The following is a 114,490-nucleotide window of genomic DNA, read 5'->3' on the forward strand; positions in this document are numbered from 1 at the left end:
AAAAAGATGGCTCTGATGAAAATTCATAAAGTCACCAACTGTACAAGTGTAAGTAGGTATAATAGTCCTCGATGTTATGTGGGCAGGAATCTATACTATTTAACAGCCTTTCAGGCTATTTATTGGATTCTTGCCTACACGGGAATGACGATGTCAAGGGTGATATCATACTTGTTAGGGGTGATGTCGTCCCTGCGTAAGCAGGTATCTAATAACAGCTTTAGTTATTTTACTTTTTTAGATTCCTGCCTTCGCAGGGATGACATTAAGGGAAACAGAAATGATACCTCAGGGCTGTTATACCTACTTAAAACTTGTACATTTGGTAAAGTCATAAAAGTTTTTATACAATGTTGTTTGGTACTTTTCTCAAGCAAAGTTTTTGCTGGTTTTGGAGATCCGTGTCCATCAGTTTCATTTGCAGTAGATGATTATTTAAGACAAAACACAGCTTACGGGCATCTTCTATATAGTATTGATATGACCGGTACTCCTAATGGGTGTGATGCAACTGACCCACAATTTAAATTCTGTTTAAAAAATAAAGATGGTAGTCCTATAGAGTGTAAAGTTATTACTCTTAATTTAAATGATTCTAAGCGTCTTAGTGAGTTAAGCACTGATAATAATCCCGATTTAGGTGGAAATACTTTATTAAAAGATATTATTTTAACAGTAAAAATTGTCGATAAAAGATTGTGCCTAGTTATGGCTACCTCAAAAGGACAACTTCCACTAGCTTGTAAAAATACTACCACACCAGCTCCGATAGCACCACCAAACGAACAATGCCGGAATATAGGTAAAACTTGTTATATGGGTACTACAAGGAGTCAGTCATTACTTAATTTTTCTGGCTTAGCTGTAGATTGTGTAAAGGAAACTCTAGATAAAGTTTTTTTCCGTTATAGTAGCTGTGATCCAAAAAATGATCAGATTAGTTTGACTGCCCTTAATCCTTTCTCAACCTTCCAAGAATCTTTGAAAATATCTATTAGGGCGGCGTTAATATTATATGTTATGTTTTTTGCTGTTAATATGATTTTAAGCAAAGAATATGGTAATTTAGATAAAATAGCATCTTTTGTTATGAAGCTAATAGTTGTCACTTATTTTGCTACAGGTATTGGACCAGCGTATTTTAAGGGTGGAAAGGAAACTACCGAAAATGGTATGCTTCAGTATGGGTTACCATTACTCACAGAGCTTACTCCACAATTTGCTCAAATAGTTTTTAATGCTGGTGGCTCTCGAGGATTATGTGAGTACGATACTAGTAAGTATAAAGATGGGTATAAGTTTTATGCACTTTGGGATGCTGTTGATTGCAGGATAGGTTATTATTTGGGTATGGGACTATATTATAACACAGAATCCGTTTTAAACGACATTCCTAGTAGAAGTGTGCCGAACAAAAATAAAAATAATCCTGTAAACTTTAAAAAACCTGGAAATGAAGCTCCGGATGCATTGAGGAAAGTGGGAGGATTCAGATTTCTTACTGTAATGTTTGGTCTATTATTATCTGGACAAATAATAATAGTAGCATCTGGAATAATATTTTCTGTAATATTTGTTTCAATAATTTTATATTTTATAACACACTACTTAGTATGTCTAGTTACCATATATGTCATGACCTATATTTCTCCTATATTTATTCCTATGGTTTTATTTACTAGAACCAAAGCATATTTTGATGCATGGCTAAAAATTTGTATATCTTGTGCAGTGCAACCCGCAGTGGTGGCTGGTTTTATTGCCTTGTTACTTACTATGTATGATTCGGCAATATACAAGAATTGTGAGTTTATGAGGCATGACTATACGTATAGCAGTGATGTTCAGTTTAGTACTTTTGAGCTTAGATTACCAAATGCTAATACTGAGGATTGTAAAAATAGTGCTGGATATAAATTATTACGATATTATTCGGGGGAAGGTTGGGAGAAGCATCTTTTAAGTGTTTTCCCAGTTAAATCAATTGTTGTAGATGTCGTATCACTGTTAGTAGACTTACTTTATGTATTAATTTTTTCAATTATTTTTTATTATTTTTCAAAATCAATTAGTCAATTTGCTGCCGAGCTTACTGGTGGTCCTATCATGGATTCTGTAACAGCTAGTCCTACTAAGATAGTTGATATGGTTAAGAAGGGGGCAGAATTTATTGCCGATGCTGCACAAAGCTCGGGTGGAAAACCACCGCAGAAAAATCCTTTAGAAAAACCAAGAAAAGGAGGAGAAGAAGCAAAAGATTCAGGTGGTGGTGATAGTGGTGGCAAAGCTGAAGGTATGGCAGGTTCTAGTGGTGGCGGTAGCGACGGTGGTATGGGTTCTAGAGGAGGTGGTGGTATGAGTGGTGGTGGCGGTGGTTAACTTGGATATTATTGTATGAAAGGAAATTTATCAAAACTCATAATGGTATTAGGCATAGCGGCTTTAGTGGTTAGCGTTGTTATGGTATTACTTGGGATGATAGGGTCAGTAAAAATTACCAACGGTTGTCTCCTTAGATATGATGAAGACGCAAAAGGAGGTAGTACTGATCTTATTACTAATACAATCATGCTTAACGCAACAGCAAACTATACTGTTATTACCAAAACAAAACCAAATGGGTCGCTTGAAACTGAGTATGATCCTAACCGTTACGGAGAATGGTTAAATACTAACCTAGCTGTTACAAATGAACAGGAGATTAAGTTTAAAATAGACGGTAATATAAGCCTTTGCAGGGCTTATGTACCAAAGAATAATATTCAACAGCTTTCAGATTTGGATGACAATGGTAACAAAGTTGCCATTCCTAGGGTTGAAGAAACTAATGTAGAACCGCTATCCTTAATTTTTGATGCTAAAACTGATGAATGGCGAAATATAGCTGAATTGTTTGCTAACGATAAGGTTGTCATATCAATTTTGCCGGATCAAAAGAAATTGCCGGATTTGCCAAATAATATGGCTAGTGTAAAAAATATCTTTAAGCTTGTTAAGCAAGATGGTAAATTTAAAAATTTTATAGAGACAGCAGATTGTTCAGAAGGCAAAAGCACATATAGTCCATTATGTGGTAGATACTCGATATATTCCGGACAGTATGTTAGTGGTTGTAAGTGGCCGGCAAATTGTAACAATCCGAATGATTGTGTTAATATTAATCCACATGATATATGTTGGGATATAGTACAGAATAGGCATGTAGGTGACTGGCGTTGTAATTCTGATCCAGCTCATTGGTTTAGTTACTGGAAAACAATATGTGATCAGGGACCTTTTTGGGCTAATGTGATGGGGGTAGCACCAGAGCCTTATAAGGAGGATGGTTTTTTTACGTCTCCTTGGAGTGACGATACTAATAAGCTATTTACTAATTTCTACCCTGAATGTTCTAACAATTCTAGTGCTTCATCTCGTAGATGTCCTGATGTTGATCATAGCATTAAAGATAAAGCTTACATAGAAGGAGAATACCAAAATAAAAGATATTTTTGGTATTCTGCCGATGGTCCAACAGGTCTGTTATATAGAATGGATAACAGTGAGACTCCAACTAATGCAAAATCTTTAGGGACAGGCTATAAATTTGCTAAAATAATTGCTGGAAACAAAGATTATGATCCAATAAATAATAGTAGAGCTGCTAATATTAAATATCAAATCATTTATAACGATATTATAGCTGGTACAGCAAAAAGCTATTTACAATATCGTTTATGGTCAAAATATCCTGACTATAGCAAGAATACTGGTGGTTATGTGTTAAACATTAAGCAGACTAAATGTCGAAGAAGTAATGGCAATAGTTTTAATGATGTTACGTATAATCGCGGTAGAGTGCAGTATTTAATAATGCCATATAGTGAAAATCCTAACAAAACTGGTACAATTTATAGCACTAGTAATATTAAAGTGGATGATGCAGATGGTAATGCAAAAATTACTGCGAATGCCAATGGATATCTATGGATGAGAATTTACAATCAACAAGAGGATTATAAAGAAAGTTATGGTAGATATAAAGTAGAAATTCGTACCTCAGAAAAAGTTGGTAGTTTTACTTTAAATATTTTAACCCCTTTATTTGAGTTATTAAAAGGCAAAATTAAGAATGCAGCTGTGACGATTTTTAAGAATATGACTTGCTATGGTGGGGGAGTTACTACTTGTACTAACTTTTTTAACTATATAAAAGCCGTATTAATTCTTTACGTTATGTCATACGGAGCAATGTTTTTATTAGGTATGGTCAAAATCAACCAACAGGATTTGGTAATTAGGATAGTAAAAATCGCTATAGTTAGTGGGTTAATGAATGAAAGTACTTTTGAATTTTTCAATAATTATATATTTGATTTTGTAACTAATTTTTCAGATGGAATTATCTCCAATATGAGTGGCTATAGCATGTTTTCATCGACGAATAAGATAACAAATCCTTTCATGTTCCTAGATGCATTAATGAGTAAAATATTGTTCAGTAAAACTTTTGCTGGTCAAGTGCTTTCTTTAATCTCTATGGGTCTTAGTGGATTAATTTATTTTGTTATAGTATTTATTGCTACAATGATAGTAATCATCACCGCTCTTCGAGCCGTGGCAGTTTATATTATGGCATTTATGGCAATCGCTATATTAATTGGTGTAGCTCCATTGTTTCTTACGTTTATGCTATTTGATTTCACTAGATATTTATTTGATAATTGGGTGAGGTTTACTTTTAGATATATGATAGAGCCAGTAATTTTAATGGCAGGAATTATTATACTTACTCAGTTATTTACAATTTATTTGGATTTTGCAACTGGTTATAGTGTGTGTTGGAAATGTGCTTTACCTATAAAAGTTCCATTTCCTGCTATCCCAGGTCTTCCTGCGATTTTCTCTAATTTAGAGATTTTTTGTATCAATTGGTTTGTACCTTGGGGAATGGATTCTCGTTCTGGCATGATGGGTTTGAATATGCAACATTATATTGCATTAATTATGATTGCTTATGGAATGTATGGTTATGTTGAATTTTCTGGAAAAATGGTGGCAAAGTTGACTAGTACCGCTGGACCTTCTGCAACATCTATGGGGCATGCAATGTCATCGGCAATGGAACAAGGAGCTTTAAAAAAGGTTGGTTTAGATCAGGCATCTAGAGATACAATTAAGAAAGAAGCTGCCGGTAGATTAAAAGATAGGAATAAAGCAATTGATAAAGGAAATAAAGCTAGGTCAAAAGGTGATACCAAGGATAGTGATGGTAATAATAAGGATCAGAATCCAAGAAGTGGTGTTGAGAGTGGTAGTGGTAATGAAAGTGATTCTAATGTGAATCCAAAGTAATAACTGAAAATGAAGTGAATAGGATGAGAAATTTCAGGTATCTAATGTTGTTGATAGATTTTCTACTTAAAGGGCAACTGTTTATTGCCTTAGTAGTTCTATTAGCCTGTAATCCTGTCAAAGCTGATGATAGTGAGAAAGATGCTAAATTTGATTGGATGAGTTCGAGTTTAAGTGGACTTGCAGCTCTATTTTCAGCATGTCTAGAAGTACCAAAATTCAATAGTTTTCAAGAAGGTAGCATTTCTTTAGACCTTACAAAACCAAATGAATGGAATTCTACTGGTAACTATGTCAAAAAAGATAAAGCCATTAAGTTTGACTGGAGTACTAGTGGAGCTGTAAGTAGTCCAAGAAAATACCGAGTGATGTACCGTATAGATCCAAGGTTCAATAGACCACAAATATTTATTAAAACTTTTAATCATTTAACTAAAAAGTATGAAGCTACTAATTTTCCTAAATTTAAGGCAACTGATCCAACTAAAGATTATATAAGTCTAGCATTTAGCAAAATGCAGAATTATGTAGACTATTTTAATTTTGTTGAAAATCGTCAGAAAATTCTGGTAGAAAAAGGTGATGTAATAAATATAACTCTTGCAGGAGCAGGAGCAGGAGATTTTTTTAGTGTAGCTACTGACGAAGATTTTTTAAAGTCAGAGCTTGACAATAATATGTTAGGAATTCCGTCACTTTATACAAATAGCAACCTTGATAATAAAATACTATATTCAACTGCAGAAAAATTGTGTTATTCTATTGACCCCTCAAGGGATAAAGTGTGTCAGGGTACTGGAGCAAGTACCAAATATAAGGCTTTAGATAAGTTAGTATTAGTTGGTAAACCGTTAACCCAAGGTTCTATACAACAAATTATTACAATTTGTCCTGATTTTGCTAATGATAAAGATAACTCTCCAGTGTGCTTCTATGATCAAGGGAGAGGGATGAGGATACTAGTAAATAACCAAATTATAAAGAGAGAAGCGGAAAGTTTTGTATATTCTAAATTTCTAAAAAAGAGTTTCTTATATTATAAATCTGATATTGCTGGAGATTTAGATTTTTTAACTGATTGGTCAATCCAAGGCATGTTTACCTCCCTAGATAAACCTTTAATGAGTGATTGGATTGGAGCTTTTTCAGATATTAATGCACTTAGTTCTTATATTAGTAGCCCAGCTGTAGACTTAAGTAGTAGTTTTTTACATTTTGGACGCTACATTATGATGGTGGAAATAGGTAATGGTGATAAGAGTATTAGTGATGCACAACAAAAAGACATAGAAGTTGAATATGTAATAATGAAAGATGGTGGGACACCACTTGCATCGCTAGTGGGTACACAAATCAACCAAGATTTTGCAACTGATGCTGACAAAGATGGCTATTTATGGGTTAGAGTAAAGAATCCTAATAAAGAGGTAATGGGGTTAATTAAGGTAAATTATGCTAATTATACGGGGAGTACTTGGTTTTCAGATATTGTATATAACGGGGCAGTTAAACCTATTACCGATGAGTTTCATAAATTTACTATAAATTTTTATACTAAACTAACTAAAAATGTAACATTACACCGAATCATAAAAGCTGCATTGATTCTTTACGTAATAATATATGCTTTAACCTTTTTAGCGGGGGCTATTCAAATAACTGCCAAAGACTTATTAACAAGAATTATAAAAATAACTTTGATAGTAATACTAATAGGAGATGATAGTTGGAATTTTTTCAATAATTACTTATTTAATGCCTTTATTAAGGGTACTGACTATCTAATGACCAATGTAGTAGGGCTTACTAGCTCTACAGTTAACATTTTTGGTTTTATTGATCCAATATTTGATAAATATACCAATGGCAGATTTTGGGGGCTTTTATTTATACAATTACTCCAAATCCATAATGGTCTTACTTTTGTTGCTATCATAACTATTTATTCTCTGACGCTTTATTTTAGAGCTATTTTGGAAGTTATTATAGGTTACATTATAGCATATATTAGTCTTGCGGTTATGATATCTTTAGCACCATTATTCATAATTTTGGTACTATTTGAGAAGACAAAAAGCATTTTTGATAACTGGTTATCTACTTTATTTAGTTACATGATGCAACCAACCATATTATTAATATTTTTTCTATTAATAGATCAGGTGATGTCTGAACAACTTTTAAAAATTGTGGTAAGAGCATGTTGGGATAGTACGTTCATCCCAATAGAGATAGGATTAGATTTAACGCATATGAACATGCCGATTAATTTTTCGTTTAAATTACCATTTTTACCTGGGATACCTTTCTTTGCACCGGATGTTACGGAAATTAATAATGCACAGGATTTATTAAATTCTACCGGGACATTCTTGGTAATATTTACCAGTAGCTTGTTATTCTATGCTTATTGCCTAATGTGTTATGGACTTGTCGATTATGTGACTATAGTAGTTGCTCAATTAACCAACGTAACACCTGCAAGACAAGAGGGTGATTTCCAAAAACCTAATAATCCTACAAAATCTATTATGCATGATATGGAAACTGTAGCAAAACCAGTCAAGGATCTAGCTTTTGCTCCAGCTAGAATATTTAAAGATAAGGTGATAGATCAAAATTATAAAGCTAGGAAAAGTGATCTTGACGGCAAGAAAGAATATACTGGCAAAATATTTGCCTCAAGAAATGATTTAGACACTGGTGGTGAAGCAGATGGTGGATCTAATAAAAAGGAATAATTACTATTTAAGCCTAGGTTTTTATAAATGAAGAATATTTTTGCTATTTTATTAATTTCTATGTTGTGCCTTTCAGGATGTACTGGCGATAGGTGCATTGATGCAGATGATTTTGGCTTTATAAAATTTGTAATTTCTTCAAGATATAAAAAAGAAGAGTTAAGCGGACAACAACAAGATAATCAAACAGCTGCTTGGATCAATACTGGATATAATGTAAATGGTCAACCACTTACTATATTGGTAAAAACTTGGGATTATTCTAAAGGAGATAAAAACAACTCTACAGAATTATCAGCTTGGAGTGCGTGGTATGGTCAAGAAAAGAATACCAACACTTTATCTGAATTTTGTAAGAGACTACAAATATGCCAATTTATAGATGGCAGGATGTGTACTAGTAGTAAGGATGCCAAAATTAGTAATGCACCGTGTTTATTTAAAAATGGTGTAGGGCTATACATGTTAATTGCTGAGCGTGATAAAAATCCTAATCTCTCTTTGGATACACAGCGTACACCCTATGGCATTACCGCCCACCTTGGTGAACCTCTTGTTGGTTATGAACTTTATGATCTTAATAAAAGAGGGGAATTAGTAAAAGCTGGAGGAATAAGTTATCAATATGAAGGTGAGGATAAAGTTAAATACGTTCAATGCCCATTATATTTTAAGATTTTAGATAAATTTTATGATGATAATAATGGTCAGTATCGTGTAGTTATTAAATCTGGGGTCACTGACACTAGACCTGACCCTATTGAATTTTTAACGAATTTAATAAAAGCTGAGTTATTTGGTGATGGTAAGAATCATGGGCTAGTTAGGTCAATTTACGAGGGTATTATTAAAACACCAGGGTATCGTGTATCTGTTTCGGCTCTATTAACTTTGTATATTATGTTTACAGGGTTTTCTTTCCTGATTGGCAATGTTAATCTCACACATACTGAATTAATAATTAGAATAGTAAAAGTTAGTATAGTATCTACGTTACTTAGTTCAACTAGTAGCTGGCAATTTTTTCATGATTACTTATTCGTGTTTTTTATGGAAGGGGTAGAGGAAATATTACGAATAATTAAAGAAACAGCGGCTACCGGACCTGGGTCTTGGAGTATTATAGGTTTAATGATAGCCCCGCAAACTATGGCAAAATTATTTTCATTACTATTTGTCGATCCGTTAGGATTTATATATATAATTTTATTCTTGATAGCCCTTTATTTTATCTTCATGATGGTATTTAAGGCTACTATTATATATCTTACGGCACTGATAACCATTGGGATGATTATCATAATGGCTCCAATATTCATTTGCTTTATGTTATTTGGTATCACGCGTTCATTGTTTGAACACTGGTTAAGACAGCTGATTTCCTATGCACTACAACCAATTATATTATTTACTGGTATTGCTTTTATTTCAATGATTATCAGAACAGAAATATATTCTTCACTTGGTTTTGGGGTATGTAAGTATGACTTCCCAAATTTAGGTCCGATAAATGACATATTTGGTAGTATGAATGAAGATCTAGACACTAGTCTTGGAGACTCAATATTTTATTGGTGGTTTCCATCTCCAATGAAAGCTGGCAAATTTTCTAAAACAAAGGCTAATATATCAGTGCCTGTTGATCATCGCATCGATGATGGCTCACCTGATGGCAAACTATGTTTAGCTTATCAATGTATCGAAGAAAGATATGTTGAATTACCATTTTTAGATTTAGTCAAAGATGTAAGAAGAATTGATAATTTTTTCAGTGGTCACTTTGTTCAGCTGGATGGATTATTGTTAATTTTTGTATGTGTTTATTTACTAAGTAAATTTAATGATATAGCTGTTTCAAGTGCTAAATTCTTATCTAGCACCTCAGGTAATCTAACAAATTTACAAGCAATTGGACAAGCTGCTTTTGCCCCTATTCAACAGCAAATAGAGAGACCTGCAAATTATGCTTTCGGTGCTGTCAAGCAAAGGGTAGATCAAGTAACTGAGAAGGCAAGTATGTTTTTTGCCGATCAGTATGAAGATTGGATGATGGGGGGTGTAGCCCAAGAGGCACTTGATCCAAAATCAGTAAATTCGAGTGTTTTAAGTGAAGTAAAAAGAACTTATGGTATAGATTATAAAGACGTTAATGTTAAAGCTGGAAGTGATTATCAAAGAGCTATTAGCGAGGTTATGGAAACTATTAAACCTGATGGACAAGTTAAAGAATTTACTGGCAGTAGTTATTCAGAACTTAAGGATCATTTAGCAGCTCTTAAATTTGGAGAAGGTAAAAAATATGATTCTCTTAGCGAAGAGCAAAAGAAAGAACTTAATGAGTTAATGAAAACTAAAGATGGTAAGACTTTACGAGAATTAGCCAGTGATGCAAAGTTTACCAAAGATTTCCTGCAAGCTTATATGAACTCGCATCAAGAAATGTCAAAAAGAGGAGTAGGGTTATTTGGTAAGAATATAGCACCTCTCAGAAGTTGGCAAGAGATGAATAGGCGTGTTGATGAAAAGAGAGAGCTACGTGATAAGAAGCGTAAAAATATAGGAGAGAGAATATATGCTGGTTATGAAGGACTAAAACGGAAAGCTCTAACTGCTATTGTTGGTAAAGAGTTACGTAATGCTTTTGAGGGAAACCTGACTGGAGCTGAGTGGGAAGATTTTAATTATAATGACTCAAGACTTAGAACCCATAGTGAATCACTTAAGGATGAACAACGAGCTTTGGAACATCAAAAACTTAAGACACAAATCAATAAAGAAACCATTGCTATTCAGGAAGATATATCATCTCCTGAATATCTAGCTAAACTTGAATTACAGGGTAGAACAACAGATGTTGATTATTATGAAGAATTGACCAACAAAGAGCTTGCCTTCCAAGTGTATAATGCCCTTGCTCAAGGTGAAAATGATGGAGAAAATCCGGTATTAATGGGGGAAAGATTTATGCGAGAGAAAGCAACAGATGCTCAAACTCGTGAAATGATTGACAATGCCCATAAGATTGAACAAAGAATGATCGATGATGATAGATATGTACGTAGACAAGAATATTATGATGTTATGCGTGAAAAAGCTGAAGCCAATGGTGATAATAAATCTTTAGGGTATAGTAAAGCAGTACTAAAGAAAATAGAAGAAAGAAAAGAACTTATTAAGAAAGAAGTTAGATCTCACATTAATGGAATTAATCAATATCGCTTAAATGCTAAAATGCCTAAATATGAAAAAAATGATTAACTTTTTCAAAGCAAAATGAGTGCAAAATAATAGTCTCTTAGCCCTTGCCAATCACTACTATGTTACCCCGCAGGGGTTAAATATATAAACACCTCCTCTTTCAGGAGATTTTTTTAGATCCCCACCGTAGCTCCATCGTTTTGACGTTAGCACTACAATTGTAGCATTAAGTATAGCATATATTTTTTAGGTACAGCATAATCCCTTAAGCTATTGACATTTAGTATTATTAATAGTAATAAGATATAATACCAATTGCAATAATTAACGCAGTGTTATAAAATGGGTTTTTAACTGATAAAAGGTAATCAAATAGCTAGGTTAATATTACCGCAAGGTTTTGAAGGTCATGATTTTATAAAAATGATGAAACATGAGCTGCATGGTCGAAATCGTATACGTTTATTGGCGATGTATCACCTTCAATTAGGCAAATCTTTTAAAGCCATATCTGCAATAGTGAAGTCACACTGGAAAACTGTGCAATCATGGCTCAGAAGATTTAGGAATCATGGTTTTGAAGGATTATTTGAATCACAAAGAAGCGGTGCCCCTAGGAAGATTAACACTATACAAGAGTCTGCTCTTTTTGATAAAATCAATACGCTCAGTGAAAGTAAAACTGGTGGGTATATAACTGGAAAGGAGTTACATATCATGTTACTTGAGGAATATGGTGCTAAATGTGCGTTAAAAACAGTCTACAATACTATGCACCGCCTTGGTTTTAGCTGGATTACTTCTCGTTCAATGCATCCAAAGTCAAATCAAGAGACTCAAAATACATATAAAAAAACTTTCCAGATATGTTAACAGAATTATTACCAAAAAATATCGATAGATGTAAAGTTGATATATGGTCTCAGGATGAAACTCGAGTTGGGCAACAAGGTAGCTTAACTCGTATATGGGCTAAGCGTGGCACTAGACCCCGTAAAGTTCGGCAACAGCAATTCATTTCAACATATATTTATGGAGCTGCTTGCCATGATACAGGAGAAGCTTTTGCATTAATTTTACCATATGCAAACACACAGGCAATGAATAAATTCTTAGAAGACCTTTCTCGCAGTATTCAAGGCAACCGACATATAGCTTTACTAACGGATAATGCAGGTTGGCACACAGCCAAAAAACTAACTGTGCCAAGCAATATCACTTTGATACCGCTTCCGCCCTATGCACCGGAACTTAATGCAATGGAACAAGTTTGGGAATGGATCAAGAATCATTACTTGTCTAACCAATGTTATGGTGTATATGAAGATATCGTCACTATGGCTTGTTACGCTTGGAATCAACTTGCTCATAATGTAGATTTAGTAAAATCAATTATGTATAGAGACTGGATAAATACACCGTGTTAATTATTGCAATTGGTATAAGTAAATAAAATTTTATTACTAGAAATGAGTAAGCCATATCCGTATGAACTAAGAATAAGAGCCTTAAATCTAATAGAGGAAGGATTAAGTATAACTAAGGTTAAAAAATCACTTAATATTTCAAGGCAAACCTTGCATAAGTGGATAGATATAAAAAAAGGAACAGGTGATATAAAACCTAAGGAGAATTATCAAAAAGGTCACAGTATTAAGATAACCGACATAAAAGAGTTTATCGATAATAATAAAGATAAGAGCTTAAAAGAGCTTGCTAAAGTATCAGGAAAATATGCACCTACTACTATTTGGAGAGCTATTCAAAAATTGGGTTACACATATAAAAAAAACTTTTATTCATCCTAAAAGAGATGAGAATTCAAGGACTGAATTTATAGAGAAAATAAAAGATACAGCACTAAAAGATATAGTATATTTAGACGAATCTGGCATAGAGGATAATGCATGTCTTATAAATGGATGGAGCAAAAAGGGAACAAGATGTTATGGTAAGAAAATATTTCAACATAAAAGAAGGGTGTCTATGATAGCTGCTCTTTGTAATAAAGATATTATTGCCCCTTTAGTCTTTGAAGGAAGTTGTAATAGTGAGCTATTTGAAACTTATGTAAGAGATTTTTTGATAAAAGAATTAAAGCAAGGGCAAGTAGTAGTAATGGACAATATTAACTTTCATAAAAGAAAAAAGATAGAAGAGTTAATAAAATCCGTGGGAGCTAGTATTTTATACTTACCCACCTATAGTCCCGATCTCAATCCAATAGAACATCATTGGTTTAGGATAAAAAATTATATTCGTAAAACTGCCGATAATTTTACAGATTTTTTTGATTCAGTAACTTATGCATTGTCAATAGCTTAAGGGATTATGCTGTACTAATAGATTTTTGAAAATTTTTTATAAGAAATTCAATTTTTATATAGAACTTAAGATTATTTAGTCTGTCCGGCAAAACTCTATAAGTCTTATAGATAATAGGGTTTAATGGCAGAAAATAATAAAGAAATCCATAAGAAAATGTTAAAATAATGGTATGGACCTACCCTATATACAGAATGAGAAGCGTATGCTAATCTTCTAGGATAGGAAATGAATCCTAAACAACAATAAGGAGGTCCATATGGAAGTTACCACAATTGGTATAGATATTGCAAAAAGAATTTTTCAAATTCACGGTGTAGATAAAAATGGCAAGACAATATTAAAGAAGAAATTAATGAGAGAACAGGTTTTAACTTTTATGGCTAACGTACCAAAATGTCTAGTAGGCATGGAAGCTTGCGGTGGAGCTAGCTATTGGGCAAGAGAATTAATAAAATTAGGTCATAATGTAAAACTAATGGCACCACAGTTTGTTAAGCCTTATGTCAAAACCAATAAAAATGATCAAGCTGATGCAGAAGGAATATGTGAGGCAGTAGCAAGACCTAGTATGAGGTTTGTACCCATTAAAACTGTAGAGCAACAAGATATTTTATTTATTGTCCCACTTTGGGAGAAAAACCCCGCACTTGCAGTGCGTCGTTTCAACATAAATTTTAAATATCTTATCAAGAAAAGATAAGATATTTTTTAACAAAATCTTACACTTCACAGATATATTCTTTTTGTGTTGTGACACTTTCTAAATGAGCCATACACAAATAGTTTCTAACTTTTAAGTAGTACATACATGAGGCATTCATGCCGTAATATTAAGCTCTGCACTTGCAGTGCAGAGTGGTTAACTCATAGGGTAAGACAGAGATTGGTAAAAAATCGTACTGCACTTGCTAATGAGATTAGAGGGCTATTATATGAATTTGGTTTTACTATTCCGCAAGGAATCAATAAGATTATAACAAAATTAACTGAGATTTTAGACGAAGGGGATTTAAGTCAGCTAAGCTACCAAACATTTAGTGAGTTAAAAGAAGAATTTGTAGAAAATGATAAAAAAATAAAAGAGCTAGAACAACGATTAAAAATCATAGCTAGCCAGTATAGTAATCACCAACAACTAATGATGATACCAGGTATAGGTTTAATAACTGCCACAGCCTTAATAGCCTCAATAGGTAATGCTAGTTGTTTTGAAAATGGTAGGCAATTATCAGCATGGTTGGGATTAGTGCCAAGGCAACACTCTAGTGGTGGCAAAAATAAGTTGCTTGGTATTAGTAAAAGAGGTGATATCTATTTACGTACTTTGTTAATTCAAGGGGCAAGATCCATTCTGAATAGCAAGATAAGATTTACCACGGAAGAACAAAAATCTAAAAAAGATTATAGCAAGTTTACTGAGTGGATGTTTAATTTATCTGAGAGAAACGGTCATAATAAAACAGTTGTCGCGGTAGCTAATAAGCTAGCAAGGGTGGTATTTGCATTACTTAGTTCAGGTGATGATTATACCGAGAGTAAAGTTTGTAGTTAAAAAACTACTCCAAATAATTGATGAAATGACATTATAGGTAATAGAAGTTTAACAAATTCCAATCCGGAATATGCGAAGAATGATAATATTGATGGTAAATAAGACGAACCTTAGCTTACAAAAAAACTGATTTAGCTAAGGGCTATTTATAAGTCGATAAAATAATAAGTATAAGTTTGTAAGCCAGCGAATTCCATCAGGGCTATAGGATAAATTGCTTGATTTATTGTCTATAAGCCGGATACATGACTGCATTCGATTTTTTTGCTGTTATATATTATTTTTTTCTTGCATTGTTGGGTAGGTCCATACATATGCTAATAAACCTTATGGATTTCAGTCAATATGCCAATAGAAAATATTATCAAATCACAAAAACAAGGAAAACTTTTTGGTTATAAATTAAAAGAAGAATTAAACTCAAATAATAAGCTATATAAATTAAGAGAATTAATAAATTGGTCTGGTCTAGAAGAATGGTTATCAAAAAATGTTTCTATTAAGAGATTTGGTAGAAATAGAAAATGTCATAGAGTGATGCTTGGTGTAACGATGCTACAAGCAATGTATAATTTTTCAGATTCATTAGCAGAGGAAGAACTAAAAGAAAACATGTATTGGCAATATTTCTGTGGGTGGGAATATATAGAAACAGATATAGCGATGTCGGAAACTAGCATAAGAAGATTTCGTAATTTATTAGGTGAATCTGGATATAACGAGATATTAGCAGAGTTGATAAGAGTTGGAATAAGAACTAACACAATTAAAAAAAAAGATTTGGAATTGATAATTGCTGATACAACGGTACAAATTAAGAATATCAAGCACCCACATGATGTTTATTTAATGGATAAAGCTAGGCTTAGTATTGTGATGCTTTGCCAAAGTTTGGGTATAAGTTTAAACGAAACCTACGCTAGAACCTATAAGCGAGATATAATAAAGCTCTGGAAGTATAAAGAGCATAGCAAAGCCAAGAAGCGTTGGAAAATAATGAAGCATTTAAAAACGTTACTTGGTCGTTTGGTTAGAATATGTGAGCGTGAGATAAAAAATCAGAAATTAAACTTATCTATCAGAGATCAAGAAGTATTGAAAAAAGTAAAACAAATACATAGCCAATCTGTTTTAAAAAGAGAAGAGAAAAAGCAATACAAAGAACAGAATAAAATATTGTATAGTTTTCATGCCCCTGAGGTAGAGTGTATAGGGAAGGGAAAACGAAACAAGCCATATGAGTTTGGCAATAAAGTTGCGGTAGTAGTCAGTGGTCGTAGAAATTTTGTACTGTCAGCAAAATCGTTTCATAATAATCCTTATGATGGTCATACATTGCAGCAGAGTTTTGAAGCGGTAGAAAATGTAACTGGAATAAAGATAAAAAAATCGTTTGTTGATCTTGGTTATACTGGCAGCAATGTTAAAGAGAAGAGTAAGGTATATACCCCAAAAACTCGGAAAAAGTTATTGAAAGAAGACAAGTGTATGATCAGGAGACGCAGTGGTATAGAACCAATAATAGGGCATTTGAAACAATATGGCAGGATGGGCAGAAACTTCTTGAAGGGTGTGATAGGAGATGTGATCAATCCAATAATCTCTGCTATAGGTTTGAATTTACGATGTATTGCCAATCATTTACACATCATGCCTAACTCTACATAAAAAAATTATCATTAAAAAACTTGCTAAACGATTAAAAAAAATCGTTAACAATAAGCTCATGTAAAAATTTTACTAAAACAGAAATTTTTCAATAAAATTGAAAACAATTTTTAATTTTAGTGCAAATATTAGAATTTTTTTTGTAAAAATTTTATTCAATCATAGATTATGGGGGGCTTTAAATATTTTTGGCGGACGGACTATTTATTGTCCCACTTTGGGAGAAAAACCCCGCACTTGCAGTGCGTCGTTTCAACATAAATTTTAAATATCTTATCAAGAAAAGATAAGAATGAATCATACAGATATTTTTTAACAAAATCTTACACTTCACAGATATATTCTTTTTGTGTTGTGACACTTTCTAAATGAGCCATACACAAATAGTTTCTAACTTTTAAGTTAGTACATACATGAGGCATTCATGCCGTAATATTAAGCTCTGCACTTGCAGTGCAGAGTGGTTAACTAGTTGAAAATTTATTAAAATATCTATTTATTAAATTTATAATAGTTGTATTTTAGTAAATTTAAACTATTAATTGTCATTTGGGTGAAAACAACAACCATATTTATACTCCTGTTTATAATTTACGTGAATTCGGGATAAGGATATTGTGAACATGTAGATTAAAATCAAATTTTGTTGAAGGTTTATTGTCCCACTTTGGGAGAAAAACCCCGCACTTGCAGTGCGTCGTTTCAACATAAATTTTAAATATCTTATCAAGAAAAGATAGGATATTTTTTAACAAAATCTTACACTTCACAAATATATTCTTTTTGTGGGTTCTGTCGCATATGTTGGACAATAGAAAAAAGATTGATATAATGATCTAAAAAAGATGTTAAGATGTTTCGTATTACTGCAAGATTATTATCATATTTCAAAGGATTTTGTTCTTCACCAGAAATAATAATGTTATTTGTCTATATGAAATGCCGATTTTCTTTAAGTTATCGAGATTTGGAAGAAATGATGAGTATAAGGGGAGCAAAAATTGATCACTCTACATTACAAAGATGGGTTATAAAATTTGTACCATTGATAGATCAGGTGGTTAGAAAAAGAAAGAAGCCAGTTGGTAGTAGTTGGAGAATGGATGAGACTTATATTAAATTAAACGGTAAATGGGTTTATTTATATAGAGCACTAGATAGTCTTGGTAATACTGTAGACTTTCTGCTACGTAAGCATAGAGACAAGCCTGCAGCACTTGCATTTTTTCGTAAAGCCTTTAGAGAGAATAATTTTCCTGAGAAAGTAGTAATTGATAAAAGCGGTAGTAATACGGCTGCTCTTAATGATTTGAATACAGAAGTTCCTAAAGATTATAAAATTAAGGTTATTCAGACCAAATACCTGAATAATCTTGTAGAACAAGATCATAGGTTTATCAAAAAACGTACAAAGCCAATGCTTGGTTTTAAGAGTTTTCATTCTGCAGAAATGACTATTACCGGTATAGAAAATATTCGTATGATGCAAAAAAGACAAATAATTGGAGCTAATGATAATCTTTCTACTTTTGAGAATTTTGCTATGTTAATGGCATCATAATGTCCAAAACCTTAGTTTTAACAATCTTGATGTAGTATGATTTATAGATGCGACAAAACCGTGTCAAAATATATTGATAGGGAAGCTTCTTGTTTATTAGTGGGAGATGACACGTTATTGTCAAAGCAATACAGTAAGAAAATTGAGCTTGTACATTATCAATATTCTGGAGCTGTACATGATGTTATACCTGGTATAGGGATGGTCAACTTACTGCATTACAATGCTAAAACTGATCAATCTACCCCTGTAGATTATAGAATATATGATAAAGAAACTGATGGAAAAACAAAGAATGAGCATTTTTGTGATATGCTTACTTTAGCTAAGGAAAGAGGGATCAATCCTGATGCAGTAGTAATGGATGCGTGGTATAGCGGTTTGGAGAATTTGAAACATATACGTAATTTAGGTTGGACATGGGTTAGTAACCTAAGAAAAAATAGAAAAGTTAATCATAATGTTAGCTTAGAAAGTTTAGAGATTCCTGATGAGGGACTAAAAATTCACCTACGTGGATACGGTTGGGTTACGGTATTTAAGTTTGTGGCAAAAAATGGTCGCATTGATTACATAACAACTAACTTAGAAAATCCAACACGTGAACAAATAGAGAAAATTGTTAAGGCACGGTGGTCTATAGAAGTTTATCATCGAGAATTAAAACAAACTTGTGGTATTGAACGCTGTCAGGCACGCACGGGTCGAGCTCAGAGAAATCATATTTGCCTTGCCGTATTTGCTTGGCTCGATATGAACAAAAGGAGGATAAATGAAAAAATTACTTTATATCAACAAACTTGGGAAGTTATAAAAACATCAATTCAGAACAACATTAGATGCCTTTTAGCTGATTCGCAATTTTGCTAACTGCGAAACTCCTGTAAATATCTTATCAAGAAAAGATAAGATATTTTTTAACAAAATCTTACACTTCACAGATATATTCTTTTTGTGTTGTGACACTTTCTAAATGAGCCATACACAAATAGTTTCTAACTTTTAAGTTAGTACATACATGAGGCATTCATGCCGTAATATTAAGCTCTGCACTTGCAGTGCAGAGTGGTTAACTGTGACAAGCTTTAATCGTTGTAGAGTCAATAAAATAAATACCTGTTTCCTCACCAAACAACAAATGAATCAACATATTTAGCGGTATGAATAATCGTGCCATTAATTCAACAAATCTATTATAACTCAAGGCTTTGGGAAAATCATCCTTATGCATGCACTCTATATAACTTTTATAGAAAAATTTAAAATTCTTAGCATAGGATGTATGATACCAATTGCAATAATTAACACGGTGTATTTATCCAGTCTCTATACATAATTGATTTTACTAAATCTACATTATGAGCAAGTTGATTCCAAGCGTAACAAGCCATAGTGACGATATCTTCATATACACCATAACATTGGTTAGACAAGTAATGATTCTTGATCCATTCCCAAACTTGTTCCATTGCATTAAGTTCCGGTGCATAGGGCGGAAGCGGTATCAAAGTGATATTGCTTGGCACAGTTAGTTTTTTGGCTGTGTGCCAACCTGCATTATCCGTTAGTAAAGCTATATGTCGGTTGCCTTGAATACTGCGAGAAAGGTCTTCTAAGAATTTATTCATTGCCTGTGTGTTTGCATATGGTAAAATTAATGCAAAAGCTTCTCCTGTATCATGGCAAGCAGCTCCATAAATATATGTTGAAATGAATTGCTGTTGCCGAACTTTACGGGGTCTAGTGCCACGCTTAGCCCATATACGAGTTAAGCTACCTTGTTGCCCAACTCGAGTTTCATCTTGAGACCATATATCAACTTTACATCTATCGATATTTTTTGGTAATAATTCTGTTAACATATCTGGAAAGTTTTTTTATAGTCACCTTTTTGGTTAAAACCCCCAGCTTCAGCTGGGAAAGACTTTAGTCCTTGTTCTAATATTTCAATTCACTATAACTTGAACATATGATATTTTAACAAGACTAGCCACACTGTATTTTACCATCGCTTTAATGTTGTTTGAATCACTAAATATCGCTATAAAATACTGCAGGGTAACCTAAGAGTTAGGATCAGAGAGATAATGCACAGGCGTTAGTAATATCTCTTTAGAGTAATAGCGACTTCCAGTCTAGATATCAACCCACCAGCTTCAGCTGGTTGTTATTGAGATGTATTTTGAGTTTCTTGATTTGACTTTGGATGCATTGAACGAGAAGTAATCCAGCTAAAACCAAGGCGGTGCATAGTATTGTAGACTGTTTTTAAAGCACATTTAGCACCATATTCCTCAAGTAACATGATATGTAACTCCTTTCCAGTTATATACCCACCAGTTTTACTTTCACTGAGCGTATTGATTTTATCAAAAAGAGCAGACTCTTGTATAGTGTTAATCTTCCTAGGGGCACCGCTTCTTTGTGATTCAAATAATCCTTCAAAACCATGATTCCTAAATCTTCTGAGCCATGATTGCACAGTTTTCCAGTGTGACTTCACTATTTCAGATATGGCTTTAAAAGATTTGCCTAATTGAAGGTGATACATCGCCAATAAACGTATACAATTTCGACCATGCGGCTCATGTTTCATCATTTTTATAAAATCATGACCTTCAAAACCTTGCGGTAATATTAACCTAGCTATTTGATTACCTTTTATCAGTTAAAAAACCATTTTATAACACTGCGTTAATTATTGCAATTGGTATGAAACATAATTATTATTGTTAACATTTCACTTAGACTCATGCTACAACAGCGATTTCTTTGCTTATTTGATGGTAATAACTTTCTCTGTTCATACTCCAAATAAATTTTACAAAAATCATCTATAAAACTATATAATTCTGTGATATCTTTTCTCATGCCTGTAGTTTGTTTTTTTGTTTAAAAATATCAATACTGCAGGCACTCCTTTTTGACAATCCTTTTATCTATTACTATTTCATCTATATCTTATCCCGAACTGACGTGTAACGGAATTAGAGTACGCTGCGGTTCGAGGTGAAGCGTCTCCTTCAAATCCCTTGCGCACAAGCGAGTTTCAAAAGAGGCCTATTATAGTTATTTAATAGCCTAATCATGATTCTTTACTTTTTTTGATAATACTTCATCAAGTTCTTGCATAAGATCTTCAGGGAGTTGTTTTACTTTATTGGGAGATTCTTGAGATTGTGATTTTTCTAACACATTTGTAGTACCAATAATCTTTGATGTTTTAGGTAATTTAATGAATTCCAAACTATCTTGTGGTAGAGTTTTTATAAGATTTTTACTTAAATTATCTAGATACGATGTAGTCACAGATTCCTTAAGCCATTTTGGATATTTATCAATAGTGGTATTTTGCATAACGTCTTTTAGGGTTTCTGCTTGTAAGTAACTGTCAGAAAAGAAAATTGTTAGGACTAGGAAGATACCTAAACAAATAATCATACCTCTAAGCATGCCGGCGACTAAGCCTAGATATCTGTCAATGACCCCACCACTTATAATAGAGATCATCAAAAGAAATTTACGGGTTACAAAAGAGCATATGATTAGAGAGATAATATAAGAAATAACCCCAGAGGTAACTACCAATGCAATGTGGTTATTAAAATATCGAGTAATAATGGAAATAGTATATGGAGATAGGTAATAGGCAAAAAGAATTGAGACTATAAAGCCAAGTAAGCTAATAGTAAGCTTTATTATTCCTCCATATGCCCCGAGCATCGATGAAGTAGTAATAATTGCCAATATTATTATATCAAACCAAGTAAACATTAGACTTTTGAAAAAATTACTTTAAATTTAGAACAGGAGTTGAGTATATTTACTATCATGTTTCTAATTTTTATTAGACCTCTCAAATAAAGTTTCAAAAGAGGTCTATTGAATAGCAGTAATTTAACATTATATGTATCTAAAAGCTAGTATGTTAATAAATTTTAAAATACAATAAACATTATGAGTGTAAACGATAAGATTTTTGATAATTTATCTGGTAAGGTTCTGATCGCTACTCCTTACATGCTTGATGGTATATTTAATAAATCACTTATTTATATGCTGTCTCATACAGCAGAAGGAGCAATGGGTTTAATTTTCAATAATTTGGTGAATCATATAGAGGTAAAATCGTTTTTTAAAATATCTGATGATCAAGTAGATAGTAATATTATGATGCCTATATATCTAGGAGGACCAGTTGAGCATGAACGCGGATTCTTCCTACATTCTGATGATTATGATGAAAATCTACTATTGAAGTTTCAGAATCATTTAGCAGTTAGCTCTAATCCTAAAATCCCTCATGATATTGCTTCTGGTCATGGTCCTAAAAATAGTTTATTTATTATTGGATACACTGCTTGGAAGGCAGGGCAGCTTGAAACAGAGATTAAGGAGAATTTGTGGATAATAACAAAATGTGATAAAGAATTTATTTTTTCTGATCATCCAGAGAATAAGTGGCACAATGCTTTACACAATCTCGGTATCAAAGAATCCCACTTTACTTCACGAATGGCTAATGCTTAACATCAGATCATAAACTTGAGAATTAATTCTTCAAGTTGTTATAGTAGTTTATGGAGGGAATCTTGACTTGGGTTGTTTTTTGTACAGTGATTGCAGGTTTACTAATCTACGATCTTGGTTTTGCAAACCAAGAAAATAAAGTGATGAGCTTCCGCCAAACTATTTATTTTAGCCTTTTTTATTTAATTATAGCATGCCTCTTCGGTATTTTCATTTTTTTTGATATGGGAGGAGAAAAAGCCCGGGAATACTACACTTGCTTTTTTATAGAGAAAGCTATGTCATTGGATAATATTTTTATTATATTGATGGTTTTTCAGTTTTTCTCTATTCCTTTAATATATCAGCATCGGATATTATTCTTGGGAATTCTAGGTGTCATTGTTTTTAGAGCCATAATTATATATCTAGGTGTCATTGTTATCTCGAAATTCTCTTGGTTATTATATATTTTTGCAGCTATTCTTATAGTTACAGGCATCAAAACTTTTTATATAGCAAAAAAAAGTTTTAAAGTAGAGGAATCGTATATTTATAGAATTCTACAAAAATACTTTAATCTTACTCCTAAAATTTCCGGTTATAAATTTTTTGTTAAAACTAATAATAGGTTAAGTATTACGCCTCTTCTTGCATCATTAATAATTATAGAAATCATGGATATTGTCTTTGCCATTGATAGTATACCAGCAATATTTGCTATCACTAAGGATCCTTACATAATTTATACTTCTAATATTTTTGCCATATTAGGTTTACGTGCCTTATTCTTATGTTTAGCTAATATTGTTGAGCAATTCAGTTATATAAAATATTCGCTAGCATTAATATTAATATTTATTGGCATAAAAATATTCGCTGAACATTTTATTGAGATTCCATCTTACGCTGCATTGGCTATGACTATTACTCTTCTGTTGTTTGGTATTATTGCTTCTATTATCAGGAAAAGGAGTGTATACTAAACTGTAAACCATTAGTAATATGTATGGACCTACCCAACAATGCAAGAAAAAAATAATATATAACAGCAAAAAAATCGAATGCAGTCATGTATCCGGCTTATAGACAATAAATCAAGCAATTTATCCTATAGCCCTGATGGAATTCGCTGGCTTACAAACTTATACTTATTATTTTATCGACTTATAAATAGCCCTTAGCTAAATCAGTTTTTTTGTAAGCTAAGGTTCGTCTTATTTACCATCAATATTATCATTCTTCGCATATTCCGGATTGGAATTTGTTAAACTTCTATTACCTATAATGTCATTTCATCAATTATTTGGAGTAGTTTTTTAACTACAAACTTTACTCTCGGTATAATCATCACCTGAACTAAGTAATGCAAATACCACCCTTGCTAGCTTATTAGCTACCGCGACAACTGTTTTATTATGACCGTTTCTCTCAGATAAATTAAACATCCACTCAGTAAACTTGCTATAATCTTTTTTAGATTTTTGTTCTTCCGTGGTAAATCTTATCTTGCTATTCAGAATGGATCTTGCCCCTTGAATTAACAAAGTACGTAAATAGATATCACCTCTTTTACTAATACCAAGCAACTTATTTTTGCCACCACTAGAGTGTTGCCTTGGCACTAATCCCAACCATGCTGATAATTGCCTACCATTTTCAAAACAACTAGCATTACCTATTGAGGCTATTAAGGCTGTGGCAGTTATTAAACCTATACCTGGTATCATCATTAGTTGTTGGTGATTACTATACTGGCTAGCTATGATTTTTAATCGTTGTTCTAGCTCTTTTATTTTTTTATCATTTTCTACAAATTCTTCTTTTAACTCACTAAATGTTTGGTAGCTTAGCTGACTTAAATCCCCTTCGTCTAAAATCTCAGTTAATTTTGTTATAATCTTATTGATTCCTTGCGGAATAGTAAAACCAAATTCATATAATAGCCCTCTAATCTCATTAGCAAGTGCAGTACGATTTTTTACCAATCTCTGTCTTACCCTATGAATAAATAAAATATCTTGTTGCTCTACAGTTTTAATGGGTACAAACCTCATACTAGGTCTTGCTACTGCCTCACATATTCCTTCTGCATCAGCTTGATCATTTTTATTGGTTTTGACATAAGGCTTAACAAACTGTGGTGCCATTAGTTTTACATTATGACCTAATTTTATTGTCCCACTTTGGGAGAAAAACCCCGCACTTGCAGTGCGTCGTTTCAACATAAATTTTAAATATCTTATCAAGAAAAGATAAGATATTTTTTAACAAAATCTTACACTTCACAGATATATTTTTTTGTGTTGTGACACTTTCTAAATGAGCCATACACAAATAGTTTCTAACTTTTAAGTTAGTACATACATGAGGCATTCATGCCGTAATATTAAGCTCTGCACTTGCAGTGCAGAGTGGTTAACTAATTCTCTTGCCCAATAGCTAGCTCCACCGCAAGCTTCCATGCCTACTAGACATTTTGGTACGTTAGCCATAAAAGTTAAAACCTGTTCTCTCATTAATTTCTTCTTTAATATTGTCTTGCCATTTTTATCTACACCGTGAATTTGAAAAATTCTTTTTGCAATATCTATACCAATTGTGGTAACTTCCATATGGACCTCCTTATTGTTGTTTAGGATTCATTTCCTATCCTAGAAGATTAGCATACGCTTCTCATTCTGTATATAGGGTAGGTCCATACCATTATTTTAATTTAAGAACTAAAGAAATTTTACACTGGCATAAAATATTTTTTTATGCTAGAAGTTTGGAATTATTGTATCGTCTTATTCAAAGCTTACTTATGTATAGATGATGTTTATTCTATACAAGTCAATCATGAGTGACTAGAGTTTGAATATTTTACTAAAATTAAATTAAGTTATGAGGTTCTAATTATGGATGCAAGTGTTGCTCAGAATATCATCGAACAAGATGTTATTGAAATCGTTGCTAATACATTAAAAGTAAAAAAAGATTCAATTACCCTTGAATCTAGATTTGTTGAGGATCTTAAAGCCGATAGTTTAGATACAGTTGAATTAATGATGGCAATAGAAGCAAAGTATAAATGTGATATACCAGATGAAGATGCCAGTAAAATTTTAACTGTCTCTGATGTTGTACAGTACATAAATAAAAAAATAACTAATTAATAAATAATCATGTCGACTAGAAGAGTTGTTATAACCGGTATTGGGCTTATCACACCACTAGGAGTTGGTGTAAAGCCCTCTTGGGAAGGTATTATAAAGAGCCGCAGTGGCATCAAGTCAATCACAAAATTTGACACTTCTAACCTTGCCTGTAAAATAGCGGGTACAGTGGATCACTCAACAGATAATGGTTTTAACCCGGAAAAATTTATTGACCCTCGCAATGTCCATAAGATGGATTTATTTATCCAATATGGTATAGGAGCAGCTACTGAGGCAATCGAGGATAGCGGGTGGAAAGTAAAAGATGAATTATCGGGAGATAGAACCGGCTTAATACTTGGTTCAGGAATAGGTGGACTTGGGATGATCGAAGAAACATCCGTAAAGTTTCATAAAGAAAATAATGGCAAAGTTAGTCCATTTTTTATCCCCTCCTCATTAATTAATCTCTTTGCAGGTCATGTTTCCATTAAATACGGATTCACCGGACCAAACCAAGCTGTCGTTACAGCTTGTTCCACTGGCTCTCATGCTATAGGGGATGCTATGCGTATGATTCAATATGGCAATGTAGATGTTATGGTTGCTGGTGGGGCCGAAGCACCGGTTACTCCGGTCGGGGTGGCTGGATTCGTTGCTGCAAGAGCATTATCTACTAAATATAATTCTACGCCTGAACTTGCATCAAGACCATGGGATCAAGATCGTGATGGATTTGTAATGGGAGAAGGGGCAGGTGTTGTAGTACTTGAAGAATATGAGCATGCTTGTGCTAGAAACGCTAAGATTTATGCTGAAATTATTGGATATGGTTCTACTGGCGATGCTTATCATATGACCTCACCTCATCCCGATGGAAGAGGTGCTTATAGAGCTATGTTTTATGCTCTTAAAGATGCAAAAATTGATACAAGTCTTATTGATTATATCAATGCCCACGGCACTTCTACCCCAGTTGGTGATGCTATAGAGTTAACGGCTGTTCAAAAATTATTTTTGGATGCTAACCCGAATGTTCTTATGTCGTCAACCAAATCATCTATTGGTCATTTGCTTGGAGCAGCTGGTAGCGTAGAATTAATATATTCAATTCTTGCTATGCGAGACCAAGTTGCTCCACCAACTCTAAATTTGCATAAACCGATAGCAGAAACAAAAATAGATTTAGTTGCTTTAGAAGCTAGAAATACAAAAATTAGTTATGTACTTTCTAATTCATTTGGATTTGGAGGAACTAATGCAAGCTTAATTATTAAGAAAGTATAGAATTTACTTTTGGTTTGTATCATTTTCAAAAGTTGCAGTAGGAAGCTGGTATTTATGTTGGATAATTGTTGTAAGCTCTAAGGGGGATTCAATAATTGGTAAATGTTTGTAACATAAAGTATGTTAATATATTTTCTAGTTGTTTTGTTCCACAACACATGCTAATACTTATAAAATTTTTAAAAGTTTCTTCTATTATCTTCTTAATCTTTTCTAGAGGTTTTATACTAACAGTTTCTAGTCTGTCCGGCAAAACTCTATAAGTCTTATAGATAATAGGGCTTAATGGCAGAAAATAATAAAGAAATCCATAAGAAAATGTTAAAATATGCTAATAAACCTTATGGATTTCAGTCAATATGCCAATAGAAAATATTATCAAATCACAAAAACAAGGAAAACTTTTTGGTTATAAATTAAAAGAAGAATTAAACTCAAATAATAAGCTATATAAATTAAGAGAATTAATAAATTGGTCTGGTCTAGAAGAATGGTTATCAAAAAATGTTTCTATTAAGAGATTTGGTAGAAATAGAAAATGTCATAGAGTGATGCTTGGTGTAACGATGCTACAAGCAATGTATAATTTTTCAGATTCATTAGCAGAGGAAGAACTAAAAGAAAACATGTATTGGCAATATTTCTGTGGGTGGGAATATATAGAAACAGATATAGCGATGTCGAAAACTAGCATAAGAAGATTTCGTAATTTATTGTCCCACTTTGGGAGAAAAACCCCGCACTTGCAGTGCGTCGTTTCAACATAAATTTTAAATATCTTATCAAGAAAAGATAAGAATGAATCATACAGATATTTTTTAACAAAATCTTACACTTCACAGATATATTCTTTTTGTGTTGTGACACTTTCTAAATGAGCCATATACAAATAGTTTCTAACTTTTAAGTTAGTACATACATTAGGCATTCATGCCGTAATATTAAGCTCTGCACTTGCAGTGCAGAGTGGTTAACTCAATCATAGATTATGGGGGGCTTTAAATATTTTTGGCGGACGGACTTTCTAAATTGTGAATTCTGTCAAATATTTTAACCATTATGATATCATATATCTTGTGCTGCTATAATAATTCCATGATTTCTGCCGAGCTAATCTTTCTGTCGCACTTACCCCTAGTTAGTTTTTCTATCTGATCAGCAATTAGATTACTAAAGATATAGGCAATCTTGTTTTTGGTAAGTTTAGTATCCTCAATGGTATCATGCAGTATAGAGGTTACAGTTAAATCGGTTCTAGATGGCAACCAAATAGTGGTTGAAATTAACTAAAATAGCCTGAATTCGATGTAACAAGTTACATCGAATTCAGTATTATATATAGAAACAATCAGGTTTGAAGCGGCTGCCCACCTGATTGTTAAAATATAACACTCCATTCAATAGACCTCTTTCGAAACTCGCTTATGCACAAGGGTGTGAAGGAGACGCTTCACCTCGAACCGCAGCGTACTCGAATGTACGTGAGAATTTGAGTCTAATCCCAACGCCCAAATTACCAGCAAAAGTAGAATGATCCAAGAGGTTTAATAATAAGTCTATTGCAGATGAGTATTTACCTGCACCACTATATCTGCAAAACCTTGTGGGTTGTTGACTGCCAATTCAGCTAGCACCTTGCGATCAATATCTATGGCAGCTTTCTTCAGTCCACCCATAAACTGCGAATATACTAAATCATGCTCACGTACTGCTGCATTAATTCTTTGTATCCAAAGCCCTCTAAAATCACGCTTACGATTTCTACGATCTCTATAAGAATATTGTAGAGCTTTTTCAACTTTTTCAATTGCTACCCTAAAGCAATTATTCGATCTCCCCCTATAACCTTTAGCAAGTTTGAGAATTTTTTTATGACGATTTTTTGAAACTTTTCCTGATTTTACTCGTGACATATCTCACCTATTTCCTTATTTAAATTATTAAATTCCATATGGAAGAAAGAATTTTTTCAAGTTCTTTGCATCTTGATCACAGAGAATTGTTGTTCCTCTAAGGTTACGAAGCTGAGATTTTGTACGACGTCGCATGAAGTGCTTTTTTCCAGCTTGAGTGGCACAGACTTTGCCAGTAGCAGTAAGCTTAAAGCGCTTTTTTACCGCTGATTTTGTTTTTAATTTAGGCATTATAATTCCTTTATTTGGTATTTTAAGATCAGTCTAGCAAAAACTAGGCATACCAAAGCCACGTTGCTAATAGACGTAAGTATAATGTTTTTCAGTATTATTACAAGTCAATTTTGCAAATATTTTGGCTAGGATCGTTTATATATGTTATTTTTTTCTTACATTTTACAGGAGGTTCATACATGAGGTTAGCATATTAACTATATGAAATTATTAAAAAAGCTGTATTACTAAATAAATATTTTGCTAAAAACATGATTTTAATCTTTTAAAATCATGTTTTTAGCTTTAGAAAGGTTTAAAATGCATTCGCGTTAGCCACTTTAAGAATGCATTTTTCCTTATATTAAAGCCAATTCCGGATAAGAATTAACTAATTATTATCCCGAATTGGGGTGTAATGTCTAGATAATTGTTTGAAAAGATGGATATCACTCCTGAATATGCTAACTAATCATACACGCTCTTATTTTATTTGTTTCTTCTTGCTTGGAATAGTTGCAGGGGTAAATTTTTCTTTAGTATCATTTACTATTCATTACCAACTATCACAGGCGGGATATTCAACTGATATTATTGGTGCAATGTTTCTAACATCTATTCCATATTGCTTAAAACCAATATGGGCACCATTTATTGATAAATATTCTATACCTGTTATATGTCAAAAATTTGGTCAACGCCGTGGATGGACATTAGTTACCCAAGCATGTTTATTAGTCACTACTAGCGGGTTTTTAATTATAGATCCCCCTGTTAACATAATTATTACCGCAATTTTAATTTTTATTATTTCCTGTTGTGCAGCAACTCAAGATGTTGTTTTAGATGCGTACCGTATAGAACGGACTATAAAAAAAGAAGAACTCTCAATTGCTACAACTTTTAGCTCAACTGGTTTTCGCATAGGAATACTTATTAATAGTACAGGGGCATTATATTTATCTTGCCTCTTTAATTGGTACTTTGTATATCTATATATCTTTCTTATAACAATGGCTGCACCTATAATAACCTTATATATGCAAGAACCTGTTACAAAGAAAACTCAACACATCTCTACTGATTTAATTTCACCTGCACAATATTTTCAAGTTATTGGTGATAGCTTACTATTGTTAAAACGAAATCATCCAAACTGGATGTTCATTATACTGTTTGTCTTTCTATATAAAGCAAGCGACTCAATTCCTATGGCAATGAGTTCGCCAGTATTTATTGACTTGTATTTTACCTCTCAAGAAATTGCTTCTATTTCAAAAGCATATGGATTCATGCTAATGATCTCTGGAGGAGTCATTAGCGGTATTTTAACTGCAAAAATAGGAATATCCCGAAGCATCCTAATATGTGGTAGTCTACAATTACTGTCACCCTTAATGTTTGTGTTTTTATCTATGGTAGGCCATGATATGCTTATATTTACTATAACAATTACTGTACAGAATTTTTGTTGCGGGCTTGGTAATACAGCGATTCTTATTTATTTTTCTAGTTTATGTAGTAGCGAATTGATAGCCACACAATACTCAATTATATCTTCTTTTGGCTCCTTCGTACGGATTATTTTATCCTTTTTATCTGGCATTTGTGCAAATTATATGGACTGGTCTCAACTTTTTTTATTGACTACGTTATTTAGCATGTTATTTGTACCAGCTTTTTTAAGGATACACGTGAATTCGGGATAAGGATATTGTGAACATGTAGATTAAAATCAAATTTTGTTGAAGGTTTATTGTCCCACTTTGGGAGAAAAACCCCGCACTTGCAGTGCGTCGTTTCAACATAAATTTTAAATATCTTATCAAGAAAAGATAGGATATTTTTTAACAAAATCTTACACTTCACAGATATATTTTTTTGTGTTGTGACACTTTCTAAATGAGCCATACACAAATAGTTTCTAACTTTTAAGTTAGTACATACATGAGGCATTCATGCCGTAATATTAAGCTCTGCACTTGCAGTGCAGAGTGGTTAACTGTGACAAGCTTTAATCGTTGTAGAGTCAATAAAATAAATACCTGTTTCCTCACCAAACAACAAATGAATCAACATATTTAGCGGTATGAATAATCGTGCCATTAATTCAACAAATCTATTATAACTCAAGGCTTTGGGAAAATCATCCTTATGCATGCACTCTATATAACTTTTATAGAAAAATTTAAAATTCTTAGCATAGGATGTATGAAACATAATTATTATTCAGGAGTTTCGCAGTTAGCAAAATTGCGAATCAGCTAAAAGGCATCTAATGTTGTTCTGAATTGATGTTTTTATTGTCCCACTTTGGGAGAAAAACCCCGCACTTGCAGTGCGTCGTTTCAACATAAATTTTAAATATCTTATCAAGAAAAGAAAAGATAACAGGAGTTTCGCAGTTAGCAAAATTGCGAATCAGCTAAAAGGCATCTAATGTTGTTCTGAATTGATGTTTTTATTGTCCCACTTTGGGAGAAAAACCCCGCACTTGCAGTGCGTCGTTTCAACATAAATTTTAAATATCTTATCAAGAAAAGAAAAGATAACAGGAGTTTCGCAGTTAGCAAAATTGCGAATCAGCTAAAAGGCATCTAATGTTGTTCTGAATTGATGTTTTTATAACTTCCCAAGTTTGTTGATATAAAGTAATTTTTTCATTTATCCTCCTTTTGTTCATATCGAGCCAAGCAAATACAGCAAGGCAAATATGATTTCTCTGAGCTCGACCCGTGCGTGCCTGACAGCGTTCAATACCACAAGTTTGTTTTAATTCTCGATGATAAACTTCTATAGACCACCGTGCCTTAACAATTTTCTCTATTTGTTCACGTGTTGGATTTTCTAAGTTAGTTGTTATGTAATCAATGCGACCATTTTTTGCCACAAACTTAAATACCGTAACCCAACCGTATCCACGTAGGTGAATTTTTAGTCCCTCATCAGGAATCTCTAAACTTTCTAAGCTAACATTATGATTAACTTTTCTATTTTTTCTTAGGTTACTAACCCATGTCCAACCTAAATTACGTATATGTTTCAAATTCTCCAAACCGCTATACCACGCATCCATTACTACTGCATCAGGATTGATCCCTCTTTCCTTAGCTAAAGTAAGCATATCACAAAAATGCTCATTCTTTGTTTTTCCATCAGTTTCTTTATCATATATTCTATAATCTACAGGGGTAGATTGATCAGTTTTAGCATTGTAATGCAGTAAGTTGACCATCCCTATACCAGGTATAACATCATGTACAGCTCCAGAATATTGATAATGTACAAGCTCAATTTTCTTACTGTATTGCTTTGACAATAACGTGTCATCTCCCACTAATAAACAAGAAGCTTCCCTATCAATATATTTTGACACTTCTCTGTAGATCCCGCTAGGGCGGAAATCCTTACTATTTAACCATCGACTTGCACTATCATGAGATAGGTTTATTGGACTTACTTCAGATAATGCTTTACCACTATATCTTACGCTACTTGCTTGTAAAAATGATTTATATAAGTCTTTGCTACATTTTGATCTTGCCATGCTTAACTAAAACTCTTTCTTGCTAGATTAACATATTTTTTGCTAAGTGCGAAACTCCTGTGTAAATTTTCTCTGACCATGTGACAAACAATTGATCATCACTATTATTGCCAGTAATTCTTGATCTGCTTCTGATAATACCGGGTTATTATTGTTACTTGCGTCAGTCATTAATTGGATAGAATCTGTTCTATTCTTACGATTCTTTAGTACGTTACCTATATTTTCTCCACCATGCCTATTACCGGTAAAATATAAAACTATCACCTCATTATTTGCAGTCTTAGCACATATTGTAGTAGTATAACAGCTGCGTCCTTTCTTATTTTGAGTACGTCAGGAGTTTCGCACTTAGCAAAAAATATGTTAATCTAGCAAGAAAGAGTTTTAGTTAAGCATGGCAAGATCAAAATGTAGCAAAGACTTATATAAATCATTTTTACAAGCAAGTAGCGTAAGATATAGTGGTAAAGCATTATCTGAAGTAAGTCCAATAAACCTATCTCATGATAGTGCAAGTCGATGGTTAAATAGTAAGGATTTCCGCCCTAGCGGGATCTACAGAGAAGTGTCAAAATATATTGATAGGGAAGCTTCTTGTTTATTGTCCCACTTTGGGAGAAAAACCCCGCACTTGCAGTGCGTCGTTTCAACATAAATTTTAAATATCTTATCAAGAAAAGATAAGAATGAATCATACAGATATTTTTTAACAAAATCTTACACTTCACAGATATATTCTTTTTGTGTTGTGACACTTTCTAAATGAGCCATATACAAATAGTTTCTAACTTTTAAGTTAGTACATACATTAGGCATTCATGCCGTAATATTAAGCTCTGCACTTGCAGTGCAGAGTGGTTAACTAGTGGGAGATGACACGTTATTGTCAAAGCAATACAGTAAGAAAATTGAGCTTGTACATTATCAATATTCTGGAGCTGTACATGATGTTATACCTGGTATAGTGATCTGTCAACAGTTTTCCGGACAGTTTGTTTAGGCACATTTTTGCATTTTCTCGTATTGTACAGGTGATAGATAGTCATTAGTTGAATGCATCCTTATACGATTATAAAATACTTCTATATATTCAAATATGGCATATTTTGCTTCCTCCCTAGTTTTAAATTTATATTGATAAATTAGTTCTGTTTTTATAGTGTGAAAAAAGCTTTCAGCAACAGCATTATCCCAACAATTTCCTTTACCGCTCATACTCTGTATAATACCATGTTGTTTTGTAAGTTTTGAATGGCTATCAGAACAATATTGACTACCTCTATCAGTATGCCAAATAAGTCCTTTAGGTGGTTTACGTTGCCATATTGCCATTAGCAGAGCATTATTAACTAAATCAGCTTTCATGTTACTATTCATTGACCACCCTATAATTTTCCTAGAAAATAGATCAATAACGGTTGCTAAGTACAGCCAACCTTCTTCAGTTGGAACATATGTGATGTCCCCAACCCAATAACAATTAGCAGCATAGACCTTGAACTTTCTATCCAATAAATTAGGAGCAACTTGCTTATTATGACTAGAATCAGTAGTTGCTTTAAATTTATGTTTGCTTTTACATACTAAACCAGCTTCATTCATTAGCCTTGCAATCCGCTTCCGACTAACAATTATACCGTGTCTAGATAGTTCCTTTTTAATGGGTCTAGATCCATAATTCCTTCTACCTTCTTGAAAAATTGTTTTAATCTTACAGGTTAAAGCATTATCTTCTTTGTCCCTATTGCATTCAGGGGTAGTTAACCATTCATAATAGCCACTACGTGATACTTTCATAAATTTGCACATAATCGCAGTTGAAAAATCACCTTTATGCTTCTTTATCCATGCGTACTTTATTGGGACTCTTTCGCAAAGTACGCGGCAGCCTTTTTTAATAGATCACGCTCCTGCGTTACCCTAGCTAAATCTTTCTTTAATCTTTTTAATTCATCATAGAGATGTTCATCTGTTCGCATTATTGATTCTTTAGGTTTGGAATATTTATCTACCCAAGTATATAGAGTATTTCTAGTAATACCTAACTCTTTAGCTGTTTGTGACACAGGTCGCTTGGACTCAATTGCTAATTTAACTGCTGACTCTTTAAATTCAGCCGGATAAACCTTTGGTTTGCTATTAGTCATTTTTGTACTTCCTTTCTGTTAATATTGTCTCCTATTAACTGTCCGGAAAACTATAACCACATCATAGTGATGGTCAACTTACTGCATTACAATGCTAAAACTGATCAATCTACCCCTGTAGATTATAGAATATATGATAAAGAAACTGATGGAAAAACAAAGAATGAGCATTTTTGTGATATGCTTACTTTAGCTAAGGAAAGAGGGATCAATCCTGATGCAGTAGTAATGGATGCGTGGTATAGCGGTTTGGAGAATTTGAAACATATACGTAATTTAGGTTGGACATGGGTTAGTAACCTAAGAAAAAATAGAAAAGTTAATCATAATGTTAGCTTAGAAAGTTTAGAGATTCCTGATGAGGGACTAAAAATTCACCTACGTGGATACGGTTGGGTTACGGTATTTAAGTTTGTGGCAAAAAATGGTCGCATTGATTACATAACAACTAACTTAGAAAATCCAACACGTGAACAAATAGAGAAAATTGTTAAGGCACGGTGGTCTATAGAAGTTTATCATCGAGAATTAAAACAAACTTGTGGTATTGAACGCTGTCAGGCACGCACGGGTCGAGCTCAGAGAAATCATATTTGCCTTGCTGTATTTGCTTGGCTCGATATGAACAAAAGGAGGATAAATGAAAAAATTACTTTATATCAACAAACTTGGGAAGTTATAAAAACATCAATTCAGAACAACATTAGATGCCTTTTAGCTGATTCGCAATTTTGCTAACTGCGAAACGGTTCTGTCGCATATGTTGGACAATAGAAAAAAGATTGATATAATGATCTAAAAAAGATGTTAAGATGTTTCGTATTACTGCAAGATTATTATCATATTTCAAAGGATTTTGTTCTTCACCAGAAATAATAATGTTATTTGTCTATATGAAATGCCGATTTTCTTTAAGTTATCGAGATTTGGAAGAAATGATGAGTATAAGGGGAGCAAAAATTGATCACTCTACATTACAAAGATGGGTTATAAAATTTGTACCATTGATAGATCAGGTGGTTAGAAAAAGAAAGAAGCCAGTTGGTAGTAGTTGGAGAATGGATGAGACTTATATTAAATTAAACGGTAAATGGGTTTATTTATATAGAGCACTAGATAGTCTTGGTAATACTGTAGACTTTCTGCTACGTAAGCATAGAGACAAGCCTGCAGCACTTGCATTTTTTCGTAAAGCCTTTAGAGAGAATAATTTTCCTGAGAAAGTAGTAATTGATAAAAGCGGTAGTAATACGGCTGCTCTTAATGATTTGAATACAGAAGTTCCTAAAGATTATAAAATTAAGGTTATTCAGACCAAATACCTGAATAATCTTGTAGAACAAGATCATAGGTTTATCAAAAAACGTACAAAGCCAATGCTTGGTTTTAAGAGTTTTCATTCTGCAGAAATGACTATTACCGGTATAGAAAATATTCGTATGATGCAAAAAAGACAAATAATTGGAGCTAATGATAATCTTTCTACTTTTGAGAATTTTGCTATGTTAATGGCATCATAATGTCCAAAACCTTAGTTTTAACAATCTTGATGTAGTATGATTTATAGATGCGACAAAACCGTATCAGTATTATGCAATCCAAATTATTTCCAACTTAACTTACGCGAATTTGGGTAACTTGATGGTAGCTAAATAAGGGCTGGATTCCGCATCAAGGCTAGGATGATATTTTTTACACGAATGATAACTTTTGATTGCAGGAGGTAATTTATGCAGTAAGGATTACACCTGTGAAACTATCTTGTATAGTTCACTTAATAAAGTTGCAAATTCAATTTGCTCAAAACCTTTCCTAGGGATGACTATCATTGCCCAACTATTTTGTTTGAATTTTGATTCTTTGCTTAGCAGTCTAACTAAATGCCTGATACGTCTTTTGATTTTATTACGAATAACAGCATTTCCTAACTTTTTTCCGACTTTCATGCCAAAAAGTAATGTATTTGACGAATTATATAAAATCTCACTAGATTTCTTACATAGGTTGTCAATATTACCTTTTACATTTAGCTTTGCAAAGAGCTTAGTAGAATTCTTTGCTATTATTGTGATAAAATAAGGACTATGGAACTTTTTTCCTAACTTATTAACTAGGTCAAATTCTTTCTGATTTTTTAGGGATGAGATAAGCACTTACTACGCTGATAATTTTCTTCTGCCTTTTGCTCGGCGTTTCCTTAAAATTTCTCTACCGCCGACAGTTGCCATCCTTGCCCTAAATCCATGTCTTCTTTTTCTTACTAAATTGCTAGGTTGAAATGTACGTTTCATAAATTCATATCCAATACGAAATAATATATTTCTTTATAGTCAGATAATGTTAAACTGTCAACTTAAATAACATTATTTAAGCTAGGATATATATATACTGCTCGTAAATGAAGAGTTGGTAGACGAAGGTCAACTTCAAGAAGGGCTAGGAGTGTCAAAGTCAAGCAGCGGAGCGTACATTAGTACGTGAGCAGCGGAGATCTTTAGACACGACGACGCCAATTCTTGAAGTTCACCGAGTATAGCTATATTTCTCTCTTATTATCTTTAGTCTTTAAAAGATCTTGTTCTAATTTTAAGTTATTATTTTTACTAATAATAGATCTATAAACTTGCAGATTTTCCAAAACACGTTGAGTATAGTTCCTAGTTTCTGCATATGGTATTAGTTCAATCCAATCAATTATTTGTCGTAAATTCTTAAAGTCACGAGGATCACCAAACAGATTAATCCATCTTGTGATTCTACAAGGACCAGCATTATAAGCTGCAATGGCTAAAAGATAATTACCATTATATAGTTGTAAGTATTCTTTAAAATGATTAGTACCAAGCATGATATTATATTTAGGGTCAAGAGTTAGCTTTTTAATATGACATTTACAGCCAACAGATTTAGCCGTATCATAAGCAGCTGTATCTGTAAGTTGCATTAGCCCCTTAGCTTTAGCTGTACTAATTGCATGCTGATTAAAAACTGACTCCTGTCTTATAATACTGTATGTTAAAGCTGGTTCTAGGGGGGTATTTTTTACTGCCTTAGTATGAGGGGTAGGGAAAGCATAATCCTTAATAAAAGTATGATGTTGACAAGCAGTTTTTGCTACATCTACTGTATGATAAATATTACCCTTTGTGCTAATGATATCGGTAATTAATACAATCTTAGATGGGGTCGATGATTTTTCAATAGCCGTTTTAGCATATAACAAAGCTAAATCATGCTTACCATATTTAGTCAAATATTTTATGGCTCTAATAATTTCACTATTTTCATTATTATGCTTAGTGGAGGTAGGCTTTTGTGGTAAAATGAAGTGCCGTTTGTTAAGTTCGATATTAGCTAACTGTCCATAGAAACTATGGGAATACTTGCTGGCCATATGATAAAATTTATTCGCTTGCTCTTTATCCCCTTTGGCTTCATAAGTTCTAGCTAGCCAATATTGCCCCCTTGATACGCTTAATGGTTTAGCTGCAACTTTCATAAATTTGTTAAAATGACTTAAAGCAATATCAGGCTTATGCAAAAATCTAAGGGCAAGCCAACCACTAAGCCATTGTGCTTCTCTTACATGTTCGGGATCAACAGTAATTGGCATGCTAATTATCTTATAACTACTAGCAAAATCTTTCTGATCAATAAATTCTCTAGCATAATAAGATTGTACACGAGCCCAATAGGCGGAATGTCTTTTATCTTGCTTTACTTTTTTAAATAGAGCGATACTTTGGCTGGTAGGAATCTCTGTTTTCTTGGAATCCAAATAGTTAAATAATAAAGCTGGGGTATAATATTTTTCTGATACTTGTTGAAAAAGTTTTTCACTATCATTAGATTTATTTAAGATAGCAATTTGGGCAATAAAATTTTGTTTATAGCCATTACTGACATAATGCATATATTTTTTTGCACTACGCATATCCCCTGCCCATAAATATTCATCAATTTTTTTTACATGATCTTCTTCACATAATATATTTTTGAAATTACTCAAATAATTGCTTTCTTCTGCTTGCGTAAAAACCCCATAAATCCAACCATTTTTCATAATCTTCGCTAATTTTTGTGGATCTTTTATTAATTTCCTACTGGCTAAAGCATAAAATTTATAGCCTAAAGCAGTAATTGGTTCGTTTTCACTAAACCAGTTTACAATTAAAGCTTGGTCTGTGTTATAGTTTAAATATTGTTCTGCCATCTCTTTTAGTTTATCGACTTGCGGCCAGTGGGGATTGTTTTGTATAAATTTTATTACCTCTTCAAAGCTATTTTTCTTATAATTCGGGTCTAAGAATCTTTGAGACATAATAATTTTGATTAAGGTTTTATCTTTTGAAGTCTTTGCCATCTTTTCACAATCTTGCCATGCTTTTTTGTCTAAATGTATAAAAGTTTCTTTGACATAGTCCGATGCCATTGACTCTGATATTAATAAATTTAGAATAATTAAAACTATTGACAGTATTGTTGAAATTCTCATAATCGACAGCGGATAAATTAAATTATTATGGTATTATTATGAATAGAGCATTTGTCTTTCCAGGTCAAGGGTCACAAATGGTTGGTATGGGGAAAGAATTCTACGATAACTTTCAGGTGGCAAAAGAGACATTTGAAATTGTAGATAATACTCTTGGAAGAAAATTAAGCCATATTGTCTTTAATGGATCAAGTGAAGATTTAACTTTGACTATTAATGCTCAACCAGCACTAATGGCAGTATCTATGGCAATATTGAATGTCATTAAGCAACAAACAAATAGAAATATTACTAACCTGTGTTCATATGTTGCAGGTCATTCTTTAGGAGAATATAGTGCATTATGTGCAGCGGAAAGTATAGATATACAAGTAACTACCCAATTGCTAGCAGTACGTAGTAAGTCCATGCAAGAAGCCTATCCGGTCGGTCAAGGCTCAATGGCGGCATGTATAGGCGTACCTCTAAAAAAGCTTGAAGAAATCATCAAAGAGGTTATAGACCTTGATATAGCTAACGATAATATAGATGGACAGGTGGTAATTAGTGGTAAAACTATAGCAGTGGAACGGGTAATATCTATCGTAAAAGATTTAGGCTATAAAGCTATTAAATTGAATGTAAGTAGTCCTTTTCATTGTAGTTTGATGAAGCCAGCAGAAGAGCAAATGGCAAAGGCTTTAGACAAAGTAGCAATTAACAAACCGTTTGTTCCGGTGATACAAAATGTTACAGCTAAACCAATAACTAACCCTATAGAGATAAAACAAAACTTAATCTCCCAGATTTGTGGTAGGGTGAGGTGGCGTCAAACTTTAAACGAATTGGAAAATCTGAAAATAGAACAAATAGTTGAAATAGGTGCAGGTAAGGTTCTAACTAATATGCTGAAAAAAACTGATCATAAATTTAATTTGATTAATGTTTCGAGTCTTGTAGAATTAGAAAAATTTTTAGAAATTATGTGATTATGGTATTAGTGCTAAGACAAAAATCTGCTATGATCCCAATTTAATTAAAACAATAAGATATAAGATAATATAATAATGGCAACGCAAGCAAATACTAAATTTCCTATAGAAATTGATAAGAAACGAGATAATTTACTGACTAATTTTGGTAAAGCTGTTCTAAAGGATAGGTACTTACTAGCCGGAGAGGATTTTCAAGATCTATTTGCTAGAGTAGCTAGCTATTATGCTGATAATGCAAAATCAGCTCAGCAATTATATGAGTACATAAGCAAGTTGTGGTTTATGCCAGCTACACCGGTTCTTAGTAACGGTGGAACTGACAGAGGGATGCCTATCTCTTGTTTTTTAAATGAAACAGATGATAGTTTAAAAGGTATTGTAGATCTTTGGACTGAGAATGTTTGGTTAGCCTCACGTGGTGGTGGTATAGGAAGCTATTGGGGCAATGTTCGTTCTATTAATGAAGCAATTAAAGGCAAAGGTACTTCTTCTGGCATTATTCCATTTGTCAAGGTTGTCGATTCTATGACTTTAGCTATTTCTCAAGGGTCAATTAGACGTGGTAGTGCTGCTATATATTTACCAATTGATCATCCTGAAATTGAGGAATTCATAGACTTAAGACGCCATACTGGTGGTGATACTAATCGTAAAGCTTTAAACATGCATCACGGCATAGCTGTAACAGATGCATTTATGCAAGCAGTTGAGAGTGATGGAAATTTTCCATTAATCAGCCCTGCTACTAAAAAAGTTGTACGTGAAGTTAAGGCTAGAGATTTGTGGGTTAAGTTACTAACTACTAGAATAGAAACTGGAGAACCCTATATTTTATTTATTGATACTGTCAATAAATATATTCCGCAGCATCATAAAAAACTTGGGCTACAAGTAAAAACTTCTAATCTTTGTAGCGAGATTACCCTGCCAACTGGCATTGATCATTTGGGTAAGGTTAGAACTGCTGTGTGTTGTTTGTCTTCTGTAAATTTAGAATATTTTGATGATTGGCAAAATGACCCTGAGTTTATTCCTACCGTAATGCGTTTTTTAGATAATGTACTTGAAGATTTTATTACTAAAGCACCTAGTACCATGGAGCGAGCTAAATATTCAGCAATGCGTGAACGTAGCGTAGGTTTAGGTGTTATGGGTTTTCACTCATTCCTGCAATCAAAGGATGTACCAATAGAGTCGGTAATGGCAAAGGTTTGGAATAATCAAATATTTGAACATATTCATAAAGAAGTTGATAAAGCTTCAGTAGTTCTATCTGATGAACGTGGTGCTTGCCTCGATGCAGTTGAAGTAGGTATTAACGAACGGTTTAGTAATAAAACAGCTATTGCTCCTACGGCATCAATCTCTATTATTGCTGGCAATAGTTCGCCTGGAATTGAACCATTTGCTGCTAATAGTTTTGTCCAAAAGACTCTTACTGGATCTTTTAATGTACGTAACAAATATTTAGAAAAGCTGTTAAGCACCAAAGGTTTTAATAATGAGCAGGTTTGGTCATCAATTGCAACTCATGAAGGCTCAGTTCAACATCTAACCTTTTTATCCAGCTATGAAAAAGATGTTTTCAGAACTGCTTATGAGATTGATCAAAATTGGCTTATTGATCTAGCAGCAGATAGGACACCACATATTTCACAATCTCAATCTCTAAATGTTTTCTTAGCAGGCAATGTAAGTAAGATGTATTTAAATAATATCCATTTTAGAGCTTGGAAAAAAGGGGTTAAGAGTTTATATTATTGTAGATCAACCTCAATTCAAAGAGCTGATAAAGTATCACACGATGTCAAGAAAGCGGATTTTCAAGATATTGAAAGAGATAATAAGAAAAAACAAGAAAAAGAAGTTGAGTCTTATGATGAATGTTTATCCTGTCAGTAATAGACTTCCTGCATAATTCTACTTTTGCTGGTAATTTGTGCGTCGATCCGATACTCGAATCATCACGTACATTTGAGTACGCTGCGGGTCGAGGTTCTGTGTCTCCTACAAATTCCTCAGCAAAAGCGAATTATGCAGGAAGTCTAATGAATATACACGAATTCGGGATAAGAATTTATCAATTCTTATCTAATCGTCATTGCGAGCGAACGTATGTGAGTGTGGCAATCCATGAAGCCATATAGATTGCTTTGTCAACCTATGGTCTCCTCGCAATGAGGTTTTATAGTAGTATACTTAAAAAAGGAAATATAATATGTCTTTACTTAATGCCAGTCCAATCTACAAACCATTTTCTTATCCATGGGCTTATGAAGCGTGGCATATTCAGCAACGAATTCATTGGTTGCCAGAGGAAGTGCCGCTAGCTGATGATCTAAAAGATTGGAAATATAATTTAAGTCCTGGAGAAAAACACCTATTAACCCAAATATTTCGCTTCTTTACTCAAGCTGATATTGAAGTAAATAATTGTTATATGAAACATTACTCTAGGGTATTTAAGCCAACAGAAGTATTGATGATGTTATCAGCATTTTCTAATATGGAAACAATTCATATTGCTGCTTATGCTCATCTGCTTGATACCGTAGGTATGCCAGAAACCGAATATTCAGCATTTCTCAAATATAGAGAAATGAAAGATAAATACGACTATATGCAGCGTTTCGGTGTAGAAACTAAAGAAGATATTGCTACTACTTTAGCAGTATTTGGTGCATTTACTGAAGGGTTACAGTTATTTGCTTCATTTGTTATTTTACTTAATTTTCCTCGTTTTAATAAAATGAAAGGTATGGGGCAAATTATTAGTTGGTCAGTAAGGGATGAGACGTTACATACTGATTCTATCATTATGTTATTTAAAACTTTTATTAGGGAAAACCCTGAAGTATGGACTGAAGAGCTTCGTAGTCGTCTTTATGAAGCGTGTGCTACTATTGTGCATTTTGAAGATGCCTTTATTGAACTAGCATTTGAAGTTGGTGGCATTGAAGGTCTGACAGCTAGAGAGGTAAGACAATATATTCGTTATATTGCCGATCGCAGATTAATGCAGCTTGGACTTAAAGAGATTTATTTAATTGATACTAATCCGTTGCCTTGGCTTGATGAAATCTTAAACGGTGCTGAACATACTAATTTCTTTGAAGGAAGGGTGACAGAATATACCAAAGCTGCAACTACTGGATCGTGGGAAGATGTATTTGCTGAGATGGATGGTAGGAGGAGTGGTACTACTTAACCTGAATTCGATGTAACTTACGTCAATTCGGGATAAGGATATTGTGAACATGTAGATTAAAATCAAATTTTGTTGAAGGTTTATTTTTCTTTAATGAGTAACCAACAAGAGTAGATAATATATGGACAAAGGCATTTATTGGTGATCTATGTCTAGTATGTTCAAGGTTCATTTTATTGTCCCACTTTGGGAGAAAAACCCCGCACTTGCAGTGCGTCGTTTCAACATAAATTTTAAATATCTTATCAAGAAAAGAAAAGATAAGATATTTTTTTAACAAAATCTTACACTTCACAGATATATTCTTTTTGTGTTGTGACACTTTTTAAATGAACCATACACAAATAGTCCGTCCGCCAAAAATATTTAAAGCCCCCCATAATCTATGATTGAGTTAACCACTCTGCACTGCAAGTGCAGAGCTTAATATTACGGCATGAATGCCTAATGTATGTACTAACTTAAAAGTTAGAAACTATTTGTATATGGCTCATTTAGAAAGTGTCACAACACAAAAAGAATATATCTGTGAAGTGTAAGATTTTGTTAAAAAATATCTGTATGATTCATTCTTATCTTTTCTTGATAAGATATTTAAAATTTATGTTGAAACGACGCACTGCAAGTGCGGGGTTTTTCTCCCAAAGTGGGACAATAAAATTTTTACAAAAAAAATTCTAATATTTGCACTAAAATTAAAAATTGTTTTCAATTTTATTGAAAAATTTCTGTTTTAGTAAAATTTTTACATGAGCTTATTGTTAACGATTTTTTTTAATCGTTTAGCAAGTTTTTTAATGATAATTTTTTTATGTAGAGTTAGGCATGATGTGTAAATGATTGGCAATACATCGTAAATTCAAACCTATAGCAGAGATTATTGGATTGATCACATCTCCTATCACACCCTTCAAGAAGTTTCTGCCCATCCTGCCATATTGTTTCAAATGCCCTATTATTGGTTCTATAGCACTGCGTCTCCTGATCATACACTTGTCTTCTTTCAATAACTTTTTCCGAGTTTTTGGGGTATATACCTTACTCTTCTCTTTAACATTGCTGCCAGTATAACCAAGATCAACAAACGATTTTTTTATCTTTATTCCAGTTACATTTTCTACCGCTTCAAAACTCTGCTGCAATGTATGACCATCATAAGGATTATTATGAAACGATTTTGCTGACAGTACAAAATTTCTACGACCACTGACTACTACCGCAACTTTATTGCCAAACTCATATGGCTTGTTTCGTTTTCCCTTCCCTATACACTCTACCTCAGGGGCATGAAAACTATACAATATTTTATTCTGTTCTTTGTATTGCTTTTTCTCTTCTCTTTTTAAAACAGATTGGCTATGTATTTGTTTTACTTTTTTCAATACTTCTTGATCTCTGATAGATAAGTTTAATTTCTGATTTTTTATCTCACGCTCACATATTCTAACCAAACGACCAAGTAACGTTTTTAAATGCTTCATTATTTTCCAACGCTTCTTGGCTTTGCTATGCTCTTTATACTTCCAGAGCTTTATTATATCTCGCTTATAGGTTCTAGCGTAGGTTTCGTTTAAACTTATACCCAAACTTTGGCAAAGCTTCACAATACTAAGCCTAGCTTTATCCATTAAATAAACATCATGTGGGTGCTTGATATTCTTAATTTGTACCGTTGTATCAGCAATTATCAATTCCAAATCTTTTTTTTTAATTGTGTTAGTTCTTATTCCAACTCTTATCAACTCTGCTAATATCTCGTTATATCCAGATTCACCTAATAAATTACGAAATCTTCTTATGCTAGTTTCCGACATCGCTATATCTGTTTCTATATATTCCCACCCACAGAAATATTGCCAATACATGTTTTCTTTTAGTTCTTCCTCTGCTAATGAATCTGAAAAATTATACATTGCTTGTAGCATCGTTACACCAAGCATCACTCTATGACATTTTCTATTTCTACCAAATCTCTTAATAGAAACATTTTTTGATAACCATTCTTCTAGACCAGACCAATTTATTGTCCCACTTTGGGAGAAAAACCCCGCACTTGCAGTGCGTCGTTTCAACATAAATTTTAAATATCTTATCAAGAAAAGATAGGATATTTTTTAACAAAATCTTACACTTCACAGATATATTTTTTTGTGTTGTGACACTTTCTAAATGAGCCATACACAAATAGTTTCTAACTTTTAAGTTAGTACATACATGAGGCATTCATGCCGTAATATTAAGCTCTGCACTTGCAGTGCAGAGTGGTTAACTAATTCTCTTAATTTATATAGCTTATTATTTGAGTTTAATTCTTCTTTTAATTTATAACCAAAAAGTTTTCCTTGTTTTTGTGATTTGATAATATTTTCTATTGGCATATTGACTGAAATCCATAAGGTTTATTAGCATATTTTAACATTTTCTTATGGATTTCTTTATTATTTTCTGCCATTAAAACCTATTATCTATAAGACTTATAGAGTTTTGCCGGACAGACCAAATAGTTTCTAACTTTTAAGTTAGTACATACATGAGGCATTCATGCCGTAATATTAAGCTCTGCACTTGCAGTGCAGAGTGGTTAACTTTTTGAGCCTTTCTAATTAAGTGTGTAAATTTTTCATAGGGCTTAAATTCTACCTTCAAATTTTATCAAAAAGTGAGCCATAGCTGCGTTCCAGTTTAGAATCGGCATAACCCATTTCTTGGTCATATAATCAATTGCCAAATACAAGGTCTTAAAAACGGCATTATCATTTGGAAAAACCCGTTTATTCTTAGTAACCTTACGTAATTGGCTATTGACAGATTCTACACTATTAGTTGTGTATATTACTTTCCTTATCGCCTCAGGGTATCCTAGAAAAACCATTAAATTTTCCCAATGAACATACCAAGATTTAGCAATTTGTGGATACTGTTTACTCCATTTAGCTTCAAAAAATTCTAAAGCAAGATGTGCTTCTTCCTCTGTGCTAGCAGTATATATAGGCTTTAAATCAGCCGCTAATTCTTTTCGGTCTTTATATGATACATATTTTAAACTATTTCTAATCTGATGTACAATACATAATTGATGTTCGGTTTTCGGAAAAACTGCTTCTATTGCCTCAGACATACCGGTTAAATTATCACTGCAAGCAATAAGCATGTCTTGCATACCTCTGTTCTTCATCTCAGTAAAATTACCAAGCCAAAATTTCGCTCCTTCATTTTCACTGATCCACAATCCTAAAATATCCTTCCTTCCAGATAAATCAATACCTAATGCTACATATACAGACTTATTGATAATTCGTTTATCTTGACGTACTTTTACTACTAAACAGTCAAAAAATACTATAGCATATACTCGATCCAATGGTCGGCTTTGCCATATCTTGACATCCTCAATTACATCATCAGTAATTTGACTTATCAAACTTTCGCTAACGTCAGCTCCATACAATTCTTGCATTTGAATCTTAATATCAGATAAGCTCATTCCTTTAGCGTATAATGATATTATTTTATCATCAAATCCTTCAGTACGTCTTTGACGCTTCGGAATTAATGCAGGTTCAAATGTACTACTTCTATCCCTTGGAACCTCAATCTCTACAACTCCATTATTTGTTACTAGATTCTTTACATTCCTACCATTACGAACATTATCACTATCAGTATGACAATATTTATCATATCCTAAATGATTATTCATCTCTGACTGCAATGCCTTCTCTACAAGGCGTTTGGTTAATTGTTTTAATAAACCATCCTCTTTAAGTAATGTTGATATATCTGTATCATTATTTATTGTCCCACTTTGGGAGAAAAACCCCGCACTTGCAGTGCGTCGTTTCAACATAAATTTTAAATATCTTATCAAGAAAAGATAGGATATTTTTTAACAAAATCTTACACTTCACAGATATATTTTTTTGTGTTGTGACACTTTCTAAATGAGCCATACACAAATAGTTTCTAACTTTTAAGTTAGTACATACATGAGGCATTCATGCCGTAATATTAAGCTCTGCACTTGCAGTGCAGAGTGGTTAACTAATAAATCTATCGCTTGATTCATTGCTTCATTTTGTTTTTGGTGCATTATAATTTCTCCTTTTGTTATATTATATTTTTATATAACCTTTGAAAAATTTACACACTTATTTGTACAGAGCCTATTTTTTAGATAATCAAAAACTGTTTCAATTAAGTTACGCTTTCGAAGTAAGATTTTTTCTTTCAAATCCATTAATTTATTTTCCATATTCTTCTTAATTCCATGAATCATTTTTAAGCCTCTTTCATATAAATTTAAGAACAAATTTTGCTTAATATAACCTTTATCAGCTGCTATAATTCCAGTTAATCTTTTTGTTAACTCCGGTACTGGAACCCTATCATCTACATTGCCTTTGGTCACTTTTAATGCCATAAACTCCCCTTTATTATTGATTATTACATGTAATTTAAAACCATAAAAATACCCCATAGAGGATTTACTATGTTTGGCTAATCCTTTAAAAACTTTATTGCTATAACGCCTTTTATTGTGACAAGCTTTAATCGTTGTAGAGTCAATAAAATAAATACCTGTTTCGTATACCTGCAGCAAAACTGCATAACTTTATCTAATGTTTTTGCTAGTATGAATTTTTTATACATTTGGGTTTCATACTATGCAAATACCATCAATTACTATTGAGCAAGTAGCTCAGCAATTTAAAGCCTGGCGTCAAACTAAAACTAATAAGTTTGATCCTATACCAAACCATCTAAAGGAATTAGTTTACCAATTACTCCATCATTATTCTTACCAAGAGATAGCTAAACATCTTAATATTAATAAAGCAACAATCAGTTCAATTAAAAAAGCCCATGAGCCTACCCTCAAAACTTCTCCTGTCTCAACTTCAAATCAAGCTCTACAACAAAATATTAATTTTCTCCCATTTCAACTATTAAATTCTATAGATACCGATCCTGTAGCTGCCCCCAAACAAAATCACTATACTTGTCACATTATTAAACCAAATGGTACCAAACTTATTATCCAAACACTAGAACCAAAAACCATAATTCAGACATTTTTATGCTGCAACTAACCCCGGCGTCAGTTATTTTTGTTGCCACTATTGCCATCGATTTTCGCAAGGGTATCGATGGCTTAATCGCTGTTTGTAGACAAAAACTTTCTTCTGACCCTCTTAATGGTTCCTTGTTTTTATTCTATAATAAAAACAGAACTGCCATTAAAATTTTGTCCTTTGACGGTCAAGGCTTTTGGCTATGCTCTAAACGCCTATCCAAAGGTAAATTTACCGCAAAACTTTTCCCATCTGATAATTCATCTTATCAAATTTGTTATAGAACCTTACACATTCTTATTCATAATGGTGATCCTAGTTCTGCCAAATTCTCTAATGATTGGCTTCCTGTCGTTTAAGCTGCTGTCTCGATTAATTCCGTATTATTCATATATCTTGCATAGGCAAAAGGCGTATAATTCGCAGGACGCTTCTTTGCTTTGCTACTCTGCTCTTGTAGCCAATTTAAATATTTAAAGGCATTGATCTCGTTCTCACTACAAGTCTTTACTATACTATACAGACCACTATGTATCTCAGCACTATTGATTGTTTTAAAGAATAATGAATTCTTCCTTTGTAAAATAATGGTACGCAGTGATCTCTCAGCCCAATTATTATCAAGATTGCTAACTGGGATTTTTAAAAATTGGGTCAAACCTTCTTTATTATTTATCCAATATTTCATAGCTTGTCCAAGCCTACTATTAGGCTCAACTTTCTTGTCGTTAAATAATTCGTCTATTTTGTTATATATGTTTTCTATATATTTACTGCTATGTTCCTGATGATACCCAAGTTTTTCTTCAGGACTCATCTCTTTACATTGATGTTCATTGTGGTAAATCCCTCGTGTTTGTTTGAGAAAATATCCGCATTCTTCAGGGTAATATAGTTCATTCTCTGTAAATTTTCTCTGACCATGTGACAAACAATTGATCATCACTATTATTGCCAGTAATTCTTGATCTGCTTCTGATAATACCGGGTTATTATTGTTACTTGCGTCAGTCATTAATTGGATAGAATCTGTTCTATTCTTACGATTCTTTAGTACGTTACCTATATTTTCTCCACCATGCCTATTACCGGTAAAATATAAAACTATCACCTCATTATTTGCAGTCTTAGCACATATTGTAGTAGTATAACAGCTGCGTCCTTTCTTATTTTGAGTACGTAATTTCTTATTGGCTATAGTAATTTCTAAAATCCTAGCTCTAGTATCATCAAGGTTCAGTGAACTACATTCGGCAGCCATTTCCAATAATACCCCGTAAATTTCAGCTCCACCACCTTCTTGCCAAACATCTAAATATTGTTGCCAGAGCGAGCTATATGCCACAGGAACACCACTTAAACTTTGCAGCCTAGATAAACGGTAGAAAGGAGTACCATAGGTCTTTTGTAACACTATTGCACTTCTGCTACTATTTGTCCATTTGTTGATATTTTTATTGTTCATAACTATATAATCACAAGCATTACAACGTAGCGTTTTCTTTACATATCTGTTGACTGTAATTGGAGCATTACCTGTAAATTGTAGCAATTTTCTAGCTTCACTATTATATAGTTTGCCATTACAACAGTGAGGACAGCTATCACCACTACAAAAATTCTCAGGAGTTAAATAGCTGGTATTCGCATCCTTATAATCATCAAACCCATATTTACCTTGCCAATTACTACGATCTATCTTTTTGGGCTTATCGCACTCTTCTTCATTACCACCATTCCCGTTATCAGATTCACTTGGCGGTTCTTTTAATGAATCTGAACTATCTTTTTTTTGTTATCTGCCTTAAAACCAATCAGCATTTCCTTAAGCTTATTTATACTGATATTTGATGATGCTAGCTTGTCTATTAGCTCATTACAAAATTTCACAAGTTCTACTATCGTTTGCTGTTCATCTCCCGTTAATGAACTTTCCTTGACATGTTGTATTAGTTCTTCTCGTTCTTCAGCACTTAAGGTCGCTACTTTTGGTTTTTTCATTTGATTAATTATCATTATTATTAATATTTCAAATGTTATAATATAATTGGTACTTTTTCAACTAGTTTTTATTACAAAACTTACGCTATGTTATCTCAAGTATGACTAAAAACCTTGGCTGAAAGCCATTTTTTCATAGTAAAGAATTTTAATAATATCTCAGTACAAAGCCACTTATCATAAAACATAGCGTAAGTTTTGATTAATCGGTGATATTTGCATAGTAGAAACCCAAATTTATACAATAAATTCATACTAGCAAAAAAATTAGATAGTGTTACGCAGTTTTTCTGCAAGTATACCCTGTTTCCTCACCAAACAACAAATGAATCAACATATTTAGCGGTATGAATAATCGTGCCATTAATTCAACAAATCTATTATAACTCAAGGCTTTGGGAAAATCATCCTTATGCATGCACTCTATATAACTTTTATAGAAAAATTTAAAATTCTTAGCATAGGATGTATGAAACATAATTATTATTGTTAACATTTCACTTAGACTCATGCTACAACAGCGATTTCTTTGCTTATTTGATGGTAATAACTTTCTCTGTTCATACTCCAAATAAATTTTACAAAAATCATCTATAAAACTATATAATTCTGTGATATCTTTTCTCATGCCTGTAGTTTGTTTTTTTGTTTAAAAATATCAATACTGCAGGCACTCCTTTTTGACAATCCTTTTATCTATTACTATTTCATCTATATCTTATCCCGAACTGACGTAACTTGTTACATCGAATTCAGTATTATATATAGAAACAATCAGGTTTGAAGCGGCTGCCCACCTGATTGTTAAAATATAATACTCTATTCAATATGTGATTTTAATAATTAAAATCACATATTGAATGATGAAAAAAGTTAAAATGTACCCGCGTCAGCCGCTTCAAGAGTGCATTTCTCCTTATAACAAAGCAAGTATCGATATAAGAATTATTAATTCTTATATCGAATTCGCGTGACTTAATATGTTCTTGCTGGATTATTAGGTTTTCTACTAATGCGTGATACGTGGTCTACCATATTTGGAGGTTTTGGTGTTGGGACTTTAGCTTTAGGTAAAATCTTTTCCTCCTTAGGTGGTTTGTTAATTGTTGTGTCAAAATCGCTAAGTTAACCACTCTGCACTGCAAGTGCAGAGCTTAATATTACGGCATGAATGCCTCATGTATGTACTAACTTAAAAGTTAGAAACTATTTGTGTATGGTTCATTTAAAAAGTGTCACAACACAAAAAGAATATATCTGTGAAGTGTAAGATTTTGTTAAAAAAATATCTTATCTTTTCTTGATAAGATATTTAAAATTTATGTTGAAACGACGCACTGCAAGTGCGGGGTTTTTCTCCCAAAGTGGGACAATAAACTTGTCTGAGTTTGAGGATTTATTTTATAGTCACCTTTTTGGTTAAAACCCCCAGCTTCAGCTGGGAAAGATTTTAGTCCTTGTTCTAATATTTCAATTCACTATAACTTGAACATATGATATTTTAACAAGACTAGCCACACTGTATTTTACCATCGCTTTAATGTTGTTTGAATCACTAAATATCGCTATAAAATACTGCAGGGTAACCTAAGAGTTAGGATCAGAGAGATAATGCACAGGCGTTAGTAATATCTCTTTAGAGTAATAGCGACTTCCAGTCTAGATATCAACCCACCAGCTTCAGCTGGTTGTTATTGAGTTTTAGCAGGATCACCAGTAATAACGTTTTTTATATAAGACAGGATAAATCGACCGCAATTTATATTATCAGCTATTTTCTGATGACCTAGATATGATGATTTAAAGGTAACTCTATCTTTTCCAAATGTTTCTTCTAGTGAGTCTCTAATTGGTTTTAGTGGGTAGAAACGGCTAAGCCATCCTTTGGAATCATGATGATGAGATGTTATATTGCCAGCAGTATCTTTATTAAGTTCTAAATATGTGAAGTGTCTCCTTGTCAGAAGTCCAAAAAAATATTTGTTAGACTGACAAATAGGAATTATTGCTTTCTCCCAATTAGGATCTTGGTTTAATACTCCAAGTGTATCCTTTAATGGGGCTGCAGTTGTTGTAAGCGTACTACCTTTTTGAGCATCATGAGATGGGGCAGTGATATAATTATTGTCTTTTTTGAGATAATAATTGATTTTATTGTCCCACTTTGGGAGAAAAACCCCGCACTTGCAGTGCGTCGTTTCAACATAAATTTTAAATATCTTATCAAGAAAAGATAAGATAAGATATTTTTTAACAAAATCTTACACTTCACAGATATATTCTTTTTGTGTTGTGACACTTTCTAAATGAGCCATACACAAATAGTTTCTAACTTTTAAGTTAGTACATACATGAGGCATTCATGCCGTAATATTAAGCTCTGCACTTGCAGTGCAGAGTGGTTAACTCTCAGGATTTCCCGGATTTTCATACGTCTCTGCTGATAGTTTATATTCTTGCTTTCTAGATAAATCTTTCAAGACATTATATATCTGAGTAGGCTTATATGCCATGTATGGCTCAATTTCTTTCCGATCTTTCATTTCATTCCCTATAATATCCTTAATATATATTAGTGGTAAATAAAATAATAGTATACTAAAATGACTGCAAAAAATAGATGTTTTATAGATAGATGTTTTTAACATCATTTGAGTGCTAAAACAATTTTTGTTATTAGTGCAAGATATAAATAATAGTATAATAGAATATAATTGGGAGAATAAAATAATTATGAGTATTGAAATTATAGTTCCATCTCTTGGAGAGTCTGTATCAGAAGCGGCTATTGCTAAGTGGCATAAAAAACAAGGAGATGCGGTAAAAGTGGATGAACTACTTTTAGAACTTGAGACAGAGAAAGTTACGTTAGAAGTAAATGCACTTTCCTCTGGTGTAATAAGCAAAATCCTTAAGAATGAGGGCGATACAGTATATGTGGGTGAGAGCGTAGGACAAATTACCGAAGGAGCAGTTTCTAGTGTAGCTTCACCTAGTACATTAGACAAAGAGATAAAACAGCAACCTGCAAGTATAAACAAGCTTGATATTCCGCCCTCGGTGCAAAGATTAGTGAGCGAAAATAAACTGCAATTAGCTGACATAAAAGGTACTGGTCGAGAAGGCAGAGTAACCAAGGGAGATGTACTAGAGTTCATAAATACCCCGCCTGTGAAAGAAACAGAATTACCTGTTATAGCCAATGTTGTACGTGCAAATGAAGGGATGGTTGAGCGTGTTAAAATGTCACGTCTTCGTAAAACTATAGCGGATCGTTTAAAACAATCACAAAATACTGCAGCCATTCTAACTACTTTTAATGAAATTGATATGTTGAAAGTTATTAATTTGCGTATGCAGTATCGTGAAGAGTTTGAGAAGAAGCATGGCGTTAAGCTGGGATTTATGTCATTTTTTGTAAAAGCTACTATTGAAGCTCTTAAAGCAGTTCCATCGGTAAATGCCGAGATAGAAGGGGATGAGATTCTATATAAGAATTATTATGATATTGGTGTTGCAGTAGGAACAGAGCAGGGTCTAGTAGTGCCAATAGTTAGGCAGGCTGATAAATTGAGTTTTGCTAAGGTTGAGAAAGAAATTGCTGGTTTGGGTAAAAAGGCTAGAGAAGGAAAATTATCTATGTCTGATTTATCAGGTGGAACATTTACCATTTCAAATGGCGGTGTTTATGGATCACTATTATCAACTCCGATTATTAATCCTCCTCAATCAGGTATTTTAGGTCTTCACAAGACTGAAGAAAGACCAGTAGTGGTTAATGGTAAGATAGAAATACGTCCCATGATGTACGTTGCTTTATCTTATGATCATCGTATTATTGATGGCAAAGAAGCAGTTACTTTTCTTGTAAAAATAAAGGAATTGATTGAGAATCCTGAGAAATTGTTATTAAATCTTTAATACAAAGAAGGAGTATAAGTTATGGTGAAAAATAAACCTGTTTTCTATGATCTCGCTGTTAAGATTGAAAAATTTCGTCCTACTAGCAAGGATATAAAGGATTATATTACAGCTCAGCATGCAACTTTAGCAAGTAACCCTAAGGAAAGTTTAAGACTTAACCAATATTTAAAGGAAAAATATTTTTCAGATGATAATGTAGTAGTAGTTGCAGATTTATCCGATAGGACTTTTAGTAGATCTGGTAATGTAATAGACCTAAGCGGAGGAGATTTTACTGGTTGTATACTTAAAAATACTACTTTTACAGGATGTAATTTAGCTGATGCGGTGTTTTGTGATGTTGATTTTGACAATGCTTATTTCGAAGATACTATTCTAAAAAACATAGATTTTAGAGGGGCTGACCTTGCTAATTGTAGGTTTTCTGATGGCTATAAAGGATACTCTCAAATAGGGAAAGAACGTGATATTGAGGGGATAAAATTCAGTACCACTTCTTCTTTAGGCAGAAAATATGCTGACATAAAAAGTGACTTAGTTCGCAAAAAAGAGCAGCAAGATCTTATAAGTAGTAAACAAAAAGAATTAGAGGAGGCGGAGAAGAAGTTAAGCTTGAAAGCTCAGGCTTGGCGTATTGGAGGTTATAAAACCGGGAATTCAGAATATGATAGGTTGCAAGAAGAGCTGCAACTAATGGTTGGGCAAAAAATATTTCCTAGAGAAGATAATTCAATGCATGAAACTTTTCAAAATATTTTTGGCAGTGAGAGCTGTACTTTTGATCCAGCTTATGTGCGAGGATCAACTAAAGAACAGCGAGATCAAGAAACTCAATATGTACGTTTAGTTCGGAAAGATATAGAGGAATATTTAGAGGAGAGAAAGAGCAATAAAGATTTAAGTTTAAATGATTTTGCTAAAAGCAAATTGGATCAATCGCAGATAAAAGAAGGGGCAAGAATTATTGCCGATTGCTCGAGTAGAGTTGATATTTCTACTAATAATGAATGGTATAATAGAGTTGATTTATCTAATTTAGATTTCTCTGGAGCAGATTTAGGGGGTGCTGTGTTCGCAGGGTCCGTTTTATCCGGATGCAGATTTAATGGTACTGATATTAGTGAAGCAAATTTTGAAGGGGCAGAGCTTATAGCAGCTAATTTTATAGGGGTTAAAGCAGATAATGCCAATTTCTTTAATAGTAATTTAAGTAAATCAACTGTTACTGATAAGAGTCAGTTTGTTCATGCTTTTATGGCTCGCTCTAATGGTCAAGAGGTTGCGATAAGTAACTCCAACTTTGATTATGCGAATATAAAAAAAGGTAAATGGGATTACGCAAAATTGACTGATTCAACATTTAATCAGGCAGATTTGCAAGGTATTTCTTTAATCTCAGCAGATTTACGAAGAATACAAATGCAGCATGCAATATTATATCAAGCTGTTTTAACAGAGTGTCAAATTATAGAGAGTGATTTATCTGATGCTTTGATGGAAAAGGTTGAAGCACATAAGGCAAAATTTAAAGATACTATATTGCAGAACATAGAAGCAAAAGGATTAGATTTGTCGGATGCTGAGTTAAGTGGTTTGACTAAGTTGGATGGAGCGAATTTAGAAGCAGCTATTCTAAGAAGGATTAATGCTGAAGGAGTGAATTTTATTAATGCCAATCTAAATATGGTGGAAGCACAAAAGGCGAATTTCAGAAATGCAATTTTAGAAGGAGTAGAGGTCAAATTTGCTAACTTAACAGAGGCGATTTTAGAAGGAGCGAAGGCTAAAGGAATCAATGCAAGTTATAGTATACTAAAAAAAGTTCATGCACAAAAGGCTGATTTCTCGAATAGTATAATGAGGAGTATTGACGCTCAGGAAGGGGATTTTACCGAAGTAATATTCATGAATGGTGATCTTACAAAATCAAAATTGCAGCAAGCGATATTGGAAAAAGTACAAGCAGAAAAGGTTAAGTTAGAAGGAGTTAATTTACGTGCGGCAAAGTTAGCTGAGGCTGATTTGTCTAAAGCTACGGTCGATATTTATACTGATATTGTGGACGTAAATTTGATTGGTTTACAAGGCACATTCATTCAGAATGGTCAAGAAATTATTCCGCAAAAGCTTCAAGAAGAGCAAAAACAATTGGAGCAAGTAAAAAAAGCGGAGCAATTAGAATTAACACTAGAGAATTTACCTCACATCGCTATAGGTTTATTAAAAGAGACAGGGGCATTTCTTCTTGATGTTACTACTATAGTACCTTCAGCTATTAGGAATCCGCTGGATACAAAGAAGCTATTATATGATGAGCTATATGCTGATTTCCTGAAATTTCAAGAAGTGAGTGGAAAATTATTAAGTGATAAGTTGCTAATTGAAGAAAGGCAAAAATTACAAAAAGAACAAGTAGAGCATGTATCTAATCTAATCAAGGGAGCTGGTGCAGTGGCTGATATATATATTTCTGCTCTGAATGAAGCACGATCTGATCTATTGAAAGATCAGATCGCTCAGCGTGTTTTGTTGCCAGTTTTAGAAGCTGTGTTAAATCCCGCTCCAATGATTTCACCTACAGAAGCTAGTAGAGTTAATCCTGATATATTTGATGGAGTAGATAAAAATTTTATTAGAAGGATAGTGCCGTTGGTGCTAAAATTAGGAGGTGGCGTATTAGAAGGAGAATCAAATAAAAAAGTACAAGAAATTTATAAAAATCTAATAATTTCTAACGAGAATTCAGGGCGTGATATCATTAAAAATGCTTTAGAAATCTTTACCAGCCCTAAAGTAGCAGAAGTAGTCAAAAAAGATTTAGTTGAGTTTTTACGTGATTCAGCTAATCAAAAAGAAATTACCAAAATTGCTGAGAATGTTCTAGACGATAAATTTACTAGATTTGTGTCAAAAGAATTTTTTAGGGATACTGTATCACTAGCAACTAATGCAAGTAGTACGATATTAGATCATACTCCTGAAATGGTTACGATTTATGAGTTCTATATGAAACATCAAGATATTGGCTTGGAATTATTGGCTGATAACAATTTATCTTCGACTCGAATAGAAGAAATAGTGGAAACACAAAAAGCCATGATATTGTCTATTTTAGATAATACTAGTAAGGTTGTTCAAGATCTAGCTCCTGCCTTAAAATCGACTCTACCACAATATTTTGCTGATAATAAAAAGAATATTTTAGAATTTTTAGATAAAACAGAAGTGCAGCAAAATATAAGATATCTTGGTCTGAATCCTAAATTTGTACGTGATGCAACAGCAGCAACTATTCCATTTATTGTTGATGTTTTACCGATAATAGCAGAACTTACTGAAAGTTGTTTAGCAGACAAAGAGGGGTTAGAGCGAATCATTGAGCAAACTAAAGAGGTTATGAACGTACCTGAATCCAAGCAAGCAGAAAAAGTTGGTAAATTAGTAAACTCTCTTATTAAGTTTAATAAGGATAATCCTAAGGTTAAAGAAGTTTTACAAGAAAAAATACCTGAGCTTTTAATAAAACATGCTAAAGACCTTGGTCCTGTGGTTGAGAAATTTTTAAATGAAACCGAGATGGGTAAAAAACTAAAACTAAAAGGTGAAGCAATTGTTAAAGCACTAGGGGATCATGCTAAGGAAGTAGGAACAATAACGGCTTCATATAAGAAGGGAGAATATAGTGCAATGGTTCATCCGTTGATTAATTTGTTATCTGATACAAAAGTTCTAAGTTTAGCTGTAGAAGCTACTGTTAACCTTTGGAAGTATAATTTTCAAAAACATTTTGTGTCTAATTCAACACGTGAAAAAGTAATTAGTGAAAAAATGAACCAAATTATGGAAGATGTTTTGTCCAATCCTCTTGTGATAGCTAAGTCAGACAAGAAAATAGATTTATCTTCTATCTTTCAGGAGCAGGCTGAGAAATATAGTCGAAATAATTCATCTGAGTATTCACCGATACTTTATTATTCCTTAAATAATAAAGATTTGAGAGGATTATCTTTTGAAAAAGTAGATATGAAATTAGATAATTTTGAAATTAAAGGGTTTAATTTTAATGAAGTGACGTTAGGAAAATGTTCTCTGAAAAATGCTGAGTTGAAAGAATGCTCTTTTAAGAGAGTTACTTTTAAAGAACATATAGACTTTGAAGGAGCTACCATTGATGGTAATACTTTAACTACACTTCTTCCGGAAATTAAAAAATATAATAAAAAACATCCGGAAAAAACAATGAATTTAGATAATATAAGAGTTGTTGGGAATATAAGCGAAGAAGTTAAATCAAATCCTTTGCTAAAAAATGTAGATTTGAATAAAGCTACTGTAAAAAAAATAGAAGTTATTCCACCAGTACCTAAAGCAAGTCAAACAATATCATCAAATGAACATAGAGAAAGATATGATAGAAATGCTAACAAAGAAAGACAAACAAATCTGTTAATCAGATAAAATAATGTTTGACATTGTTCTGAATAATCGGTATAAAACTTCACACAGGGCAAAAATCCTGTAGCTGTTTGAAAAGTTGATAAAACTGAAAACTAAATACACACTGCGATAATAAAAATTTATGATCGTGAGTGGATACTGTATAAGTAGCAGAATTGGTTCTGTACACATCGTACAATCTCAAGCTTTAAAAGAATCAAAGTAAATAAAATAAGAGCATTTGGTGGATGCCTTGGCACTAGAAGGCGATGAAGGACGTAATACGCTGCGATAAGCTTCGGGGAGCTGCGAATAAGCTTTGATCCGAAGATTTCCGAATGGGGAAACCCACCTGCTTAGCAGGTATCGTATAGTGAATACATAGCTATGCGAAGCAAACCCAGTGAACTGAAATATCTCAATAGCTGGAGGAAAGGACATCAACCGAGACTCCGTTAGTAGTGACGAGCGAACGCGGACCAGGCCAGTGGCTTCAGAATAAAAACTAGAACAACATGGAAAGGTTGGCCATAGAGGGTGATAGCCCCTTATAGGTAAAAAGTTTTGGAGTCCTTGAGTAAGGCGGGACACGTGAAATCCTGTTTGAACATAGGGGGACCACCCTCTAAGCCTAAGTACTCTCTAGTGACCGATAGTGAACAAGTACCGTGAGGGAAAGGTGAAAAGAACCCCGATAAGGGGAGTGAAATAGACCTGAAACCGAATGCTTACAAGCAGTCGGAGCAGACATTGAGTTTTAAACTCGTTTATATGTCCTGTGACGGCGTACCTTTTGTATAATGGGTCAGCGACTTAGTTTATCTAGCAAGCTTAAGCCGTTAGGTGTAGGCGTAGCGAAAGCGAGTCTGAATAGGGCGACTTTAGTTAGATGAATTAGACCCGAAACCGAGTGATCTAGCCATGGCCAGGTTGAAGGTGGAGTAATATCCGCTGAAGGACCGAACCCACTACTGTTGAAAAAGTAGGGGATGAGTTGTGGCTAGGGGTGAAAGGCCAATCAAACTCGGATATAGCTGGTTCTCCGCGAAATCTATTTAGGTAGAGCGTTATAGCGATTACCGTCGAAGGTAGAGCACTGGATGAGCTAGGGGGTCCTACAGACTTACCAAACTCAACCAAACTCCGAATGTCGACGAGTACAGCATAGCAGACAGACTGTGGGTGCTAAGGTCCATAGTCGAGAGGGAAAAAGCCCAGACCGCCATCTAAGGTCCCTAAATCATGACTAAGTGTTAAAGGATGTGAGAAAACCAAAACAACTAGGATGTTGGCTTAGAAGCAGCCATCATTTAAAGAAAGCGTAATAGCTCACTAGTCTAAATAAGTTTTCCTGCGCCAACAATGTAACGGGGCTCAAGTCATGTACCGAAGATGCGGATTTGCACTTTAATAGTGCAGATGGTAGCGGAGCGTTCCGTAAGTCTGTGAAGGTGAACTGTGAAGTTTGCTGGAGGTATCGGAAGTGAGAATGCTGACATAAGTAGCGATAAAGAATGTGAGAAACATTCTCGCCGAAAGTCCAAGGGTTCCTGCGTAAAGTTAATCTGCGCAGGTTTAGTCGGTCCCTAAGGTGAGGCTGAAAGGCGTAATCGATGGGAATCAGGTTAATATTCCTGAACCGAAAGGGTGTGACGAAGATAGTAAATTGTATATGCTTATTGGATTGTTATATGCAGTGAATATCTTCCAGGAAATAACACCCTTATTAAAGACCGTACCCTAAACCGACACAGGTGGACAGGTAGAGTATACCTAGGCGCTTGAGAGAACGATGCTGAAGGAACTAGGCAAATTGCATCTGTAACTTCGGGAGAAGGATGACCTATATATGGGCAACCATTTATAGGTGACACAAGCCAGGGGGTAGCGACTGTTTATTAAAAACACAGGGCTCTGCAAAGTCAATAGACGAAGTATAGGGTCTGACGCCTGCCCAGTGCTGGAAGATTAAGAGGAGGGGTGCAAGCTCTGAATTGAAGTCCCAGTGAACGGCGGCCGTAACTATGACGGTCCTAAGGTAGCGAAATTCCTTGTCGGGTAAGTTCCGACCCGCACGAATGGCGTAACGATTTCCCCGCTGTCTCCAGTATCGACTCAGCGAAATTGAATTCTCCGTGAAGATGCGGAGTTCCCGCGGTTAGACGGAAAGACCCCGTGAACCTTTACTATAGCTTTGCACTGGTATTAGGAATTAGATGTGCAGGATAGGTGGGAGACTATGAAGCGGTGGCACAAGCCACTGTGGAGTCATCCTTGAGATACCACCCTTTTGATTCTTGATATCTAACCGCGATCCTTGAATCAGGGTCCGAGACAATGCATGGTGGGTAGTTTGACTGGGGCGGTCGCCTCCCAAAGAGTAACGGAGGCGCGCGATGGTTAGCTCAAGTTGGTCGGAAATCAACTGTTAGAGTGCAATGGCATAAGCTAGCCTGACTGCGAGTCTGACAAGACGAGCAGAGACGAAAGTCGGTCATAGTGATCCGGTGGTCCCGAGTGGAAGGGCCATCGCTCAACGAATAAAAGGTACTCCGGGGATAACAGGCTGATGATTTCCAAGCGTCCATAGCGACGAAATCGTTTGGCACCTCGATGTCGGCTCATCACATCCTGGGGCTGGAGAAGGTCCCAAGGGTTCGGCTGTTCGCCGATTAAAGTGGTACGTGAGCTGGGTTTAGAACGTCGTGAGACAGTTTGGTCCCTATCTGCCGTGGGTGTAGGAAGTTTGAGAGGATCTGCCTTTAGTACGAGAGGACCGAGGTGGACGTACCTCTGGTGGACTAGTTGTCGCGCCAGCGGCATAGCTGGGTAGCTAAGTACGGAAGGGATAACCGCTGAATGCATCTAAGCGGGAAACCCACCTCAAAACTAGACTTCCCTATCAGAGCCGTGGAAGACCACCACGTTGATAGGCTAGGTGTGGAAGCACGGTAACGTGTGTAGCTAACTAGTACTAATAGCTCGATTGTTTTACTTTGCTGAGGTTGTACTTGTGTACAGCATTAATTCTGCAAGAAACATAAAAAGGTTTTCAGTTTTATCAACAACTCAAATTTTAGACCTCTTTTGAAATTATGGTTCTATGAATAAATGTCTAAAGAAGTCTATATATAAAAAAATTTGTATTGCTAGCTTGGTGGTTATAGCACGAGTGAAACACCCGATCCCATACCGAACTCGAACGTGAAACCTCGTAGTGCTGATGGTACTATGCCCTGAGGCATGGGAGAGTAAGTCGCTGCCAAGCTTGCAATGCAAGTTTTTTGTGAAGGTCATGTACACTCAAATGATCCTACGAATTGCATTTGAAAATGAGGGGTAAACTAAAGTAATACGTGAGTTCTTGATGTTTTTAAAAAACAATTTTTAAAAGCGTAAGAGTATACAAATTGTCATTAGACATTTGTTGTTTTGTGTTCCAATTCTCCAATTCTCCAAATCATTTAACTACCCTTGCAAGCAAGTCTTTTAAAAAGTAAGTTTTAAAAAATCAACTAAATTATCTACTAACAATAATCCATATTATTTGATAAAATTAGAACAAAAAGAAGGAGGTAATATGAACAATATTAACACTAAGTTTTACATACTACTAGTAATACTACTTGGTATATTCACTTATTCATTAAATCTTTTTAATAAAATATCTCAGTGTTCTTTAGTATTTGTGTTTTTAGCTATAACTGCAAATATCATATCTGAACTATATGGTAGGAAAAAAGCTTGGATTGCTGTAACGTTGAGTATAATAGTAAGCTTTTGTTTGTTATGGGACTTCAATTATTATATTCATGGTCGTGTTATTAATGGAATTATACTCGTATCATTTGTATCTATATTGTTATCAACATATTGTAGTACAAGTATATTTGTACAACTCAAGTCAACATGTTCTTTGAATACAAGAAATTTTGCTGGTTTAATGATGGGTGCGGTTGTAGATGGCATTGTGATGTCAGGATTTTTTGTAAATATATTCTCTACAAGTAGAGTTTTGTCGATGTTTTTAAAAGAAGTATTATTTAAATGTGCATATTCATTAACAGTTTATATATGTATATTTTTGGGGTCATTTTTAGTCCAAAAAGTATATTGCAATAATAGGACTACCCGTGAACTGAAGAATTTTTGAGTAAAAAATACAGCTGAGTACCGCAAAAATCTTGGATAATGACGATGCAATTCTTGATTTTCTATTCTAGAGTATATATACTCAAATGATATTAAAGGGTGTTGGCAAAGTAGTAATAAAGTAAAATTATCGTCATATTTTGAGAATATATTATATAATTTTACTTTTTTGTTGGCAATTTAACTAAAGAATTACTTAAAAATTTGCTTTATATAGCATTTATATGACTTTGCCAACATTCTATATACCTAATCCAAGGAACTTTTAGCTAAAAGCGATGTCATTTCCACTTTTGCAGGAATGACATCGATAGTAGTTAAGATTATATTTATACCAACTATTGGTACAATTCTTAAATTGCCCTGATCAAATCTAACGGAATTAACTATATCATAACTTATTTAAACAGGAATTATGTGTATAAATTTATAGACTTGTTTTGCGGTATTGGTGGATTTAGGATTGCTTTAGAAGGAAAAGGAATGGAGTGTGTTTTTTCTTCAGATATAGATAAGGATATTCAAGAAACTTATGTAAAAAATTTCGGAGAAAGACCTTATGGCGATTTAAATGAAATCTCAGAAAAAAAAATACCAAAACACGATATTCTATGTGCAGGTTTTCCTTGTCAACCCTTTAGTATTTCTGGTAAGCAATTGGGATTAAAAGGCAGTAACGGAAGATTATTTTATGAAATAATTAGAATCGCCCAATATCATAAACCATATGTTGTATTGCTTGAGAACGTCAAAAATATAATTAATATTGATAATGGATCGGTAATTAAAACAATAGATATAAAATTGGATGAAATTGGTTATAAAGTTTATAGGCATATTCTAAATTCTTCTTTTTTTGGTATACCTCAATCAAGAGAAAGGGTTTATTTTGTTTGTTTACGTAAAGATTACGATAGTGATCTAAAATTTAAATATTTACCGCCAAAAGAAACTTTTGCAAAAGTTTATTTGGATGATATTTTAGAAGAAAAAGTTGATGATAGTTTATATATTAAAAGAGATGACATAGTAATAGATGGCAATAAAGAAATTGAAAGAAATTTAAGACCTCTAAGAATTGGTTATGTTAATAAAGGCGGTCAAGGAGAAAGAATCTATAGCCCCTTGGGACATGCAATAACTCTTTCCGCTTTTGGTGGAGGAGTGGGTGCAAGAACTGGCTTATATTTAATTAATAATAGAATTAGACGATTATCAGTTAATGAATGTAAAAACTTAATGGGATTTCCAAAAAATCACCATGTTATAGAAGGGATAAAAGGTTATCAACAGCTTGGCAATGCTGTTATACCAAAGATGATCAGTAATATTTATGATTCAATTGGAATATCATAATTATGAATAGAAATGCTTATATAGGAAAAAATGTTGAGGTTCTGTTTAAAAATAGCATAGGAGATCATCAAAAAATCATACAAAAAATTCAAGAAAACTTTAAAATACAAGGAAACTTCATAACTGCGATTTGTAGTGGAGTACATAATGAAACAGTAGATGTAAAAATGGAATTTTCTTGTGGGAGAAATATTGATGCCAATATAAAGGCTTTTAAGACTGGTTTAAATCAACTAACAAGAACCACACCTGAAAAGTTCTGCGAAAAATTTAATTTGGATTGCTTAACGTGGTTGCAAAATCTACTTGTTGAAAAAGCCAAAAGAGGAGCTACAAAATATGATTTTTTTCCAAAAAGTGAAAAAGAGAAAGCAGTATTAATATTTAAACCTATTGTAAAAGATATAGTGGAATGGTCTATGTCTTATAAAAAATCTCGAGAAATACTAGTACTATACGATAGACAAGAAAGTATGATGCATATTTATTGTCCCACTTTGGGAGAAAAACCCCGCACTTGCAGTGCGTCGTTTCAACATAAATTTTAAATATCTTATCAAGAAAAGATAAGAATGAATCATACAGATATTTTTTAACAAAATCTTACACTTCACAGATATATTCTTTTTGTGTTGTGACACTTTCTAAATGAGCCATACACAAATAGTTTCTAACTTTTAAGTTAGTACATACATGAGGCATTCATGCCGTAATATTAAGCTCTGCACTTGCAGTGCAGAGTGGTTAACTCAATGAAAAATATTTTAAAACATTTAAAATATGACATATCTTTTACATCTAAAGGTGGTAATTTGCTTATTGGTAATTTGATAACTTTTAAAAGAAAAGGGGGAAATGGTAAGTTATGTTCGCATAAAATAAAAACCGACCCAACTCACCCAGGTAATAACATTCAATTGCAACTGAGAATGTATGAATTTATAAAAGAAATGAAAAATTATGAGTTAGGTAATTACGTTATCTAAATTTAAATCCCTTAAAGTGAAAATTACTTAGAAAAAATAAAATATTTATTAGAATGATCGCGGTAGGAATCACCGGTAGTTATGCTTCAGGGAAAACTTTTGTCTTAAATTATTTAGCTAATCTAGGATTTACAACTTTTTCTGCTGACGAATATGTTAAGAACCTATACGAAGAGTCAGAAATACAAAATATGGTTCTTAACTTACTACCTGATCTAAAAAGCTTTGATAAAAGAAAAATTGCAGAGCTAATCTATGCTAATGATTCAGCAAGAAACAAACTGCAAAATTTTATTCATCCATTTGTAGTGGAAAGTTTGTTTCTTTTTAAACAGCAAAATAGTAAATCAGAGATTACATTTGCTGAGATACCATTACTTTTTGAAGCTGGATTTGATCAATATTTTGATTTTTATGTTACAACATTCTGCTCAGAAGAATCTAGATTAAAACGTGCAATGTCTAGAGAGGCTTTTAATTTAACAGCTTATAATAAAATAGCACAAATTCAATTGCCACAACAGATTAAAATAGAAAAAGCAGATTTTGTTATTAATACTGATGTTAATCTAGTAGATTTAGATAAACAAATAACTCAACTAATAGAAAAATTAAAATGCAGCAATTAAGAGAAGTAATTTTAGATACTGAGACAACTGGTTTAGACCCCAAAAATGGTCACCGAATTGTTGAGATTGGTGCTATTGAGATGGTTAATAAAGTTTTAACCGGCAAATATTTTCATTTTTATTGTCCCACTTTGGGAGAAAAACCCCGCACTTGCAGTGCGTCGTTTCAACATAAATTTTAAATATCTTATCAAGAAAAGATAAGAATGAATCATACAGATATTTTTTAACAAAATCTTACACTTCACAGATATATTCTTTTTGTGTTGTGACACTTTCTAAATGAGCCATACACAAATAGTTTCTAACTTTTAAGTTAGTACATACATGAGGCATTCATGCCGTAATATTAAGCTCTGCACTTGCAGTGCAGAGTGGTTAACTAGAATGATCGCGGTAGGAATCACCGGTAGTTATGCTTCAGGGAAAACTTTTGTCTTAAATTATTTAGCTAATCTAGGATTTACAACTTTTTCTGCTGACGAATATGTTAAGAACCTATACGAAGAGTCAGAAATACAAAATATGGTTCTTAACTTACTACCTGATCTAAAAAGCTTTGATAAAAGAAAAATTGCAGAGCTAATCTATGCTAATGATTCAGCAAGAAACAAACTGCAAAATTTTATTCATCCATTTGTAGTGGAAAGTTTGTTTCTTTTTAAACAGCAAAATAGTAAATCAGAGATTACATTTGCTGAGATACCATTACTTTTTGAAGCTGGATTTGATCAATATTTTGATTTTTATGTTACAACATTCTGCTCAGAAGAATCTAGATTAAAACGTGCAATGTCTAGAGAGGCTTTTAATTTAACAGCTTATAATAAAATAGCACAAATTCAATTGCCACAACAGATTAAAATAGAAAAAGCAGATTTTGTTATTAATACTGATGTTAATCTAGTAGATTTAGATAAACAAATAACTCAACTAATAGAAAAATTAAAATGCAGCAATTAAGAGAAGTAATTTTAGATACTGAGACAACTGGTTTAGACCCCAAAAATGGTCACCGAATTGTTGAGATTGGTGCTATTGAGATGGTTAATAAAGTTTTAACCGGCAAATATTTTCATTTTTATATTAATCCAAAGCGAGATATGCCGACGGAAGCTTATCGAATACATGGCATATCGGGAGAATTTTTAAAAGACAAACCACCTTTTGAAGAAATTGTTGACGAGTTCTTAGGGTTTATTAGCAATAGCAGGCTTATTATACATAATGCAGCATTCGATATTAAATTTATTAATTATGAGTTATCTCTGCTCAAAAGACCTTCTACAGAGTATTTAGAACTTTCCAATATTATCGATACTCTTGCTTTAGCTCGGAAGATGTTTCCTGGAATGAAAGCTAATCTTGACGCATTATGTAAAAGATATAAAATTGACAATTCCTCACGTAAGTTGCATGGGGCACTTAAAGATGCGGCATTACTGGCAGAAGTTTATGTTGAACTTACTGGAGGTAGGCAGATAAGTTTCAATATTAATAGCCAAAAGGTACAGAATATAGACGAGTTAGCGGTTCAAACTACTATGGCAAATAAAAAGAATACTATAGTTATCAAACCAACTAAGGAAGAATTACAAAAACATAAAGAGTTTTTGTCAAAAATTCTTTCTCCAATTTGGTTGTAGAACCAGTGTGCGAAAGTGGGTTTTGTCGCATCTATAAATCATACTACATCAAGATTGTTAAAACTAAGGTTTTGGACATTATGATGCCATTAACATAGCAAAATTCTCAAAAGTAGAAAGATTATCATTAGCTCCAATTATTTGTCTTTTTTGCATCATACGAATATTTTCTATACCGGTAATAGTCATTTCTGCAGAATGAAAACTCTTAAAACCAAGCATTGGCTTTGTACGTTTTTTGATAAACCTATGATCTTGTTCTACAAGATTATTCAGGTATTTGGTCTGAATGGTTCTGTCGCATATGTTGGACAATAGAAAAAAGATTGATATAATGATCTAAAAAAGATGTTAAGATGTTTCGTATTACTGCAAGATTATTATCATATTTCAAAGGATTTTGTTCTTCACCAGAAATAATAATGTTATTTGTCTATATGAAATGCCGATTTTCTTTAAGTTATCGAGATTTGGAAGAAATGATGAGTATAAGGGGAGCAAAAATTGATCACTCTACATTACAAAGATGGGTTATAAAATTTGTACCATTGATAGATCAGGTGGTTAGAAAAAGAAAGAAGCCAGTTGGTAGTAGTTGGAGAATGGATGAGACTTATATTAAATTAAACGGTAAATGGGTTTATTTATATAGAGCACTAGATAGTCTTGGTAATACTGTAGACTTTCTGCTACGTAAGCATAGAGACAAGCCTGCAGCACTTGCATTTTTTCGTAAAGCCTTTAGAGAGAATAATTTTCCTGAGAAAGTAGTAATTGATAAAAGCGGTAGTAATACGGCTGCTCTTAATGATTTGAATACAGAAGTTCCTAAAGATTATAAAATTAAGGTTATTCAGACCAAATACCTGAATAATCTTGTAGAACAAGATCATAGGTTTATCAAAAAACGTACAAAGCCAATGCTTGGTTTTAAGAGTTTTCATTCTGCAGAAATGACTATTACCGGTATAGAAAATATTCGTATGATGCAAAAAAGACAAATAATTGGAGCTAATGATAATCTTTCTACTTTTGAGAATTTTGCTATGTTAATGGCATCATAATGTCCAAAACCTTAGTTTTAACAATCTTGATGTAGTATGATTTATAGATGCGACAAAACCCTATAAAATAAGTTGATAATGCAATATATGAGTAAGATTTTTAACTATAACCCCAATAAGAAATTAGCCATTCTTGCTCTTAAGGTTAAGGCTAACGCGAAGACAGATAAGATAGGTGAGTTTATTATAATTAATGATAAATATTATCTAAAATTATTTATAAAGTCAGTGCCAGAGGATGGCAAGGCTAATAATTCTATTATCAATTTTCTATCTAAAAAATGGAAAATTAGTTAACCACTCTGCACTGCAAGTGCAGAGCTTAATATTACGGCATGAATGCCTCATGTATGTACTAACTTAAAAGTTAGAAACTATTTGTGTATGGCTCATTTAGAAAGTGTCACAACACAAAAAAATATATCTGTGAAGTGTAAGATTTTGTTAAAAAATATCCTATCTTTTCTTGATAAGATATTTAAAATTTATGTTGAAACGACGCACTGCAAGTGCGGAGTTTTTCTCCCAAAGTGGGACAATAAAAATAATTTTGAGATAATATTAGGTTACACTAGTAGTTTAAAATTATTAGCAATAAAAAATATTGAATTAGACTATTTAAATTTACATTTAAAACACTATATTAAATACTATTAAATAGTATTATTAGGACTTAACTATGACCCAAGAAAAAAAGAAATTTGACGCTGAAGTTGGTAAGATTTTAAACTTAATGATCCATTCTCTTTATACTAATAAAGAGATTTTTATGCGTGAGTTAATATCTAATTCTTCGGATGCTTGTGATAAATTAAGATATTTAGCACAAAGTGATGCAAAACTTATTGCAGATGATCCTATCTTTAAAATTACTGTAAAAATTGATAAAGATAAAAGGCAGATCATTATTAGAGATAATGGTATTGGTATGAATCGAGAAGATTTGATCGATAATCTAGGAACTATTGCAAAGTCTGGTACAGGGAATTTCTTAAACAACCTGTCTGGAGATGCTAAAAAAGATAGTATGTTAATAGGACAGTTTGGCGTTGGATTTTATTCAGCTTTTATGGTTGCTGATAGCATTACTGTTACCTCACGAAAAGCAGGAGAAGAGAAAGCTTATGTCTGGCAATCAGATGGTCTTGGGGAATATATTGTTGATGATTTTGCTCATGATTTTACTAGGGGAACTGAGGTAGTTATTCACGTTAAGCCAGAAGAAGATAGTTATATTGATCATTTTAGATTGAAGCATATAGTTAAAAGTTATTCTGATCATATTGCCATACCTATATACTTTTTTGATGAATCAACTAATAATGAAATACAGCTCAATTCAGCTTCTGCGTTGTGGACAAGACGGAAATCTGATTTGACTTTTGAACAATATAAAGAATTTTATAAAGCTTTATCTTATTCGATGGACGATCCTTGGTTAACTATTCATAATAAAAATGAAGGTACTGTTGAATTTACTAATTTGTTATTTATTCCGTCAACTAAGACTTTTGATTTATTCCACCCTGATCGTAAGAGAAGAGTAAAATTATACATTAAGAGAGTTTTCATTTCTGATGAGAATGTAGATTTAATACCTTCTTACCTGAGGTTTCTAAGAGGAGTAGTAGACTCAGAGGATTTACCTCTTAATATTAGTCGTGAATCTTTGCAGCATAATAGTACTTTAGAAAAGATTAAAGCTGCAATAACCAAAAAAGTCTTGGGGGAACTCAAAAAGAAAAAAGACGAGTCTATAGAGGAATACAGCAAATTTTGGTCCAATTTTGGAGCTGCTTTAAAAGAAGGGCTGTGTGAAGCAACTAGTGATCATGACAAATTACTTGAAACATGTATATTTAGTAGTAGCCTTTTAAGTAAAATGATTAGCCTTGATGACTATATTAGTAACTTTAAAGAAGGGCAAGACACTATATATTATCTTAGCGGTGATGATCCAGCAAAATTACTCTCTAGCCCCCAAATAGAAGGATTTTTAAGTAAAAATATCGATGTACTGCTGTTTACTGATACAGTTGATGATTTTTGGGTTAATGTTAATAGTAGCTATAAAGGTTATGCAATCAAATCAGTTACTAGAAGTGATATTGATTTAGAGAAATCTGAGCAAAAAACTGAGGATATCAAAGAAGATAATGATGAATATGCCAAATTAACAGAGTATTTTAAAGAAATATTAGGTAATTTAGTAAAAGATGTAAGGATTTCTAAAAAACTTACTTCAAGCCCAGCTTGCCTTGCCGTTGGAGACGGAGCTATGGATATTCGTATGGAAAGATTCTTAATTGAGCAAAAACAATTAATGGCAGCATCTGCTAAAATACTTGAACTAAACCCTAAGCATAAAATTATTGAGAAAATTAATGCTGATATAATCTCAAATAATAAAGATTCTGCTAATGAAGAATTGGTTAGATTAATGTATGACCAAGCCTGTATTTTAGAAGGTGAGCCAGTCAATGATACTGGTGGATTTGCAAAAAGACTTAATGATATTATGCAAAAAGCTATCTTATAAACTTAACAATCAGATGCAGAGCCGTCTTAAATCTGATTGTTTCTATAATTTCACCGATTTGGGATAAGAATTGACAAATTCTTATCTCAGATTCGCGTTATACGGGTTTACTGGGTTTCCGAAATTTGTCCAAAACTATTATATTATCTACTGAATTAGATTTACTTTTAGAATCGCTAGACACCTTAATTGTTTCTCTTTTCTTCTCGTTAGGCAATTCATTAGATTTGATTGTTTCTAGCTTAAACTTTAGGCTGTAACCATTATTAGGATCAACAAAGCTGATAAGCGAATCAAATGGTACATAGATAGTTTCTTTGATACCATCAAAACTAATTGTTACAGAAAAGCCATTGAGTCCTACAGTTAAATCTTCAAATTGATATTGTATTACTATAGTTATTTCTTTGGGATAACGTTCTTTTATCCTAGAAGATAAAACTACGGCAGGATTATCAGTTTTGTAAGAAATATACAAGAGTTGATTCAGCTGCAACTTATCGGTACGAATTTTTGAAAGAATCTTTTTTACAAATTCCAACATACATTCGTTAAGAAATTGTTGATATGGGGTCTTCATAGTTATAAACTAAACAAAGAAAATAACACAAAACTAGATATAGCTAATCCGAAAATGTTTGATCCATAGTAACAACCTTGATGTCATTCCTAGCTAAAAACGGGAAGACATAGCTTATAGCTAGGTCACATTATAACTAAAACCTTTTCAGGTTAGCTATAGGTTGAACAAAATTTAAATAGCCTTATTCACATGAGGTTTTATATATCTCTAGTTATGCAAGTAAAATTCTAGCGGGGCTTTTTCTGTTGCCCGGTTAAGCCCCCAACCGCGTAGGACTAGGCAGCTAGTGCTGCAGTTCCTACGAAACGTTCATTATCATTTGCGTTTCTTTTTTTAACCCAACGACACAAGGTCCGGCGGAATTATACCGAGTAAAGATAATTTTTTTATTAAGCACGTCGATCCTATTTCGCCCCCATGAAAGCTTATGGATAAAACCTGTACTATCCTTCTATCACAACTTAATTTGGTGGAAGCGTCGGGTACCGCCCCCGAGTCCGCAACCTCTATTCTAAATCACGTTTATTACTATAGCTACAAAAGCAGCAATCTTATACTACAACAATTATAATAGGATGTAAAGGGCAAATTTTAAAAAAGTCTATTGTATATACTTATAAGAAGTGCGATAATCAATTAACATGAGTTCGATTCTAATTCCCTCTATGTCATTCCCGCGTAGGCATTATACCCAGTATAGAAGGATAATTATTACATCGAACTCACGCGAATTTGGGATAAGAATTGACTAATTCTTATCCCAAATTCGGGTAACTCAGATTAATTAAAACAGTTATTTGATTTTTATGAAACTAATAAAGCTATTCTTCCTTGTTATATGTTGTTCCTTTTTAATAATTGGTTGTGATAATCAATCTAAAGAACAAAATTTAATAGTTGCAACTTCTGCAGATAACCCCCCTTATGAATTTATCCAAAATGGTCAAATAGTAGGATTTGATATTGACATTATTAATGCTATAGGAGAACAAATAGGGAAAAAAGTTATAATTAAGAATTTTGATTTTAATGGTCTACTTGCATCTTTGACTACTGAAAATGTTGATATAGTGATAGCTGGGTTATCGGTAACCGAAGAGCGTAAAAAACATATTAGCTTTTCAGTTCCTTATATATCAACAAATGTGTCAATATTGTATAGATCAGCAGATAATTTAAAGAATACTGGAGATTTGGATAATAAAGCTGTGGGTGTACAACTTGGTACAACATGGGCGGTAATAGTTCAGGATTTAGCTAAGCAGTTTAATATTAGAATAAATTATTTATCAAATAATTTAATGCTAGTCGAAGAGTTAAAGTCAAAAGTTATAGATGCGGTGGTACTAGAGGCATCCCAATCTAAGAAATTTATTGAGAATAATCCTGATCTTGCTAGCTTCGGTTTAACAGAGTTTTCATCTGAACTAGCTATTGCTATGCCAAAAAATTCTAAACTTATTGATAGTGTTAATAAAGCTATTGCTGAATTGACAGAAGATGGAACAATTAGCCGTATTACTAAAAAATGGCTTCAACAGTGAATTCTGAACGATTTAAACAAGCTCTTAGCACTTTGCCTACAGGTGTTACTATTATCACTACTTTATACAATAATAAGCTATTTGGTTTTACTGCAGATTCCTTTACCTCAGTTTCCTTGTTACCACCTTTGGTATCGTTTTGTCTTGATAAACAGGCTTTTAGTATGAGTGCTTTTACTAGTAGTAAATATTTTGCTGTTAGTATTCTAGCTGAGAATCAAGAAGATATTTCTAGGCATTTTTCTAAGTTTAACACTGATAAATTTGCGGGTATTTCGTATAATTTAGGGTGTACTACTAATTGCCCTTTGATTGAGGGAGCAGTTTGCCATATTGAATGCAACAAATTTAGTCAATATGAAGTAGGAGATCATGTTATATTGGTTGGTGAGGTGATAAATACTATAGTGAACAGTAACTTAAACCCACTAGTACATTGTTTAAGACAATATAGAGGATTAAAATGACTGTTTGTATAGGTGTTTGTGGTGCAACTGGTAAAATGGGGCAGATGATAATTCAAAGAATGAATGGATTTAATGCTTGTACACTTTCTACAACATTTACTAGAAAAAATAGCATAGATGATCTTGCTGAGTTTTGTCAGAATTCTGATGTAATTATCGACTTTTCTAGCAGTGAAATATTAGAAAAATTACTTGATTATGCTATTAGCTACAACAATAAATTAGTGATTGGCACTACTGGTCTAACTCAATATCAGCTTGATTACTTAAACGCAGCTTCCAAAAGCTTGGCTATATTATATTCAGCTAATATGAGTTTAGGTGCGAACTTACTTACAGTACTGGCAGAAAAGGCAGCAAAAATTCTAGATAATACTTACGACATAGAGATTCTAGATTGTCACCATCGTATGAAGAAAGACGCACCTTCTGGTACAGCTATAATGTTGGGTAAGGCTGTAGCTAAGGCTAGAAATTTAGATTTTGATGAATATGCAGTATTTGATCGTAGTCAGAAAGGTCAAAGACAGCCTGATGAAATTGGTATTAGTTCTATTAGGGGAGGGCAGGTACATGGGGAACATGAAGTGTTATTTTTAGGTAATAACCAAGTTCTTAGTATAAAACATCAAGCATTAAGTAAAGAATCCTTTGCTGATGGGGCAATTCAGGCTGCCATTTGGTTATTTGATAAACCAGCCGGTCTTTATTCAATGCGTGATATGTTCTCGCTACTTCAAAGGTGTTGACGATTTTTACATTAAAGTTTACATAATATTAATATACATATTGACATAAGACCTTATTATATAGTATAATCCTGTGTTATAAATTATGGGAAGGGAGATCACGATGTCTCGTAGATGTGAGCTTAGTGGAGTAGGTGTTTTATATGGTAATAAAGTATCGCACTCACAAAGAAAAACTAGAAGACGATTTGAACCTAACCTAAGGGTGGTGAGGTTTGCAAGTGATCTGACGAAGCAAGAATATAAACTTTCGGTAAATGCCAAATGTATGCGTTCTGTTGAGAAAGTAGGTGGTTTTGATGCATATATGCTTAAAATATCATGTGATGTACTCTCAGATAAAGCAAAGGTAATTAAAAGAAAGATAGCTGAGAAAAAAGTTGGTGCTTCATTATGAAAACTGGAATACACCCAAAATATAAAAAATTCAAAATTATTATTAGTAAGGATGTTTTTGAAACAAACTCCGGTGGTCATGCAGAAGAGATTTTGATGGATGTTGATTATAGGAAACATCCAGCATGGACTAAAGAATCTGGAAATGTTGTTAACCAATCTAATAAAAATATCAGTGACTTTAATAAGAAGTTTGCTGGGCTTAGTTTTGGTAAAAAAGTATAGCTAGGCTTTTACTCAAGGTGGATGTCATCCTAAGCGAGGTGGAGGATTTGTTAAAACTAAGTAGTTTAGGTTCTGAAATAAATTTAGGATGACGTCATGGTAAGTGTGTGCGTGTATTATAGGAGTGTCTACGAATTGAATAATTTTTAGGAAAAATGTAGAAGAGTATACCGCAAATATACGTAAGGAACGGAAGCAAGTTTTGACAATAAAATTACCAAGAAGAATCAATTCACAGGTACTTCCATTATCGTGGGGTGGAGCAGTTTGGTAGCTCGTCAGGCTCATAACCTGAAGGTCGTTGGTTCAAATCCAACCCCCGCAACCAATTATGGTACGAGTTTTAGTCTATCTGAGTTTGTTCTTGCAGTGTCCCATATATACTCGATGGAAATCAAGAATTGCATTGTCATTATCCAAGATTATAGCGATACTCACGTACTAATATGTATGCCTAGCACCTCTATTTGGTAATTCCTGCTACTATCATGATTTTGATTCTATCGTCTATCAACTCTTCATTTACGAACAGTATATGACGTCTATGTATTTTTATTACACTAGGATACACTTAGGTTCTGTGGAGTTTCTTAATAGAATCTAAAGTAGTTTCTAAAATCATACTTGCTGCGATTGAATCATCTTTTTGCTTACGTTCTCGTCTTTTGATTCCTAGCGATTTTAATAAACTATTGGCAGCAAGAGAAGTAAGTCTTTCATCTTGTAGATATATAGGAAGATTTATGGCTAAGCTAAGCTTTTTGCTAAATTTTAATACAATCGCAGTTTGATCACTAGCCTGACCATTCATACTAATCGGTAGCCCTAAGACAACACCACAGCTAGAATAGGTTGTGATCAAGCTTAATATTGATTTGATCTTATTTTCTTCTGTTATCTCATATATAGTTTTTATAGGCATAGCGATGGTATGTTCTTGATTTGAGACAGCGATGCCTGTTTTTCGTATCCCATAATCAACAGATATAATTGGTCTATTAACTTGTAAAAGTTGAAAAAACTCTTGCAGTGTTGATGTTATCATGATACCTAAGTTACAATCATACAAAAGTACGTTATTTATATGTTAAAACTAATCCAAAAACATTTAGATAGTAAACTAATCAAACTATCTTTGGTGTTCTCTTTTATTTATTGTCTACTTTTTAATTCAGCAGTTATTGTTTATAAATTCAGCTACTACAAATTCACTTTTTTTAAAGCAATATTGGAGTTGAGTAAGGACTCTATTTATATTTGCTTTACTTGCTTTATCATTTTTTTTGGTTTAACTATCCATCAACTTGTTTTTATAATAGGAGCAATATTTTTATTTATAACGGGAGCAATTGCCAGCTATTATCTATATCTTTTCAAAATTTCTCCTACAAAAGAGATGATGGGTAGCTTTTTCTCTACTGACTTCAATGAAGTATATGAGATAGTTAGTATTAGGCTAATTGTTTGGCTAATTTTTAGCATAGCTACTTGTATTTATACGATGAAGCATTTCTCTATTTTAGATAGTAAACTATTTGTTACAAAATTACTAGCGGCAATTTGTCTTTTAATTACCATTAATAATATTATTATGCCGCAGTTTAATTTGCTAAGGGGTTATTTTCCTATCCAATATTTACATAACACATATTTATCTTTAAATAACAAAAGAAGTGCAATGCGTGATGATATAAGTAAGAAGTTTTCTTTCATTGATCAATCGGATCAAAATATTACAGTGGTACTTGTAATAGGAGAATCAGCACGATTTGATCATTTTGGTATTAATGGTTATCACAGGGACACTACGCCATATTTAAGTTCTGTTGAAAATCTTTTTTCATTTAAAGCACAGTCTGCTTCCAATCACACACATCTTTCTGTTCCATCTCTTCTATCTTGCCATCCTGCGAGTAGCTTAGACAAAAGTACAGAAGAAACGAGTTTTTTGTCAATTTTTACCATGCTTGGTTTTAACACTAATTGGATTGGCACTCAGAATATAGTAGGATACTTAAGAAGTAAAAACCCAATTACAATTTATGATGAAGTTAGGTTTACTATGATACCTGGTGGTTCTATTTTATTAAGGAGGCTTGATCACGATGGAAAAATGTTACCTCATATTGAAAATAATATTGTAAATTCTACTACTAAAAATGTTTTAGTTATCCACACAGCTGGTAGTCATTGGAAATATTCTGCTAGATATCCTAAAGAATTTCAAAAATTTACTCCTAAGTGTAATTCCATTACTAAGGTAGATCAGAGCAGTTGTGATATTGAAGAATTGATTAATGATTACGATAACAGCATTTTATATACAGATTTTTTTTTGTATAATGTAATAGATCTATTAAAAAATAGTAACGCTATCCTAATATATGTTTCTGATCATGCAGAATCTTTGGGAGAACATGGTTATTACGGTCACGGTGGACCTATGATCCCAGAACAAACCACAGTGCCTTTTCTAGTTTGGATATCGGATGAATTTAAAAAAAGACATCCTGATTTGGTAAGTTCTATAGCCAATCATTTAGGCTCTGAAATTAGTCATGACTATGTATTTCATTCGATCCTTGATTGTGTTGGCATTCATTCTGCTGTGATTGACAAAAATTTAAGCCTATGTAGTAAGCAGAGGTTAAATGGCTAAAATTTATCTAATTGTTGGTGAAATCTCAGGAGATTTTATAGGGAGTCATTTGATACAAAGCCTAAAAGATCTCTATAAGCTGGAGGAGATACAATTAGAGTTCGTTGGTGTAGGGGGAAGCAAGATGGAAGAAGCGGGGTTAGAGCATAGCCTTTTCCCGATTAGTCAAATAAATCTTATGGGTTTCGTCGAAATTATACCACATATTTTTAAGATCACTAAGCTAATCAAGCGTACTATTGCTGATATAATTCAGCATGCCCCAAATTTGTTAATTACCATAGACTCGCCAGGCTTTACTTATAGAGTAGCAAAGAAGATTCGAGCAGCTAGACCCAATTTAAAGATTATTCACATTGTAGCACCATCCGTTTGGGCATACAAACCTTCTCGGGCTATGAAATACGCTAAAATTTATGATCATTTGTTGGCTTTACTGCCATTCGAGCCACCGTACTTTCAGAAGGTAGGTCTAGATTGTCGGTATATTGGTCATCCAATATTAGAGCAGTATTTTTATGATGATAAAGATAAAGAGCTATTAAAGCGAGAATTACAAATACCTGTTCATTCAGAAGTGTTATGTGTCACTTGTGGTAGCCGCAAAGGTGAAATAACAAGACATGCCCCGGTATTCACGGCGGCGATCAATCTACTAGCAAAAAAATTCCCTAATCTTGAAGTGATATTTGTCACGGCTGAGTCTAGTCATAAATCTTTAATTGAACCATTTTTATCAGATGCAGCATTTAACTACCATTTCTCAAGTGATAGACTTAAGATTTTTGCTGTAGCTACCCTTGCTCTAGCAAAATCTGGCACTAATACCTTAGAAATTGCCGCTTGTAATACTCCAATGATTGTTGCTTATAAATTAAATATCTTAAGTTTTTTATTAATAAAGTTACTAATAAAAATACCTTATATTTCTTTGATTAATATTATTGCTAATAAAGAGATATTACCAGAATTTATCCAGTTTAACTGTACTAAATCAAATATAGCAGATAAGCTTACATCACTATTAGTTGACAGGAAAAAAGCAGCACAGCAAGTGAAAGAAAGCAGGAAGATTTTAATAGAATTAGGTTTTAAAAGTCCTAGCTCTCCTTCAAGAGTAGCAGCGCATATTATAAAGTCAGAATGTTTAAACTGATATATCATAGTACCCCTCTTGTAAGAACTCGAGAACAAAAATAACGATGAAATTGACTATTAGATACAAGAACCAGTTATATTAGAAGAAAAGTTATTATTTTTTGCACTTGAAAAAGATCACCTTAGCTGATATAAAACAAACATCTTTGTATATATACTCTTCTGCTTTGAAGAATTGGCTTTTGCGAATACTTGCAGGAATTTCGCGTACTCACATACTTTATGTACTGCTTGCGTTCGCTCATCCCTTGTTTATTTATTGTCGTAATTCTCCAAATCATTTGAGTATACGCACCCTTAGCTCAGCTGGATAGAGCAACGGATTTCTAATCCGTAGGTCAGAGGTTCGAATCCTCTAGGGTGTGCCATTCTTCGATTTTAGTGCATTTTACGAATGCGTCAAACGGTGGACGCAAGCTATACTCAAGCTTATAGCCATTCAGCTCTAGGTTCGAAAATACTAAATTCATCAATTTACGTTTTCCTTCCGTAGTCGAACCTTTAAAGGTTTCTAACGCTCTGGAAGCCAGTTCTACTAGGTTAATCAATAGTTCTGAAAATTCATCATCAGCATTATTATGGCTTTCTATTTCTCTCACGATATCTTCACGTTTTTGTATTAATCTCTGACGTTTTTCTTCATGATATTCCTTGCTAATATCACCATCTAAAAATAAATCAGTTAACCTATCCATACGAGTTTTGATCTTAGTATGCTCAGTATGTAGCTCTCCTATACGCATTTTATGAAAACCTTGCTCTATTTTTGCTGAAGCTTTAATATAACTAATTACTTCAGAATGCAATTCAGGCTCTAAATGGAGTGTTGCTAATACTTTTTCTACTTTTTGTAGTATTATTTTTTCTTTCACGTATACTGCTCGTAAATGAAGAGTTGAAGGAAGAGAAGAAAGAAGCTAGAATATGATAATGGGAAATATTTTAACATCTGAACAAAGAACGGCACTGAAGTCACGTCATGGTAATGAACGAGATAGGAGAGTATGTGACCGAATTAAGGCAGTTTTGCTGTATGATAAAGGTTAGAGCTATGGAGAAATAGCAGAAGCATTGCTGTTAAGTGAAGAAGCTATATATTTTATGGATAGCGTTCATCCTCAGTATCAAACAAAAGCCCGTTATGGTTGGATCAGAAAGAATCAAAATAAAACTTTACCAACATTTAGTGGCTGGAAAAGGAAGCATTTAATAGGAGCAATTAATTTATCTGATTTGCAATTAGTTAGCACAGATAATCCTAAAGTAAGTGGTGATTATATAATCAATTTTTTACAAAAATTAGAAGCAGAAAATCCTAATAAAGAGAAGATATATTTGATTTGTGATAATGCTGGGTATCATAAGTCAAAGAAAGTAAAGGAGTATCTAGTAAATAGCAAAATAGAATTAGTATTTTTACCACCCTATAGCCCTAATCTTAATCCGATTGAACGATTATGGAAATTTATGCATAGAATTGTAACAAATAATAAATTTTACCATAATTTTGCTCAATTCTCAGAAGCTATAGATAGATTTTTTGCTAATATTGATAAATACAAAGGTAATTTGCTTACTCTTATAACTGACCAATTTCAGACTATAACTTTTAATCATTTTGCCAACTCTTCAGGTTAATTGAGTATATCCATGGAAACTCAATGCATTTATAGCGTAGCGTGCATTGAATTTTCATGGATACATGCTATTAGTTTCTGCATTATATTTTTCACATTATATTACTTAGTGCTTTATAATTTCTGTGCTATACTAGCTTTATAATTGATAACTACCTAATAGCATATATGGATAAAATAACTCCTCGAGTCGATTTGGCATTTAAGAAAATCTTTGGTGTAGAAGAGAATAAGGACTTGCTGATATCCTTGATTAATTCTATCGTTGGACAAGAGGATCAAGTGGCAGAGATAACGCTGCTTAATCCATATAATCCTAAAAACTTTAAGAAGGATAAACTCTCAATATTAGACATTAAAGCCAAATCTGTTGATGGCAAAAGGTTTAATATTGAAATTCAAATTAGCGACGAAGCTGATTATGATAAGCGAGCTTTATATTATTGGGCTAAATTGTATACTGAGCAATTAAAAATCGCTGAGGACTACTCTCTTTTATCTAAAGCTATTGGTATTCATATTCTAAACTTCACTTCTATTCCAAGTGTTGATAAATATCATAATGTTTTTCATATAGTTGAAAAAGATAGTGGATTGGTGTATTTCAAAGATCTCGAATTACACACTATCGAACTCAATAAGTTTACTAAGAATTCTCAAGAAGAATTACCTGACATCGTAGCTAAAGTAAAAAACTCTTTAGATATGTGGACAGCTTTTCTAACAAGACACGATCTACTGAACAAAGATAATTTGCCTAAAGAATTAGACAATGCCAGCTTAAAAAAAGCTCTAACAGTGCTAGGTGTTATGAACTTTACTGACGAAGAAAGGGAGGCTTATGAAGATCATCTTAAATGGCTGCGTATCGAAGCTAATACTCTGAAAAAACAACTAGAAAAAGGTAGAGTGGAAGAAAGAATAGCTATAGCTAGAAAATTACTTAAAGAAAATATGACATCTGAGCATATAGCTAATATTACTAGTTTAAGTATTGAAGAAATCAACAAACTACTAAAATAGTATATTAGCCATATGGTTATTGGAAGTTTTAGGGTTGTGTACTGGTATTATAATATAGATGCTGATTTATAGCAATTCTTACATCGATTTGGGTTCGTAAATCATCCACTAGAGTCCACCAATACTTTTAGCAACATTTCGGTTAGAAGCATGATGCTCATGGTATTTCCTCCGGTTAATTAGACTAAATATTTAATAGTATAGAAAATTTTATTGTCCCACTTTGGGAGAAAAACCCCGCACTTGCAGTGCGTCGTTTCAACATAAATTTTAAATATCTTATCAAGAAAAGATAAGATAAGATATTTTTTAACAAAATCTTACACTTCACAGATATATTCTTTTTGTGTTGTGACACTTTCTAAATGAGCCATACACAAATAGTTTCTAACTTTTAAGTTAGTACATACATGAGGCATTCATGCCGTAATATTAAGCTCTGCACTTGCAGTGCAGAGTGGTTAACTACTTGTCAATTTACAATTAATTTGTAGGTTTTTTTGGCAGAAGAGTTGATAATAACTATATACTGCTCGTAAATGAAGAGTTGGTAGACGATAGTATAACTTCAAGAAGAGCTAGGCAGTAGCAAAGTCGAGCAGCGTAGCGTACATGAGTAACTAGGCAGCTTCGATCTTTGGTCGCGGGAACGCCAATTCTTGAAGTTCTACCTGAGTATATAGTCTGTCCGGCAAAACTCTATAAGTCTTATAGATAATAGGTTTTAATGGCAGAAAATAATAAAGAAATCCATAAGAAAATGTTAAAATATGCTAATAAACCTTATGGATTTCAGTCAATATGCCAATAGAAAATATTATCAAATCACAAAAACAAGGAAAACTTTTTGGTTATAAATTAAAAGAAGAATTAAACTCAAATAATAAGCTATATAAATTAAGAGAATTAATAAATTGGTCTGGTCTAGAAGAATGGTTATCAAAAAATGTTTCTATTAAGAGATTTGGTAGAAATAGAAAATGTCATAGAGTGATGCTTGGTGTAACGATGCTACAAGCAATGTATAATTTTTCAGATTCATTAGCAGAGGAAGAACTAAAAGAAAACATGTATTGGCAATATTTCTGTGGGTGGGAATATATAGAAACAGATATAGCGATGTCGGAAACTAGCATAAGAAGATTTCGTAATTTATTAGGTGAATCTGGATATAACGAGATATTAGCAGAGTTGATAAGAGTTGGAATAAGAACTAACACAATTAAAAAAAAAAGATTTGGAATTGATAATTGCTGATACAACGGTACAAATTAAGAATATCAAGCACCCACATGATGTTTATTTAATGGATAAAGCTAGGCTTAGTATTGTGAAGCTTTGCCAAAGTTTGGGTATAAGTTTAAACGAAACCTACGCTAGAACCTATAAGCGAGATATAATAAAGCTCTGGAAGTATAAAGAGCATAGCAAAGCCAAGAAGCGTTGGAAAATAATGAAGCATTTAAAAACGTTACTTGGTCGTTTGGTTAGAATATGTGAGCGTGAGATAAAAAATCAGAAATTAAACTTATCTATCAGAGATCAAGAAGTATTGAAAAAAGTAAAACAAATACATAGCCAATCTGTTTTAAAAAGAGAAGAGAAAAAGCAATACAAAGAACAGAATAAAATATTGTATAGTTTTCATGCCCCTGAGGTAGAGTGTATAGGGAAGGGAAAACGAAACAAGCCATATGAGTTTGGCAATAAAGTTGCGGTAGTAGTCAGTGGTCGTAGAAATTTTGTACTGTCAGCAAAATCGTTTCATAATAATCGTATACTTGCAGCAAAACTGCGTAACACTATCTAATTTTTTTGCTAGTATGAATTTATTGTATAAATTTGGGTTTCTACTATGCAAATATCACCGATTAATCAAAACTTACGCTATGTTTTATGATAAGTGGCTTTGTACTGAGATATTATTAAAATTCTTTACTATGAAAAAATGGCTTTCAGCCAAGGTTGAAACTGGACTGATTTTTCAAGACAAATTTTTCACTAATTTTGTTTCCCATTTTACATAATTTTTAAGCTGCATTTTGTAAGTAATCAAGATACACGTTCATCGGTTTTTTATAACCAATACTTGAATGGAATCTTTGATTGTTATATTTATCCATGTATTTATCAATACCATCTTTAAGTTCTGCGATATTTTTAAAATCATTTATAAATATACAATTATATTTTAAAGTTCTAAAAAATCTTTCAATCACAATATTATCAATGCTTCTACCCTTACCGTTCATTGAGATTTGTATATTATTCTCTTTTAGAATTCCCGTATGCTCATGTCCAGTATATTGACTACCCTGATCACTATTGAATATTTGTGGTGCAGGGTATTTATTCAGTGCATCTTTTAATACATCGGTTACAAGTGATGCATCCATAGAATTAGATACTTTATAACTTAGTATTGCCTTACTATGCCAATCTATAATCGCCACAAGATACATAAATCCTCCGTTAGTTCTAATATAAGTAATGTCACCACTCCACACTTGATTAACATAAGGTACATGAATAGTTCTATTCGTTCCTGATTTGTGCCAGTACGGCTCAAGCAAATAGCTATAAATTTTATGTTGACCATCCTTCACAGAAGTAGATTGCTTTTTATGAGGATGAATAGCTTCTATACCCATTATTCCCATATATTTAAGCACCCTATCTCTGCCCACATTAAAGCCGTCTTCCAATAATTGTTTGTATATATAACGATAACCATACTCAGGGTTATCCGTATATATTTCATCTATTCTATTTAAAATATCAAGATTATATAAGCTCATTACTTTAGCTTTATAATATACTCCAGATCTGCTTATCTTTAATAGTTCACATTGCCTTGTCTTTGCTAACGTACTCAGCTTGGGGTCGACAAGACTTTTCTTATTTGATAAGTCCAAGCTGTTTAGCTTTCCCACCGCCCAGTCCCTCTCGACTGTAGCCTTACCTAATGCTTTTGCAAGTTCATCGTTTTGATTCTTAAGTTCACTAATCTGCCCTTTGTACTCACTAACAGCTTTTGCTGGCTCAAATGCCAATGACGCATTATCTAAAAATTGTCGTTTCCAGTTTTGCATAGTTTTAGCCGTTACTTCATATTTGACCGATAACTGACCTATTGTTGATTCTTCTTTTAACATCTCTAATACTATTTTAGTTTTTGCTTCTGCACTAAAATTTTTAATTTGTTTTTTACCCATTTGTTTCTCTTTAATTTTATTTATTATTCTATACTTATTGAGAAACAAAAATACCTGCTTCTTTGTCTAATTTTTTCAGTCCATTATAGTTTTTAGTCATACTTGAGATAACATAGCGTAAGTTTTGTAATAAAAACTAGTTGAAAAAGTACTAATTATATTATAACATTTGAAATATTAATAATAATGATAATTAATCAAATGAAAAAACCAAAAGTAGCGACCTTAAGTGCTGAAGAACGAGAAGAACTAATACAACATGTCAAGGAAAGTTCATTAACGGGAGATGAACAGCAAACGATAGTAGAACTTGTGAAATTTTGTAATGAGCTAATAGACAAGCTAGCATCATCAAATATCAGTATAAATAAGCTTAAGGAAATGCTGATTGGTTTTAAGGCAGATAACAAAAAAAAGATAGTTCAGATTCATTAAAAGAACCGCCAAGTGAATCTGATAACGGGAATGGTGGTAATGAAGAAGAGTGCGATAAGCCCAAAAAGATAGATCGTAGTAATTGGCAAGGTAAATATGGGTTTGATGATTATAAGGATGCGAATACCAGCTATTTAACTCCTGAGAATTTTTGTAGTGGTGATAGCTGTCCTCACTGTTGTAATGGCAAACTATATAATAGTGAAGCTAGAAAATTGCTACAATTTACAGGTAATGCTCCAATTACAGTCAACAGATATGTAAAGAAAACGCTACGTTGTAATGCTTGTGATTATATAGTTATGAACAATAAAAATATCAACAAATGGACAAATAGTAGCAGAAGTGCAATAGTGTTACAAAAGACCTATGGTACTCCTTTCTACCGTTTATCTAGGCTGCAAAGTTTAAGTGGTGTTCCTGTGGCATATAGCTCGCTCTGGCAACAATATTTAGATGTTTGGCAAGAAGGTGGTGGAGCTGAAATTTACGGGGTATTATTGGAAATGGCTGCCGAATGTAGTTCACTGAACCTTGATGATACTAGAGCTAGGATTTTAGAAATTACTATAGCCAATAAGAAATTACGTACTCAAAATAAGAAAGGACGCAGCTGTTATACTACTACAATATGTGCTAAGACTGCAAATAATGAGGTGATAGTTTTATATTTTACCGGTAATAGGCATGGTGGAGAAAATATAGGTAACGTACTAAAGAATCGTAAGAATAGAACAGATTCTATCCAATTAATGACTGACGCAAGTAACAATAATAACCCGGTATTATCAGAAGCAGATCAAGAATTACTGGCAATAATAGTGATGATCAATTGTTTGTCACATGGTCAGAGAAAATTTACAGAGAATGAACTATATTACCCTGAAGAATGCGGATATTTTCTCAAACAAACACGAGGGATTTACCACAATGAACATCAATGTAAAGAGATGAGTCCTGAAGAAAAACTTGGGTATCATCAGGAACATAGCAGTAAATATATAGAAAACATATATAACAAAATAGACGAATTATTTAATGACAAGAAAGTTGAGCCTAATAGTAGGCTTGGACAAGCTATGAAATATTGGATAAATAATAAAGAAGGTTTGACCCAATTTTTAAAAATCCCAGTTAGCAATCTTGATAATAATTGGGCTGAGAGATCACTGCGTACCATTATTTTACAAAGGAAGAATTCATTATTCTTTAAAACAATCAATAGTGCTGAGATACATAGTGGTCTGTATAGTATAGTAAAGACTTGTAGTGAGAACGAGATCAATGCCTTTAAATATTTAAATTGGCTACAAGAGCAGAGTAGCAAAGCAAAGAAGCGTCCTGCGAATTATACGCCTTTTGCCTATGCAAGATATATGAATAATACGGAATTAATCGAGACAGCAGCTTAAACGACAGGAAGCCAATCATTAGAGAATTTGGCAGAACTAGGATCATCATTATGAATAAGAATGTGTAAGGTTCTATAACAAATTTGATAAGATGAATTATCAGATGGGAAAAGTTTTGCGGTAAATTTACCTTTGGATAGGCGTTTAGAGCATAGCCAAAAGCCTTGACCGTCAAAGGACAAAATTTTAATGGCAGTTCTGTTTTTATTATAGAATAAAAACAAGGAACCATTAAGAGGGTCAGAAGAAAGTTTTTGTCTACAAACAGCGATTAAGCCATCGATACCCTTGCGAAAATCGATGGCAATAGTGGCAACAAAAATAACTGACGCCGGGGTTAGTTGCAGCATAAAAATGTCTGAATTATGGTTTTTGGTTCTAGTGTTTGGATAATAAGTTTGGTACCATTTGGTTTAATAATGTGACAAGTATAGTGATTTTGTTTGGGGGCAGCTACAGGATCGGTATCTATAGAATTTAATAGTTGAAATGGGAGAAAATTAATATTTTGTTGTAGAGCTTGATTTGAAGTTGAGACAGGAGAAGTTTTGAGGGTAGGCTCATGGGCTTTTTTAATTGAACTGATTGTTGCTTTATTAATATTAAGATGTTTAGCTATCTCTTGGTAAGAATAATGATGGAGTAATTGGTAAACTAATTCCTTTAGATGGTTTGGTATAGGATCAAACTTATTAGTTTTAGTTTGACGCCAGGCTTTAAATTGCTGAGCTACTTGCTCAATAGTAATTGATGGTATTTGCATAGTATGAAACCCAAATGTATAAAAAATTCATACTAGCAAAAACATTAGATAAAGTTATGCAGTTTTGCTGCAGGTATACTAATAATCCTTATGATGGTCATACATTGCAGCAGAGTTTTGAAGCGGTAGAAAATGTAACTGGAATAAAGATAAAAAAATCGTTTGTTGATCTTGGTTATACTGGCAGCAATGTTAAAGAGAAGAGTAAGGTATATACCCCAAAAACTCGGAAAAAGTTATTGAAAGAAGACAAGTGTATGATCAGGAGACGCAGTGCTATAGAACCAATAATAGGGCATTTGAAACAATATGGCAGGATGGGCAGAAACTTCTTGAAGGGTGTGATAGGAGATGTGATCAATCCAATAATCTCTGCTATAGGTTTGAATTTACGATGTATTGCCAATCATTTACACATCATGCCTAACTCTACATAAAAAAATTATCATTAAAAAACTTGCTAAACGATTAAAAAAAATCGTTAACAATAAGCTCATGTAAAAATTTTACTAAAACAGAAATTTTTCAATAAAATTGAAAACAATTTTTAATTTTAGTGCAAATATTAGAATTTTTTTTGTAAAAATTTTATTCAATCATAGATTATGGGGGGCTTTAAATATTTTTGGCGGACGGACTATATATAAGAACTTAATTTTCTGGCAATAATATTTCTCTCTTACCAGTATGGTTAGGAGGAGATATTACCCCATTTTGTTCCATTTTTTCAACAAGAGTAGCCGCTCTATTATAGCCAATTCGTAAACATCTTTGTATATAGCTAATTGATACTTTTCGTTCTAATTGTACGATTTGTACTGCTCTTTTATATAAAGTTTCATCACTGCTTGAATCATCTCCTAGACTTTCGGCATTTACTTCATCATCATCTAATTGCTGAGTCACTGCTGAAAGATATTCAGGTACTCCTGTTGATCTTAAATATTGGGTTACTTTTTCTACCTCTTTATCATCAACAAATGGACCATGAACCCTGGTAATCTTGGATGAATTACCCATATAAAGCATATCTCCCATACCAAGTAATTGCTCAGAACCTTGTTCACCAAGAATAGTCCTACTATCAATCTTAGAAGTTACTTTAAAACTGATACGGCTGGGGAAATTAGCTTTGATTACCCCAGTAATAACATCAACAGAAGGTCTTTGGGTTGCCATGATAATATGAATACCTGCTGCTCTTGCCATTTGAGCTAGACGCTGTATTGACAATTCAATGTCTTTGCCAGCTACCAACATTAAATCAGCCATTTCATCAACAATTACTACAATGAATGGTAATTTTTCCATATTCATTTCAATTGTCTCATAAATAGGTTTACCGGTTTCTGGATCAAATCCTATTTGGACAGAGCGTTCTAATATTTTACCGCTTGACGCAGCCTCCAAAATTTTAGCATTATAACCTGCTATATTTCTGACCCCAATATTTGACATTGCTCTATAACGATTTTCCATCTCTTTTACTGCCCATTTCAGGGCTACCACGGCTTTACTTGGTTCGGTAACCACTGGGGTCAAAAGATGTGGTATGCCATCATAGGTTGATAGTTCAAGCATTTTGGGATCGATCATTATTAAACGGCATTCCTCCGGGGTATAGCGGTAAAGTAGGGAAATTATCATAGCATTAATTGCCACTGATTTACCGGAGCCTGTCGTACCAGCAACTAACAAATGGGGCATTTTTGCTAAATCGGCAACAAAAGGTTTGCCAGCGAGATCCTTTCCTAGAATCAATGGTAGCATAATACTGCTATCTTGATATTCCGGTGTTCCAATTAATTCTCTTAGACAAAAGAAAGCTCTTTGTTTATTGGGTAATTCAATACCTAAAACGTTTCTACCTGGTATTACAGCTATTCTAGTTGATATCGCAGATAAAGACCTAGCAATGTCATCTGATAAACCGATAATCCTAGAAGATTTAGTACCTGCAGCTGGCTCAAATTCATATAACGTTACCACTGGACCTTGGCTAATATTAATTACCTGACCTTTAACACCAAAATCATTCAGAACAGTTAACAGCGTTTGGGCATTATGTTGTAATTCTGATGCAGTTTCTACTTTTATATTTTGACTGTCAGCTTGTTTTAATAATTCGATAGGGGGCAAGTATGGTAATTCGCCATTTTCTTTTTTGAATGGAGATTGTTGTTTTGAACAATGGGAGTGTATGTCATTATTTTTTTCTTGTAATGCATCTATTTTATGAGCATACGTTGCTTCTTCTTGATTAATAAAAGGAGTCTTTTTTGTCAGAACTGGTTTAGTTGAGTTGTTATTTGTTGATATTGTAGGTAAAAGTATAAATTTTTTATAAGGTATTAGTTTGAATAATTTAATTATAGCGATCCCAAAAATTGAAAATTTTATTTCAGTTAATAAAAATAATAAAATAAATGTAGTAATAATTAAAACGTAATCGGCTCTAGCATCCAATTGCTTGATTATTGGATAAATAATAGTACCTGTTGTCCCACCTGCACCTGCCGGTAAATAATTAATTTTTATATTAGTGCAGACTATCGATAATGATATAATTGACAGCAGCATCACAATTATCCTGACGGTAGCCCATTTCTTCTTTAAATGCCATACACTCAGAGACCAAAAAATACAACAAATTGGTAAAATAAAGGACGCTATACCAAAAAACTGGTAAAAAATATCTGCCAAGTAAGCACCGAAATGACCTAATAAATTGCTAGGATATTTGTCTGTGACAGAATTAAAGGAAGGATCATTTGGATTATAAGTCACTAGTAATAGAGCAGTAGAACAGCCCACCAGCATTAATAAAGCAGACTGCACTCTATTATTAGTAAAAATCCTGTTTATGTAATATAGCACAAAAGTTGCCTAAAAAAATGAACCACTTCGGTCGTTGCCTAAGATCCTCAAAGAACCTGTATGTAAGGTGGAATCCATATATCTGTATAATAGATTCAGACAGGGACGGTTTCCTAATAATAAAAATTATAGTCCCGGGGCAATACGTTAAGCTCACGAACCAAGCAGCCCATTACATTTCAAACATTGATGTTTCATACACGGGATTATATAATATCACTTTCCAATCTTTCTCGCAAGGTCTTCTAAATATCCTGCTATAGTACTTAACGTTTCTGCAAATTTTTCTTCTTCGGGAGGTATATTAGCACCATCAATTTTAGCAATTTTGTTAGTCAAGTTTTGTACTTGCTCCTGTAAACTCAATGCAGACATAACTAATAATAGTTCAAATGATGCTGATGGGTTAACTTTTTTTATCTGAGCAATATTTTCATTTAATTTGGTTGCAAGATTGCATAATTCTTCTCTTGATCCTTCACTACATGCGAGTTGGAAAGTTTTGCTACCAAGTGTTATTGTTACTATAGACATCTTTATGTATTTTTATGTTTTATTGCTTCAAGTTCAGCAATATATATGGCTATTTGCTCAAGTATTTTTGCATAATTATCCCTGAGCTGTTTATTTTCATCCTGCAGTTTATTGATTTCTTCATGCTGTCTAGCGATATTTGATAAGAGACCTTCAAGACCTTGATCCACTTCTTGCATTAACTTAAGTAATAAATCATTAGTTATTTTCATTCAGATTATAATATTAAGTGATAAATTATTGGAATTATTATTAATATTAAAACAGAAATAATAATTAGTTGTTTTTTCCATTTATAGTCCAATATCATTGGATCTGACCTATTTCTGAGGTCAATATCTTTTGAAGATTCCTGATTGTCTTTTTCACTGAGATTTACATCTATCCCTAAATAGTTTGAGTATAATTTAAGATAACCTTTTACATAAACTTCCGCTGGCATCGAACTAAAATCCTCCTCTTCAAGAGCTACCAAATATTGCTTCCTAATCTTCAAATAGCTAGATATTTCTTCAAGAGTTTTACCAAATTCTATTCTCGCTTGTTTTAGGGATGACGACATAACGCATTACTCAAGCTTACGCAAAAAAGTTTCAAATTTTTTGTTTGCTAAAATTAAAATATTTAAGTCAATAGTTTCTTGCAATCTAATTCCTTTTACAAAATCTAAAAAAATACATGCGGCATCTATATTATTATCAATCCATAACTCTAAATCAATATTTAATTTAGAGTTGTTAATTATTTTAGCCAATAATTGTCTTTGTTTATCATATAAGTCATCTTTTAATGATTGAATTGATAATCTATTCCAGTAGGAATCATTTAGTTGTTTATCACAAGATTTACGAAGCCAATCAATACTAAATTTATTACCAGTAGTGAAATATAAATTAGCAACATCATTATTTTTAGCTTTTGTCTTTTTTGCAATATATATTATATCAAAGACAGACACTAGGCTGTCAAGAGTTGCAATCCTGCGAGCTATTTCATCTGTCACTCCTGATAAAGTATATTGCTTAACTTTATTATCGAATTTGTTTTTTGCTTCTCCTAAAAGAAGATTACCAACCACTTTACTAAGCATTCTAGCTGGTTCATAAAATTCATCAATGGTATTGCTAATATTGATAGGATGTTTTATATGCTTTAGAAACCAAGAGATACCTCTACGCATAATTTTAGCAAGCTCAGTGAACATGTCAATTTTAACTTTATGATCTATATTACTTGCTAGAGATTCTACTATAGCCCATAGATTATCTAAATCAAAAATTTCACAGATAATAGTATACGAACGAACTATATCACAAAGAGCAGCCTGAGTTTCACGTTTTATAAGATTAAGTGATGGTCCGCCTAATTGATTAACAATTTTATTTGTTACAACGGTTCGAATAATTTCATGCTTAAGCGGATGAGCTAAAATTTCCTCACGGAATTTTTCTTGCATTAGTTTTGGAAAATAATTAATCAGATAAGATTCAAAATACTTATCTTTTGAAAATGTTGCTGTTATTAAATCATGATAGACTGAGCGTTTACTATAAGAAAGTAATACACAAAGCTCGGGACGGGTCATATTTTCCTTATTAACTGCCCTTTTACTGAGTTCTTCCTGAGTTGGTAAGAACTCAACAGTTCTATTAATTAATTTTTCTTCTTCTAAAGTATCAATAAATTGGCTAAATACTCCGATAGTTGAAGTACTAGATAATTGCATTATATCAAGTGCCTGAGTTTGTTTATAGTTATCAACTAGAACCAGTTCCTCGACGTGTTTTGTCATAGTAAATAAGAACTTATTACGTTCTTCTAAACTAATCTTATTAGAGGACATAGCCTGATTAAGAGCAATTTTGATATTTACCTCATGATCCGAACAGTCAACACCAGCTGAATTATCAATGAAATCAGTATTTATTCTCCCGCCTAGCTTGCTATATTCTATTCTACCTTGTTGTGATACGCCAATATTCCCGCCTTCCCCTATTACTTTAGCTCTAATATCTTTACCATTGACTCTCAGATTATCATTTGCCTTATCGCCTATCTCTAAGTGACTTTCTGTTGAAGCTTTTATATAGGTTCCTATACCACCGTTCCATAGCAAATCAACTTCCGCTTGTAGGATAGCTCTAATCAGCTGTTCTGGAGTTAATTGGTCAATATCTATCTTTAGCAATAATTTGGTTTCTGTAGATAACAAGATAGACTTACTGCTTCGCTCAAAAACTCCCCCACCTTTTGAAATTAACTGTTGATTATAGTCAGACCAATTTGATGTAGGTAACTCGAACAATCTCATACGTTCATTAAAACTAATAATTGGGTCAGGTTGTGGATCAATAAATATATGTTTATGATTAAATGCCGCAACAAGTTTTATGGTATTAGACCTAAGCATGCCATTACCAAAAACATCCCCAGACATATCGCCAATACCAACAACAGTAATAGGGTCTTTTTGTACATCAATACCTATAGCATGGAAATGGCTTGCTACAGAAATCCAAGCTCCTTTTGAGGTAATAGCCATTTTCTTATGATCATAACCTACTGATCCACCGGAAGCAAAAGCGTCGCCTAACCAAAAATTATATTCAGCCGACACACTATTTGCATAATCCGAGAACGTTGCCGTACCTTTATCGGCTGCAACCACGAGATATGGATCTTCTTGGTCGTAGATAATAGTATTTTTTGGCTGAATAACTTTACCATCAATTATATTGTCAGTAATATCAAGTAATCCACGGAGAAAATTTTTATAACACTGCACCACTCTTGCCATATATTCTTGGCGAGTCATATTATCATCAGTGAAATTAACGAAAAATCCACCTTTTGAGCCAACAGGTACAATAACTGAATTTTTGGTCATTTGGGCTTTCATTAGTCCTAATACTTCTACTCTATAATCCTCACCTCTGTCAGACCATCTAATACCTCCACGAGCGACGACGCCCCCTCGTAAATGGATAGCTTCAAAAGCATTATCGTAAACAAATATTTCGGCAAATGGTACTGGCAAAGGCAAGTGAGGAACTTTTTGCGAGTCAAATTTAAAAGAAAAATAATTTTTACTGACTGTACTATGCTTGTTAGCTGAACTTTTTAAGTCATTAGAGCTAGGCTGATAACAGTTAGTTCTTGTAATAGCTTCAATAATATCAAACATTTGTCTTAGAACCTTATCCTCACTACTGCTAGTAATTGTGGTAAGATAGTTAAAAATATTATCTTTTATAGTTTTTGCACGTGCATCTGAGCAATTTGCGGGATTAAATTTAGTATCAAACAAATCAACCAACATTTTAGTATATAAAAAATGCTTTATTAAGGTCAACTGAACGTAGCCCTTGCCATAGACAAAGCCGGTTTGATGTAAATATCTAGTTAATGCTTTAACCAACTTAACTTGCCACCAATTAAAGCCCGATAACACTATTAATTTGCTTAAAGAATCATTAGCCAAAAGTCCAAGATATATCTTATCTAGAGCCTCTTCTACGTTTGCTTTAAGTAAATCAATATTGCTTTCAATAGTTATCAATGTTTCGAGAGTGAACTCATATATCCAACTTTCTTTAATATCTCCTGCTCCTTTTATGGTAAAGCTTTGTTCATCTATAGCTTTGAATCCCAAATTTTCTATAGATGGTAATAAGTCTGAAAGAGCTAATTTAGGTGTTGGGCTGTAAATTTTTAGCTGGAACTCTTTATTATTTATAGCAATTAAATTAAATATCGGTTTGCGATAAATACTAGCTTCCTTTAAATAGTCAATATCTATTAAAGCTGTTTGTCCATTAAATTTTTCTCTATAGTCGATAGGAAAAATTGGGTCAAAAAGCTTAAAATTTACTCCCCCTTGGTATTCACCAAATTCTTTACATAACTTTTGGTAAAAATCCTCACTCCAACGAGTGGAGAGCTTATCTAATTCTTGCTCTATTAGTTCAACATCAAAATCAATATTCTTTTTACCCTGTAGCTCCAACGTAATAAATAAATATGAAAAATTTTCTACCACTTCTGCAGTATAATCTAAAAGTATTAGACCACTAAGTATATTTGATAAATAATAATTTATGCTACTATGTACTTCTAGTGTCAAACGATCTCTTGGTAAAAATATTATGACATTAATAAACGAACCAGACCAATCTTGCTGAATAAATAATTTGAGTTTTTTACTCGTTATCCCTGAGAATACATGTAAGCACATACAGTATAGATCACCTTCATCAATTTGTATCAAAGCTTCTTTAGGCAGAGATTGAATTATATTTTTAAGTTTCTTGGTATTATATCCACCAATCGGGAAAGCGGCTTTATCTACAACAAATTTTAGTTTTTGTCTCAGTATGGGAATATCAGTAACTAATTGATAATACATTGCAGAGCTATATAAGCCAAAAATTATACTACCTGAATGATATTTTTTCTCCTGATCAATTTTCTTAATTAAAATATAATCTACTAAGTTACTTCTATGTACTTTTGATAAGATATTAATTTTACCTAAAATAATTAGTTTATTTTCATGTAATGAATTTGCTGAACGTTCTATAATATCAAGCACTTCACCACTATTTTGCCATATCTTTTTAATACCATCTTCCAATGAAAAATTTTTAGAAGTTAGATCAAAGTTAATCATACCTAGAAAAGTAAAATTATCATCTTTTAACCAATCTAAGAAATTTATAGATTCATGATAATCTAAATGATTCTCATTATATAATTGCTGATTATTTTGGATATCGTTTGAAATTAACGTCACTCTGTTTAAGATTTTAGACCATACATTATAAGTAGTATCTACCTGATCTAGAACTTCATTTAAAGTCATTTCCAAAGAGCTAATATCTTTTTGATCAAAACTTCCTAGAATAGTGATATGGACTAAAGATTCCTCTCTATCTTTCTTTATATCCAATATTGCTTGTAAGTTACCATCATTGTTCCTTACACAAGCTATAATAGGATGAAGTAAAAATTTAGCTTTTAAATTTAGACTTGTTAATAAACAAATGATCGAATCAACTATAAATGATTTGTTATCATTCAGTAGCAAAATATTAATTGCAGGATCATTTTCAATTACTGTACTGACAATCTGCAACTTTCTTTTATCAGGCTGTTTTTCTTGAAAGAACTGAAAGGCCTTATTTGTAAACTCATCAAATAATTCTAGTCTATCTCTAAATCTATAGTCTACAGGGATATAAGCTAGAAATTTCTGTACAAACTTACTATAAAGAGGGGTGCTATAAAATGGATTCCCATTTTTTACTGTACTCAGTGATAAAATTTCTGATTTATAATTAGGAACTTGACAGGTAAGCTTACTCAAAGCTAAAGATGTCTTTTCTGTTGTCATAGCTGTTACCAAACTTTATAATTGTTTCAATAGATTACCAAGTAGGTAACAAGTGTTTAAATAGCTTAAATTAGGAATAATATCACAGTATACTCGATGTCATATATGGACAAAGTTCATGCAATCATTCCTACTTCCCTTAATGTCATTCCTGAGCAGGCAGGGATATAGATTTCCGCTGCAGCTCGAATGACATTAAGTAATATAGTCCCCTGTCAAAGCGGAAATGACATCTTTGTGTAGAATTTAAGTTGTTTAATTCTTGTCTACTTGCTATTGATTATAATTAAATAAATTACTTAAGCAAGAGGATCACTACTATTGTGGAAACTATTTTCGCTCAAAGCTCTAAACTAGGAAAAGCTGGTGTTGCAGTCTTTCGTATCTCTGGACCTAAAAGCCTATTTGCCTTAAAACATTTGCTTAAGAATAATAATATAGAGTTTGTTCCAAGAATTATGTACTGTAAAAAACTCATAAATCCTAAGAATCAAGAATTAATTGATGATGCGGTGGTAGTATACTTCCAAGCTCCAGCTAGCTTTACTGGAGAAGATGTAGTAGAAATATATACACATGGCAGTATAGCAATTGCCGCCATGCTAACTGAAACATTGTTAACCATCGATGGTTTAAGAATGGCAGAGCCTGGAGAGTTTACCCGTAGGGCGTTTTTAAATGGCAAATTTGATTTAACTGCAGCAGAAGGTATTGCTGATTTAATTGAAGCAGAAACTGTTTGGCAACATAGGCAGGCGGTTAAACAAGTTGGCGGAGGACTTGAAGAACTTTACAATGGGTGGAGACAAACTTTACTGACCATCATCGGTTTCCTAGAAGCTTATATTGATTTCCCCGATGAAGATATTCCACAAGAAATATTAAATAGAGTTATGACTCTTAGTGGTGAACTTAAATATGCTATAATAAAACACCTTAACGATAATAGACGGGGGGAGCTGCTTCGAACCGGTATTAAATTGACTATTTTAGGAACTCCTAATGTTGGTAAATCTAGCTTACTTAATTTTTTGATGCAAAGAGACGTTGCTATTGTATCAAACATTGAAGGTACAACTCGTGATATAATTGAGGGGCATCTAGATATAGGAGGATACCCAATTATATTACAAGACACAGCTGGTATAAGGGCAAGTAATGATTTAATAGAGCTAGAAGGTATCAAACGTGCAATTGAGTCAGCAAAAATGGCTGATATTAAAATAATTATGCTTGATGCTATAAAGTTAAGCAACTCACCCTCATATTTTGAGGAGATGGCTGATATTATAGATTTAATAGATGATAATAGCATAATGCTGGTCAATAAAATTGATCTTTTGGATAAAAGTTTGGGGCATTGTCATCCTGCTTCAGTGCGGGATATAGATTCTCGCCTACGCGGGAATGACATCATGGAAGATAGCTTGCTGCCATTAAACAAAAATTATTTTAAAATCTCTATAAAAGAAAAAATAGGACTGGATATTTTATTAAAGGAAATCGAAAATATTGCTCATAATATAGCAGGTTTAACCGAATCGCCGCATATTACTAGACAACGTCAACGAACCTGTATAGAAAAAGCGTTGGAATATTTAGAAAATTTTAATATTGAAAATGACTTAGTGCTAGCCACAGAAGATGTTAGAATGGCTATCAGAAGTTTAAGTAATGTTACTGGTAAGATTAGTGTTGAAGAAGTTTTAGGAGAGATATTTAGTAATTTTTGTATAGGTAAATGATCAATGATTCAGAAAAAAACACAAGAAGTATTAGAGCTAATAGATAAATGGCAAAAATATTTGAAATTACAAAAAAATTGTTCAGAACATACCATAATTTCTTATAAGAATGATTTAGAACATTTTCTGAATTTTATGACTCACTATAATTCTGAAATCATAACCATTAGTTCTATAAGGCAAGTTGACATAAGATTAGTACGGAGCTGGCTTTCTAAAAGGCAACAAGATAATTACCTAACAGCTTCTAACTCTAGAAGTTTGTCTGCTATAAAGAATTTTTATAAATATCTAGAGAAGACTGCTAATATCACTTGCCATGCAATTTTCTCCGTCAAAAATCCTAGGAAAGCTAAAATATTACCGAAATCTTTATCGCAGTCAGATGCTCAATTATCCATTGAACATATTGATGATTTCGCTGATTTAGAATGGGTGGAGTTAAGAAATAAAGCCCTTTTAGTGCTTATTTATGCTGCTGGGCTTAGAATATCCGAAGCATTATCTATGACTACATCTCATTTACAAAACTTAGATTTTATAAAAATAACAGGGAAGGGTAAAAAAGAACGGATAATACCATGGACACCAGTTGCTAGAAATTTAATAGAACAATATTTAAGTAAATTACCTTATAGTATAGATGAAAAAGATCCGATATTTCGAGGTAAAATGGGTAAAAAATTACAAGCTCCAGTATTTAATCGTGAACTGATAAAATTACGTCGCTTCTATGGATTATCAGAACATTTATCAGCTCATTCCTTTAGACATAGTTTTGCCACGCACTTGCTTGAGAATGGAGCAGAGTTAAGGTCTATTCAGGAATTACTTGGGCATAAAAGTTTGTCAACTACCCAGCGTTATACTAAAATTAGTCTAAAACATTTGGAAAATATTTATAATAATGCTCACCCAATATCAAAATCTAAAGGGGAAGTATTATAATCTTCTTGCCATGCTTTTTAATTATAGGTTATATTATCCCATGTTTGAATATGAGAAGCCTGTATGTCTAAAATTATTTTACTAAAAGGGTATAAACCTTCCAATGATGAAGAATATATGAATCCTCAACAGTTAGAATATTTTAGACAAAAACTCCTTGAGTGGAAAAGTTCTTTACTAGAGGAATCACGAGAAACCTTAACCCATCTCAAGGAAGAAAATTGGAATGAGCCAGATTTAAATGATCGTGCGTCAATTGAAACGGATACAGCAATTGAACTTAGGACAAGAGATAGGTATCGTAAGCTTCTTGATAAAATCGAAGAAGCTTTGGTAAGGATAGAAAAAAATGAATATGGTTATTGTGAAGAAACTGGAGAGCCAATTGGCTTAAAACGTCTAGAGGCAAGACCAGTTGCAACTTTGTGTATTGAAGCACAAGAGCGACATGAGAGTTATGAGAAACAGCATATAGATATTTAAGCTCAATTTCGGATTAATTTCATTAATCCGAAATTGGAATGAGAATGTAAACAATCAGACTTAAAGAGGTTTGACGCCTGATTGTTAAATATTTCATTTGCTAATAGATTAAAATGCATTCGTAGAAGCGTTTCAAGAATGCATTTTTCTGATATTTTAGCTAGTTTTGGATTAAAATTAAAAATTTTAATCCAAAACTGAGGTTATTTAGGTTCTAATAGTTAAATAGGTGCATATATGGCATATACAGAGAAAACAAAAAGTTAACCACTCTGCACTGCAAGTGCAGAGCTTAATATTACGGCATGAATGCCTAATGTATGTACTAACTTAAAAGTTAGAAACTATTTGTATATGGCTCATTTAGAAAGTGTCACAACACAAAAAGAATATATCTGTGAAGTGTAAGATTTTGTTAAAAAATATCTGTATGATTCATTCTTATCTTTTCTTGATAAGATATTTAAAATTTATGTTGAAACGACGCACTGCAAGTGCGGGGTTTTTCTCCCAAAGTGGGACAATAAACTAATTATTTTTTTTGATAGGTATATGATACTTGCTGGTACAATGGGACAATATTTGTTTTATACTCAGGCCTATAAAATTTTTACTACTAAGAGTGCAGATGATTTATCTCTTGATGGTTTTCTTGTGATAATTATTGTTACTTTGAGTTGGTTAATTTATGGTATAATCCACCATAACATTACAATCATTGTTGCTCAAATAGTTGGATTAGTAGGAATGATAATGGTGGTGATTGGTATATTGCTTTATGCTTCTTGAACTCAGTCTTGGGATAAATTAAGGACGATAAACAGTTGAACAACCGTTATTTTACTCTTGACTATTTTCCAGCTTACTTTATTATGACCAACAGTTTATTTTATAAATAATACAAAAAGGTCTGATAGTTGTGGCTAAAAAAAATAAGAATGTTTTGGTAAGACTTGTTAGTACAGCTGATACAGGGTATTTTTTGGTAAAGAAACGCAACCCTAAAACTCAAACTGAGAAGTTATCATTTAAGAAGTATGATCCTGTAGTCAGGAAGCATGTTCCTTTTAAAGAAGAAAAGATTAAATAGTGAAATAGAGGTATATGGCAACAAAAATTCGTTTGGCAAGAGGTGGAGCAAAGAAGCGTCCTCATTATAGAGTAGTTGTAGCTAATGCAACAGCTCCTAGGGATGGTGATTTTCTGGAGAAAGTAGGTACTTATGACCCAATGCTTGTCAGAGGTGATGCAAATCGTGTGGTTCTAAAATCTGATCGTATAGAATATTGGTTAAGTACGGGGGCTCAGCCTACAGATCGTGTTGCTAGGTTTATTGAGGAAGCCGGTATATTACTTCCGGCATCAATCAAAAAGAAAATGGAAGTTAAAATTAAGAATCGTAAAATAAAACCTCCTAAGAAAGAGTCAAAAAAAGCTTAAGGTGGATAAAAATATGTTCCCCGTGAGGGGGATGTCATTCGAGCTGCGGCAGGAATCTAAAACACCCAAATCGATGTCATTTTCGTGTAGGCGGGAATCCATAATATCTAATAATCTTTGTAGGCTATTTTTTGGATTTCAGCTTTCGCGAAGATGACAACAACCTTAATAGGTGCTTGACTTTAGAGCTTTTTCTTATTTGCCGGATTAGCTCAGTGGTAGAGCAACCGCCTTGTAAGCGGTAGGTCGTCAGTTCAAATCCGACATCCGGCACCAGCTATTTAATAATTATGTTTACAATACATAAGACAATTCCTTATAGATTTATTAGTTACTTAAAGCTCTATAAATTAGATCTAGCAATTGTTATGTTGGCCTTATTATGTGTGTCAATTTCGTTGCTAGCAATAGGTAGTAGTTTTAGACAGTTAATTGATAATGGTCTAAAAACACATTATCTGCAGTCAATTGATCAATCGATATTATATATTACTATTTTAATAGTAATTTTTAGTATAGGTAGTTTTTTCCGTTCTTATTTCATTAATAATATTGCTGAAAAAATTGTGAGTACAATTAGGCAAGAAGCTTACAGTAATATAATTAATTTTGATATTGCTTGTTTTGAAGAGCTAAAAATTGGTGATATCATCTCCCGCCTGACTATAGATATAGAACTTATCTCCAAGTTGATTATCAATTTTCTCTCTTTCTTTGTTCGTAACTCAATAATGCTAATTGGTGGAATTATATTGATGTTCTTTCAGAGCCCTAAACTCGCTGTGATTGTCATTACCATTATACCATTATTATTGTTACCACTAATGAAATTTGGCAAATATGTAAGAAATTTATCAAAGAATGCTCTCAAGTCGCAAGCCAATATTGCAGCTAATTTAGAAGAAACTGTATCAAATATTTGCACGATACAAGCTTTTAATCAGCAGGCAAATAAAATAGCTGATTTCAATAGGAAAATTTCTGATTATTTAAAGTATACGGCAGATCGCTTAAAAATCCGTTCTATATTTTTCGCGATAGCTATTTCAGTTATACTATTCTCTATCACTATAGTTATATGGGTAGGTAGCAGAGATATAGTACATGGCGATTTATCATCAGGTCAGATGATATCATTTATTTATTACGCTATAATCGCCGGTATGAGCAGCGGGGGTATTTTTGAGCTTCTAAGTGAGGTACATTCATCTCTTATAGCTTCAGAAAGGGTTTTTGCTCTTATAGATTATTCTTCCAAAAATAATCAACACACCAATATCCAAATATGTGATTATCAAGATAATAAGACTTCTAGGATTATAGAGTTTGAAAATGTAAGCTTTATATATCCATCAAGATTAGATAGTTTAGTTATAGATGATCTGTCATTTAAAATAGATAGAGGTAAATTTATTGGTATAGTTGGCAGATCAGGTGCTGGTAAAAGTACCATGATGCAGTTAATGTTAAAATTTTATTTTCCTAAAAAAGGAATTATTAGAATTGCCAAGCAAGATATATCAGAGACTAATGACCAGCAGATAAGGCGTATGATTGCCTATGTCCCACAGGATTCAAGTATTTTCTCTGGTACGATTAGGTCAAATATCGTTTTTGCTAAACCAAATGCTAGTGAAGAAGAAATAATAAAAGCAGCTAATTATACCGGAATAATGGATTTTGTTCAAAATCTTCAAGAAGGACTAGATACCGAAATTGGTGAGAAGGGCATTAAATTATCTGGAGGACAGAAACAACGAATAGCTATTAGTAGGGCAATTCTATATAACCCAGAAATTTTACTTCTAGATGAAGCAATGAGTGCTTTAGATAGCGAGAGTGAACAAAAATTACTAGATAGATTACAAAAAATAATGAAAGACAAAACTATATTATCTATCGCTCATCGTATTTCAAGTATAGAGAAGGCTGACGAAATTTTAGTAATTGATCATGGACGGTTAATTGCAAGGGATACTCACGCTAAACTGCTTGAGAAATGTGAAATTTATAAAATAATTTGCACAGAACAGTCAATAAACTTGTAAAAATATGAATAGAGAGTTCGTTAAAACTGGCTAGAATAATTTAAGTTCTTCAAAAAAATGCATTCTTGAAGCGGCTGGCACGAATGCATTTTAATCTATTATCGCTAGGCGTCAAACCGCTTTAAGCCTGATTGTTTACATTCTCATTCCAGTTTTGGATTAATTTCATTAATCAGAAATTGAGGTTTAGAATAAATATGTTAACCAAAATGACACAGAGTTATTACATTAATAATATATTTTTATAATAAAGGGTAATTCTACCTATTTTGACTTGAATATTATACAGTTTAAGCTAGAATCACCAATACAAAAAAATGAGGTTTATTATGAAAAATTTATTAACTATTCTTCTAACTTTAGCTTTCTCTATTTCTGCTTTTGCTGCAGCGACTCCTGAGAAAAATCCGCAGCAAGACGAAGTGAACGTGGATGAAAACAACATGAACAAGAAAGACCAAAATAAGAAAGAAAAAGAAGAAGTGAAAAAATAAATCCTTTTTTCTACTAAGGCTGGTGTGGAGTTTTCTATGCCAGCTTTTTTGTAGTCTCCCCGTCAAAAGTGCTAAAAATTAAGAAAAATTCAAAATTTAATACCTTAGCCAAAAATTCTTGTATAAAATTTGAGAGTTTAATTTTTTTGATTTAAATTTTTGGTACAAAAAGATGATTTTTAGAGAATTTTTGCATGATGATTTATTAACGATTTTGTAATTATTTGATTATTTTTTTACTGACTAATTTCTATGTAGAAAAATTTGTTTTAAGTAAATGATTCGCAATACACCGTCAGTTCAATCCTACAGCGGAAATTAACGGATTAATGACATCTCCTATTACCCCTTTCAGGTAGTTTCTGCCAACTCTACCATAACTTTTAAGATGCCCTATTATCGGTTCTATGGCACTCCGTCTCTTGAGCATTGCCTTATCATCTGACGATAGTTTCTTCTTGCAATATGGGCTATACACTTTGCCCTTCTCCTTAAAATTATTCCCCTTGTAACCTGAGTCAACAAAGGTTCTTGCTACTTCAACTCCTGTTAATTCTTTTACAATCTCTACAGTCTCCGATAATGTATGCCCATCATATGGATTGCCATGAAAAGATTTTGTCCCTAATACAAAGTTACCCCGACCACTTACTGCTATCGAAACCTTATTACCAAACTCGTATGGCTTGTTTAATTTCCCTTTACCAATGCACTCTACCTCCGGTGCATGAAAACTATATAATATTTTATTCTCTTCTCTTCTTTATATTGTTCTTTTTCTGCTTTACTCAATATAGATTGTACTTGTATCTTTTTTATCTTATTCAGTATTTCTTGTTGTCTTGCCGATAAACTTAACTTTGCTTTAGCTATTTCTCGCTGACATATCCTAACTAAACGACCCAGTAATACTTTTAAATGCCTCATTATTTTCTTACGCTTCTTGGCTTTACTATTATCCTTATATTTCCATAATTTTAATATATCTCTTTTATATTGCTTGGCATATGTTTCATTTAACTTGATGCCTAAGGCATGACATAGCTTTACTAGCTCTATTCTTGCCTTATCCATCAAGTACACATCATGGGGATACTTAATATTCTTAATTTGTACAGTAGTATCAACTATTATCGATGCTAAGTCTTTTTTTTTACTACACCTGCTTTGCATCCGATTCTTATGAGCTCCTTTAATATCTCATTGTAGCCATCTTCTCCTAATATAGTACGAAACCGACGGATACTAGCTTCTGATATTTCAGCATCTTTCTGCAAATATTCCCAACCACAAAAATACTGCCAATATACGTTCTCTCTTAACTCTTCCTCAGTCGCTGCATCTGACAGGTTATACATCGCTTGCAGCATAGTCACCCCAAGTAACAGGCGGTGACATCTGCGATTCCTACCAAATTTCTTAATATCAACATTTGCTGACAACCATTCCTCTAAACTAGACCAATTTATTAATGATCTTAATTTATATAATTTATTATTGTGGTTTAATTCTTCGGTCAGTTTGTAACCAAAAAGTTGTCCTTGTCTTTGCAACTTTGTTATATTTTCTATCGGCATTAATCAGATAATCCTTAAGTTTTTTGCCAATATTATAGCTTTTTCTTATGGATTCTCTATATATTTTTATCTGCTAAGCATATTATATATTATCCTTCTAGACTTTTGACGGGGAGACTTTGTAATATGATTATTAATCGTATTTAGTCTTTTCAAGGCTTTTCTTTGGCAATTCATACAGAATGTTCCTATTTAAGTGCAATTCTATGTAGTCCGTCCGCCAAAAATATTTAAAGCCCCCCATAATCTATGATTGAGTTAACCACTCTGCACTGCAAGTGCAGAGCTTAATATTACGGCATGAATGCCTAATGTATGTACTAACTTAAAAGTTAGAAACTATTTGTATATGGCTCATTTAGAAAGTGTCACAACACAAAAAGAATATATCTGTGAAGTGTAAGATTTTGTTAAAAAATATCTGTATGATTCATTCTTATCTTTTCTTGATAAGATATTTAAAATTTATGTTGAAACGACGCACTGCAAGTGCGGGGTTTTTCTCCCAAAGTGGGACAATAAATTACGAAATCTTCTTATGCTAGTTTCCGACATCGCTATATCTGTTTCTATATATTCCCACCCACAGAAATATTGCCAATACATGTTTTCTTTTAGTTCTTCCTCTGCTAATGAATCTGAAAAATTATACATTGCTTGTAGCATCGTTACACCAAGCATCACTCTATGACATTTTCTATTTCTACCAAATCTCTTAATAGAAACATTTTTTGATAACCATTCTTCTAGACCAGACCAATTTATTAATTCTCTTAATTTATATAGCTTATTATTTGAGTTTAATTCTTCTTTTAATTTATAACCAAAAAGTTTTCCTTGTTTTTGTGATTTGATAATATTTTCTATTGGCATATTGACTGAAATCCATAAGGTTTATTAGCATATTTTAACATTTTCTTATGGATTTCTTTATTATTTTCTGCCATTAAAACCTATTATCTATAAGACTTATAGAGTTTTGCCGGACAGACTATGTAAGAATTATTAATTTTTATCTAGAAATAATTTGCTGGATGGTCAACGATAAGTCATAAAAGTTTTTGATTAGGCAATCAATTTTATTTATTTGATTGTGGGATAGTTTTGAGATAATAGGCTGCGATTCTGTCGGTATATTCTTGGTTGTCATATAGGTTTTCAAATACTCAATATCTTGTCTTGTATAATATCGTCTGTTACGTATCTTATGTATAGTTAGGTTTGGTAGTAGCCGCTCTAGATATCTTAGCTGGTGAGAGTGAATATTTAGAAGGTTTGTTACTTCACTAATGGAGTAATATTTCTTATTCTGCATTTTTAATAGACCTCTTGCATAATTCTATTGTTGCTGGCAATTTAAAAGTCATAGGAAAAACAGCTTGGCGTCATTGCAAGAAGCCACTTTGTGGCGACGAAGCAATCTCTAATAGACCTCTTTCGAAACTCGCTTGTGCTGAGGGATTTGAAGGAGACGCTTCACCTCAAACCGCAGCGTACTCTAATTCCGTTACGGATTCGAGTACCGCATCATTGTCCAAATCACCAGCAGAAGTAGAGTTTCGAAAGAAGTCTAATGAATGTGGATTGCCACTACACTCACGTGGTCTTCTAATAACGTCTTGTACTTTTATGCAATTTTTAAATGCTATACGTAAGGTGAATTAATTAATAATTTTAACTTTTTAGCTGGTATAAAACGCATTACCTCTTTCTTTGGAATTATCACTATCTCTTTTGTATGAAAATTTATGCCAGGCCTAGGTTTTTTTGTGCTAGTACAAAAGCTTCCAAAACCTGCTAACGTCAATCTTTGATTGCTTGCCATTTGTTGAATATTCTTAAATATTTGCTCGACTATTTCCTCGCATATAATACTTGATAGCCCTAGCTTAGATTTTAATATGTGAGCAATTTTCTCTCTAGTAATAGTCTTAGTTGTTACCATCTGATTAAAACCGATCCCCAAGTTATTCCAGCACCGATAGCTGTAAAAAGGAGTATATCACCTTTTTTGATATTAGCATAAGATTTAAGAGAAGCAAGAGCCAAAGGGATTGAAGCAGCAGAACAATTAGCATGCTGCTCAACCGTTTTTACTACTTTACTTGGATTAATTTTTAGTCGCTCTATAACTGCATCTATAATCCTTATATTTGCCTGATGTGGAATAAAATAATTAACATCATCTATGGTAAAATTATTATTATGTAATATGTATTCAGCTGATTTGCTCATTTTTTCTACTGCATGCCTAAAAACTTCCCGTCCTTTCATTTTTATTTTACCGCTTTTGCCATCTGTACTTACACCACCATCAGTGTAAAGAATATCAAAATAACGACCATCCGAGTAAATATTACTGTCTATTATACCAGAACTATCCTCACTATATTGCAGAATTACAGTACCAGCACCATCACCAAATAAGACGCAAGTAGTTCTATCGCTCCAATCTAGTAGAGACGACATTTTTTCAGCACCAACCAGTAATATTGTTCTATATTTTCTAGATTCAATCAAAGAGTCAGCAACATGTAAACCATATACAAAACCCGAACATACCGCTTGGAGATCAAATGAAGGTACATTATTAAGCCCAAGATAACCTTGTAACTTAGAAGCTATAGAAGGAAAACTATTATCTGGAGTGGTGCTGCAGGTAATTATTAACTCTATAGATGATGCCTTTAATCCAGCATCATCTAGAGCATTCTGACTGGCTTTAAGAGCTAAATGTGACGTATATTCATCGTTCCCGGCAATGTGCCTTTGTAATATACCCGTCCTTGAGCGAATCCATTCATCGTTGGTATCAACCGATAACGATAATTCTGCATTGTTAACAATACGTTCCGGCAAATATGCACCACACCCAAGAATTTTACAAGCCATACTGGTTTATGCTACTTCTTCATCTTTTTCTTCTTTCTTCACAATAACTTGACGACCATTATATGTGCCATCAGCTAAAGATATATGATGAGGAAGTTTATATTCTCCTGTTTGAGAATCTACTACTACATTAATCTTACCAAGTGCAAGATGAGAGCGTCTCATATTACGTCTTGATTTTGATGTTTTCTTCTTTGGAACTGCCATATAGCCTCTTAAAAATTATACTTAACTTGTGAAAAAGTGTTTGTCAAATCGATGAAGCAGTATATTATACTTCCATTGCAAAATCTAGGTATTTCAAACATAAATTTTATGAAATTTTTTATAATTCGGACTTTTCTTGTTTCATCAATATTCTTTACATTATGTAGTTGTCAAACTATAGAATCAAGAGGGCAGTATGTGGATGATAATTTATTACCTACGCTTGAGGAGAGCAGGCTTAGTAAGTCCGAGGTAAAAGATTTAATTGGCACACCAACAATTATACCTGACTATACACCGAATACTTGGTATTATATTCAACGTTCTTTAGCTAGGAGAGCATGGTTTAAACCAAAAGTGATTGAACAAAGAATAGTAAGAATTACTTTTAATAAAAATGATATAATTGAAGAAGTTTTAGTACTTAATGACTCACATAAAGAAGATATAATGTTAATTAAAGAATATACTAAAACTTATGGTACAGAATTAAATGGACTACAAAAGTTTGTAAAAAATATTGGTAGGTTTAATAAAACTACCGACGGAAAAAATAAGAAGAAACGATAAAATCATACTTGCAATATTTCATAGATACTGTATAAACTAGAACGCTCTGATTCTGAGAATATTAGATAATCTGAGAATGTTTTAGTTGCATGTTGATATCTTAGTTAAAAATATGTTATCCCTGCGAAGGTAGCGGGATCTGTAATAGACTTGCTGCATAAATCAAAGATAGTTGAGGGATTTTTAGGAGAAACGAAGCCGAGCACCGCAGCGTACACAGACGTACGTGAGGAGCGGAGGCGAGTTTCGACAACAAAATCACCAACTAGATTGACTTATGCAGTAAGTCTAATATCTAATAGTCTTTTAGACTATTTTTTTAGATTCTGCTACCTACGTGGGAATGACATTAAGGCTATCACCATTGCTATGGCTAAAACCTTCTTTGGTTAGCTATACCAAAGAGTTTATGGCCCCTTCGTCTAGTGGTTAGGACGTTACCCTTTCACGGTGAAAACACGGGTTCGAGTCCCGTAGGGGTCACCAGTATCTTTATGTGGTAAAAATGATGTCATCCTTGCGTAGACTTTGTCAACGTGGATCACTAGTATGCCATTCTTAGCAATGGCGGAAATCTATAATATCTAATAGCCTTTGCAGGCTACTTTTTGGATTCCCGCTTTTAGCTAGGAATGACCTACTCATGATCTACGCCGGCAAAGCTATATGCGGTCGTAAGAAACAACAATATAATTGTCGAATGTAATGTATTGCTTGCAAAAACTTGAAAATTGATAAATCAGTTCTCAAGTTTTTATTTTTTTATGTAAAGTTTATGATTACTACATCTTAAGGATTACATGTCACAAAAGCTTGGTTTTTGGTCAGTTTTGGGTTTAGTTATTGGTAGCCAACTTGGCACTGCTATTTTGATATTACCAGCAGGTTTAGCCCCATTTGGTATTTTTAGTTTAGTTGGATGGATAGTATCTTCCTGTGGTGCCATAATAATAGCACTTTTATTTGGTATACTTTGTGCACGATTTCCACAAACAGGTGGACCTCATGTTTATTTAAAGCAGGCATTTGGCAATGATGTAGCATTCTTCACTGGCTGGACTTATTGGATTATTTCATGGGTTAGTACAGCTGTAGTAGTTATTTCAGCTGTTACATATTTAACACCTTTAATTGGTGTGCATAATAGTTTTATATGCTTAATTCTGCAAATATTATTGTTATTTGCTGTTATGTTACTAAATTTTAAAGGTATAGGAGTAGCGGGGCGTGCTGAATTTATACTAGCAATGCTAAAATTTATTCCATTAATAATAATACCAGTTGTAGCATTATATCAGTTTGATAGTAATAATTTTGTTATGGATAAGAGAATAACTAATTTAACTTTTTCTCAAATTCTTGGTGAAGTAACGTTACTGACATTTTGGGGATTTATTGGTGTAGAGTCAGCAACTGCTCAAGCTGGTTCAGTAATTAACCCATCAAAAACAATACCAAGAGCAATAGTAATGGGTACACTCTGTGTGGCTATTTTATACCTTATTAATAGTATTGGAATAATTGGTTTAATTCCACGAGAAGATTTGATACATTCTAACGCCCCTTATGTAGATGCTACTCAAATAATTTTTAGCGGTCAGTGGCATCTACTTATTTCTTTGCTTGCTTCAATTATTTGCATTGGAACGTTAAATGCTTGGGTATTAATCAGCGGACAAATTGCTTTAGGATTAGCACAAGACGGTTTAATGCCATCTTTTTTTGCTAAGAAAAATAAAAATGGAGCTCCAATTTGGAGTTTGTTTGTAAGTTGCATTGGAATATTATTATTATTGATTAGTACAACAAATGAAGATTTGTCAGAACAAGTTACCGCAATAATTAGTTTTTCAGTTATCTCTTTTTTATTTGTATATCTAGCCTGTAGTGTAGCTTTTTTAAAATTACTGCTAGCAAAGTTAGAAGAATCTTCACTATATAAATGGTTAATTGCTTTCGGATCAATTGCTTTTTGCCTATGGATTATTTGTGAGACACCATTAAAGGTCATAATACCAGCTATCTCATTTATATTAAGCGGAGTACCGGTTTATTTTCTTTGGTATAAAAGGCAATAAATGCTTAAATTTTGTATATTGTTGTTAACTACACTATTATTACAAGGATGTAGCTCCTCATCTACCAACAAGACGCTTTTGACTATTACTACTCAGCAATTACAAAAAGATCATAAACTAAATCACGGCACTTTAATTATACAATATAATTTAGCAGCACTAAGTAAAAATAACTGCATCTATGCAAAAGATTTTGGTCTTATTATTAATAATAGCCAATATAATAAGGTTTTTTTACAAAAATTTAAAGCCAGCTGTGCTGAGAATATTAATAACCAAGCAATGATCAGGTCAACCAAGATTAAGAACCTGCTACTAAAATTAAATTGTAAGTATAAGTTCTTATCCCAAGAAGAATTACGATTTGTTCAAAAAGCTAGTAATAAAAATAGTTCCCTTAATATTAATGAACTAGCACAATTAGACAAGCTAACTGCTACTATTTCTATAATGTTACCACAACAGGAGTTTCGCACTTAGCAAAAAATATGTTAATCTAGCAAGAAAGAGTTTTAGTTAAGCATGGCAAGATCAAAATGTAGCAAAGACTTATATAAATCATTTTTACAAGCAAATAGCGTAAGATATAGTGGTAAAGCATTATCTGAAGTAAGTCCAATAAACCTATCTCATGATAGTGCAAGTCGATGGTTAAATAGTAAGGATTTCCGCCCTAGCGGGATCTACAGAGAAGTGTCAAAATATATTGATAGGGAAGCTTCTTGTTTATTAGTGGGAGATGACACGTTATTGTCAAAGCAATACAGTAAGAAAATTGAGCTTGTACATTATCAATATTCTGGAGCTGTACATGATGTTATACCTGGTATAGGGATGGTCAACTTACTGCATTACAATGCTAAAACTGATCAATCTACCCCTGTAGATTATAGAATATATGATAAAGAAACTGATGGAAAAACAAAGAATGAGCATTTTTGTGATATGCTTACTTTAGCTAAGGAAAGAGGGATCAATCCTGATGCAGTAGTAATGGATGCGTGGTATAGCGGTTTGGAGAATTTGAAACATATACGTAATTTAGGTTGGACATGGGTTAGTAACCTAAGAAAAAATAGAAAAGTTAATCATAATGTTAGCTTAGAAAGTTTAGAGATTCCTGATGAGGGACTAAAAATTCACCTACGTGGATACGGTTGGGTTACGGTATTTAAGTTTGTGGCAAAAAATGGTCGCATTGATTACATAATAACTAACTTAGAAAATCCAACACGTGAACAAATAGAGAAAATTGTTAAGGCACGGTGGTCTATAGAAGTTTATCATCGAGAATTAAAACAAACTTTTGGTATTGAACGCTGTCAGGCACGCACGGGTCGAGCTCAGAGAAATCATATTTGCCTTGCCGTATTTGCTTGGCTCGATATGAACAAAAGGAGGATAAATGAAAAAATTACTTTATATCAACAAACTTGGGAAGTTATAAAAACATCAATTCAGAACAACATTAGATGCCTTTTAGCTGATTCGCAATTTTGCTAACTGCGAAACTCCTGCACAATATAAAGTGAAGGTTACCAGTCATTATGGCATACGCAAACACCCTAGGAAAAAACAAAAGAAATTCCACTGTGGAACAGACTTAAAAGGCTATAGTAAATCTCCTATTTATGCCTCTGCTGATGGAATAATTACTACCGTAAGGCGAGAACGTGCTTATGGAAATTCGATAGAAATAAAACATTCAAATAAATTTATCACTAAATATGCTCACTTGAGAAAAATACATGTAAAAGAAGGAGATATGGTTATAAAAGGTCAAATGATTGGGCTTCAAGGGAATAGTGGCAATAGTACTGGGGAACATTTACATTTTGAGATTTGGCTTAATAATAAACATGTCAATCCTTTTGATTTTGTGTCACACGCTTGTAACTGTTGAAAATTTTGCTATAATAGACCTCTTGTCTAATGATTAATCTTCAAAAACAGTAAAAAAGAAGCCGTAGCTCAGCAGGATAGAGCGAGCGATTCCTAATCGCTAGGTCGGAGGTTCGAATCCCCTCGGCTTCGCCATTCTACATCATTGTCTAGTTTCGAAAGAAGTCTATTAAAGATTTTCCAATATACGTCAGTTCGGGATAAGATATAGATGAAATAGTAATAGATAAAAGGATTGTCAAAAAGGAGTGCCTGCAGTATTTATAGTCACCTTTTTGGTTAAAACCCCCAGCTTCAGCTGGGAAAGACTTTAGTCCTTGTTCTAATATTTCAATTCACTATAACTTGAACATATGATATTTTAACAAGACTAGCCACACTGTATTTTACCATCGCTTTAATGTTGTTTGAATCACTAAATATCGCTATAAAATACTGCAGGGTAACCTAAGAGTTAGGATCAGAGAGATAATGCACAGGCGTTAGTAATATCTCTTTAGAGTAATAGCGACTTCCAGTCTAGATATCAACCCACCAGCTTCAGCTGGTTGTTATTGAGATTTTTAAACAAAAAAACAAACTACAGGCATGAGAAAAGATATCACAGAATTATATAGTTTTATAGATGATTTTTGTAAAATTTATTTGGAGTATGAACAGAGAAAGTTATTACCATCAAATAAGCAAAGAAATCGCTGTTGTAGCATGAGTCTAAGTGAAATGTTAACAATAATAATTATGTTTCATACATCCTATGCTAAGAATTTTAAATTTTTCTATAAAAGTTATATAGAGTGCATGCATAAGGATGATTTTCCCAAAGCCTTGAGTTATAATAGATTTGTTGAATTAATGGCACGATTATTCATACCGCTAAATATGTTGATTCATTTGTTGTTTGGTGAGGAAACAGGTATTTATTTTATTGACTCTACAACGATTAAAGCTTGTCACAATAAAAGGCGTTATAGCAATAAAGTTTTTAAAGGATTAGCCAAACATAGTAAATCCTCTATGGGGTATTTTTATGGTTTTAAATTACATGTAATAATCAATAATAAAGGGGAGTTTATGGCATTAAAAGTGACCAAAGGCAATGTAGATGATAGGGTTCCAGTACCGGAGTTAACAAAAAGATTAACTGGAATTATAGCAGCTGATAAAGGTTATATTAAGCAAAATTTGTTCTTAAATTTATATGAAAGAGGCTTAAAAATGATTCATGGAATTAAGAAGAATATGGAAAATAAATTAATGGATTTGAAAGAAAAAATCTTACTTCGAAAGCGTAACTTAATTGAAACAGTTTTTGATTATCTAAAAAATAAAATGAACCTTGAACATACTAGACATAGATCACCAAGGTTTTGTCGCATCTATAAATCATACTACATCAAGATTGTTAAAACTAAG

At 33.0% G+C, this 114,490-nt stretch carries 126 protein-coding genes, 5 tRNA genes, 2 rRNA genes, 2 other RNA genes and 7 pseudogenes (1 of these 142 only partly in view); 79 read left to right on the forward strand and 63 right to left on the reverse strand.

The window, feature by feature from the left end; genetic code table 11:
- The first annotated feature begins 183 nt into the window (after positions 1-183).
- The 8 genes and pseudogenes from AAHN00_RS13485 to AAHN00_RS13520 form a co-directional block, all read left to right on the forward strand.
- Positions 184-2,379: a type IV secretion system protein gene (locus tag AAHN00_RS13485; RefSeq protein WP_342271574.1), complete on the forward strand. Its 2,196-nt coding sequence runs from the start codon at positions 184-186 to the stop codon at positions 2,377-2,379.
- A gap of 15 nt (positions 2,380-2,394) precedes the next feature.
- Entirely contained in the window at positions 2,395-5,334 is a 2,940-nt protein-coding gene (locus AAHN00_RS13490) for a type IV secretion system protein (RefSeq protein WP_342271575.1), read from the forward strand.
- 47 nt (positions 5,335-5,381) lie between these two features.
- Positions 5,382-8,075 carry a type IV secretion system protein gene (locus tag AAHN00_RS13495; protein WP_342271576.1) on the forward strand — a complete coding sequence of 898 codons (2,694 nt, stop codon included), beginning with the start codon at positions 5,382-5,384 and terminating at the stop codon, positions 8,073-8,075.
- 27 nt (positions 8,076-8,102) lie between these two features.
- Positions 8,103-11,333 carry a type IV secretion system protein gene (locus AAHN00_RS13500; RefSeq protein WP_342271577.1) on the forward strand — a complete coding sequence of 1,077 codons (3,231 nt, stop codon included), beginning with the start codon at positions 8,103-8,105 and terminating at the stop codon, positions 11,331-11,333.
- Positions 11,334-11,696: 363 nt separating this feature from the next.
- Entirely contained in the window at positions 11,697-12,146 is a 450-nt protein-coding gene (locus tag AAHN00_RS13505) for a helix-turn-helix domain-containing protein (protein ID WP_342271578.1), read from the forward strand.
- Entirely contained in the window at positions 12,140-12,700 is a 561-nt protein-coding gene (locus AAHN00_RS13510) for an IS630 family transposase (RefSeq protein WP_342270961.1), read from the forward strand. The genes AAHN00_RS13505 and AAHN00_RS13510 overlap by 7 nt, the downstream gene beginning before the upstream one ends.
- Positions 12,701-12,742: 42 nt before the next feature.
- Positions 12,743-13,598 (forward strand): IS630 family transposase gene (locus AAHN00_RS13515; RefSeq protein ID WP_342271579.1). Its coding sequence is split into 2 segments (ribosomal slippage): positions 12,743-13,057 and positions 13,059-13,598, totalling 855 coding nucleotides; the frame shifts between segments, so codons are not numbered across the junction.
- 259 nt (positions 13,599-13,857) lie between these two features.
- Positions 13,858-14,214, forward strand: a pseudogene (locus AAHN00_RS13520) (IS110 family transposase); the annotation flags it as partial.
- On the opposite strand, the gene AAHN00_RS13525 reads toward AAHN00_RS13520, so the two are convergent.
- On the reverse strand, positions 14,212-14,358 hold the full coding sequence (locus tag AAHN00_RS13525) for a hypothetical protein (RefSeq protein ID WP_342271580.1): 147 nt from the start codon (positions 14,356-14,358) through the stop codon (positions 14,212-14,214). The pseudogene AAHN00_RS13520 and the gene AAHN00_RS13525 sit on opposite strands and share 3 nt — an antisense overlap.
- Positions 14,359-14,409: 51 nt before the next feature.
- On the opposite strand from AAHN00_RS13525, the gene AAHN00_RS13530 reads away from it, so the two are divergent.
- Positions 14,410-15,153, forward strand: coding sequence for an IS110 family transposase (locus AAHN00_RS13530; protein ID WP_342271581.1), 744 nt, complete (start codon positions 14,410-14,412; stop codon positions 15,151-15,153).
- A gap of 345 nt (positions 15,154-15,498) precedes the next feature.
- Entirely contained in the window at positions 15,499-16,821 is a 1,323-nt protein-coding gene (locus tag AAHN00_RS13535; RefSeq protein WP_342271582.1) for an IS5 family transposase, read from the forward strand.
- A gap of 178 nt (positions 16,822-16,999) precedes the next feature.
- On the opposite strand, the gene AAHN00_RS13540 is transcribed toward AAHN00_RS13535, so the two are convergent.
- Together AAHN00_RS13540 and AAHN00_RS13545 are read right to left on the reverse strand one after the other, a co-directional pair.
- A complete protein-coding gene (locus tag AAHN00_RS13540) occupies positions 17,000-17,182 on the reverse strand; it encodes a hypothetical protein (protein ID WP_342271583.1) in 183 nt (60 codons plus the stop codon).
- A gap of 223 nt (positions 17,183-17,405) precedes the next feature.
- The gene (locus AAHN00_RS13545) at positions 17,406-17,633 is read right to left on the reverse strand and encodes a hypothetical protein (RefSeq protein ID WP_342271584.1); all 228 of its coding nucleotides are present in this window, start codon (positions 17,631-17,633) and stop codon (positions 17,406-17,408) included.
- A gap of 41 nt (positions 17,634-17,674) precedes the next feature.
- Between AAHN00_RS13545 and AAHN00_RS13550 the strand changes: the two genes are divergently transcribed.
- Entirely contained in the window at positions 17,675-18,382 is a 708-nt protein-coding gene (locus AAHN00_RS13550; protein WP_342270905.1) for an IS6 family transposase, read from the forward strand.
- Between the two features lie 60 nt (positions 18,383-18,442).
- Positions 18,443-19,252, forward strand: a complete 810-nt coding sequence (locus AAHN00_RS13555) for a transposase (protein WP_342271585.1) — start codon at positions 18,443-18,445, stop codon at positions 19,250-19,252.
- A gap of 199 nt (positions 19,253-19,451) precedes the next feature.
- Here AAHN00_RS13555 and AAHN00_RS13560 read toward each other — a convergent pair whose 3' ends face one another.
- The 5 genes from AAHN00_RS13560 to AAHN00_RS13580 all read right to left on the reverse strand — a co-directional run bounded on the left by AAHN00_RS13560 (position 19,452) and on the right by AAHN00_RS13580 (position 22,156).
- Positions 19,452-19,613, reverse strand: coding sequence for a hypothetical protein (locus AAHN00_RS13560; protein WP_342271586.1), 162 nt, complete (start codon positions 19,611-19,613; stop codon positions 19,452-19,454).
- Positions 19,614-19,683: 70 nt separating this feature from the next.
- Complete coding sequence (locus tag AAHN00_RS13565) at positions 19,684-20,244, reverse strand: IS630 family transposase (RefSeq protein ID WP_342270961.1); 561 nt, start codon at positions 20,242-20,244, stop codon at positions 19,684-19,686.
- A gap of 305 nt (positions 20,245-20,549) precedes the next feature.
- A complete protein-coding gene (locus AAHN00_RS13570) occupies positions 20,550-20,981 on the reverse strand; it encodes a helix-turn-helix domain-containing protein (protein WP_342271587.1) in 432 nt (143 codons plus the stop codon).
- Between the two features lie 95 nt (positions 20,982-21,076).
- A complete protein-coding gene (locus AAHN00_RS13575) occupies positions 21,077-21,253 on the reverse strand; it encodes a hypothetical protein (protein ID WP_342271588.1) in 177 nt (58 codons plus the stop codon).
- A 210-nt stretch (positions 21,254-21,463) separates the two neighbouring features.
- Positions 21,464-22,156, reverse strand: a complete 693-nt coding sequence (locus AAHN00_RS13580; RefSeq protein ID WP_342271589.1) for a CvpA family protein — start codon at positions 22,154-22,156, stop codon at positions 21,464-21,466.
- Between the two features lie 183 nt (positions 22,157-22,339).
- Between AAHN00_RS13580 and AAHN00_RS13585 the strand changes: the two genes are divergently transcribed.
- Complete coding sequence (locus AAHN00_RS13585) at positions 22,340-22,912, forward strand: YqgE/AlgH family protein (RefSeq protein WP_341751635.1); 573 nt, start codon at positions 22,340-22,342, stop codon at positions 22,910-22,912.
- 62 nt (positions 22,913-22,974) lie between these two features.
- A complete protein-coding gene (locus AAHN00_RS13590) occupies positions 22,975-23,877 on the forward strand; it encodes a TerC/Alx family metal homeostasis membrane protein (protein WP_341751634.1) in 903 nt (300 codons plus the stop codon).
- A gap of 333 nt (positions 23,878-24,210) precedes the next feature.
- Here the strand turns inward: AAHN00_RS13590 and AAHN00_RS13595 are convergent.
- From AAHN00_RS13595 to AAHN00_RS13605, 3 genes and pseudogenes are all read right to left on the reverse strand, one after another.
- Positions 24,211-25,059, reverse strand: a pseudogene (locus AAHN00_RS13595) (IS110 family transposase); the annotation flags it as partial.
- Positions 25,052-25,222, reverse strand: coding sequence for a hypothetical protein (locus AAHN00_RS13600; RefSeq protein WP_342271140.1), 171 nt, complete (start codon positions 25,220-25,222; stop codon positions 25,052-25,054). The gene AAHN00_RS13600 and the pseudogene AAHN00_RS13595, both read right to left, overlap by 8 nt.
- A gap of 101 nt (positions 25,223-25,323) precedes the next feature.
- A pseudogene (locus AAHN00_RS13605) lies at positions 25,324-25,506 on the reverse strand (IS110 family transposase); the annotation flags it as partial.
- 285 nt (positions 25,507-25,791) lie between these two features.
- On the opposite strand from AAHN00_RS13605, the gene acpP reads away from it, so the two are divergent.
- The 3 genes from acpP (at position 25,792) to AAHN00_RS13620 (ending at position 28,085) form a co-directional block, all read left to right on the forward strand.
- Positions 25,792-26,049, forward strand: a complete 258-nt coding sequence (gene acpP / locus AAHN00_RS13610; RefSeq protein WP_341747960.1) for an acyl carrier protein — start codon at positions 25,792-25,794, stop codon at positions 26,047-26,049.
- Positions 26,050-26,058: 9 nt separating this feature from the next.
- Entirely contained in the window at positions 26,059-27,318 is a 1,260-nt protein-coding gene (fabF, locus tag AAHN00_RS13615; RefSeq protein WP_342271590.1) for a beta-ketoacyl-ACP synthase II, read from the forward strand.
- 359 nt (positions 27,319-27,677) lie between these two features.
- Positions 27,678-28,085 (forward strand): transposase, encoded by a 408-nt coding sequence (locus AAHN00_RS13620; RefSeq protein WP_342271591.1) that lies wholly within the window; start codon positions 27,678-27,680, stop codon positions 28,083-28,085.
- On the opposite strand, the gene AAHN00_RS13625 is transcribed toward AAHN00_RS13620, so the two are convergent.
- The 3 genes from AAHN00_RS13625 to rpmI all read right to left on the reverse strand — a co-directional run bounded on the left by AAHN00_RS13625 (position 28,006) and on the right by rpmI (position 29,462).
- Positions 28,006-28,185: a hypothetical protein gene (locus AAHN00_RS13625; RefSeq protein WP_342271592.1), complete on the reverse strand. Its 180-nt coding sequence runs from the start codon at positions 28,183-28,185 to the stop codon at positions 28,006-28,008. The two genes, AAHN00_RS13620 and AAHN00_RS13625, sit on opposite strands and share 80 nt — an antisense overlap.
- A gap of 689 nt (positions 28,186-28,874) precedes the next feature.
- A complete protein-coding gene (gene rplT / locus AAHN00_RS13635) occupies positions 28,875-29,231 on the reverse strand; it encodes a 50S ribosomal protein L20 (RefSeq protein WP_342271594.1) in 357 nt (118 codons plus the stop codon).
- 27 nt (positions 29,232-29,258) lie between these two features.
- Complete coding sequence (gene rpmI, locus AAHN00_RS13640) at positions 29,259-29,462, reverse strand: 50S ribosomal protein L35 (RefSeq protein ID WP_341747956.1); 204 nt, start codon at positions 29,460-29,462, stop codon at positions 29,259-29,261.
- 443 nt (positions 29,463-29,905) lie between these two features.
- On the opposite strand from rpmI, the gene AAHN00_RS13645 reads away from it, so the two are divergent.
- Positions 29,906-31,153, forward strand: a complete 1,248-nt coding sequence (locus AAHN00_RS13645; RefSeq protein ID WP_342272687.1) for an MFS transporter — start codon at positions 29,906-29,908, stop codon at positions 31,151-31,153.
- Here AAHN00_RS13645 and AAHN00_RS13650 read toward each other — a convergent pair.
- The 6 genes from AAHN00_RS13650 to AAHN00_RS13675 form a co-directional block, all read right to left on the reverse strand.
- Positions 31,101-31,355 (reverse strand): hypothetical protein, encoded by a 255-nt coding sequence (locus AAHN00_RS13650; RefSeq protein WP_342271595.1) that lies wholly within the window; start codon positions 31,353-31,355, stop codon positions 31,101-31,103. The genes AAHN00_RS13645 and AAHN00_RS13650 overlap by 53 nt on opposite strands.
- An 87-nt stretch (positions 31,356-31,442) precedes the next feature.
- On the reverse strand, positions 31,443-31,664 hold the full coding sequence (locus AAHN00_RS13655; protein WP_342271596.1) for a hypothetical protein: 222 nt from the start codon (positions 31,662-31,664) through the stop codon (positions 31,443-31,445).
- Positions 31,665-31,688: 24 nt separating this feature from the next.
- A complete protein-coding gene (locus tag AAHN00_RS13660; RefSeq protein WP_342271597.1) occupies positions 31,689-31,856 on the reverse strand; it encodes a hypothetical protein in 168 nt (55 codons plus the stop codon).
- Positions 31,850-32,017: a hypothetical protein gene (locus AAHN00_RS13665; RefSeq protein ID WP_342271597.1), complete on the reverse strand. Its 168-nt coding sequence runs from the start codon at positions 32,015-32,017 to the stop codon at positions 31,850-31,852. Before AAHN00_RS13665 ends, AAHN00_RS13660 begins: the two co-directional genes overlap by 7 nt.
- Entirely contained in the window at positions 32,011-32,991 is a 981-nt protein-coding gene (locus AAHN00_RS13670; protein ID WP_342271025.1) for a transposase, read from the reverse strand. The genes AAHN00_RS13665 and AAHN00_RS13670 overlap by 7 nt, the downstream gene beginning before the upstream one ends.
- A 42-nt stretch (positions 32,992-33,033) precedes the next feature.
- On the reverse strand, positions 33,034-33,258 hold the full coding sequence (locus AAHN00_RS13675; RefSeq protein WP_342271598.1) for a hypothetical protein: 225 nt from the start codon (positions 33,256-33,258) through the stop codon (positions 33,034-33,036).
- 130 nt (positions 33,259-33,388) lie between these two features.
- Here AAHN00_RS13675 and AAHN00_RS13680 point away from each other — a divergent pair, with 130 nt between their 5' ends.
- Together AAHN00_RS13680 and AAHN00_RS13685 are read left to right on the forward strand one after the other, a co-directional pair.
- Positions 33,389-33,649, forward strand: coding sequence for a hypothetical protein (locus tag AAHN00_RS13680; RefSeq protein WP_342271599.1), 261 nt, complete (start codon positions 33,389-33,391; stop codon positions 33,647-33,649).
- A gap of 210 nt (positions 33,650-33,859) precedes the next feature.
- Positions 33,860-33,994, forward strand: a complete 135-nt coding sequence (locus tag AAHN00_RS13685; protein ID WP_342271600.1) for a hypothetical protein — start codon at positions 33,860-33,862, stop codon at positions 33,992-33,994.
- On the opposite strand, the gene AAHN00_RS13690 is transcribed toward AAHN00_RS13685, so the two are convergent.
- Positions 33,991-34,893, reverse strand: coding sequence for an IS3 family transposase (locus tag AAHN00_RS13690; RefSeq protein WP_342272567.1), 903 nt, complete (start codon positions 34,891-34,893; stop codon positions 33,991-33,993). The genes AAHN00_RS13685 and AAHN00_RS13690 overlap by 4 nt on opposite strands.
- Entirely contained in the window at positions 34,851-35,141 is a 291-nt protein-coding gene (locus tag AAHN00_RS13695; RefSeq protein ID WP_342270937.1) for a transposase, read from the reverse strand. The genes AAHN00_RS13690 and AAHN00_RS13695 overlap by 43 nt, the downstream gene beginning before the upstream one ends.
- 24 nt (positions 35,142-35,165) lie before the next feature.
- Between AAHN00_RS13695 and AAHN00_RS13700 the strand changes: the two genes are divergently transcribed.
- Positions 35,166-35,879, forward strand: coding sequence for a transposase (locus AAHN00_RS13700; protein ID WP_342271601.1), 714 nt, complete (start codon positions 35,166-35,168; stop codon positions 35,877-35,879).
- A 74-nt stretch (positions 35,880-35,953) separates the two neighbouring features.
- Positions 35,954-36,661 carry an IS6 family transposase gene (locus AAHN00_RS13705; protein ID WP_342270905.1) on the forward strand — a complete coding sequence of 236 codons (708 nt, stop codon included), beginning with the start codon at positions 35,954-35,956 and terminating at the stop codon, positions 36,659-36,661.
- 222 nt (positions 36,662-36,883) lie between these two features.
- Here AAHN00_RS13705 and rnpA read toward each other — a convergent pair whose 3' ends face one another.
- The 3 genes from rnpA to AAHN00_RS13720 all read right to left on the reverse strand — a co-directional run bounded on the left by rnpA (position 36,884) and on the right by AAHN00_RS13720 (position 39,639).
- The gene (rnpA, locus tag AAHN00_RS13710) at positions 36,884-37,294 is read right to left on the reverse strand and encodes a ribonuclease P protein component (RefSeq protein WP_341748130.1); all 411 of its coding nucleotides are present in this window, start codon (positions 37,292-37,294) and stop codon (positions 36,884-36,886) included.
- 3 nt (positions 37,295-37,297) lie between these two features.
- Positions 37,298-37,432 (reverse strand): 50S ribosomal protein L34, encoded by a 135-nt coding sequence (gene rpmH, locus AAHN00_RS13715; protein ID WP_342271602.1) that lies wholly within the window; start codon positions 37,430-37,432, stop codon positions 37,298-37,300.
- Between the two features lie 245 nt (positions 37,433-37,677).
- The gene (locus tag AAHN00_RS13720; RefSeq protein ID WP_410521457.1) at positions 37,678-39,639 is read right to left on the reverse strand and encodes a transglycosylase SLT domain-containing protein; all 1,962 of its coding nucleotides are present in this window, start codon (positions 39,637-39,639) and stop codon (positions 37,678-37,680) included.
- Positions 39,640-39,674: 35 nt separating this feature from the next.
- Between AAHN00_RS13720 and fabD the strand changes: the two genes are divergently transcribed.
- Positions 39,675-40,604: an ACP S-malonyltransferase gene (fabD, locus tag AAHN00_RS13725; protein ID WP_342271604.1), complete on the forward strand. Its 930-nt coding sequence runs from the start codon at positions 39,675-39,677 to the stop codon at positions 40,602-40,604.
- Positions 40,605-40,682: 78 nt separating this feature from the next.
- On the forward strand, positions 40,683-42,512 hold the full coding sequence (locus AAHN00_RS13730) for a ribonucleoside-diphosphate reductase subunit alpha (RefSeq protein ID WP_342271605.1): 1,830 nt from the start codon (positions 40,683-40,685) through the stop codon (positions 42,510-42,512).
- 16 nt (positions 42,513-42,528) lie between these two features.
- Here AAHN00_RS13730 and AAHN00_RS15190 read toward each other — a convergent pair.
- Positions 42,529-42,642, reverse strand: a pseudogene (locus AAHN00_RS15190) (palindromic element RPE1 domain-containing protein); the annotation flags it as partial.
- A gap of 186 nt (positions 42,643-42,828) precedes the next feature.
- Between AAHN00_RS15190 and AAHN00_RS13740 the strand changes: the two are divergent.
- Positions 42,829-43,818 (forward strand): ribonucleotide-diphosphate reductase subunit beta, encoded by a 990-nt coding sequence (locus AAHN00_RS13740; RefSeq protein ID WP_342271606.1) that lies wholly within the window; start codon positions 42,829-42,831, stop codon positions 43,816-43,818.
- A 22-nt stretch (positions 43,819-43,840) separates the two neighbouring features.
- Here AAHN00_RS13740 and AAHN00_RS13745 read toward each other — a convergent pair whose 3' ends face one another.
- Positions 43,841-44,140 (reverse strand): hypothetical protein, encoded by a 300-nt coding sequence (locus AAHN00_RS13745; protein WP_342271607.1) that lies wholly within the window; start codon positions 44,138-44,140, stop codon positions 43,841-43,843.
- A 179-nt stretch (positions 44,141-44,319) separates the two neighbouring features.
- Between AAHN00_RS13745 and AAHN00_RS13750 the strand changes: the two genes are divergently transcribed.
- On the forward strand, positions 44,320-44,499 hold the full coding sequence (locus AAHN00_RS13750; protein ID WP_342271466.1) for a hypothetical protein: 180 nt from the start codon (positions 44,320-44,322) through the stop codon (positions 44,497-44,499).
- Between the two features lie 128 nt (positions 44,500-44,627).
- Here AAHN00_RS13750 and AAHN00_RS13755 read toward each other — a convergent pair whose 3' ends face one another.
- The 7 genes and pseudogenes from AAHN00_RS13755 to AAHN00_RS13785 form a co-directional block, all read right to left on the reverse strand.
- Entirely contained in the window at positions 44,628-45,890 is a 1,263-nt protein-coding gene (locus AAHN00_RS13755) for an IS5 family transposase (RefSeq protein ID WP_342272688.1), read from the reverse strand.
- The gene (locus AAHN00_RS13760) at positions 45,793-45,996 is read right to left on the reverse strand and encodes a hypothetical protein (RefSeq protein WP_342270887.1); all 204 of its coding nucleotides are present in this window, start codon (positions 45,994-45,996) and stop codon (positions 45,793-45,795) included. The genes AAHN00_RS13755 and AAHN00_RS13760 overlap by 98 nt, the downstream gene beginning before the upstream one ends.
- 20 nt (positions 45,997-46,016) lie before the next feature.
- On the reverse strand, positions 46,017-46,196 hold the full coding sequence (locus tag AAHN00_RS13765; RefSeq protein WP_342270896.1) for a hypothetical protein: 180 nt from the start codon (positions 46,194-46,196) through the stop codon (positions 46,017-46,019).
- A 136-nt stretch (positions 46,197-46,332) separates the two neighbouring features.
- The gene (locus AAHN00_RS13770) at positions 46,333-46,464 is read right to left on the reverse strand and encodes a hypothetical protein (protein WP_342271608.1); all 132 of its coding nucleotides are present in this window, start codon (positions 46,462-46,464) and stop codon (positions 46,333-46,335) included.
- On the reverse strand, positions 46,448-47,665 hold the full coding sequence (locus tag AAHN00_RS13775; RefSeq protein WP_342272689.1) for an IS256 family transposase: 1,218 nt from the start codon (positions 47,663-47,665) through the stop codon (positions 46,448-46,450). Before AAHN00_RS13775 ends, AAHN00_RS13770 begins: the two co-directional genes overlap by 17 nt.
- A complete protein-coding gene (locus AAHN00_RS13780; RefSeq protein ID WP_342271266.1) occupies positions 47,607-47,768 on the reverse strand; it encodes a hypothetical protein in 162 nt (53 codons plus the stop codon). The genes AAHN00_RS13775 and AAHN00_RS13780 overlap by 59 nt, the downstream gene beginning before the upstream one ends.
- A 170-nt stretch (positions 47,769-47,938) precedes the next feature.
- Positions 47,939-48,412 (reverse strand): annotated as a pseudogene (locus AAHN00_RS13785) (IS982 family transposase); the annotation flags it as partial.
- 70 nt (positions 48,413-48,482) lie between these two features.
- Between AAHN00_RS13785 and AAHN00_RS13790 the strand changes: the two are divergent.
- Both AAHN00_RS13790 and tnpB (AAHN00_RS13795) read left to right on the forward strand, forming a co-directional pair.
- Positions 48,483-48,908 carry a hypothetical protein gene (locus AAHN00_RS13790; RefSeq protein ID WP_342271013.1) on the forward strand — a complete coding sequence of 142 codons (426 nt, stop codon included), beginning with the start codon at positions 48,483-48,485 and terminating at the stop codon, positions 48,906-48,908.
- Positions 48,896-49,249 carry an IS66 family insertion sequence element accessory protein TnpB gene (gene tnpB / locus AAHN00_RS13795; protein ID WP_341752109.1) on the forward strand — a complete coding sequence of 118 codons (354 nt, stop codon included), beginning with the start codon at positions 48,896-48,898 and terminating at the stop codon, positions 49,247-49,249. Before AAHN00_RS13790 ends, tnpB (AAHN00_RS13795) begins: the two co-directional genes overlap by 13 nt.
- On the opposite strand, the gene AAHN00_RS13800 is transcribed toward tnpB (AAHN00_RS13795), so the two are convergent.
- The 3 genes from AAHN00_RS13800 to AAHN00_RS13810 form a co-directional block, all read right to left on the reverse strand.
- Complete coding sequence (locus AAHN00_RS13800; protein ID WP_342270935.1) at positions 49,246-50,442, reverse strand: IS66 family transposase; 1,197 nt, start codon at positions 50,440-50,442, stop codon at positions 49,246-49,248. The genes tnpB (AAHN00_RS13795) and AAHN00_RS13800 overlap by 4 nt on opposite strands.
- Before the next feature lie 215 nt (positions 50,443-50,657).
- Entirely contained in the window at positions 50,658-50,891 is a 234-nt protein-coding gene (locus AAHN00_RS13805) for a hypothetical protein (RefSeq protein ID WP_250310741.1), read from the reverse strand.
- Positions 50,892-51,168: 277 nt separating this feature from the next.
- The gene (locus AAHN00_RS13810; RefSeq protein ID WP_342271609.1) at positions 51,169-51,519 is read right to left on the reverse strand and encodes a hypothetical protein; all 351 of its coding nucleotides are present in this window, start codon (positions 51,517-51,519) and stop codon (positions 51,169-51,171) included.
- A gap of 672 nt (positions 51,520-52,191) precedes the next feature.
- Here AAHN00_RS13810 and AAHN00_RS13815 point away from each other — a divergent pair.
- The gene (locus AAHN00_RS13815) at positions 52,192-52,314 is read left to right on the forward strand and encodes a hypothetical protein (protein WP_342271610.1); all 123 of its coding nucleotides are present in this window, start codon (positions 52,192-52,194) and stop codon (positions 52,312-52,314) included.
- Between the two features lie 630 nt (positions 52,315-52,944).
- Here AAHN00_RS13815 and AAHN00_RS13820 read toward each other — a convergent pair.
- Positions 52,945-53,190, reverse strand: coding sequence for a hypothetical protein (locus tag AAHN00_RS13820; RefSeq protein WP_342271611.1), 246 nt, complete (start codon positions 53,188-53,190; stop codon positions 52,945-52,947).
- Between the two features lie 434 nt (positions 53,191-53,624).
- Here AAHN00_RS13820 and odhB point away from each other — a divergent pair, with 434 nt between their 5' ends.
- The 5 genes from odhB (at position 53,625) to AAHN00_RS13845 (ending at position 64,760) form a co-directional block, all read left to right on the forward strand.
- Positions 53,625-54,812 carry a 2-oxoglutarate dehydrogenase complex dihydrolipoyllysine-residue succinyltransferase gene (gene odhB / locus AAHN00_RS13825; RefSeq protein WP_342272690.1) on the forward strand — a complete coding sequence of 396 codons (1,188 nt, stop codon included), beginning with the start codon at positions 53,625-53,627 and terminating at the stop codon, positions 54,810-54,812.
- Positions 54,813-54,833: 21 nt separating this feature from the next.
- Positions 54,834-59,273 carry a pentapeptide repeat-containing protein gene (locus tag AAHN00_RS13830; protein ID WP_342271612.1) on the forward strand — a complete coding sequence of 1,480 codons (4,440 nt, stop codon included), beginning with the start codon at positions 54,834-54,836 and terminating at the stop codon, positions 59,271-59,273.
- 199 nt (positions 59,274-59,472) lie between these two features.
- Positions 59,473-62,251 (forward strand): 23S ribosomal RNA (locus AAHN00_RS13835).
- Between the two features lie 154 nt (positions 62,252-62,405).
- Positions 62,406-62,520, forward strand: a 5S ribosomal RNA gene (rrf, locus tag AAHN00_RS13840).
- Between the two features lie 1,301 nt (positions 62,521-63,821).
- Positions 63,822-64,760, forward strand: a complete 939-nt coding sequence (locus AAHN00_RS13845; protein ID WP_342271613.1) for a DNA cytosine methyltransferase — start codon at positions 63,822-63,824, stop codon at positions 64,758-64,760.
- Positions 64,761-65,212: 452 nt separating this feature from the next.
- Here the strand turns inward: AAHN00_RS13845 and AAHN00_RS13850 are convergent, their stop codons facing one another.
- Complete coding sequence (locus AAHN00_RS13850) at positions 65,213-65,401, reverse strand: hypothetical protein (RefSeq protein ID WP_342271614.1); 189 nt, start codon at positions 65,399-65,401, stop codon at positions 65,213-65,215.
- Positions 65,402-65,512: 111 nt separating this feature from the next.
- Between AAHN00_RS13850 and AAHN00_RS13855 the strand changes: the two genes are divergently transcribed.
- The 3 genes and pseudogenes from AAHN00_RS13855 to AAHN00_RS13865 all read left to right on the forward strand — a co-directional run.
- A complete protein-coding gene (locus tag AAHN00_RS13855) occupies positions 65,513-65,746 on the forward strand; it encodes a hypothetical protein (protein WP_342271615.1) in 234 nt (77 codons plus the stop codon).
- 53 nt (positions 65,747-65,799) lie between these two features.
- Positions 65,800-66,375 carry a dephospho-CoA kinase gene (gene coaE / locus AAHN00_RS13860; protein ID WP_342271616.1) on the forward strand — a complete coding sequence of 192 codons (576 nt, stop codon included), beginning with the start codon at positions 65,800-65,802 and terminating at the stop codon, positions 66,373-66,375.
- A pseudogene (locus AAHN00_RS13865) lies at positions 66,363-66,497 on the forward strand (exonuclease domain-containing protein); the annotation flags it as partial. The gene coaE (AAHN00_RS13860) and the pseudogene AAHN00_RS13865, both read left to right, overlap by 13 nt.
- Here AAHN00_RS13865 and AAHN00_RS13870 read toward each other — a convergent pair.
- Positions 66,471-66,650 carry a hypothetical protein gene (locus AAHN00_RS13870; protein ID WP_342271617.1) on the reverse strand — a complete coding sequence of 60 codons (180 nt, stop codon included), beginning with the start codon at positions 66,648-66,650 and terminating at the stop codon, positions 66,471-66,473. The pseudogene AAHN00_RS13865 and the gene AAHN00_RS13870 overlap by 27 nt on opposite strands.
- A gap of 112 nt (positions 66,651-66,762) precedes the next feature.
- Between AAHN00_RS13870 and coaE (AAHN00_RS13875) the strand changes: the two genes are divergently transcribed.
- The gene (coaE, locus tag AAHN00_RS13875; RefSeq protein WP_342271616.1) at positions 66,763-67,338 is read left to right on the forward strand and encodes a dephospho-CoA kinase; all 576 of its coding nucleotides are present in this window, start codon (positions 66,763-66,765) and stop codon (positions 67,336-67,338) included.
- On the forward strand, positions 67,326-68,021 hold the full coding sequence (dnaQ, locus tag AAHN00_RS13880; RefSeq protein WP_342271618.1) for a DNA polymerase III subunit epsilon: 696 nt from the start codon (positions 67,326-67,328) through the stop codon (positions 68,019-68,021). Before coaE (AAHN00_RS13875) ends, dnaQ begins: the two co-directional genes overlap by 13 nt.
- 78 nt (positions 68,022-68,099) lie before the next feature.
- Here dnaQ and AAHN00_RS13885 read toward each other — a convergent pair.
- Positions 68,100-68,309, reverse strand: a pseudogene (locus tag AAHN00_RS13885) (DDE-type integrase/transposase/recombinase); the annotation flags it as partial.
- A gap of 68 nt (positions 68,310-68,377) precedes the next feature.
- On the opposite strand from AAHN00_RS13885, the gene AAHN00_RS13890 reads away from it, so the two are divergent.
- The 5 genes from AAHN00_RS13890 to htpG all read left to right on the forward strand — a co-directional run bounded on the left by AAHN00_RS13890 (position 68,378) and on the right by htpG (position 71,624).
- Positions 68,378-69,085 (forward strand): IS6 family transposase, encoded by a 708-nt coding sequence (locus AAHN00_RS13890; protein WP_342270905.1) that lies wholly within the window; start codon positions 68,378-68,380, stop codon positions 69,083-69,085.
- Positions 69,086-69,172: 87 nt separating this feature from the next.
- A complete protein-coding gene (locus AAHN00_RS15195; RefSeq protein ID WP_410521395.1) occupies positions 69,173-69,382 on the forward strand; it encodes a DUF167 family protein in 210 nt (69 codons plus the stop codon).
- The gene (locus AAHN00_RS13895; protein WP_342271619.1) at positions 69,324-69,449 is read left to right on the forward strand and encodes a hypothetical protein; all 126 of its coding nucleotides are present in this window, start codon (positions 69,324-69,326) and stop codon (positions 69,447-69,449) included. The genes AAHN00_RS15195 and AAHN00_RS13895 overlap by 59 nt, the downstream gene beginning before the upstream one ends.
- Positions 69,450-69,469: 20 nt before the next feature.
- Positions 69,470-69,742, forward strand: a complete 273-nt coding sequence (locus AAHN00_RS13900) for a hypothetical protein (RefSeq protein WP_342271620.1) — start codon at positions 69,470-69,472, stop codon at positions 69,740-69,742.
- A 22-nt stretch (positions 69,743-69,764) separates the two neighbouring features.
- A complete protein-coding gene (gene htpG / locus AAHN00_RS13905) occupies positions 69,765-71,624 on the forward strand; it encodes a molecular chaperone HtpG (protein ID WP_342271621.1) in 1,860 nt (619 codons plus the stop codon).
- Between the two features lie 97 nt (positions 71,625-71,721).
- On the opposite strand, the gene AAHN00_RS13910 is transcribed toward htpG, so the two are convergent.
- Both AAHN00_RS13910 and ssrA read right to left on the reverse strand, forming a co-directional pair.
- Positions 71,722-72,204 (reverse strand): ClpXP protease specificity-enhancing factor SspB, encoded by a 483-nt coding sequence (locus AAHN00_RS13910; protein ID WP_342271622.1) that lies wholly within the window; start codon positions 72,202-72,204, stop codon positions 71,722-71,724.
- 232 nt (positions 72,205-72,436) lie between these two features.
- Positions 72,437-72,793: a transfer-messenger RNA gene (gene ssrA, locus AAHN00_RS13915) on the reverse strand.
- Positions 72,794-73,013: 220 nt separating this feature from the next.
- On the opposite strand from ssrA, the gene AAHN00_RS13920 reads away from it, so the two are divergent.
- The 6 genes from AAHN00_RS13920 to AAHN00_RS13945 all read left to right on the forward strand — a co-directional run bounded on the left by AAHN00_RS13920 (position 73,014) and on the right by AAHN00_RS13945 (position 75,916).
- Positions 73,014-73,751 (forward strand): transporter substrate-binding domain-containing protein, encoded by a 738-nt coding sequence (locus AAHN00_RS13920; protein WP_342272691.1) that lies wholly within the window; start codon positions 73,014-73,016, stop codon positions 73,749-73,751.
- Positions 73,736-74,218 (forward strand): flavin reductase family protein, encoded by a 483-nt coding sequence (locus AAHN00_RS13925; protein WP_342260094.1) that lies wholly within the window; start codon positions 73,736-73,738, stop codon positions 74,216-74,218. The genes AAHN00_RS13920 and AAHN00_RS13925 overlap by 16 nt, the downstream gene beginning before the upstream one ends.
- Positions 74,215-74,967 carry a 4-hydroxy-tetrahydrodipicolinate reductase gene (gene dapB / locus AAHN00_RS13930; RefSeq protein ID WP_342271623.1) on the forward strand — a complete coding sequence of 251 codons (753 nt, stop codon included), beginning with the start codon at positions 74,215-74,217 and terminating at the stop codon, positions 74,965-74,967. Before AAHN00_RS13925 ends, dapB begins: the two co-directional genes overlap by 4 nt.
- Positions 74,968-75,070: 103 nt before the next feature.
- A complete protein-coding gene (gene rpmB, locus AAHN00_RS13935) occupies positions 75,071-75,364 on the forward strand; it encodes a 50S ribosomal protein L28 (RefSeq protein ID WP_341748296.1) in 294 nt (97 codons plus the stop codon).
- Entirely contained in the window at positions 75,361-75,588 is a 228-nt protein-coding gene (rpmE, locus tag AAHN00_RS13940) for a 50S ribosomal protein L31 (RefSeq protein WP_341748295.1), read from the forward strand. The genes rpmB and rpmE overlap by 4 nt, the downstream gene beginning before the upstream one ends.
- A 251-nt stretch (positions 75,589-75,839) precedes the next feature.
- Positions 75,840-75,916 (forward strand) — tRNA-Met (locus AAHN00_RS13945).
- A 243-nt stretch (positions 75,917-76,159) separates the two neighbouring features.
- Here the strand turns inward: AAHN00_RS13945 and ruvX are convergent.
- The gene (gene ruvX, locus AAHN00_RS13950) at positions 76,160-76,633 is read right to left on the reverse strand and encodes a Holliday junction resolvase RuvX (RefSeq protein WP_342271624.1); all 474 of its coding nucleotides are present in this window, start codon (positions 76,631-76,633) and stop codon (positions 76,160-76,162) included.
- 39 nt (positions 76,634-76,672) lie between these two features.
- Here ruvX and AAHN00_RS13955 point away from each other — a divergent pair, with 39 nt between their 5' ends.
- The 3 genes from AAHN00_RS13955 (at position 76,673) to AAHN00_RS13965 (ending at position 79,773) form a co-directional block, all read left to right on the forward strand.
- Complete coding sequence (locus AAHN00_RS13955; RefSeq protein ID WP_342271625.1) at positions 76,673-78,247, forward strand: phosphoethanolamine transferase; 1,575 nt, start codon at positions 76,673-76,675, stop codon at positions 78,245-78,247.
- Complete coding sequence (gene lpxB, locus AAHN00_RS13960) at positions 78,240-79,403, forward strand: lipid-A-disaccharide synthase (protein WP_342271626.1); 1,164 nt, start codon at positions 78,240-78,242, stop codon at positions 79,401-79,403. The genes AAHN00_RS13955 and lpxB overlap by 8 nt, the downstream gene beginning before the upstream one ends.
- Positions 79,404-79,696: 293 nt before the next feature.
- A tRNA-Arg gene (locus AAHN00_RS13965) sits at positions 79,697-79,773 on the forward strand.
- Here AAHN00_RS13965 and AAHN00_RS13970 read toward each other — a convergent pair.
- Complete coding sequence (locus AAHN00_RS13970; protein ID WP_342271627.1) at positions 79,744-80,277, reverse strand: hypothetical protein; 534 nt, start codon at positions 80,275-80,277, stop codon at positions 79,744-79,746. The genes AAHN00_RS13965 and AAHN00_RS13970 overlap by 30 nt on opposite strands.
- Positions 80,278-80,476: 199 nt before the next feature.
- On the opposite strand from AAHN00_RS13970, the gene AAHN00_RS13975 reads away from it, so the two are divergent.
- A complete protein-coding gene (locus tag AAHN00_RS13975; RefSeq protein WP_342271628.1) occupies positions 80,477-81,043 on the forward strand; it encodes an IS630 family transposase in 567 nt (188 codons plus the stop codon).
- A 167-nt stretch (positions 81,044-81,210) separates the two neighbouring features.
- Complete coding sequence (locus tag AAHN00_RS13980; protein WP_341755239.1) at positions 81,211-82,065, forward strand: Rpn family recombination-promoting nuclease/putative transposase; 855 nt, start codon at positions 81,211-81,213, stop codon at positions 82,063-82,065.
- A gap of 184 nt (positions 82,066-82,249) precedes the next feature.
- Here the strand turns inward: AAHN00_RS13980 and AAHN00_RS13985 are convergent, their stop codons facing one another.
- Entirely contained in the window at positions 82,250-82,423 is a 174-nt protein-coding gene (locus AAHN00_RS13985) for a hypothetical protein (protein ID WP_342271629.1), read from the reverse strand.
- 443 nt (positions 82,424-82,866) lie between these two features.
- Between AAHN00_RS13985 and AAHN00_RS13990 the strand changes: the two genes are divergently transcribed.
- Both AAHN00_RS13990 and AAHN00_RS13995 read left to right on the forward strand, forming a co-directional pair.
- Positions 82,867-83,322: a transposase gene (locus AAHN00_RS13990; protein WP_342271630.1), complete on the forward strand. Its 456-nt coding sequence runs from the start codon at positions 82,867-82,869 to the stop codon at positions 83,320-83,322.
- Positions 83,309-83,875 carry a hypothetical protein gene (locus AAHN00_RS13995; protein ID WP_342271631.1) on the forward strand — a complete coding sequence of 189 codons (567 nt, stop codon included), beginning with the start codon at positions 83,309-83,311 and terminating at the stop codon, positions 83,873-83,875. Before AAHN00_RS13990 ends, AAHN00_RS13995 begins: the two co-directional genes overlap by 14 nt.
- A gap of 220 nt (positions 83,876-84,095) precedes the next feature.
- On the opposite strand, the gene AAHN00_RS14000 is transcribed toward AAHN00_RS13995, so the two are convergent.
- Complete coding sequence (locus tag AAHN00_RS14000) at positions 84,096-85,280, reverse strand: IS3 family transposase (RefSeq protein WP_342270912.1); 1,185 nt, start codon at positions 85,278-85,280, stop codon at positions 84,096-84,098.
- A gap of 201 nt (positions 85,281-85,481) precedes the next feature.
- On the opposite strand from AAHN00_RS14000, the gene AAHN00_RS14005 reads away from it, so the two are divergent.
- Both AAHN00_RS14005 and AAHN00_RS14010 read left to right on the forward strand, forming a co-directional pair.
- On the forward strand, positions 85,482-85,715 hold the full coding sequence (locus AAHN00_RS14005; protein ID WP_250310741.1) for a hypothetical protein: 234 nt from the start codon (positions 85,482-85,484) through the stop codon (positions 85,713-85,715).
- Between the two features lie 215 nt (positions 85,716-85,930).
- Entirely contained in the window at positions 85,931-87,127 is a 1,197-nt protein-coding gene (locus AAHN00_RS14010; protein WP_342270935.1) for an IS66 family transposase, read from the forward strand.
- Here AAHN00_RS14010 and tnpB (AAHN00_RS14015) read toward each other — a convergent pair.
- Positions 87,124-87,477, reverse strand: a complete 354-nt coding sequence (gene tnpB, locus AAHN00_RS14015; RefSeq protein ID WP_342271632.1) for an IS66 family insertion sequence element accessory protein TnpB — start codon at positions 87,475-87,477, stop codon at positions 87,124-87,126. The two genes, AAHN00_RS14010 and tnpB (AAHN00_RS14015), sit on opposite strands and share 4 nt — an antisense overlap.
- A complete protein-coding gene (locus AAHN00_RS14020; protein ID WP_342271013.1) occupies positions 87,465-87,890 on the reverse strand; it encodes a hypothetical protein in 426 nt (141 codons plus the stop codon). Before AAHN00_RS14020 ends, tnpB (AAHN00_RS14015) begins: the two co-directional genes overlap by 13 nt.
- 14 nt (positions 87,891-87,904) lie before the next feature.
- Here AAHN00_RS14020 and AAHN00_RS14025 point away from each other — a divergent pair, with 14 nt between their 5' ends.
- Entirely contained in the window at positions 87,905-88,327 is a 423-nt protein-coding gene (locus AAHN00_RS14025) for a hypothetical protein (RefSeq protein WP_342271633.1), read from the forward strand.
- A 214-nt stretch (positions 88,328-88,541) separates the two neighbouring features.
- On the opposite strand, the gene AAHN00_RS14030 is transcribed toward AAHN00_RS14025, so the two are convergent.
- The 6 genes from AAHN00_RS14030 to AAHN00_RS14055 form a co-directional block, all read right to left on the reverse strand.
- Positions 88,542-90,767: a DNA translocase FtsK gene (locus tag AAHN00_RS14030; RefSeq protein WP_342271634.1), complete on the reverse strand. Its 2,226-nt coding sequence runs from the start codon at positions 90,765-90,767 to the stop codon at positions 88,542-88,544.
- Between the two features lie 15 nt (positions 90,768-90,782).
- Positions 90,783-90,941, reverse strand: a non-coding RNA gene (gene ssrS, locus AAHN00_RS14035) — 6S RNA.
- Between the two features lie 42 nt (positions 90,942-90,983).
- The gene (locus AAHN00_RS14040; RefSeq protein ID WP_342271635.1) at positions 90,984-91,301 is read right to left on the reverse strand and encodes a cell division protein ZapA; all 318 of its coding nucleotides are present in this window, start codon (positions 91,299-91,301) and stop codon (positions 90,984-90,986) included.
- Positions 91,302-91,303: 2 nt separating this feature from the next.
- On the reverse strand, positions 91,304-91,480 hold the full coding sequence (locus AAHN00_RS14045; protein ID WP_342271636.1) for a hypothetical protein: 177 nt from the start codon (positions 91,478-91,480) through the stop codon (positions 91,304-91,306).
- A 38-nt stretch (positions 91,481-91,518) separates the two neighbouring features.
- Positions 91,519-91,863 carry a helix-turn-helix domain-containing protein gene (locus AAHN00_RS14050; protein ID WP_342271637.1) on the reverse strand — a complete coding sequence of 115 codons (345 nt, stop codon included), beginning with the start codon at positions 91,861-91,863 and terminating at the stop codon, positions 91,519-91,521.
- 6 nt (positions 91,864-91,869) lie between these two features.
- The gene (locus AAHN00_RS14055; protein WP_342271638.1) at positions 91,870-96,693 is read right to left on the reverse strand and encodes an NAD-glutamate dehydrogenase; all 4,824 of its coding nucleotides are present in this window, start codon (positions 96,691-96,693) and stop codon (positions 91,870-91,872) included.
- 323 nt (positions 96,694-97,016) lie between these two features.
- Here AAHN00_RS14055 and mnmE point away from each other — a divergent pair, with 323 nt between their 5' ends.
- The 10 genes from mnmE (at position 97,017) to AAHN00_RS14105 (ending at position 103,851) form a co-directional block, all read left to right on the forward strand.
- On the forward strand, positions 97,017-98,438 hold the full coding sequence (gene mnmE / locus AAHN00_RS14060) for a tRNA uridine-5-carboxymethylaminomethyl(34) synthesis GTPase MnmE (RefSeq protein ID WP_342271639.1): 1,422 nt from the start codon (positions 97,017-97,019) through the stop codon (positions 98,436-98,438).
- 3 nt (positions 98,439-98,441) lie between these two features.
- Entirely contained in the window at positions 98,442-99,386 is a 945-nt protein-coding gene (locus tag AAHN00_RS14065; RefSeq protein ID WP_341751310.1) for a tyrosine recombinase XerC, read from the forward strand.
- A 63-nt stretch (positions 99,387-99,449) separates the two neighbouring features.
- Positions 99,450-99,869, forward strand: coding sequence for an RNA polymerase-binding protein DksA (gene dksA, locus AAHN00_RS14070; protein WP_341747613.1), 420 nt, complete (start codon positions 99,450-99,452; stop codon positions 99,867-99,869).
- Positions 99,870-100,239: 370 nt separating this feature from the next.
- Positions 100,240-100,401: a hypothetical protein gene (locus AAHN00_RS14075; RefSeq protein WP_342271033.1), complete on the forward strand. Its 162-nt coding sequence runs from the start codon at positions 100,240-100,242 to the stop codon at positions 100,399-100,401.
- A gap of 20 nt (positions 100,402-100,421) precedes the next feature.
- Positions 100,422-100,658: a SemiSWEET family transporter gene (locus AAHN00_RS14080; RefSeq protein WP_342271640.1), complete on the forward strand. Its 237-nt coding sequence runs from the start codon at positions 100,422-100,424 to the stop codon at positions 100,656-100,658.
- A gap of 130 nt (positions 100,659-100,788) precedes the next feature.
- Positions 100,789-100,959, forward strand: coding sequence for a 50S ribosomal protein L33 (gene rpmG, locus AAHN00_RS14085; protein ID WP_342271641.1), 171 nt, complete (start codon positions 100,789-100,791; stop codon positions 100,957-100,959).
- A gap of 14 nt (positions 100,960-100,973) precedes the next feature.
- Positions 100,974-101,309, forward strand: coding sequence for a 30S ribosomal protein S16 (gene rpsP, locus AAHN00_RS14090; protein WP_341747616.1), 336 nt, complete (start codon positions 100,974-100,976; stop codon positions 101,307-101,309).
- Positions 101,310-101,510: 201 nt separating this feature from the next.
- Positions 101,511-101,585, forward strand: a tRNA-Thr gene (locus AAHN00_RS14095).
- Positions 101,586-101,608: 23 nt separating this feature from the next.
- A complete protein-coding gene (locus AAHN00_RS14100) occupies positions 101,609-103,357 on the forward strand; it encodes an ABC transporter ATP-binding protein (RefSeq protein WP_410521458.1) in 1,749 nt (582 codons plus the stop codon).
- A gap of 329 nt (positions 103,358-103,686) precedes the next feature.
- A complete protein-coding gene (locus tag AAHN00_RS14105; protein WP_342271643.1) occupies positions 103,687-103,851 on the forward strand; it encodes a hypothetical protein in 165 nt (54 codons plus the stop codon).
- Positions 103,852-104,146: 295 nt separating this feature from the next.
- On the opposite strand, the gene AAHN00_RS14110 is transcribed toward AAHN00_RS14105, so the two are convergent.
- The 3 genes from AAHN00_RS14110 to AAHN00_RS14120 are packed head-to-tail and all read right to left on the reverse strand — an operon-like array spanning position 104,147 to position 105,428.
- Entirely contained in the window at positions 104,147-104,596 is a 450-nt protein-coding gene (locus AAHN00_RS14110; RefSeq protein ID WP_342272692.1) for a transposase, read from the reverse strand.
- The gene (locus AAHN00_RS14115) at positions 104,566-105,024 is read right to left on the reverse strand and encodes a hypothetical protein (RefSeq protein ID WP_342271292.1); all 459 of its coding nucleotides are present in this window, start codon (positions 105,022-105,024) and stop codon (positions 104,566-104,568) included. Before AAHN00_RS14115 ends, AAHN00_RS14110 begins: the two co-directional genes overlap by 31 nt.
- Complete coding sequence (locus AAHN00_RS14120) at positions 104,991-105,428, reverse strand: transposase (RefSeq protein WP_342270975.1); 438 nt, start codon at positions 105,426-105,428, stop codon at positions 104,991-104,993. Before AAHN00_RS14120 ends, AAHN00_RS14115 begins: the two co-directional genes overlap by 34 nt.
- Positions 105,429-105,793: 365 nt before the next feature.
- On the opposite strand from AAHN00_RS14120, the gene AAHN00_RS14125 reads away from it, so the two are divergent.
- A complete protein-coding gene (locus AAHN00_RS14125; protein WP_342271592.1) occupies positions 105,794-105,973 on the forward strand; it encodes a hypothetical protein in 180 nt (59 codons plus the stop codon).
- Here AAHN00_RS14125 and AAHN00_RS14130 read toward each other — a convergent pair.
- From AAHN00_RS14130 to rpmF, 5 genes are all read right to left on the reverse strand, one after another.
- Positions 105,894-106,301, reverse strand: coding sequence for a transposase (locus tag AAHN00_RS14130; protein ID WP_342271644.1), 408 nt, complete (start codon positions 106,299-106,301; stop codon positions 105,894-105,896). The genes AAHN00_RS14125 and AAHN00_RS14130 overlap by 80 nt on opposite strands.
- Before the next feature lie 139 nt (positions 106,302-106,440).
- Positions 106,441-106,743, reverse strand: a complete 303-nt coding sequence (locus AAHN00_RS14135; protein ID WP_342271645.1) for a MerR family transcriptional regulator — start codon at positions 106,741-106,743, stop codon at positions 106,441-106,443.
- Positions 106,744-107,073: 330 nt separating this feature from the next.
- On the reverse strand, positions 107,074-107,373 hold the full coding sequence (locus tag AAHN00_RS14145) for an HU family DNA-binding protein (protein WP_341751315.1): 300 nt from the start codon (positions 107,371-107,373) through the stop codon (positions 107,074-107,076).
- The gene (locus AAHN00_RS14150) at positions 107,367-108,320 is read right to left on the reverse strand and encodes a beta-ketoacyl-ACP synthase III (protein ID WP_342271647.1); all 954 of its coding nucleotides are present in this window, start codon (positions 108,318-108,320) and stop codon (positions 107,367-107,369) included. The genes AAHN00_RS14145 and AAHN00_RS14150 overlap by 7 nt, the downstream gene beginning before the upstream one ends.
- A gap of 6 nt (positions 108,321-108,326) precedes the next feature.
- On the reverse strand, positions 108,327-108,527 hold the full coding sequence (gene rpmF / locus AAHN00_RS14155; RefSeq protein ID WP_341751317.1) for a 50S ribosomal protein L32: 201 nt from the start codon (positions 108,525-108,527) through the stop codon (positions 108,327-108,329).
- A gap of 108 nt (positions 108,528-108,635) precedes the next feature.
- Between rpmF and AAHN00_RS14160 the strand changes: the two genes are divergently transcribed.
- The 8 genes from AAHN00_RS14160 to AAHN00_RS14195 form a co-directional block, all read left to right on the forward strand.
- A complete protein-coding gene (locus AAHN00_RS14160) occupies positions 108,636-109,097 on the forward strand; it encodes an outer membrane protein assembly factor BamE (protein ID WP_342272693.1) in 462 nt (153 codons plus the stop codon).
- A gap of 411 nt (positions 109,098-109,508) precedes the next feature.
- Positions 109,509-109,583 (forward strand) — tRNA-Glu (locus AAHN00_RS14165).
- Positions 109,584-109,897: 314 nt separating this feature from the next.
- A complete protein-coding gene (locus AAHN00_RS14170) occupies positions 109,898-111,175 on the forward strand; it encodes an APC family permease (RefSeq protein ID WP_341748489.1) in 1,278 nt (425 codons plus the stop codon).
- 78 nt (positions 111,176-111,253) lie between these two features.
- A complete protein-coding gene (locus tag AAHN00_RS14175; protein ID WP_342271648.1) occupies positions 111,254-111,655 on the forward strand; it encodes a hypothetical protein in 402 nt (133 codons plus the stop codon).
- Positions 111,656-111,697: 42 nt separating this feature from the next.
- Positions 111,698-112,678, forward strand: a complete 981-nt coding sequence (locus AAHN00_RS14180; protein ID WP_342271649.1) for a transposase — start codon at positions 111,698-111,700, stop codon at positions 112,676-112,678.
- Between the two features lie 25 nt (positions 112,679-112,703).
- Complete coding sequence (locus AAHN00_RS14185) at positions 112,704-113,078, forward strand: M23 family metallopeptidase (protein ID WP_342271650.1); 375 nt, start codon at positions 112,704-112,706, stop codon at positions 113,076-113,078.
- Between the two features lie 57 nt (positions 113,079-113,135).
- Positions 113,136-113,212: transfer RNA gene (locus AAHN00_RS14190), tRNA-Arg, on the forward strand.
- A gap of 453 nt (positions 113,213-113,665) precedes the next feature.
- Positions 113,666-114,490 carry the 5' portion of an IS982 family transposase gene (locus AAHN00_RS14195; protein ID WP_342271651.1) on the forward strand. The gene runs 30 nt beyond the window's last position, so 825 of the gene's 855 nt are visible here — the first part of the coding sequence; it begins with the start codon at positions 113,666-113,668; its stop codon lies off the right edge, out of view.

This window comes from Candidatus Tisiphia endosymbiont of Parasteatoda lunata (assembly GCF_964030955.1).
GTDB lineage: Bacteria > Pseudomonadota > Alphaproteobacteria > Rickettsiales > Rickettsiaceae > Tisiphia.

What these genes read in the sequence shown, in the direction of transcription:
- AAHN00_RS13485 (WP_342271574.1), top strand. Translation starts at nt 184, where the DNA reads ATGTCGTCCCTGCGTAAGCAGGTATCTAATAACAGCTTTAGTTATTTT.
- AAHN00_RS13490 (WP_342271575.1), top strand. Translation starts at nt 2,395, where the DNA reads ATGAAAGGAAATTTATCAAAACTCATAATGGTATTAGGCATAGCGGCT.
- AAHN00_RS13500 (WP_342271577.1), top strand. Translation starts at nt 8,103, where the DNA reads ATGAAGAATATTTTTGCTATTTTATTAATTTCTATGTTGTGCCTTTCA.
- AAHN00_RS13505 (WP_342271578.1), top strand. Translation starts at nt 11,697, where the DNA reads ATGATGAAACATGAGCTGCATGGTCGAAATCGTATACGTTTATTGGCG.
- AAHN00_RS13510 (WP_342270961.1), top strand. Translation starts at nt 12,140, where the DNA reads ATGTTAACAGAATTATTACCAAAAAATATCGATAGATGTAAAGTTGAT.
- AAHN00_RS13530 (WP_342271581.1), top strand. Translation starts at nt 14,410, where the DNA reads ATGAGGCATTCATGCCGTAATATTAAGCTCTGCACTTGCAGTGCAGAG.
- AAHN00_RS13535 (WP_342271582.1), top strand. Translation starts at nt 15,499, where the DNA reads ATGCCAATAGAAAATATTATCAAATCACAAAAACAAGGAAAACTTTTT.
- AAHN00_RS13550 (WP_342270905.1), top strand. Translation starts at nt 17,675, where the DNA reads ATGTTTCGTATTACTGCAAGATTATTATCATATTTCAAAGGATTTTGT.
- AAHN00_RS13560 (WP_342271586.1), bottom strand. Translation starts at nt 19,613, where the DNA reads ATGCATAAGGATGATTTTCCCAAAGCCTTGAGTTATAATAGATTTGTT.
- AAHN00_RS13565 (WP_342270961.1), bottom strand. Translation starts at nt 20,244, where the DNA reads ATGTTAACAGAATTATTACCAAAAAATATCGATAGATGTAAAGTTGAT.
- AAHN00_RS13570 (WP_342271587.1), bottom strand. Translation starts at nt 20,981, where the DNA reads ATGATGAAACATGAGCCGCATGGTCGAAATTGTATACGTTTATTGGCG.
- AAHN00_RS13575 (WP_342271588.1), bottom strand. Translation starts at nt 21,253, where the DNA reads ATGAGAAAAGATATCACAGAATTATATAGTTTTATAGATGATTTTTGT.
- AAHN00_RS13580 (WP_342271589.1), bottom strand. Translation starts at nt 22,156, where the DNA reads ATGTTTACTTGGTTTGATATAATAATATTGGCAATTATTACTACTTCA.
- AAHN00_RS13585 (WP_341751635.1), top strand. Translation starts at nt 22,340, where the DNA reads ATGAGTGTAAACGATAAGATTTTTGATAATTTATCTGGTAAGGTTCTG.
- AAHN00_RS13600 (WP_342271140.1), bottom strand. Translation starts at nt 25,222, where the DNA reads ATGGCTCATTTAGAAAGTGTCACAACACAAAAAAATATATCTGTGAAG.
- acpP (WP_341747960.1), top strand. Translation starts at nt 25,792, where the DNA reads ATGGATGCAAGTGTTGCTCAGAATATCATCGAACAAGATGTTATTGAA.
- fabF (WP_342271590.1), top strand. Translation starts at nt 26,059, where the DNA reads ATGTCGACTAGAAGAGTTGTTATAACCGGTATTGGGCTTATCACACCA.
- AAHN00_RS13620 (WP_342271591.1), top strand. Translation starts at nt 27,678, where the DNA reads ATGCCAATAGAAAATATTATCAAATCACAAAAACAAGGAAAACTTTTT.
- rplT (WP_342271594.1), bottom strand. Translation starts at nt 29,231, where the DNA reads ATGTCACGAGTAAAATCAGGAAAAGTTTCAAAAAATCGTCATAAAAAA.
- rpmI (WP_341747956.1), bottom strand. Translation starts at nt 29,462, where the DNA reads ATGCCTAAATTAAAAACAAAATCAGCGGTAAAAAAGCGCTTTAAGCTT.
- AAHN00_RS13645 (WP_342272687.1), top strand. Translation starts at nt 29,906, where the DNA reads ATGCTAACTAATCATACACGCTCTTATTTTATTTGTTTCTTCTTGCTT.
- AAHN00_RS13650 (WP_342271595.1), bottom strand. Translation starts at nt 31,355, where the DNA reads ATGGCTCATTTAGAAAGTGTCACAACACAAAAAAATATATCTGTGAAG.
- AAHN00_RS13655 (WP_342271596.1), bottom strand. Translation starts at nt 31,664, where the DNA reads ATGTTTCATACATCCTATGCTAAGAATTTTAAATTTTTCTATAAAAGT.
- AAHN00_RS13670 (WP_342271025.1), bottom strand. Translation starts at nt 32,991, where the DNA reads ATGGCAAGATCAAAATGTAGCAAAGACTTATATAAATCATTTTTACAA.
- AAHN00_RS13680 (WP_342271599.1), top strand. Translation starts at nt 33,389, where the DNA reads ATGGCAAGATCAAAATGTAGCAAAGACTTATATAAATCATTTTTACAA.
- AAHN00_RS13695 (WP_342270937.1), bottom strand. Translation starts at nt 35,141, where the DNA reads ATGACTAATAGCAAACCAAAGGTTTATCCGGCTGAATTTAAAGAGTCA.
- AAHN00_RS13705 (WP_342270905.1), top strand. Translation starts at nt 35,954, where the DNA reads ATGTTTCGTATTACTGCAAGATTATTATCATATTTCAAAGGATTTTGT.
- rpmH (WP_342271602.1), bottom strand. Translation starts at nt 37,432, where the DNA reads ATGAAACGTACATTTCAACCTAGCAATTTAGTAAGAAAAAGAAGACAT.
- fabD (WP_342271604.1), top strand. Translation starts at nt 39,675, where the DNA reads ATGAATAGAGCATTTGTCTTTCCAGGTCAAGGGTCACAAATGGTTGGT.
- AAHN00_RS13730 (WP_342271605.1), top strand. Translation starts at nt 40,683, where the DNA reads ATGGCAACGCAAGCAAATACTAAATTTCCTATAGAAATTGATAAGAAA.
- AAHN00_RS13740 (WP_342271606.1), top strand. Translation starts at nt 42,829, where the DNA reads ATGTCTTTACTTAATGCCAGTCCAATCTACAAACCATTTTCTTATCCA.
- AAHN00_RS13760 (WP_342270887.1), bottom strand. Translation starts at nt 45,996, where the DNA reads ATGGCTCATTTAGAAAGTGTCACAACACAAAAAAATATATCTGTGAAG.
- AAHN00_RS13765 (WP_342270896.1), bottom strand. Translation starts at nt 46,196, where the DNA reads ATGCCAATAGAAAATATTATCAAATCACAAAAACAAGGAAAACTTTTT.
- AAHN00_RS13775 (WP_342272689.1), bottom strand. Translation starts at nt 47,665, where the DNA reads ATGTTGAAACGACGCACTGCAAGTGCGGGGTTTTTCTCCCAAAGTGGG.
- AAHN00_RS13780 (WP_342271266.1), bottom strand. Translation starts at nt 47,768, where the DNA reads ATGGCTCATTTAGAAAGTGTCACAACACAAAAAAATATATCTGTGAAG.
- AAHN00_RS13790 (WP_342271013.1), top strand. Translation starts at nt 48,483, where the DNA reads ATGCAAATACCATCAATTACTATTGAGCAAGTAGCTCAGCAATTTAAA.
- tnpB (WP_341752109.1), top strand. Translation starts at nt 48,896, where the DNA reads ATGCTGCAACTAACCCCGGCGTCAGTTATTTTTGTTGCCACTATTGCC.
- AAHN00_RS13805 (WP_250310741.1), bottom strand. Translation starts at nt 50,891, where the DNA reads ATGAAAAAACCAAAAGTAGCGACCTTAAGTGCTGAAGAACGAGAAGAA.
- AAHN00_RS13810 (WP_342271609.1), bottom strand. Translation starts at nt 51,519, where the DNA reads ATGAGAAAAGATATCACAGAATTATATAGTTTTATAGATGATTTTTGT.
- odhB (WP_342272690.1), top strand. Translation starts at nt 53,625, where the DNA reads ATGAGTATTGAAATTATAGTTCCATCTCTTGGAGAGTCTGTATCAGAA.
- AAHN00_RS13830 (WP_342271612.1), top strand. Translation starts at nt 54,834, where the DNA reads ATGGTGAAAAATAAACCTGTTTTCTATGATCTCGCTGTTAAGATTGAA.
- AAHN00_RS13855 (WP_342271615.1), top strand. Translation starts at nt 65,513, where the DNA reads ATGAAAAATATTTTAAAACATTTAAAATATGACATATCTTTTACATCT.
- coaE (WP_342271616.1), top strand. Translation starts at nt 65,800, where the DNA reads ATGATCGCGGTAGGAATCACCGGTAGTTATGCTTCAGGGAAAACTTTT.
- coaE (WP_342271616.1), top strand. Translation starts at nt 66,763, where the DNA reads ATGATCGCGGTAGGAATCACCGGTAGTTATGCTTCAGGGAAAACTTTT.
- dnaQ (WP_342271618.1), top strand. Translation starts at nt 67,326, where the DNA reads ATGCAGCAATTAAGAGAAGTAATTTTAGATACTGAGACAACTGGTTTA.
- AAHN00_RS13890 (WP_342270905.1), top strand. Translation starts at nt 68,378, where the DNA reads ATGTTTCGTATTACTGCAAGATTATTATCATATTTCAAAGGATTTTGT.
- AAHN00_RS15195 (WP_410521395.1), top strand. Translation starts at nt 69,173, where the DNA reads ATGAGTAAGATTTTTAACTATAACCCCAATAAGAAATTAGCCATTCTT.
- AAHN00_RS13895 (WP_342271619.1), top strand. Translation starts at nt 69,324, where the DNA reads ATGGCAAGGCTAATAATTCTATTATCAATTTTCTATCTAAAAAATGGA.
- AAHN00_RS13900 (WP_342271620.1), top strand. Translation starts at nt 69,470, where the DNA reads ATGGCTCATTTAGAAAGTGTCACAACACAAAAAAATATATCTGTGAAG.
- htpG (WP_342271621.1), top strand. Translation starts at nt 69,765, where the DNA reads ATGACCCAAGAAAAAAAGAAATTTGACGCTGAAGTTGGTAAGATTTTA.
- AAHN00_RS13910 (WP_342271622.1), bottom strand. Translation starts at nt 72,204, where the DNA reads ATGAAGACCCCATATCAACAATTTCTTAACGAATGTATGTTGGAATTT.
- AAHN00_RS13920 (WP_342272691.1), top strand. Translation starts at nt 73,014, where the DNA reads ATGAAACTAATAAAGCTATTCTTCCTTGTTATATGTTGTTCCTTTTTA.
- AAHN00_RS13925 (WP_342260094.1), top strand. Translation starts at nt 73,736, where the DNA reads ATGGCTTCAACAGTGAATTCTGAACGATTTAAACAAGCTCTTAGCACT.
- dapB (WP_342271623.1), top strand. Translation starts at nt 74,215, where the DNA reads ATGACTGTTTGTATAGGTGTTTGTGGTGCAACTGGTAAAATGGGGCAG.
- rpmB (WP_341748296.1), top strand. Translation starts at nt 75,071, where the DNA reads ATGTCTCGTAGATGTGAGCTTAGTGGAGTAGGTGTTTTATATGGTAAT.
- rpmE (WP_341748295.1), top strand. Translation starts at nt 75,361, where the DNA reads ATGAAAACTGGAATACACCCAAAATATAAAAAATTCAAAATTATTATT.
- ruvX (WP_342271624.1), bottom strand. Translation starts at nt 76,633, where the DNA reads ATGATAACATCAACACTGCAAGAGTTTTTTCAACTTTTACAAGTTAAT.
- AAHN00_RS13955 (WP_342271625.1), top strand. Translation starts at nt 76,673, where the DNA reads ATGTTAAAACTAATCCAAAAACATTTAGATAGTAAACTAATCAAACTA.
- lpxB (WP_342271626.1), top strand. Translation starts at nt 78,240, where the DNA reads ATGGCTAAAATTTATCTAATTGTTGGTGAAATCTCAGGAGATTTTATA.
- AAHN00_RS13980 (WP_341755239.1), top strand. Translation starts at nt 81,211, where the DNA reads ATGGATAAAATAACTCCTCGAGTCGATTTGGCATTTAAGAAAATCTTT.
- AAHN00_RS13990 (WP_342271630.1), top strand. Translation starts at nt 82,867, where the DNA reads ATGCCAATAGAAAATATTATCAAATCACAAAAACAAGGAAAACTTTTT.
- AAHN00_RS14000 (WP_342270912.1), bottom strand. Translation starts at nt 85,280, where the DNA reads ATGGGTAAAAAACAAATTAAAAATTTTAGTGCAGAAGCAAAAACTAAA.
- AAHN00_RS14005 (WP_250310741.1), top strand. Translation starts at nt 85,482, where the DNA reads ATGAAAAAACCAAAAGTAGCGACCTTAAGTGCTGAAGAACGAGAAGAA.
- tnpB (WP_342271632.1), bottom strand. Translation starts at nt 87,477, where the DNA reads ATGCTGCAACTAACCCCGGCGTCAGTTATTTTTGTTGCCACTATTGCC.
- AAHN00_RS14020 (WP_342271013.1), bottom strand. Translation starts at nt 87,890, where the DNA reads ATGCAAATACCATCAATTACTATTGAGCAAGTAGCTCAGCAATTTAAA.
- AAHN00_RS14025 (WP_342271633.1), top strand. Translation starts at nt 87,905, where the DNA reads ATGTATAAAAAATTCATACTAGCAAAAACATTAGATAAAGTTATGCAG.
- AAHN00_RS14040 (WP_342271635.1), bottom strand. Translation starts at nt 91,301, where the DNA reads ATGTCTATAGTAACAATAACACTTGGTAGCAAAACTTTCCAACTCGCA.
- AAHN00_RS14045 (WP_342271636.1), bottom strand. Translation starts at nt 91,480, where the DNA reads ATGCAAGAAGTGGATCAAGGTCTTGAAGGTCTCTTATCAAATATCGCT.
- AAHN00_RS14050 (WP_342271637.1), bottom strand. Translation starts at nt 91,863, where the DNA reads ATGTCGTCATCCCTAAAACAAGCGAGAATAGAATTTGGTAAAACTCTT.
- AAHN00_RS14055 (WP_342271638.1), bottom strand. Translation starts at nt 96,693, where the DNA reads ATGACAACAGAAAAGACATCTTTAGCTTTGAGTAAGCTTACCTGTCAA.
- AAHN00_RS14065 (WP_341751310.1), top strand. Translation starts at nt 98,442, where the DNA reads ATGATTCAGAAAAAAACACAAGAAGTATTAGAGCTAATAGATAAATGG.
- dksA (WP_341747613.1), top strand. Translation starts at nt 99,450, where the DNA reads ATGTCTAAAATTATTTTACTAAAAGGGTATAAACCTTCCAATGATGAA.
- AAHN00_RS14080 (WP_342271640.1), top strand. Translation starts at nt 100,422, where the DNA reads ATGATACTTGCTGGTACAATGGGACAATATTTGTTTTATACTCAGGCC.
- rpsP (WP_341747616.1), top strand. Translation starts at nt 100,974, where the DNA reads ATGGCAACAAAAATTCGTTTGGCAAGAGGTGGAGCAAAGAAGCGTCCT.
- AAHN00_RS14105 (WP_342271643.1), top strand. Translation starts at nt 103,687, where the DNA reads ATGAAAAATTTATTAACTATTCTTCTAACTTTAGCTTTCTCTATTTCT.
- AAHN00_RS14115 (WP_342271292.1), bottom strand. Translation starts at nt 105,024, where the DNA reads ATGCAAAGCAGGTGTAGTAAAAAAAAAGACTTAGCATCGATAATAGTT.
- AAHN00_RS14120 (WP_342270975.1), bottom strand. Translation starts at nt 105,428, where the DNA reads ATGCCGATAGAAAATATAACAAAGTTGCAAAGACAAGGACAACTTTTT.
- AAHN00_RS14130 (WP_342271644.1), bottom strand. Translation starts at nt 106,301, where the DNA reads ATGCCAATAGAAAATATTATCAAATCACAAAAACAAGGAAAACTTTTT.
- AAHN00_RS14135 (WP_342271645.1), bottom strand. Translation starts at nt 106,743, where the DNA reads ATGCAGAATAAGAAATATTACTCCATTAGTGAAGTAACAAACCTTCTA.
- AAHN00_RS14145 (WP_341751315.1), bottom strand. Translation starts at nt 107,373, where the DNA reads ATGGTAACAACTAAGACTATTACTAGAGAGAAAATTGCTCACATATTA.
- AAHN00_RS14150 (WP_342271647.1), bottom strand. Translation starts at nt 108,320, where the DNA reads ATGGCTTGTAAAATTCTTGGGTGTGGTGCATATTTGCCGGAACGTATT.
- rpmF (WP_341751317.1), bottom strand. Translation starts at nt 108,527, where the DNA reads ATGGCAGTTCCAAAGAAGAAAACATCAAAATCAAGACGTAATATGAGA.
- AAHN00_RS14160 (WP_342272693.1), top strand. Translation starts at nt 108,636, where the DNA reads ATGAAATTTTTTATAATTCGGACTTTTCTTGTTTCATCAATATTCTTT.
- AAHN00_RS14170 (WP_341748489.1), top strand. Translation starts at nt 109,898, where the DNA reads ATGTCACAAAAGCTTGGTTTTTGGTCAGTTTTGGGTTTAGTTATTGGT.
- AAHN00_RS14180 (WP_342271649.1), top strand. Translation starts at nt 111,698, where the DNA reads ATGGCAAGATCAAAATGTAGCAAAGACTTATATAAATCATTTTTACAA.